80 protein-coding genes (1 of these 80 running past the window's edge) are annotated in these 115,343 nt (G+C 51.5%); 10 read left to right on the top strand and 70 right to left on the bottom strand.

What is annotated here, in order from left to right:
* The 13 genes from C173_RS11485 to C173_RS11545 form a co-directional block, all read right to left on the bottom strand.
* Positions 1–835: response regulator (locus C173_RS11485; protein ID WP_036724906.1), on the bottom strand; the 835-nt coding region annotated here is incomplete at its 3' end.
* Positions 813–2,570, bottom strand: coding sequence for a sensor histidine kinase (locus C173_RS11490; protein ID WP_036724908.1), 1,758 nt, complete (start codon positions 2,568–2,570; stop codon positions 813–815). The genes C173_RS11485 and C173_RS11490, both read right to left, overlap by 23 nt.
* Before the next feature lie 33 nt (positions 2,571–2,603).
* Complete coding sequence (locus tag C173_RS11495) at positions 2,604–4,277, bottom strand: extracellular solute-binding protein (RefSeq protein WP_036725098.1); 1,674 nt, start codon at positions 4,275–4,277, stop codon at positions 2,604–2,606.
* 237 nt (positions 4,278–4,514) lie between these two features.
* Entirely contained in the window at positions 4,515–5,765 is a 1,251-nt protein-coding gene (locus C173_RS11500) for an endo-1,4-beta-xylanase (RefSeq protein ID WP_036724910.1), read from the bottom strand.
* Positions 5,766–5,784: 19 nt separating this feature from the next.
* Positions 5,785–6,735, bottom strand: coding sequence for a carbohydrate ABC transporter permease (locus tag C173_RS11505; protein ID WP_036724912.1), 951 nt, complete (start codon positions 6,733–6,735; stop codon positions 5,785–5,787).
* 16 nt (positions 6,736–6,751) lie between these two features.
* Positions 6,752–7,657: a carbohydrate ABC transporter permease gene (locus tag C173_RS11510; RefSeq protein WP_036724913.1), complete on the bottom strand. Its 906-nt coding sequence runs from the start codon at positions 7,655–7,657 to the stop codon at positions 6,752–6,754.
* Positions 7,654–10,218 (bottom strand): DUF5696 domain-containing protein, encoded by a 2,565-nt coding sequence (locus C173_RS11515; protein WP_036724914.1) that lies wholly within the window; start codon positions 10,216–10,218, stop codon positions 7,654–7,656. The genes C173_RS11510 and C173_RS11515 overlap by 4 nt, the downstream gene beginning before the upstream one ends.
* A gap of 14 nt (positions 10,219–10,232) precedes the next feature.
* A complete protein-coding gene (locus tag C173_RS11520; RefSeq protein WP_036724916.1) occupies positions 10,233–10,859 on the bottom strand; it encodes a YIP1 family protein in 627 nt (208 codons plus the stop codon).
* Positions 10,856–12,316: an NHL repeat-containing protein gene (locus C173_RS11525; RefSeq protein WP_036724917.1), complete on the bottom strand. Its 1,461-nt coding sequence runs from the start codon at positions 12,314–12,316 to the stop codon at positions 10,856–10,858. The genes C173_RS11520 and C173_RS11525 overlap by 4 nt, the downstream gene beginning before the upstream one ends.
* 18 nt (positions 12,317–12,334) lie before the next feature.
* Positions 12,335–13,216, bottom strand: coding sequence for a carbohydrate ABC transporter permease (locus C173_RS11530; protein ID WP_036724919.1), 882 nt, complete (start codon positions 13,214–13,216; stop codon positions 12,335–12,337).
* Positions 13,213–14,178, bottom strand: coding sequence for a carbohydrate ABC transporter permease (locus tag C173_RS11535; RefSeq protein WP_051477978.1), 966 nt, complete (start codon positions 14,176–14,178; stop codon positions 13,213–13,215). The genes C173_RS11530 and C173_RS11535 overlap by 4 nt, the downstream gene beginning before the upstream one ends.
* Before the next feature lie 18 nt (positions 14,179–14,196).
* Positions 14,197–17,091: an extracellular solute-binding protein gene (locus tag C173_RS11540; protein ID WP_036724920.1), complete on the bottom strand. Its 2,895-nt coding sequence runs from the start codon at positions 17,089–17,091 to the stop codon at positions 14,197–14,199.
* Between the two features lie 308 nt (positions 17,092–17,399).
* On the bottom strand, positions 17,400–18,791 hold the full coding sequence (locus tag C173_RS11545; RefSeq protein WP_036724922.1) for an ABC transporter substrate-binding protein: 1,392 nt from the start codon (positions 18,789–18,791) through the stop codon (positions 17,400–17,402).
* Positions 18,792–19,044: 253 nt separating this feature from the next.
* Between C173_RS11545 and C173_RS11550 the strand changes: the two genes are divergently transcribed.
* The 4 genes from C173_RS11550 (at position 19,045) to C173_RS11565 (ending at position 24,062) form a co-directional block, all read left to right on the top strand.
* Positions 19,045–19,815, top strand: a complete 771-nt coding sequence (locus tag C173_RS11550; protein ID WP_143803490.1) for a helix-turn-helix transcriptional regulator — start codon at positions 19,045–19,047, stop codon at positions 19,813–19,815.
* 543 nt (positions 19,816–20,358) lie between these two features.
* Positions 20,359–21,258, top strand: a complete 900-nt coding sequence (locus C173_RS11555) for an ABC transporter permease subunit (RefSeq protein WP_235191861.1) — start codon at positions 20,359–20,361, stop codon at positions 21,256–21,258.
* The gene (locus C173_RS11560) at positions 21,255–22,220 is read left to right on the top strand and encodes a carbohydrate ABC transporter permease (protein WP_081751123.1); all 966 of its coding nucleotides are present in this window, start codon (positions 21,255–21,257) and stop codon (positions 22,218–22,220) included. Before C173_RS11555 ends, C173_RS11560 begins: the two co-directional genes overlap by 4 nt.
* Before the next feature lie 45 nt (positions 22,221–22,265).
* Positions 22,266–24,062 (top strand): hypothetical protein, encoded by a 1,797-nt coding sequence (locus tag C173_RS11565; protein WP_051477980.1) that lies wholly within the window; start codon positions 22,266–22,268, stop codon positions 24,060–24,062.
* A gap of 625 nt (positions 24,063–24,687) precedes the next feature.
* Here C173_RS11565 and C173_RS11570 read toward each other — a convergent pair.
* The 9 genes from C173_RS11570 to C173_RS11615 all read right to left on the bottom strand — a co-directional run bounded on the left by C173_RS11570 (position 24,688) and on the right by C173_RS11615 (position 38,317).
* Positions 24,688–25,464 (bottom strand): alpha/beta hydrolase, encoded by a 777-nt coding sequence (locus C173_RS11570; protein ID WP_036725116.1) that lies wholly within the window; start codon positions 25,462–25,464, stop codon positions 24,688–24,690.
* A gap of 163 nt (positions 25,465–25,627) precedes the next feature.
* A complete protein-coding gene (locus C173_RS11575) occupies positions 25,628–26,527 on the bottom strand; it encodes a GNAT family N-acetyltransferase (RefSeq protein ID WP_036724925.1) in 900 nt (299 codons plus the stop codon).
* Between the two features lie 486 nt (positions 26,528–27,013).
* Positions 27,014–29,038: a right-handed parallel beta-helix repeat-containing protein gene (locus C173_RS11585; RefSeq protein WP_036724928.1), complete on the bottom strand. Its 2,025-nt coding sequence runs from the start codon at positions 29,036–29,038 to the stop codon at positions 27,014–27,016.
* A 176-nt stretch (positions 29,039–29,214) separates the two neighbouring features.
* On the bottom strand, positions 29,215–30,156 hold the full coding sequence (locus tag C173_RS11590; RefSeq protein WP_051477981.1) for a carbohydrate ABC transporter permease: 942 nt from the start codon (positions 30,154–30,156) through the stop codon (positions 29,215–29,217).
* Between the two features lie 16 nt (positions 30,157–30,172).
* A complete protein-coding gene (locus C173_RS11595; protein ID WP_235191873.1) occupies positions 30,173–31,087 on the bottom strand; it encodes an ABC transporter permease in 915 nt (304 codons plus the stop codon).
* A gap of 158 nt (positions 31,088–31,245) precedes the next feature.
* Entirely contained in the window at positions 31,246–32,958 is a 1,713-nt protein-coding gene (locus tag C173_RS11600; RefSeq protein WP_036724932.1) for an ABC transporter substrate-binding protein, read from the bottom strand.
* Positions 32,959–33,060: 102 nt separating this feature from the next.
* Positions 33,061–34,803: a sensor histidine kinase gene (locus C173_RS11605; protein WP_036724933.1), complete on the bottom strand. Its 1,743-nt coding sequence runs from the start codon at positions 34,801–34,803 to the stop codon at positions 33,061–33,063.
* Between the two features lie 19 nt (positions 34,804–34,822).
* Entirely contained in the window at positions 34,823–36,424 is a 1,602-nt protein-coding gene (locus tag C173_RS11610) for a response regulator (RefSeq protein ID WP_155991399.1), read from the bottom strand.
* A 78-nt stretch (positions 36,425–36,502) separates the two neighbouring features.
* Complete coding sequence (locus C173_RS11615; protein ID WP_036724934.1) at positions 36,503–38,317, bottom strand: family 43 glycosylhydrolase; 1,815 nt, start codon at positions 38,315–38,317, stop codon at positions 36,503–36,505.
* A 171-nt stretch (positions 38,318–38,488) separates the two neighbouring features.
* Between C173_RS11615 and C173_RS11620 the strand changes: the two genes are divergently transcribed.
* Positions 38,489–39,262 carry a helix-turn-helix transcriptional regulator gene (locus C173_RS11620; protein WP_036724936.1) on the top strand — a complete coding sequence of 258 codons (774 nt, stop codon included), beginning with the start codon at positions 38,489–38,491 and terminating at the stop codon, positions 39,260–39,262.
* Positions 39,263–39,859: 597 nt separating this feature from the next.
* Here C173_RS11620 and C173_RS11625 read toward each other — a convergent pair.
* Entirely contained in the window at positions 39,860–41,842 is a 1,983-nt protein-coding gene (locus C173_RS11625; RefSeq protein ID WP_036724937.1) for a glycoside hydrolase family 31 protein, read from the bottom strand.
* Positions 41,843–41,967: 125 nt separating this feature from the next.
* Between C173_RS11625 and C173_RS11630 the strand changes: the two genes are divergently transcribed.
* A complete protein-coding gene (locus C173_RS11630; protein ID WP_036724938.1) occupies positions 41,968–42,858 on the top strand; it encodes a helix-turn-helix transcriptional regulator in 891 nt (296 codons plus the stop codon).
* Here C173_RS11630 and C173_RS11635 read toward each other — a convergent pair.
* The 14 genes from C173_RS11635 to C173_RS11695 form a co-directional block, all read right to left on the bottom strand.
* Positions 42,855–44,369 carry a glycoside hydrolase family 43 protein gene (locus tag C173_RS11635; RefSeq protein WP_036724939.1) on the bottom strand — a complete coding sequence of 505 codons (1,515 nt, stop codon included), beginning with the start codon at positions 44,367–44,369 and terminating at the stop codon, positions 42,855–42,857. The two genes, C173_RS11630 and C173_RS11635, sit on opposite strands and share 4 nt — an antisense overlap.
* 18 nt (positions 44,370–44,387) lie before the next feature.
* Positions 44,388–45,821 carry a glycoside hydrolase family 43 protein gene (locus C173_RS11640; RefSeq protein WP_036724940.1) on the bottom strand — a complete coding sequence of 478 codons (1,434 nt, stop codon included), beginning with the start codon at positions 45,819–45,821 and terminating at the stop codon, positions 44,388–44,390.
* Between the two features lie 45 nt (positions 45,822–45,866).
* Positions 45,867–46,886 carry an endo-1,4-beta-xylanase gene (locus C173_RS11645; RefSeq protein ID WP_036724941.1) on the bottom strand — a complete coding sequence of 340 codons (1,020 nt, stop codon included), beginning with the start codon at positions 46,884–46,886 and terminating at the stop codon, positions 45,867–45,869.
* A gap of 116 nt (positions 46,887–47,002) precedes the next feature.
* A complete protein-coding gene (locus tag C173_RS32840; protein ID WP_051477983.1) occupies positions 47,003–48,523 on the bottom strand; it encodes a response regulator in 1,521 nt (506 codons plus the stop codon).
* Positions 48,516–50,324, bottom strand: coding sequence for a sensor histidine kinase (locus C173_RS11655; protein WP_036724942.1), 1,809 nt, complete (start codon positions 50,322–50,324; stop codon positions 48,516–48,518). Before C173_RS11655 ends, C173_RS32840 begins: the two co-directional genes overlap by 8 nt.
* A 24-nt stretch (positions 50,325–50,348) precedes the next feature.
* The gene (locus C173_RS11660) at positions 50,349–51,881 is read right to left on the bottom strand and encodes a response regulator transcription factor (protein WP_036724943.1); all 1,533 of its coding nucleotides are present in this window, start codon (positions 51,879–51,881) and stop codon (positions 50,349–50,351) included.
* A gap of 131 nt (positions 51,882–52,012) precedes the next feature.
* Positions 52,013–52,924, bottom strand: a complete 912-nt coding sequence (locus C173_RS11665) for a carbohydrate ABC transporter permease (protein ID WP_036724944.1) — start codon at positions 52,922–52,924, stop codon at positions 52,013–52,015.
* 14 nt (positions 52,925–52,938) lie between these two features.
* Entirely contained in the window at positions 52,939–53,925 is a 987-nt protein-coding gene (locus tag C173_RS11670; protein WP_036693453.1) for an ABC transporter permease, read from the bottom strand.
* Positions 53,926–54,036: 111 nt separating this feature from the next.
* Positions 54,037–55,719: an extracellular solute-binding protein gene (locus C173_RS11675; protein ID WP_036724956.1), complete on the bottom strand. Its 1,683-nt coding sequence runs from the start codon at positions 55,717–55,719 to the stop codon at positions 54,037–54,039.
* Positions 55,720–55,926: 207 nt separating this feature from the next.
* A complete protein-coding gene (locus C173_RS34965) occupies positions 55,927–56,079 on the bottom strand; it encodes a hypothetical protein (RefSeq protein ID WP_235191862.1) in 153 nt (50 codons plus the stop codon).
* An 87-nt stretch (positions 56,080–56,166) separates the two neighbouring features.
* A complete protein-coding gene (locus tag C173_RS11680; RefSeq protein WP_036724957.1) occupies positions 56,167–58,413 on the bottom strand; it encodes a glycoside hydrolase family 95 protein in 2,247 nt (748 codons plus the stop codon).
* A 21-nt stretch (positions 58,414–58,434) separates the two neighbouring features.
* Positions 58,435–59,454, bottom strand: a complete 1,020-nt coding sequence (locus C173_RS11685) for a zinc-binding alcohol dehydrogenase family protein (RefSeq protein ID WP_036724958.1) — start codon at positions 59,452–59,454, stop codon at positions 58,435–58,437.
* A complete protein-coding gene (locus C173_RS11690) occupies positions 59,454–60,413 on the bottom strand; it encodes an aldo/keto reductase (RefSeq protein WP_036724959.1) in 960 nt (319 codons plus the stop codon). The genes C173_RS11685 and C173_RS11690 overlap by 1 nt, the downstream gene beginning before the upstream one ends.
* Positions 60,414–60,641: 228 nt before the next feature.
* Positions 60,642–61,484 carry an amidohydrolase family protein gene (locus C173_RS11695; protein ID WP_036724960.1) on the bottom strand — a complete coding sequence of 281 codons (843 nt, stop codon included), beginning with the start codon at positions 61,482–61,484 and terminating at the stop codon, positions 60,642–60,644.
* A gap of 131 nt (positions 61,485–61,615) precedes the next feature.
* Between C173_RS11695 and C173_RS11700 the strand changes: the two genes are divergently transcribed.
* A complete protein-coding gene (locus C173_RS11700; protein WP_036724962.1) occupies positions 61,616–62,482 on the top strand; it encodes an AraC family transcriptional regulator in 867 nt (288 codons plus the stop codon).
* A 48-nt stretch (positions 62,483–62,530) separates the two neighbouring features.
* On the opposite strand, the gene C173_RS11705 is transcribed toward C173_RS11700, so the two are convergent.
* The gene (locus C173_RS11705; RefSeq protein WP_036724963.1) at positions 62,531–64,957 is read right to left on the bottom strand and encodes a glycoside hydrolase family 31 protein; all 2,427 of its coding nucleotides are present in this window, start codon (positions 64,955–64,957) and stop codon (positions 62,531–62,533) included.
* Positions 64,958–65,076: 119 nt separating this feature from the next.
* Between C173_RS11705 and C173_RS11710 the strand changes: the two genes are divergently transcribed.
* Positions 65,077–65,970, top strand: a complete 894-nt coding sequence (locus C173_RS11710) for a helix-turn-helix transcriptional regulator (protein WP_036724965.1) — start codon at positions 65,077–65,079, stop codon at positions 65,968–65,970.
* A gap of 108 nt (positions 65,971–66,078) precedes the next feature.
* Here C173_RS11710 and C173_RS11715 read toward each other — a convergent pair whose 3' ends face one another.
* Positions 66,079–67,506: a family 43 glycosylhydrolase gene (locus C173_RS11715; RefSeq protein ID WP_036724966.1), complete on the bottom strand. Its 1,428-nt coding sequence runs from the start codon at positions 67,504–67,506 to the stop codon at positions 66,079–66,081.
* Between the two features lie 70 nt (positions 67,507–67,576).
* Entirely contained in the window at positions 67,577–69,394 is a 1,818-nt protein-coding gene (locus tag C173_RS11720) for a family 43 glycosylhydrolase (RefSeq protein ID WP_051477984.1), read from the bottom strand.
* 225 nt (positions 69,395–69,619) lie between these two features.
* Here C173_RS11720 and C173_RS11725 point away from each other — a divergent pair, with 225 nt between their 5' ends.
* Positions 69,620–70,762 (top strand): glycosyl hydrolase family 8, encoded by a 1,143-nt coding sequence (locus C173_RS11725; RefSeq protein WP_036724968.1) that lies wholly within the window; start codon positions 69,620–69,622, stop codon positions 70,760–70,762.
* 194 nt (positions 70,763–70,956) lie between these two features.
* On the opposite strand, the gene C173_RS11730 is transcribed toward C173_RS11725, so the two are convergent.
* The 6 genes from C173_RS11730 to C173_RS11755 form a co-directional block, all read right to left on the bottom strand.
* Entirely contained in the window at positions 70,957–71,232 is a 276-nt protein-coding gene (locus tag C173_RS11730) for a hypothetical protein (RefSeq protein ID WP_036724969.1), read from the bottom strand.
* Positions 71,233–71,515: 283 nt separating this feature from the next.
* Entirely contained in the window at positions 71,516–73,144 is a 1,629-nt protein-coding gene (locus tag C173_RS11735) for a response regulator transcription factor (RefSeq protein ID WP_036725124.1), read from the bottom strand.
* Positions 73,122–74,918 carry a sensor histidine kinase gene (locus C173_RS11740; RefSeq protein WP_235191863.1) on the bottom strand — a complete coding sequence of 599 codons (1,797 nt, stop codon included), beginning with the start codon at positions 74,916–74,918 and terminating at the stop codon, positions 73,122–73,124. Before C173_RS11740 ends, C173_RS11735 begins: the two co-directional genes overlap by 23 nt.
* A gap of 51 nt (positions 74,919–74,969) precedes the next feature.
* Positions 74,970–75,857: a carbohydrate ABC transporter permease gene (locus tag C173_RS11745; RefSeq protein WP_051478002.1), complete on the bottom strand. Its 888-nt coding sequence runs from the start codon at positions 75,855–75,857 to the stop codon at positions 74,970–74,972.
* A gap of 47 nt (positions 75,858–75,904) precedes the next feature.
* Complete coding sequence (locus tag C173_RS11750; RefSeq protein WP_036724972.1) at positions 75,905–76,804, bottom strand: ABC transporter permease; 900 nt, start codon at positions 76,802–76,804, stop codon at positions 75,905–75,907.
* Between the two features lie 72 nt (positions 76,805–76,876).
* A complete protein-coding gene (locus tag C173_RS11755) occupies positions 76,877–78,604 on the bottom strand; it encodes an extracellular solute-binding protein (RefSeq protein WP_036724974.1) in 1,728 nt (575 codons plus the stop codon).
* 169 nt (positions 78,605–78,773) lie between these two features.
* Here C173_RS11755 and C173_RS11760 point away from each other — a divergent pair, with 169 nt between their 5' ends.
* Positions 78,774–79,553, top strand: a complete 780-nt coding sequence (locus C173_RS11760) for a helix-turn-helix transcriptional regulator (RefSeq protein ID WP_036724976.1) — start codon at positions 78,774–78,776, stop codon at positions 79,551–79,553.
* 70 nt (positions 79,554–79,623) lie between these two features.
* Here C173_RS11760 and C173_RS11765 read toward each other — a convergent pair whose 3' ends face one another.
* From C173_RS11765 to C173_RS11880, 24 genes are all read right to left on the bottom strand, one after another.
* Complete coding sequence (locus tag C173_RS11765) at positions 79,624–81,207, bottom strand: response regulator transcription factor (protein ID WP_036724978.1); 1,584 nt, start codon at positions 81,205–81,207, stop codon at positions 79,624–79,626.
* A complete protein-coding gene (locus C173_RS11770) occupies positions 81,208–82,959 on the bottom strand; it encodes a sensor histidine kinase (protein WP_036724980.1) in 1,752 nt (583 codons plus the stop codon).
* Between the two features lie 27 nt (positions 82,960–82,986).
* Entirely contained in the window at positions 82,987–84,774 is a 1,788-nt protein-coding gene (locus tag C173_RS11775) for a hypothetical protein (RefSeq protein WP_036724981.1), read from the bottom strand.
* A 15-nt stretch (positions 84,775–84,789) separates the two neighbouring features.
* Positions 84,790–85,677, bottom strand: coding sequence for a carbohydrate ABC transporter permease (locus tag C173_RS11780; RefSeq protein WP_036724982.1), 888 nt, complete (start codon positions 85,675–85,677; stop codon positions 84,790–84,792).
* A 27-nt stretch (positions 85,678–85,704) separates the two neighbouring features.
* Positions 85,705–86,634: an ABC transporter permease gene (locus tag C173_RS11785; protein ID WP_036724983.1), complete on the bottom strand. Its 930-nt coding sequence runs from the start codon at positions 86,632–86,634 to the stop codon at positions 85,705–85,707.
* 94 nt (positions 86,635–86,728) lie between these two features.
* Complete coding sequence (locus tag C173_RS11790; RefSeq protein ID WP_036724985.1) at positions 86,729–88,240, bottom strand: ABC transporter substrate-binding protein; 1,512 nt, start codon at positions 88,238–88,240, stop codon at positions 86,729–86,731.
* A 187-nt stretch (positions 88,241–88,427) separates the two neighbouring features.
* Complete coding sequence (locus C173_RS11795; RefSeq protein WP_036724986.1) at positions 88,428–88,916, bottom strand: LURP-one-related/scramblase family protein; 489 nt, start codon at positions 88,914–88,916, stop codon at positions 88,428–88,430.
* A gap of 13 nt (positions 88,917–88,929) precedes the next feature.
* Positions 88,930–89,640 (bottom strand): succinate dehydrogenase/fumarate reductase iron-sulfur subunit, encoded by a 711-nt coding sequence (locus C173_RS11800; protein ID WP_036724987.1) that lies wholly within the window; start codon positions 89,638–89,640, stop codon positions 88,930–88,932.
* A 16-nt stretch (positions 89,641–89,656) separates the two neighbouring features.
* Entirely contained in the window at positions 89,657–91,312 is a 1,656-nt protein-coding gene (locus tag C173_RS11805) for an FAD-dependent oxidoreductase (RefSeq protein WP_036724989.1), read from the bottom strand.
* A gap of 51 nt (positions 91,313–91,363) precedes the next feature.
* Positions 91,364–91,900: a hypothetical protein gene (locus C173_RS11810; protein ID WP_036724990.1), complete on the bottom strand. Its 537-nt coding sequence runs from the start codon at positions 91,898–91,900 to the stop codon at positions 91,364–91,366.
* A gap of 29 nt (positions 91,901–91,929) precedes the next feature.
* Positions 91,930–92,601: a 4'-phosphopantetheinyl transferase family protein gene (locus tag C173_RS11815; RefSeq protein WP_235191864.1), complete on the bottom strand. Its 672-nt coding sequence runs from the start codon at positions 92,599–92,601 to the stop codon at positions 91,930–91,932.
* Between the two features lie 58 nt (positions 92,602–92,659).
* Positions 92,660–93,760, bottom strand: a complete 1,101-nt coding sequence (locus tag C173_RS11820; RefSeq protein WP_162174685.1) for an ABC transporter permease — start codon at positions 93,758–93,760, stop codon at positions 92,660–92,662.
* Positions 93,761–93,804: 44 nt separating this feature from the next.
* Positions 93,805–94,938 carry an ABC transporter permease gene (locus C173_RS11825; RefSeq protein ID WP_036724992.1) on the bottom strand — a complete coding sequence of 378 codons (1,134 nt, stop codon included), beginning with the start codon at positions 94,936–94,938 and terminating at the stop codon, positions 93,805–93,807.
* 29 nt (positions 94,939–94,967) lie between these two features.
* The gene (locus tag C173_RS11830) at positions 94,968–95,891 is read right to left on the bottom strand and encodes an ABC transporter ATP-binding protein (RefSeq protein ID WP_036724993.1); all 924 of its coding nucleotides are present in this window, start codon (positions 95,889–95,891) and stop codon (positions 94,968–94,970) included.
* On the bottom strand, positions 95,869–96,717 hold the full coding sequence (locus C173_RS11835) for a thioesterase II family protein (RefSeq protein ID WP_036724994.1): 849 nt from the start codon (positions 96,715–96,717) through the stop codon (positions 95,869–95,871). The genes C173_RS11830 and C173_RS11835 overlap by 23 nt, the downstream gene beginning before the upstream one ends.
* Before the next feature lie 20 nt (positions 96,718–96,737).
* The gene (locus C173_RS11840; protein WP_036724995.1) at positions 96,738–97,238 is read right to left on the bottom strand and encodes a hypothetical protein; all 501 of its coding nucleotides are present in this window, start codon (positions 97,236–97,238) and stop codon (positions 96,738–96,740) included.
* A complete protein-coding gene (locus C173_RS11845; protein ID WP_036724996.1) occupies positions 97,228–97,998 on the bottom strand; it encodes a hypothetical protein in 771 nt (256 codons plus the stop codon). Before C173_RS11845 ends, C173_RS11840 begins: the two co-directional genes overlap by 11 nt.
* 56 nt (positions 97,999–98,054) lie before the next feature.
* Entirely contained in the window at positions 98,055–101,387 is a 3,333-nt protein-coding gene (locus tag C173_RS11850; protein ID WP_235191875.1) for a thioester reductase domain-containing protein, read from the bottom strand.
* Positions 101,388–101,436: 49 nt separating this feature from the next.
* Positions 101,437–102,495: a 2-oxo acid dehydrogenase subunit E2 gene (locus C173_RS11855; protein WP_162174687.1), complete on the bottom strand. Its 1,059-nt coding sequence runs from the start codon at positions 102,493–102,495 to the stop codon at positions 101,437–101,439.
* A gap of 59 nt (positions 102,496–102,554) precedes the next feature.
* Positions 102,555–103,616 (bottom strand): alpha-ketoacid dehydrogenase subunit beta, encoded by a 1,062-nt coding sequence (locus C173_RS11860; protein WP_235191865.1) that lies wholly within the window; start codon positions 103,614–103,616, stop codon positions 102,555–102,557.
* Positions 103,558–104,511: a thiamine pyrophosphate-dependent dehydrogenase E1 component subunit alpha gene (locus C173_RS11865; protein ID WP_036725002.1), complete on the bottom strand. Its 954-nt coding sequence runs from the start codon at positions 104,509–104,511 to the stop codon at positions 103,558–103,560. Before C173_RS11865 ends, C173_RS11860 begins: the two co-directional genes overlap by 59 nt.
* Positions 104,495–104,737, bottom strand: coding sequence for an acyl carrier protein (locus C173_RS11870; RefSeq protein WP_036725003.1), 243 nt, complete (start codon positions 104,735–104,737; stop codon positions 104,495–104,497). Before C173_RS11870 ends, C173_RS11865 begins: the two co-directional genes overlap by 17 nt.
* A 22-nt stretch (positions 104,738–104,759) precedes the next feature.
* Positions 104,760–106,790: a condensation domain-containing protein gene (locus C173_RS11875; protein WP_036725004.1), complete on the bottom strand. Its 2,031-nt coding sequence runs from the start codon at positions 106,788–106,790 to the stop codon at positions 104,760–104,762.
* Between the two features lie 15 nt (positions 106,791–106,805).
* A protein-coding gene (locus tag C173_RS11880; RefSeq protein ID WP_036725006.1) for a non-ribosomal peptide synthetase crosses the window boundary here: on the bottom strand, positions 106,806–115,343 show its 3' portion. The gene runs 1,707 nt beyond the window's last position; only the last 8,538 of its 10,245 coding nucleotides appear in the window; the start codon falls outside the window, past its right edge — the gene reads right to left on this strand; it ends in the stop codon at positions 106,806–106,808.

Consider the following 115,343-nt stretch of genomic DNA (forward strand, 5'->3'; position numbering starts at 1 on the left):
TAAAAGCAACCGGCAGGCCCAGCGTCTGCCGGCAGGATTCCTGGATCATCTCCAGCGTCCCCTCCAGATACCGCGCGAAATTCACGCCGAAGGCAGCCCCGGCATTGTGCAGAGGCTGCAGCAGCCACAGGAGATCCCCGTGCCTGTCAAGCACCCAGGCATGCCGGGTCATCTCCGCCAGATGGGAATTCCAGATCAGCCGGGAAGAGGTCAGAAGCTCACGCCGGTCCATGTAAGAGATGCCCTCCGGGTAGGTAAGCCGTCCAAGAACGAGCATGACCGGGGTATCCGCATTAAGGCTGATACCCAGCTTGCTGAAGTCTGCACGTAACGCATCCGTATCCTTACACAAGGCCTGGCTGTCTTGAAGCAGATGGCGGAGATAATCGCCCTGCGCCGCCGTCTCCATGGAATCGCGCTGCTCCCTGGACTGCTCCAGCAGCTCGCTCAGCATATTGCCCTGCTCAATCTCCTGCAGCACCTCCTGCACCGTCTCAATAATCTTGTCGAAGCCCTCCGTCTTCAGCAGATAACGGGCCCCGGGAAGCTGCAGCGCACTATAGGCATAATCGAATTCACTGTAGCCGGTCAGAAAAACAATCCGTGACCGCGGCCAAAACTCCCGGATTTGCTCAGACATCTCCAGCCCGCTCATGCCGGGCATGCGGATATCGGTCAGCACAATATCGATCCGGGTGCGCGAGAGCCACTCCAGGGCCGCTTTGGCCGAATAGACCTTGTAGACATCAAGCTTGTCCGGAAGCAGCTGGTTGAACGCCTCGTATAAGCCGTCTGTTATTATCTCTTCATCATCAACGATCAATAGTCTGTACAAGACCTTCACCTCCCGTCAGCCTAATCCGGATCTCGACCCGGAGGCCGTTTAACATGCTTCTGTCCAGGAACAGGCCGCTGCCTTCCCCGTAGATTAATTGGATACGCCGGTGGATATTGCTCATGCCGGTGACTTCATGCGTTCCGCCGTTCTGATTCAGCCGCCTTCTCAGGGTCTCGATCCGTTCATCGGTCAGCCCACTTCCGTTATCCTCAACAATAATGCGAATCTCCCGTTCCTCCTGTTCAAAAGAAACCCGCAGCTCCCCATCCTCCGCCTGCTTCTCCAGACAATGCTCATAGGCATTCTCGATAATCGGCTGGAGAATCAGACGCGGCACCCGCAGCTCCTCCATGTCTTCCGGCAGCTCATCGAACTGAACCTGAATGCGCCTGGAGAAGCGCATCTTCTGGATCTCCGTATACATCCGGGAATGGCGCGTCTCCTCCGCAAGCCGGACATTATCCTCTCCGTTACGGGTGATGAACCGGAAATATTCGCCCAGCATGCCGGAGAATTCCTCAATCCGGGAGCTGTCCCCCTGCTTCGCCAGAGCGCTGAGAATGAAGAAGCTGTTATAGAGGAAATGCGGATTGATCTGTGACTGGAGCTGCTTCAGCTCCGCCCGCTGCATCATCAGCTTCTGGGTGTAATCCTGGTCAATCAGCATCCGCAGCCGGCTGAGCATCTGGTTGAACCGGAGATACAGATAGCCGAATTCATCCTTGCGGCCATGGTCAATCTGAATATCCAGCGAGCCGCTCTCCATCCGTTTGAAGCTGCGGATCAGCACAAGCAGCGGCTTCTGGACGAACTTATAGGTCGCGTAGGAATAGATCAGCACCGCCAGGAAGGACGCCGCCGCGAACAGCCAGGCCCAGACCACGAACTTGGTCAGCGGCCGCTTGACCGCCTTCTCAGGCAAATAGGTGGCCACAGCCATCCCCAGCTTGTCCGAGGTGAAGCTGTCAATATGATACCGGATTCCTTCCAGCTCCCAGTTGTACAGATTCCCCTCATCGATTGCCTGGTGATAGCTCTCAATCAGCTCCGGGGAGCTGTTCTCTGTACCGAGTGCATAATCCGTCAGCCGCGAGACCAGCAGCGAGCCGCTCTCCTCGTAGGCGCTAATCGCCCGGAGCGAATCCTTCAGCTTCTCGTTGTCCAGCTCAATCTGCACGATGAAGAGCGGAGGCTCATTCCTCCTGCCGCTGGATTGGGTAACGCTTAGCTCCAGGAAGTTGTTCCAGTTGATCAGCCGGCCTTCTTTTCTGAGATCGACGGACCGGAAGAAATTGAACTTGCTGCTGTCAAAATCATCGATGCCGTTCATCGCGGACAGCGTTTTATTAATGGTACGGATATGAACGAACACATCGCCGATGTAGGCGCTGCTGTTCTTCAGGGAGGTGAGCCGCTGCGTGATGTAGTTCAGGCTCTCCCGCTTTTGAACATCGTCCATGTAATTCCAGGTCACGGCAATCTTGTTCAGCTCGGTATCCTGGGCAAGATCATACTGCTGGATCTCCATCCACTCCACCTCGCGGTTCAGGTCCTCCAGATAATAGGTTAACTGCGACAGGGTCGCTCTGGACAGGTCCTGACTTGCATTCCTGTAGCTCCAGTTGTAGAGGTAGAGTCCCAGCAGCAGAATCGGCAGAATAATAGCAAGATAAGTGACAACCATCCGGATAAAAATCGTGTGGCGCATCGACACCGCAGGAAACTTAAGCATGTGTACCGCCTCCACTCGTCTGCTCAGGTCCGGTCATTTGCTGCTCCCGCCCTTCTCTGCGTACCAGTCGTTGACCTCAGCCGTAATCTGCTCGCCGCCCAGCTTGTTCCACTGTGCCACGAAATTATCGAACTCGCTGAGCGGTCTGCCCTGAATGATATCAAGAAAGGCATCAATCTGAAGATTATTTAGAATATTCTGCTTCTCGATCATCGTCTCTGTAGGTGCGCCGACGAAGCTCTCATAGAGCAGCTGAGATTTACGTTCATACCCGTCCAAGATGGAAAAAGCACCCGAAGGCCCGTACGTCCGCTCCCAGCCCCAGCCTGTCTCGCTGTCCGCACCTCCTGCCTCGTAAGCGGCAATCCGCTTCTGGATCGTCTTCGCTTCATCCTGAAGCACGGAGGCATCGCCGGTGCGCCGGAAGGTCTCCAGCTCCCGGAAGGCCTCCAGGTTCTTCTGCACCGGAAACGGCGTCACCGGCGACAGCTTCCACACTGCCTGCGGAGCGTTATAGTACCGCTCCACCTCACTCGTAGCCCCCCAATTCTTCTCCAGATGCAGGTTAATCAGCTTAATCAGCGCCTCCGGATGCTGGACGCCTTGCTTGACCGCCAGGAACTGGTTGGTGCTGAACGGAAGCGGCACCTTCGGCGCGGCACCCGACTCCGAGACCAGCGGGAAGGCTTGCCACTCAGCCTGCGGATTATGCTCACGGCTGGACTGCACGAGGAAGGAGCCCCACTGCTCCCCATACATCATTCCAACCTGCTCATGCTCAATCCAGTCGCTGGCCTTGACCCCGTCCTTGAAGGCGAATTCCCTGTCAATCTGTCCTGTCCGGTACAATTCCTGAAGCACCTGCAGGGCATGCTTGACCTCCGGCTGGATCCCTCCATAGACCAGCTTGCCGGTCTTGTCCTTAATCCAGATTCCGGGATACGCACCATAACCGGCCATGAACCCGGTAAGTCCCATGACCGGGTCCCACAGATATTTGGTGACCGCAAGGCCATAGGTATCATGCTTGCCGTTACCGTCAGGATCTTGCTGCGTAAACGCTTTCGAAATAGCCAGCACCTCTGCCATCGTCTGCGGGGGCTGCAGGCCGAGACGCTCCAGCCAGTCCGTGCGAATCCACAGGAACATCGCGCCCTCAATGGACGAATTGGTCTCCGGGATCGCCATAAGCTTGCCGTCAAGGGTAACCGTCTCGAACGGACCCGTTCCTTCCTCGCTCAGCACCTTGCGGGTTAACGGGGTTGCATACTGGTCATAGACTTCGCTCAGGTCCTGGATCAGCCCTGCATTGCTCAGCACCCTGAGCTGCGAAGCATTCACCCGCACAATATCGGGGATATCCCCGGAGGCCAGAGATACCCCCAGCTTGCGGGAGTAGATGGAGCTCCACTCCGTCCAATCATAGGTGACCCTAATGCCGAGCACCTCTTCATACAGCTCGGTCCAGCGGTTATGCTCCAGCGACTCTCCCGGCAATTCCTTCAGTATTTCTTCCAGCGCATCGTTGTTCTCACGTACGAACGACAGCTGGATGGGCGGATCATATTTGCTTAGACCCGGCTCTTCATATAACGAAGCGCTCCCCGGCTGTCCCTCAGGAACCGGAGAACGCTCCGCAAGGTTATTGCTTCTCTCACAAGCGGTTAACAGTTGTACGGCCATGCATGCAGCGACAGTCCAGGCCATTGTATTCTTGATTGTTTTGGGCACCAGTTGCAACCTCACTTTGCAAGATTATTTATTACCGGAATATTATATTATCCCGGCAAAAATAATGAAATTGTAAGGTGCATTTCTTGTTTGGCTTACCCGTTCTTTACCAATCAAGTGGAAACGGCTTTGCCGTCCTTTTTAAGGACGGTACCGTTTCAGCGGAAAATAGAAGGATAAGTTATCGTGTGCAACATATAAATTCTTATATTTTTAAAAATCTGTGACCGCCTGGAAGGCCGGTTTGGGCTGATGCTGCCTGTCGAACAGCATCGGCGCCTCGGTCCGCTCAGTCGGGAACGTGCTCAGCCAGGTATGATCATCCGCAATGCCCCAGAACATGACCCCGCTTAACAGCTCCTTCCTGTCTCTTAGAGCAGCGAATAGCTCGCCGTACCGCGCAGCCTGCCGCTGCAGGATATCATCAGGAACTACAGGGCCGACATCGCTGAGATCGTTATAGACATACAGGCTCATATCCAGCTCGGTGATCTGATTATCAAGGCCGAGGGCATGGAACTTCTCCATGGACTCGATAATACTCTCCACCGAAGGATAATCCAGATTAATATGGGTCTGGTGGCCAACCCCGTCAATCGGCACCCCCTTCGCCAGCATGTCCTTCACCAGCTCGTAGAGCCGGTCCCGCTTCTCGGGATTATCTGTGCCGTAATCATTAATATACAGCTTAAGCTCCGGCCCTCCAGCCTTGCGGGCCGCCCGGAAGGCTGTCTCGATGAATTCGGTGCCGGTAATCTTATACCAGTCGCTGGCCCGCATGCCATCCGGGTCTCCAGGCTCAATCACCTCATTCACTACATCCCAGGAGGAGATGTCGTCCTTGTAACGGCTGACAACAGCGGTAATGTAGCTGTCTAGCCGCTTCAGCAGCAGCTTCTTGTTCGCTTCGCGCCCTGCTGCATCGGTCTCATCCGCCATTGCTTGACCGGCTTCGTCCCGGAAGAACCATTCCGGTGTCTGGCTGTGCCACACCAGGGTGTGGAAGCGCAGCCCCATGCCGTTCGCCTTCGCGAAGGCGACGATCCGGTCGGCCCGTTCCCAGGTGAAGGTGCCCTCAGCCGGTGCAATTGCATCCGGCTTCATGGCATTCTCGGCCACGAGCCAGTTCACATGCCGCTTCAGCAGCTCGGCTGCGGGACCCTCCAATTGGTCCGGTTCCACTGCAGCTCCTATAGGAAAGTAATCCGCATAGGCTGCCGCCAGCGGCGGAGCCTCCTGCTGCACCGGAGCTTCTGCCGCAGCTTCAGGCGAAGCTGCAAGGGCAGCGGCCGGAGTCCCGGCGGGCGAGGCCGCCGGGGATGACGCTACATTCCCTGGCGGGGATGCAGCAGGAGCCGCATCCCCGCCAGGAGCGGAGCAGCCGGATAACCCTAGAAGCGCGGCTGCGAAGACTATACTCCGGGCCAATCTGGCCGGAGTGCTTGTTCTGTTATTTTGGCGCACAGTCATCCTCCTTCTACGGTTAACCCACAATCCCGGTACGCTCAATACTCTCCACAAAATACCGCTGCACGAACAGGTAGATAATGATCAGCGGCAGAATCGCCAGCAGAATCCCTGTATCCTGGACCATGCTGAGGTAGAACGGATCAGCCTTGGAATTGGCGCCGTCCTCCAGCAGAATCGCCAGATTATACGGCAACGAGCCGAGCTGGGTCGCCATCACCTTGCTGGATGTCAGATAAGTCGTGGTGAAGAAGCTGTCGTTCCATTGCCACACAAACGAGAAGAGCAGTACCGTAACAATGGACGGTATCGCGTTAGGCAGCATAATCCGGTAGAAGGTCTTGCCTACCCCGGCCCCGTCGATATAAGCCGCTTCCTCCACCTCTTTGGGAATCCCCCGGAAGAACTGCCGGAAGATGAAAATGTACAGCCCCGCCTTCAGCGAATTCGCCGTAGCAGAGGTTAGAATAAACGGCCAGTAGGTGTTGAGCAGATTCACCGATTTGCCGCCGGTTAAGAGCGGAATCAGCCCCATCAGGCTGAAATCCTTCAAATTCAGGTAGACCGGAATCAGAATCGTGATCGGCGGAACCAGGATCGTCAATATGACCCCGGCGAACAGCAGCTGGCTCCCTTTGAACTTCAGCCGGGCGAAGCCATACCCTGCAAGCGCGCAGGAGATGGCGGTCAAGATTGTAGTCAGCGCCGACAGGGTGAAGGTATTCAGCAAGGCCTGCCAGTAATCCATAATTCCAATCGCTTTGACGAAATTGTCGAGCGTGTAATTCTCGGGAAGCCAGACGACAATCGGTGAATACAGATCGCTCTTGGCCTTGAAGGCCGTGGATATCTTCTGGAGTACCGGATAGAGGATCACGAACGACAGGCCTGCAATGAGCGTCAGCCGCACGAAGGACCATATCCATTTCTTCCAGCGTTCGAGCGACAGTAAGCGGGTCGCATGCATTAGTCCCATCCTCCCTTTAATCATAGTAGAAGACCTTCTTCGAGATCAGATAGCTGCTGACGGCCAGAATTAAGGCCACTGCGGCGAAATACAGCCAGGCCATCGCAGAGCTTAGACCGAAGTTGAACTGGGTGAAGCCGGTCTCCCGGATCAGGTCCGTCATGGCGTTATTCGAGAAGGAATCGATAATCGTATAGATGGAATTCACCAGAATGAGCGGGCTGACCATGGGAAAAGTGATTTTCCAGAAGGCCTCATAGCCGGTTGCCCCTTCCATCTTGGACGCCTCATACAGCTGCGGCGAGATGGTCTGGATACCTGCCAGGAAAATCAGAATCTGTACGCCGGACTGGCTTACAATACTATAGATGCGGCTCACGGCGCTGGTCAGATAGTTCACTACCCATTCGCTTAAGCCCGCATCCAGCATCAGCCCCTCCAGCTCGAAGGTGCCCAGTCCCTGAATCGCTCCCGCTCCGGCATTCTGATCGTTGACCGCCTGAATCAGGCTGGTGCTCTCCAGGCTCAGAATGACCCCGGAGGCCAGAATAACGGGCAGGAAGAAAATCGAACGGGCCAGCGATCTGCCGATGAACTTCTGATTCAGCAGCACCGCCAGGAACAGGCTGAAGATGACGATCAGCGGCACATTGATGACCATATTCATAATGGCATCGGCCAGCGAGCGGTTGAATTCGGTATTCACCGTCAGCGCTTCGACATAATTCTGGAAGCCGCTGAAATGAACAATCAGTCCGTCGGAATTAGCCTGCACCGAGCTTAAGCTGTAGCGCAGCGAAGACAACAACGGAATCAGGAAGAAGAAGATGAACCCCAGCAGCCAGGGCAGCACATAGAAGAAGCCCATTAATGCCTTTTGCTCTTTGTAGGATCTGCGGTCCAGTCTAAGTATGGATTTCAAGATTGCTCACCACCCGTAATATAGCTTTCGGCTTCAACCGTCCGGCCTTCGGCAAGGACTGCTGTCTTATTGTAGTTGACGATGACAGACATCCCGTTACCGTAAGTGCTTTTATAGACACCGTCTGCCAGCTTCTCATGACCCGTCAGCCGCTGATTCTGAACGTTCTTCATCACTCCGTTCACTTCAGTGTACATATCGGCTGCCTGGTTGATCCACTGCTCGTAATTGACCGCATACAGGTTATCGAAGTCGGTATCCTTCACCTTGTAATTAGGCGCATACATCCATTCATAATAGATACCGGAGCCGTACTCCAGACTCTTCAGGATATACTGCCTTGGATTCGTGAACGTGGACAGGTTAAAAGGCTTGCCGGTGTAATTCACATATCCCCGCACCACCATCGGATAGAACGGAATCTCCTCATCCTCCAGCTTGAACCGGCTGCTGGACACCGGAGCATCCGTAATGTCAGAGAGATACGGGAGGGCGTAGGCATTCCCGCCGTCCGCGAGAATGCGCAGGGACTGTCCGGTGATCTTCTCCAGTGATTGGACCGATATCTGCTCGGACGCAGACCGGTCAATTTCTTGATTTTTACGGAAATCGCTGTTCAATTGATCGGCCATATCCCTGAGTGAGATGCCCCCGGTCTGAAACGGCGCAATCTCCTTCAGCGTGGCATCGACATATCCGCCGACCCTGCTTGGCGAAATAATGTAGGCAGGCGTGAAGGAACGGTCCCGCCGGTTCAAGGCCATATTGTACGGATAGACAGCTGCCGGAATCTCACTGAGCATCCGGGAAGCCTTCTGATTAATACGGAAGCCGGAGGTCTGGTTCGCCCGAAGCAGAGCCACGTCAGGGAAGAGCTGAATATCTTGCTCCTTAGCGTATGCTGCCAGCCGGTTCAATCCCTTGCTGCCGCCGACCGCCTGATCCACAGACAGCCGGTCCGGCACCTTGTGATCCAGGCCCCGGTTGAACCAGCCGGCATATTTCAGCTTGATATGATCAATGCCGCGCTGCTTCATCTGCTCCAAAATGCTCTGGGCCTCTTCGAAGGTGGTCAATGCCTCCAGCGATTGATACGGAATGCCGAGGACATGCTTGGTCTTCGTGATTCCGCCCACCAGCTCCAGATAGAACGGCGTATTCACAGGAGCTTCTGCGGAAGCGGCCGGCTGTGCCTCAGGCAGTCCGCCATGCTCCGCCAGATAGCTCTGGTAATAACGCGCCATGCCCGGATAGGAAGCTTCCTCTCCGCTCAGGAACGCATAACGGACAACGTAATCTGTCTTGGGCGGCTCCTGCTGGAATTTCGGCAGGGTGCGGTTCTGATCGCTTGACGTCAGGGTAAGATCTCCCTTGGCAATCAGGGTGAAGCTCGGATACACATAGTTGTATCCATTCAATCTGCCGCTGGTATCCGCGTTGATGGTAGCCAAGGACGCGCCTTGTTCAATAATGCCCAGCATGGCGCCTTCCTCCCGGATCAAGCCGAACACCGGCAGCTTGACCTCCTGCTGCTGTGCATAGGCATCTGTGGTCTCCATCGTCCCATCCACACCATATACCGCCTGCTTATATGCGGGATAACGGATCTTGCCGTTATTGAAATGAATCAGCGCTCCTGAGCCGTCCGGCACCAGGATGGAACCCGAATCCTTGCTCCCTCCGGCACCCAGGAAGCTCAGCAGGGAGATGTCATTCACCGGATAATCCGCAGGATAGCGGATATCCGCTGCCGGAACCTTGACGACCAGCTGATCCCCGTCCAGGGCGTATTCAATGGCGAGCTGGAAAATACGCGGCGCAGGCTTGGTCTGGCTGAGTTTGTTCTCGGCGATGTCCTGCTGCAGATCTTCCTCTGTGTACCCCGCCTTCTCGAAGCCCTTCAGGGTCCGCTCCAGCTGAAGCCCCTTCAGCGCTTCATCGTTTCGCGTATATACCCCGTTCTCCTCATCGAAGGTGTAGGCAATTTTCATCGTCCGCTGCCCGGTCTTATCCATCTTGCTCATGATCTTCTCCTCGAACCGCTCCTTGCCCATCTTCATCGGCAGATCCTCCGCCGTTGCGGCGGTCGTTCCGAACTGGTAGAAGACCTTGACGCCCTCCGGCGTTAGTTCCATCTTCATTTGCTTATGGGCTACGCTGTCTGTATATGAATTGACAGAGCTGACTTGACCCAGGTTGTTATAGAAATCCAGCTTGAGCTGCGCGGACAGCAGGTCTTTATTATCCCCGCTGGCCTTGGCATCCGCTTCACGGTCCAGCGGGTTGCTGTACCAGACCGTACCGTCCGACAGATTCTTGACGGCAATCCCTCCGGTAGCTTCATCCATGAACAGCCGGAGCTGCGCGTTCTCGAGCACCCCTGTCATGCCGCTCACCCCACTATCGGTGAAGGCAGATTTCAGCGCGCTCCCTTCCGTAAAGGACACTTCAAGATTCGGTTCATGCCCGCTGGCCTGGCTGCCTGAGCTTGACGCCGAACAGCCGGCCAGCACACTCATACTGAAGAGAATCGAGAGCAGCATGATTAACGGCTTCCTCATTCCCGGTCCTCCTCCTATCTCCTCAAGACAATTTCTTGGTATATGGTCGAGACGAATGCAATCATCTGCTGAACCAGACTGAAGAACAGCAGGGTCAGGAAAGCCATGAAGGCCATAGCGAGCAGCGTCAGCAGAATCGTCCCGATCGTTTTGGACGGGGAGAACTGATGAACGGTCATAATGCCCACATACAGCAGCAGTCCCGACCAGAGAATGGCAAAGTTTTTGAAAAAGTAATAAAAAGAGCTCTCCTGGGCCGAGATGAAATTGCTGATCCAGATCCATGGGAAATTAATCAGGACAATCGGAACTAGGGCGAAGCAGGTGGTAATAAAAATCTCCGTGAACTTCCCCTCCCCGTCCATCAGCGTAGTCAGCGACCAGTTTGCCACACACCAGAACAGAACAGGAACCAGCACATAGACCGCTTCCAGCAGGCTGTTCAGATACCGGGGATTATTCATATTGACCAGGAACCCGCTGTATTGATTGCCCAGAACATTCGTCAGAATCAGCATAAACAGAATACCGAAGGAGATGATCAGACTGGTTTTTTGACTGCGTTCATATTTGAGGTCCCAGTATCCGTTGAACGGATGAACCATCACATACAGCGGATGTTGCAGCGCTTCTCTGTTCAATGGAGCTCCACCTTCTTTCTGGCCTTCATTTTCCGGTACATTCTCAGGCCCAGCCATAGGGCCACCAGCGCGATCAGAGCCGTCATAATGGTGGAGAAATGTCCGCGAAGCACTTCCTTACGGTAGAGCAGGAACGCTTTGGAATAGTTGGTCCGGTCCATGCTGCGCTCGAAATACTCCGCCGACTCCTTGTACTCGCCCTGCCGCAGATAAGCCTTGCCTATGCCCGCATAGGCATACTCCATATTCGCATTCAGGTTGACGACCTTGCGGAACTCCTGGGAAGCCATCTCCTCATCACCGTTATAGTAGCTGCGCACAGCACTGTTCAGCGTTCTTCCATACTCTGTGGTCTGGAATACCGTGATTTCACCCAGCGCCTGATCCAGCACCAGAATATCGTCACCGCTGTGCTCAATGGCAACCGGGGTGTTGAATTCGCCCAGACGGTTACCAATTCCGCCGAAAATGTACAGCAGATAGCCGTCCCCGTTGTACGTGAACACCCGGCCCCGGCTGGCATCCAGCACCGCATATATTTCACTGTCGCTCACATCAATATCCACGAGCCGCGGGGCACCCCCTGAGCGCGTGGAGTAGAGCAGATCACCGCTGGGCTTGTAATAGCCCTCTCTCCGCAGAATATCCGCCCCCTGCGCGTTCAGCTTCTTGATCGGGTCCCCGTAATCGTCACCGTTGGTAGCGTACAGAAAGCCTTCATCATTAATATCCAGATTGGTGAATTCGGTAGGCGTATACATCACCATCTGCTCACGCTGCGCCTTGGTGGAGATCGATTTCCAGAAATACTCCACCGCATCGACATGCACCCGGTTCGCGCCAATGAACGATTTGAACACACCATCCGCCCCGAATTCCATGAATCCGTCGAAGACGCCGGCCGACATCACATAGATGCGGTCCGCTTTGTCTACAGCAACACGGACAGGCTGAAATTCAAAGTTCGCCTGCAATAGCTCGGACTTCGGGGCTTCAATGATCCCCACGGCCTTGAAGTCGCTGTCGAGATGGACGATACGCTTATTGCCCGTATCCGCAACATAAATCTCCTTCTGCTGCGTCACATAGATGCCCTGCGGATTGTTGAACTTCTCCGCCTTCCCCTTGAACTGGAACGCGTCTACCGTCTTGACGGATTTGTAATCCTGATCCAGAATCACAAACCGGTTATTGCCGCTATCCAGAACATAGATCTGCTTATCCGCCGTAACCTGGATATCCTGCGGATTGTTGAATGGGCCCGCACCGGAGCTGGCACCCGTGATGAGCGTAGTAGCCTCGTAGGCGGACGGAGCCGCCACCGCATTCCCCCAGTATGAATAATTGTAGGAAGGGGCTGCGCTCTCTGCCAGGGCCAGCTCTCCGCCAAGCCCCAGACTGACCAGGCAGCACAAGGCCAGCAGACCGGTTCTCAGTTTCTTTATCCTTGCGACCATTGTCACCGTTCCTCCTCTCTACTCTTTCATACCGGATGTGGCCATCGTCTGGATGACACTGCTCTGTGAAATAATGAACAACAGAATCGGCACGGTCATCAGCAGCAGAGCGACGGCCGCTCCGACCCCGGCACGCGCAATCCCGCCCTGGATGACCTGGCTGAGCGCGTAGTGAAGTGTCTTCAGGTTCTCACTGTAGATGAAGCTTCCTCCATCTGTGCCCCACAGCGCCGGAAATTGCAGGATCATCAGCGTCAGCCAGGCCGGCTTCACATTCGGCATTACGATTTGCCAGAACACGCGGTACTCGTTCGCACCGTCGATTTTGGCTGCCTCAATCAGTGCATCCGGGATCTGCTCCATGAACTGCTTCATCAGGAACAAACCTAGTGAAAAGGCCAGTGACGGTACGATAATCGCCGCCTGGGTATTGATCCACCCCAGCTGCGACATGACCAGATAGTTCGGTATTGCCGTAACATGCGGCGAGAACATCAGGGACAGCACTACAATCTTGAACAGAATGCTGGAGCCCGGGAATTTGAACTTGGCCAGCGGATACGCCGCTGCCGACGCCAGCAGGATATGTCCTGCGGTCCCTACCAGGGTGATCAGCAGAGTATTCGCAATGTATCTGGTGAACGGCACCCAGGAATTGCCCATGATCACCATCAGATCGGTAAAGTTCTCCAGCGTCGGGTTCCGCACCAGGAATCTCGGCGGGAAGATGAACAGCTCATCCAGCGGCTTGAAGGCATTGTTCACCGTGTAGATCAGCGGAAGAACCATGAACGCGCCGAAGCCCAGCAGCAGGCCGAAGAGCATAAAGCTGACAGCAAAGGAACGGTTCAGTCTTTTTTGAGGGCGAAGGGCCCCTATCACTCTTGAATACAGGGTCATTCACCCACCTTTCGAAGCAGCTTCTGGGTCATCATGTTGGTTCCGAGCATAATTGCAAAGAGAATAGTGGCAATCGCAGAGGCATAGCCCATCTCAAAGCGCAGTGTCCCGTAATCCATCAGATGCGTGACCACCGTATGTCCCGCATAGTTAACACTCGGGAAGCCCGCCAGCGCAATAGAGACTTCGGCCACCGCGAAGGAGGCGGTAATCTGCATGACCGCGCCGAACATCAGCTGCGGGCGCATGGACGGCAGGGTAATGAACCACAGCTCCTGCCAGCGGTTCCTGATCCCATCCATCGCCCCCGCCTCGAACAGCGTCTGGTCCACGGTCTGAAGTCCGGCGATGAACGCCAGGAAGCTTGTGCCGAGACTCAGCCAGAGCTGCACAATGATGATAATGGGGAGAATGTACTTCTCATTCTGCAGCCATATAATCGGCTCCAGCAGCACCCCGATCTTCATCAGGAAGCCGTTAAGATAACCATAGCTGTCCCCCGAGAAGACAATCAGCCAGATGAAGAACACATTGCCCGAGATCGAAGGCGCATAGAAGACCAGCGTCATCAGCGACCGGACAAAGGGCGACAGCTCATTAATCAGCCAGGCGAACAGGAAGCATGCGATATAGCTTAACGGGCCTGTGATCACAGCGAACAGAAAGGTGTTCTTCAGCGCGATCATGAACACATCATCGCCCAGCAGCAGCCTGGAATAGTTCTCCCAGCCGATGAATCTCGGCGTCTCCAGCATATTGAAGTAGAAGAAGCTCAGCCCGAAGGAGACGACCACCGGGATCACCGTGAACAGGAAGAAGATGATCATATAGGGACTCATCATGAAATAATAATGCTTGCTCTTCTTGATATCTCTCCATAATTGCGCCAGGCGGGATTCCTTGACCGGACCGCCAGCCAGCCCTGGCAAGGCTGGTTCAGTGGTATTGTGTATTTGTACCATCAGCTTACAGCCTCCAACCTAATACGGAAGTTTGAATTCCTTCCGTTTGATCTGAATTTCATCGTTAATGTAGATCAGATAATCCGACAGGGCTTCACGCGGATTCACATTCCCGTTGACCACCTTGCGGAACGCATTGTCCAGATGCCGGCCTGTGAAGTAGCCGCCCGGAACCTGAGGGTTACCCTTCACCCATTGCCACTGGCTCTCCAGTTCCTTGTAATCCTTCACCGGCCACGGCAGCTCCTCCAGCGCTTCAATGTTCGCGGTCGGATAACGTGCCGCCGCTCCCATCAGTCCTTCCATTTCCCGGCCGTACTGGACCTGGGTGTCCTTGTCTGTCCACCACTTCATGAATTCCCAGGACGACTCCTTGTCCTTGGCATTCTCCAGCAGCATGACACCGGTTGTATGGCTGGCCACGCTATGGTCCACCGTGCCGTCCGCCTGCTTCGTTCCCGGCACCACCGTGAATTCCCACAAATTGCGGATTTCCGGCGCCATTACTGTCAGGCTGTTATAGATCGTATAATCGGCAATCCCGATCGGGATCTCGCCTGTACGGAAACGGTTCGGAAAGTCCACCTTCACCGGGAACTTGTAATTGGTATAGAACTGGGTCCACTTGTTAAATTCACTCATGGAGGTCTCCGAGTTCAGCGCGCTTCGCTTCTGGTCGTCCGTGTAGAGCTGCCCGCCGTTCTGGTAGAGCAGCATGGTGAAGGCCGCATTGGGCACCAGCGTCGCGTTGTTCAGTGTATCCTCCAGGGGAAGATAGAACTCCAGATTATGTCTCTGCAGCACAGAGACGACATTGTAGACTTCCTCCCACGTAGTAGGGGGCTCCAGGCCAAGCTCCTGCAGAATATCCTTCCGGTAAAAGAGCATCGGGAAGATCTGCTGCTCAGGCAGCCCGTAGACGCTTCCATTGTACTTATAAGGCGTAAGGGCGCTGTCGCGGAAGCGGTCAGCCACTTCTTTGAAATCGGCGAACTGGGACAGATCGGCCGATGCTTTGCGCATCGCATAGTTCACTGGAAGATCCTCGCCGATCTGCATGGCTACGTCCGGCCCTTCGCCCGCCAGGGTTGCCGGCAGCAGAATGTTCGGAGGCACCAGCCTCAGTGCCACGGAGATGCCCGAATCCGGCGTGAAGGTATCGTCAATCATGCTCTTCATCACTTGAGCCTGATCCCGGCCGGTCGAAATCCAGACCGTAATCGCCTTCTGGTTCTTCGTCACGTTACCGATACTGTCATAGTCTTCGGTATACGAGGCGCCATACGCTCTCAGCTCATGTTTCAGCTTCTGGAAGAAGGTCGCCTGCGCAGACGGAAGCGGCTTATCCGGCGCCGAGACCACCAGTGAATCCAGTGTCAGCGGCTGTTCCCGCACGCTAAGAATCCAGGTCCCCAGTCCGCCGACATTCGTCTTGAAGGAGACCAGCCGTTTGGCTACCGTGTCCGGATGCTTAGCCATATCCTCCAGCTGGGTAACCATCGAGTACAGCACGGATACCTTGTCGCTGCGTTCCCCGGTGGCCTGCTCCAGGTATTCGCCGACACCGCGGATAATCTCCGCCTGCTCCCGGAATACCTTGGTCATCTCCGGTATCCGCTTCTCCAGCTGATAGTCGCGGAACTTATCCGGGTTGTTGGAGGTAATCGCCAGAATATTGCGGTACATTTCATTCAAGGTCAGGACACTGGACTGGACGGTACGGACCAGCGGCGCGATATCGCCCAGGGTCACGGTCAGTCTCAGCTTGTGCGTCCCTTGTGTAAGATGGAACAGATAAGGCTCTTCCCCGCCGAGTACATTCATCTGCCAGCCGGGAGAGTAATTGAAGCGGATCTGCTTCATCTCGGTGAACGGATATTCACCATCAATAGTCAGGCTGCGGTTGGCATAGACGCCCCGGAGCTGATTCTGCTTCTCCTTGAGCGCTATCCGGTACAGACCTTCTTCAGGGACATCAATCTCCCATTCGATCCATTGCCCCGGAAGCTTCCAGTTGACCCCGCCGATGGTGTTAATCCTTAAATTTGAGACGGCATAAGGAACCACTGCCGGGCTGGAGCGGTCGGATAACGGGTATAAGGTAGGCGAGGATTTGGCGGATGCCGCTTCGGCCTGGACCTCGATATAAGGCTCTTGTACCGGCTGAAGGCCCTTAGTCTCATACTCCTGCTTAGCCTCTGCATAGGAGCGCACTGTCCGGTCCTGGAACAGCTCAATATAATCAATGGCCATCGGCTCACGGAGTGCGGTCAGCGACAGGGTCTGGTTTCCCTGCTCCAGATAGAAGGCATACGGCTCCTCATAGAAGCCTTCACTGTCCGCAATGACCGTGGACTGCCACACCGGCTGCTCCACCTGTCTGGGGCGCAGATCGTTGCCTCGGTCATCCTGCTTAATGACCTCCTCACGGTTCCCCCAGACCCGGTCGAAGAGCAAGGTATCCGCTCCCTTGAACGGCACCTCCCGGTTGATGGATAAGGAACGTTCAATGGACGAGCTTTTGCCTTCCACCGGATAATAATGAACCCGGATGTTGTACAGCCCGGATTCCGGAACCGGCACCTCCCAGGAGATGGTTCCCGATTCCTGGGTAATGACTGCTGCTCCGTCAAGCCCCTCGAATTGCTGCTTCACCTCAAAGACATCTCCGCTGCCGGGGGAATAGCTCTCCCCTTCGATGCGGATCTCCCGGTCAGGGCGCGGGGCATCCCCGTGTTGCTTCAGATAGGCTTCATAGCTGCCTTCTTCAGCATCCTGCGCGGCTGCCGTGAACTTGCCTACTGCGGGAGAGTCGGAATGCACAGGCTGCCCCGAGGAATTAAATATCCAGATCGTCCCGGCCAGCAGGACAACAACCAATATAATCGCTATGTTCCTGATTCGAATATTCAACGTACTCCTCCCCTTAAGCGATGGATCATAAGTTTATATAGATCGAACCAAGAAAAATCCCACTTAAAGGGTTAGTCGTGACTGCAGAGCAGGTTTGACTTTCGGCCGCTGTTAGGTTTGTATTTCCTGATTTAAACTGCTGTTCGCAGTAGAAATACAAACCTAAAGGCGAACGCTATCGCTCCTACAGTTCAAACCTCTCTTCCGCCACTTCACCCGAAGTGTATATTTCAAGTTCCAGCTCTATAATTGCCGCAAGAATGGGAACAACAGTCCGCGGGGGACTGTTGTTCCATGCGGATATCCGTTTATTTTTTGTAGACCGCGTCTACAGAAGCCTGAACCTTCGCCTTGTACTTCTGAATGACAGTAGATGCCGAGGTTCCCTTCTTGAGTTCGTCAATCATCTCGTAGTAAGGCATGGTTGAGAAGGTATTATGGTTCGTGAGCAGCATGCCACCTTCGACCAGCTTGGCATTGTTGATATCATCCTCGTTGTCATACGTGCTCTCCAGGGAAGCCTGCTTCGGATAATCGTAGATGGACTCGATATCGTTGATCTTCTCCCAGATATACAGCAGCTGATCCGGATTCTCGGCCTTCTTCGGGATGGTCAGGAACTGGACATTGGATTCCACACTGTGGTATTCGGTAGCATTAGGTCCTTTTGGAAAAGGAACAAAGCCGATATCATAATCCTTCATATCCGTCTTGAAGCCGTTCGCCTCATAATCTGCTCCTGCATACATCAGCGTGTTCCCCTGACGGAAGAACTGCGCCGGTTCCTGCCAGTCCCCGCCTTCTGTCGGCCGCGCTACCTTCTCGGCACCCAGCTTGGCGATGAACTTGAAGACCTCCAGCAGCTTGGGATCATCGAGATTCTGTTTATCGTCAACGGTCAGATCGGTCTCGTTGGAGGCCAGCGCCATTTCCAGGAACCCGCCTGAGGCCAAGCCCCAAACATCAAGTTTCCCGTTGTTATCTGTATCCTTGTTCGCTTCTTTGGCGACTTGGGTGAAGGTCTCCCAGTTCCAGTTATCCTCGTTCACATATTCCTGGAGCGGCTTCATGCCCAGCTTCTTCATCAGGGTGCGGTTATAGAATACTCCGCTGATCAGGTTGCCCGCATTCTCCGAGAAGCCATAGCCCCGGCCCTCATATTGCGAGAATTCTGTAGTCATACGCTGATTGAAGGCATTCTCATTCTTGGTGTACTCGTCAACCGGCCAGAACATATCCTGCTTCGTCAGCACCGGAATCATATAGCCCTTGCCCATTCTGACAATATCGCCAAGCGGTTCACCGGCGACCAGTGAAGCCACAACCTTCTTCTGGTATTCACCGAAGTCCAGCGCGACATATTCAACCTTGAAATTATGCTTGGCCATCAATTCCTTCAGATTCTTCGAGCGCTGGATATTATCAGGATTGTCCTCGGGAATCGTCATATCCCACCAGGACACGATCTTGATCGTTCTGCCGCCCATATCGAAATCTTTTTCCGGTGTAGCATTGCTCGGCTCTGCAGTCGGTGTAGCTTCTGCAGTGGCTTCAGCTGCCGGAGCCTCCGTAGCCGCCGCCGGCTGGGCTGACGCTCCCCCGCCGGCGTTTCCGCCGTTCCCTGCTCCGCCACCGCAAGCCGTCGTTGCAGCTAATAACAACATACTAATGAATACTGACATTACTTTTTTTGCCCGCATGATCTGTCCCCCCAAGTATGAATGACTTACCTCGAAAGTTTAGCGCTTACATTTTCATGCAGCAACCCGTCTAATTTCAGGTGTTCACCTGTCAAATTATAGGTCCGGCCCGCAAGTCCTTATCCACCGGGCAACCGGATTTCGATCAGGTAAACAAATGGAGCCTGGTGCAAGAATTGCACATTGTAGCGCCCGGCTCTGTTGCACATAATGAATGAAGGAAGCTTAACTTCTCTCTGAAAGCGGGGTCTTCATGTTGTACAGAATCTTATGTGTAGAGCGAAACGCCCAAGTGCGGGAGATCGCTTCTTATATGGCAGGGAGCAGACTTAAGAATTTCATCATTCATGCGCATGCTGATTATTCATCCGATATTCTGCGGCTGATCCGCAGCGAGGGGATATCACTGGTTCTTCTGAATATCAGGGATGCTCATACGCCGGGCATGAGAGTCTGTGAGCAGATCAGGCAGGGAAGCTCCGTTCCGATTATTCTGCTCGGGGGCAGCGGAGATTTCGGGCTGGCGCGCCAAGCCTTACTCTATAATGTAAGCGATTACTTAACAGACCCGGTGGACCCGGCTGAGCTGGGCGGAAGTCTGGAGGCGGTTAGTCGGGTGCTGGCTCAGGCTGGCAGACCCGCTGCTGTAGAGCGGGATTATGCTCAGTTCACCATTCAAAAAGAGCCGTCCTCCCCGTGTCCGATCGTCAGTACGATCAAGCAATGCGTGGATGAGCAGCTCCATCATAATATTACACTCAAGCAGATCTCCGACACCCTGAACTTCAATTGCGCCTATCTCGGACAGAAATTCAAGCAGCAGGAGAAGATGTCCTTCAACGAATACCTTCTGCGCCAGCGGATGGAGAAGGCCAAGCTGCTGCTGGAAACGACCGACATGAAGATCTATGAGATTGCAGACGCTGTCGGATATTCGGAAATCGACTGGTTCTACAAGAAATTCAGAGAATACACGGGAACCAGCGCCAATGAATACCGCAAGCAATGCTTCGTCATTGCCTGAGGCAGAGGGGGGGAGGGAGCGGCCTGGACGAAATCTGGAGCAAGGCTCTGGATAAGTACGCCTGCTGCCTGCCAGACCATCGAAGCGCTGCTCCCCGTCCATTTAATGAAATCAGGGGCACTAATGCCCCTCATTCGGCTCATCCGCCCACTTTTGATGAAATCAAGTGCACTAATGCCCCTCATCACTCTCACGTTTTCCACTTAGCCTCCCGCATTCCTTTCTTCCCACTCCTAAAAACTCCCGTTTCGGCTCCGACTCCTGCTTCTCTCACTCGCCCCTCCCATACACTTTCCCTTCTCATCCGCATCTCCTTCACCTGACAATAGATCAATAATTGGTGAGGATCGGTCATTGTAGGAAGATAAACGATAACTTATTATAGTTTCATACATGAAAGCGTTATCAAAAGCGGAAGTTGCTTACTGAAGAAGGGGGATGACAGACAGACAAGATGCCCGGGATTGCTTGCCCCGGCTTAGCTTCAGGAAGCAATCATACAAAGAGAATATGATGAGGAGTGAAACAATGCGCAGCCAGAGCATGAGAAGCAATTCGTTCCGGAAATTCCTTTACATCTCTCCGTTTATGCTTTTACTCGCTGTCTTTGCCTACTATCCGCTCTATGGATGGGTATATGCATTTTTTGACTACACCCCGCCTATCCCGTTGTCCCAATCTGAGTTCGTCGGCTTCAAATGGTTCCATTCCCTGGTTGAGAATCAGGTCAAGATCGACCAGCTGATGCAGGTCATCTGGAATACCTTCGGCATCAGCGGACTGGGCATCCTCTTTTCCTGGCTCCCGATGATCTTCGCCATCTTCCTGACCGAGATCAAGGCGGTACGTTTCCGCAAATTCATCCAGACGGTCACCACGCTGCCGAACTTTATCAGTTGGGTGCTTGTGTACTCCCTCGCCTTCTCCATGTTCTCCAGTGAGGGGATGGTCAACGGCTTCCTGCATATGACCGGGCTGACCGATTCACCTACAATGTTCCTGCAGAGCTCGGAGCATGTCTGGTGGACCATGTGGGCTTGGGCTACCTGGAAGACACTCGGCTGGTCCGCCATTCTGTACATCGCAGCCATCATGGGCATCGACGAATCGCTGTATGAAGCGGCTTATGTAGACGGGGCTACCCGGATGCAGGTTATCCGCCATGTCGTATTGCCAAGCATGATGCCAACCTACTTCGTCCTGCTGATGCTCCAGATTGCAAGCTTCCTGAATAACGGATTGGAGCAATATTTCGTCTTCCAAAATGCGTTTAACAAGGACACTATTCAGGTTCTTGATCTATATGTGTATAACCTCGCCATGGGCGGCGGCAGCTACTCCGTCTCCGTTGCGATCAGTATGCTGAAGAGTGTAATCAGCGTGGTGCTTCTCTTTTCGGTGAATGGGCTGTCCAAAATGCTGAGAGGAGAGGGCATTGTATGAGTGACAACCAGACCAGTCTTACGCCAAACACCCGGGAGATCGACATCACCAAAAAAACGGTAAAAATGCAGGTCAGCGCTACCGATAAAATCATCTCTACTATTATTTATATCCTGTTCTCACTGTTCGCCTTCATCTGCGTTTATCCGTTCTACTCGATCATTATCAACACGATCAGCGCGAACGACCTGAGCGCCAAGGGCGAAATTATTTTCTGGCCTAAGGGCATTCATTTCCAGAATTATATCGATGTGTTCAAAATCCCGGGTCTGGGCAATGCGTTCATGATCTCCCTCGGCAGAACTGTGATCGGTACACTGCTAACAGTCGGCGCTTCGGCCTTCCTCGGATTCATGTTTGCCCAGGAGGACATGTGGGGCAAGAAATTCTGGTACCGCTTCACCATCATCACAATGTTCTTCAACGCCGGGATCATCCCTTGGTATCTGACTATGAGATCGCTGCATCTGACGGACAACTTCCTGGCTTATATTCTTCCGTCCGTTGTTGCTCCTTTCTTCATTATCCTGGTCAAAACCTTCGTGGAGGCAACACCGAAGGAGCTTCAGCAGGCGGCCAGCATTGACGGTGCAGGAATCTTCACGATTTTCTACAAAGTCATTCTGCCGATCAGCAAGCCGATCCTTGCAACCGTTGCCATCTTCTCGGCCGTCAACCAATGGAACTCCTTCCAGGATACGCTCCTGCTGGTAACGGACAGTAAGCTCTACAGCTTACAGTTCATACTGTATAACTACATCAATCAGGCGAGCTCCTTGTCCACCATGGTCAACCTGCAGAATGCCGGCTCAACGGCGATGGCTACTCTGGCGACCAAGCAGACCTCAACCTCCATCCGCATGACAGTTACCATTATCGTAGTCGCACCAATCCTGCTGGTATATCCGATCTTCCAGAGATTTTTTGTCAAAGGAATTATAATTGGCGCTGTGAAAGGCTAACGGACCTGCGCCATTATGATACATTAATCATTCGGGGGGCTACACATGAAAACACACATTAAGCTGGGCAGAAAGTCCGCGCTGTTACTAGGGACGACCATCCTGCTGGTAACAACGGCGTTAAGTGGTTGCAGCGGTAATTCCAACAATGGAGGAACTGCTGCGGGGACGGCCGAACCCGGAACACCTACTGAGTCATCCGATCCGGGCACAAGCACAGGCATCGATCACAGCAAACCTCTAACCATTACAGTATTCGACAACGCAGCTAACTATCAAGGCGAGCAGACGGGATGGTACGGCAAGCTGCTGAAAGACAAGTTCAATATCACACTGAACATTCTGGCTCCGCAGGTAGCGGGCGACCAGCTGTACAAGACCCGCTCGGCATCCGGCGACCTCGGCGACCTCCTGATTATTGAGAACAGCCAGCTCGAGGAACTGATTCCTGCAGGCATGATTATGGATCTAACCGACATGATTAAGAACACGGAGCATCTGTCCCAATATGTAGACAATCACTTCAAGCCGTTCAATGTGGCCTTCGAGAAGCAGAATCCGGACGGTAAAATCTATGCCCTCCCGGCCTTCACCGCCGATACTTCGCCAACGACCTTTTCGGAAGAGCTGCCTTACTCCAGCCCGATTATGCCTTGGGATTATTACAAGGGCATCGGCGCGCCGAAGCTGAATAATCTGAACGACCTGATGACCGCCCTGAAGGACATGCAGACTAAATATCCGAAGACTCCGGACGGCAAGCCGATTGTTCCGATCACCCTCTGGAAGGACTGGGATGGCGGAAGCATGGAGAATGTCCGCTGGCTCAGCAACTGGTATGGCTATGAGCAGCCGAACGGCACGACAACGATTCAATTGAATGCCAAAGGTGACATCGTGCCAATCGTGGACGACAACAGCATGTACAAGAAGATTCTGCAGTTCTATTATGACGCGAACAAAATGGGTCTCGTTGACCCCGACTCTCCTTCCCAGGACTGGAACAAGGTATCTGAGAAGCTGACCAACAAGCAAGTTCTGCTTCTGTGGTACTCCTGGCAGAGAGGGTTCTACAATACGATTGAACGCGGCAACCAGGGCGACGGCAACGTAGCCGTTCCGATCGGCGATACCCACCTGATCCAGAACAGTGATGCTTACTTCGGGAACGGCAGAGTGTTCGCCATCGGCTCCAAGGCGAAAGAGCCGGAAAGAATTATGGAACTGATGGACTGGATGTCTTCACCGGAAGGTCTGCGTTACTACACCAACGGCTTCGAAGGCTTCAACTATGAGAAGACACCGGACGGTAAATTCAAGCTGACCGAAGTCGGCCAGACCGCATTCCAGGAAAACACCCCAGTCCCTGCCGAATACGGCGGCGGCGGTTACCAGGATGGCCAGAGTAAAGTCAACTCAATGATTATGAGTGATTTCGTGACCGACCCGGAAACCAAAGAATTCTACAACAGCACCTACTGGGCTTCCACCATTGAAGCGAACAAGACTGCGCTGACTACAGATTGGCAGAAGACCTATGACGCCACTACTCCGACCGAGTACTATACGAAGAACAACATGATCGATATCGTGCCGAATATCAATACCAGTCTTGGCTCCGATTCTTCTGACGTCAAGAACAAACGCAGCCAGATCTCGGATTATGTCAAGAACACCTCCTGGAAAATGATCTTCGCCAAGGACCAGGCCGAATTCGACCAGCTCTGGACCAAGCTGAAGAGCGATGTCGAAGGGCTCGGCTGGAACGATGTGTTCGCCGTAGACAAGGAAAGAGCAGAGAAAATCGTTAAAATGCGCGCTGATGCGGTTGCCAATAAGTAAGCAAATGAGCGTTACTGCGTAAGCTGTAAAAGTAAAAGAAGAGGCAGCCCCGGAGCCATGGAAATGGCTTGGGGCTGCCTTTTTTGCGCTTAAGTATGTAGAGCAACTTCTCCGGCTAATGAAGCCCCTCGTCGGCAATCTGCCTACCCATATCCAACCAATCGCTCCCTCATCACCAACCCGCCTACTCCTATCCAGCCAATCAAGCCCCCTCATCGGCAAGCAGATGGAAAAAGGTATCTTAATTTAGCGGATTCCGGCGTTTACAGATAAGCAAGTGGAAAAACAGCATCTAATATTGTTTTTTTACCCACTTTGGTTGAATTGTGATGGATTAAGTGTTGTTTGTCCAACTACTGTTCCCGGAAGGCAGATTTGTTCACCAGCAAGTGGAGAAAATCCAACTATTTCCTCATAACGTGCTCATGGTCGCGTGCAGTGCAGTCTTGTGCAATCGGCGGACGATAGGTGATTAATTAGTAAGTGATTAGTGAGTGATTAGTAAGTGATTAGTAAGTGATTAGTGAGTGATTAGTTGGCGATCGGCGGACGTTGGGTGGGTGACTAATAGGCGATTGACGGTAAGCGGCATACGAGACGCCCATTTCGAACGCCCCCTAACCATTTAGAAAATAAGCTGCGAGAACTGATACAAGCCGTTCTTCCAGACCGGCCAGTCATGGTCGCCCTGCTCTTCTACCCAGATGTGCGGTACGTTATGCTCTGAGAAATAAGCATGGGTGCGGTCGCTGACATACTTGAGGCTGTCGAGGTCTCCGCAGGATAACCAGAGCAGGTTAAGCGCGTCCGCTACCTTCTGCGGGTCGGGTACCAGCAGCTCAGGCTCCTTCGTGTTAGGTGCCGCAGAGAAGGCTCCCACCCAGGCGAAGCGGTCCAGGTTATTCAGACCCATGTTGAGCGATTGCCCTCCGCCCATGGACAACCCGGCCAGCGCACGGTGCTCCCGGTCCGTCAGTACGGAATAATTCGCTTCAATATAAGGGATCAGATCGTTCAGCAGATCAGACTCAAAGGTTGCAAAGGCTTCCAACTTGTCAGGAGCGAAGACGTCACCCTCCGCCCGGTCATTCAACATCGCCCGCCCGTTCGGCAATACAACAATCATGGGCTTCAGCTTGTGATCAGCATAAAGGTTGTCCAGAATAATCTGCGGCGTGCCGTGAGTGTACCATTCGTCTTCATCTCCGCCAATGCCGTGCAGCAGATACAAGACACTATATTTCTCTGTGCTAGAGTATCCAGGTGGCGTATAGACTCTGGCCTTCCGGGTGTTGCCTACTGTGGCAGAGGGATATTCGATCATTGTGATCTTACCACGCTCGATCCCTTCTCTCTCCTGATCATATCCCGCTGCTTGTGTTGTATACTTCTGATGGTTCATGTCCAATACTGCTCATTCCTCTCTTGGATTATATGTATTTCTCTACACTTAGTTTATTCAATAAACTAAGTGTAGAATCCTGCTGAGGAACCTGCTGCAGAAAAAATATATGTAGGATAGAAGGTCTTCTGCATTCTCCTACATTGGACAGTCCCGATTGTATTTAACCTTCGTATACATATGAATGCATCGGAGTAATCTCTACCGGCTGTAGGGATTGATATAGAGCATTAGCCTCAGCAGAAAAACCCGTTATAAAAGCAGTTGTCACACCTTGCTCCTTCAGCCGCAAGAAGCAGGCAGTAACAACCGCCTTGCCGAATCCGCGTTGCCGGTAGTCGGGGTGGGTCCCGATCGTCTCTATGACCGCAATCCCCTTATCGTGATCCACGAACCCGAAACAGAAGGCAACATGCCGCCCCTTCTCATCAACCACAGACAGATCAAGCTCTTCATTATAGGAGGGCAGAGTTTTTCTCCAATACTCTACCTTGACTGGGCTGGAATCAGATGGAGAGAAGATCTGTTCAATCAACTCTCCCTTCGATTCTTCGTCTGCCCCTTCCGCCATGCACCAGATGTAAAAGCCTTCTTCCAGGTTCAAAGTGTACTCAGTATGCACAAGATCGTATCTTCTTGTATTCCCGATATGGGAATCCTGCACAAAACCATGGTCTAATAATGCCTGAACCTCCAGACCGTAGGGATAGCAATCGGTGTTGAGCTTCTTTTTCCCCTCGCCCCATACATTCCGGGTCCATGTGACCATCTCGTCCGCCAGATACGGGTAATCCGGATGAACAATTAAGCTGAAGAAACCGCCTCCAGATTCGGAAATGAACAGGCCTGTGATCTCACCTGCTTCATTGTTCCATAGGTGTGCATTATTCTCCATGAAATTAGGGTCTGCACTTTTGGGCGCTTCGTACCGGTTCCAGAACTCGAATCTGACAAATTCCCAGGTTTGAAGCTGCCCTGTCAAGGTTACCATTTTTCTCAAAAAGGTATGGACGTTGTTGAAGTTCTCCGGGGTGTCTATGCACTTTTCATTGAACGCCTTCATCTCCTCATCTCCATTCTTTCGACTCTAATCATTCACGCTTCTTCTATTATACGTAGGGCCACTTTTCCTTTATAGGCACAGATCTGTTAGGATCATTTATTGCATTGCTCTGTATAGAACAAATTCACCCTGCGGGTGAAGGATGCTGATACCTCGTAATTAGCCTTCCTTGTGGCCCGCGCATCCTCGACGCGTCTATTGTGTTCGGTTTTCCGACCACATTTGGCCCACGCACCCCCGCAGTGCCCAATGTGGTCAGTTTTTCGACCATATTCCGCCCACGCAACCACGCCGTGCCCAATGTGGTCGGTTTTTCGACCATATTCCTCCCACGCATCCCCGCCGAGCACAATGTGGTCGGTTTTTCGCCTACATTCGGCACGCGCCTCATTGGGAGGGCATTTACGCACAGATAGCCGCAACTCATAAATGTCTTTAAAAAACACAAGAGCCTGTCCCCAGGGACAGGCTCTCAACCATAACCTTCTACAGCACTATTTTCACTGCAGCATTATCGGATAATTCAAACGGTCCAGGCGTCACATTCGAGTCCGGGCGCTGCTTACCGAAGAAGTCGCGGTCGAACCGGTACGCCGAGCCGTCCGGCTCCTCGTAACGCATCTCGGCGTGATAGCTTCGGCCCAGCAGATTCGTGGTGACCACGGTCGGCGCGGCAGCACGCAGCAGCTCAGGGTTCACAATATGCACCTGCACCTTGCCGGAAGCCGGATCAACCTCAATCTCAATGCCTTTGTCAGCATAGACCTTCGCGTTCGGCTCATGCGCACCCGGCACCGCATCTTTCAGATAAAGATTACCTTGAATGGCTACAGGAAGGGCCATCTGTTCAGGATGGAACGGCTTGCCGGAATCGATCATCGCCTTGATCTCTTCCTTGGTCAATTCCCACCACTGCTTATGCAGCGCATTCGGATGCTCGTCATAGCCGCCCAGTCCAACTGGATGCAGATAACAGCGGGAATTATCCGGGATACCGTCCATCACCCGTTCACCGTTATCATTAAGCTGCTCTCTCGGGGTAAGCGGCAGATGCTCGAAGAAGGTCATCGGCACTACCTCATTGCCCGTATCCTCATCACGCAGGAAGATATTGTTATAATAGCGGTCATCCCCGCCCGCGATATTGCTGTAGCCCGCAACCGCTGTCTCATGCGGCATATGGTACGGTGTATATCGGGTAAGCTCGGGGCGCACCACGAATCTTCCGGCGAACAGGTTATGGACGAACGCGCCGCCCTGGGCCATATTGCGGAAGTTCATCGGCGACAGGAATAGGTTGTGATCCACCATATAAGGACCGTGGCACACCTCCATGAAGAAATCCTCGGACAGGTTGTCGTAGAACACATTCCGGCTGATCCGGGTGCCCTGTGCCTGCCAGTCCAGCCATAACGCCCGGTAGGAGCTGTAGATGACATTTTCGCAAATCTGGGTATCCAGTGAAGCATGGAGCTTGATTCCGCCTACCTCTGCCCCGTGGAAAATCCGTTTATGATGAATATTATAAATGCGGTTCTGGACAATCTGGCTGAAGGCCCCGCCCAAATGGCCGACGACCCCCGCCTGCTCACAATCATGAATCACATTATTGCGGACGATATGGCTTCCGATGTTATCCTTATGCCAATCCTGGCGGAGTGCGCGGAAAATAACCTCCTGCTCCCGCTGCGTCCCGCCCTTCATCCGGCCATTTGACCACTCGTTATGCCCGGTTGAGATTTCTTTGCCCAGGCTCACCCCTGTGCATTTGGACTCGCAGATGTGGTTGTCCTCAATGATCCAGCCCTTGCTCCAGTGAGGTCCGATCAGCCCTTCCTGCAACGCCGTTGGCGGAGCCCACTGCGGAGAGGCCTGCCGGAGAGTGAAGCCTCTGACCGTAATGTAGCCCCGTCCCGTCTGCTCCGGCCAGAAGCAATAAGGACGAACACTGATCTCTACATTCTCGCTGCGGGGGTCCTTGCCCCCAAAGGTCGCCCAGATCCTGGTGGAAGCCGAGCCTACTTCTGCATACCACTGGAGCAGAGAGTCCGCCGGGTACTTGGCCTGCGGCCATACCTGAGGATCGCGCAGCTTGGTAACGCTGTCACATTCATACAACGATTTGCCGTCCAGGTAGACCTCCCCCAGATGCGGTTCAAACGCCCCTTCGAACAGCCAGTCGCCGTATAATTTCTCCGCAAAAGGATTGCGCACAGCAAACAGGCTGTTCGGCACCTCTGTACTCCAGACACCATCCCCTTCATCCTGCCAGTCCGCCACGGGCTCAGCACCTGTGATGATGACCTCCCCATCCCCGGCAGCCTGATAGACAATCCGCTGTTCCTCTGTTCCTCCGTTAGCCGGGCTCACCCATTCCCTGTATGTACCCGCCTGAACGGTAACCGTATCTCCAGGCTCCGCCAGCGCCGCAGCGCGGGAGATGGAGCGAAAGGGCCACTGCGCTGTACCGGGAGCCTGATCGCTCCCTCGCAATGCAACATGATATTCCATATGAGCATCCTCCTCTTTCTTGTATGTCATATGGACATTTTAAATGAAAATACTTTATTTTGCTATAACCATGTATACAATCCTCATAGAAAAGACCGCAGGCCTTGTACATCCGGCATACGATCCTTCTAAGATAATTCCCCGTAAGGAAGAACTCTTGTATACAATTAGACAACCTAACCTTTGACCCCGCCGACCATCATGCCTTTGACAAAATACTTCTGCAGGAACGGATACACCATAATAATCGGCACGGACGCTACTATCGTCATCGTTGCCCGCACGGACATCGGAGTGACCGCATTCTGCTGGCCTCCCGTTGCCCCCTGGATCATCCCGTCCAGCGACGAGGTGCCGGTGGTGGTATTGGAGTTCTGCAGAATCTTCTGCAGCTCATATTGCAGGGTACTGAGACTTGCATCAGACGAGTTATAGAGGAAGACATCGAACCACGAGTTCCACTGGAACACCCCCGAGAACAGCGCCACCGTAGCCAGCACGGGTACCGTAAGCGGCAGGATGATGCTGAAGAAGGTCCGGTAATCGCCCGCGCCGTCAATCTTAGCCGATTCGATGATGCTCTCCGGCAGATTTTCAATGAAGGAACGGATAATAATCAGGTTGAACACCCCGATGATTCCCGGAAGAATGTAGACCCAGAAGCTGCCAACCAGTCCCATATCCCGTATCAGCAGGTAATTGGGAATCAGGCCGCCGTTGAAGTACATCGTCATGATAAAAGCTACAGTGATGAATTTGCGCAGCACATAATCCTGTCTGCTAAGCGTGTAGGCCAGCATGGCCGAGCAGAAGACAGTGACTACCGTTCCGATTACGGTGCGCAGCACCGAGATGAAGGTCGCATGAAAAATTGTGGCCTCTCTCAGAATATAATTGTAATTCGCCAGCGTCCATTCTCTGGGAAGAAGGTAGATCCCGCCTTTAATGGAATCTTGCGCATTGTTAAGCGATACGGCAAGAACATTCACGAACGGATACAGGGTAACAATCATTAGTGCGATCATGAAGCAGTAGTTGCAAATGACAAACAAGCGGTCGCCGGTGGAAGAGCTTATGGGGGGCTTGCGTTTTTTCTTATGGACAGCTGCGGTCTCCATGCCTGCGCCTCCTTTATTAATACAGCCTGGCTTCGCCCATGCGCTTCGCGGCATTATTCGCCATGAACAACAGGATGAAGCTGACGACCGTCTTGAACATTCCCGCTGCGATGGACAGGGAGAAATTACTCTGGGCAATTCCGTATTTCAGTACGAATATATCAATGTTCTCGGAATAATCCACATTCATGCCGTTGCCCAGCAGGTACTGCGGCTCGAATCCCGATTCCAGCAGATAGCCGATATTCATAATGAGCAGGACAATCACAACAGACTTGATGCCCGGAAGCGTGACATAGATCATTTTCTTGAACCGGTTCGCGCCGTCAATCTCCGCTGCTTCATACTGCGTGGGATCAATTGTGGTCATAGCGGCCAGGTAGACGATGGTGTTCCAGCCGATATCCTTCCAGACGGAGCTGGCTCCGAAGATGGTCCAGAAGTATTCCGGGATTCCCAGGAACAGAATTTCATTGCCGCGGTCAAGGAAGCCCAGACCCACCAGCAGCTGGTTAATCGTACCATCCGGGGACAGCGTCGTCTGAATGATGCTCGCCGCCACGACCCAAGAGATAAAATGCGGCAAATAACTGACAGTCTGCACTACACGCTTGAAGGCAATATTGCGTATTTCATTAAGCAGCAAGGCCAGGGTGATCGCGGTGACGAAGCCGAAGAACAGGTTGATCGAGCTCATCGCCAGCGTATTGCGGAGCACCCGGAGGAAGCGGTCATCCCCGAACAGAAATTTGAAATGCTCGAAGCCAATCCAGGTCTGCTCCATGAACTTCCTGGCCGGCTTATAATCCTGGAAGGCAATGCTCCAGCCCCACAGCGGCAAGTATTTGAATACAAACAGCCAGATTAGAAAAGGGACTGACATCACTGCCAATGCCCGCTGCTGGCCCAGCTTTTTGAAAAACTGCCTCATCCGGCCCGGCTCTTTATCCGCCGCTGGCCGGAATAACGCGGGTACCGTATTTTTATCCATCCGTATCTCTCTCCTTCAGCGCACCGGGGTGTCTAAGCGGCAAGCAGGAAAGACCAGCATCTCGGTACAGCCCTGGTCTTTCCCGCCGATTCCGGCGGCTATTGGTTCGCCAGTTCGACCTTCGCTTTGACTTGCTCAGTGGTCCATTTCTCATAACCCGCAGTATCGAGCTTGCCGAATTCCTTCATGTATTCCTCCCAGACTGCTTCGAACTTATCGGGAGTCGTCAGCACCAGCTTAGGGAAATATTTCTTCGTCATTTCATCCTTGCTGGCTTCCCAGAGCTGTTCCGGGGAATTCTGCTCCTTCGCGAAGCCCCACGCCGGGAAGTATGGACGCGGAACCGGTTCAGCGAACAGCTGGCTGTAGGTCTGTACGCCGTATTTCTCTAAGATCGCCTTATCCTTGTCGGTCAGCGTCATCTGGAAGACCTCCGGCTGGCTGGCAACATTCTTGGCATTCCCGTCAGCCAGGGTAGAGGTGGTGTTGTACATCGGCCAGTTCCAGCTGAAGTACTTGAAGCCGAAGCTCTCTCTGAACGGCTCGTCAATCTTGTCGATCTGCTCCTGCGTACGGTAGTAGCGGCCCTTCTCATTCACTTCATACGTCTCGCCTTTGATGCCCCAGGACATCAGGGTCTGGTTCTCTTCGGTCAGCATGTTGTCGAAGAACTGGATGATGCGGACCGGGTCTTTGGCACTGACGGTAATCCCGATTCCGCGGTTTGTTACCAGGCCCCCAGGCGGATCAAGATAAGCATCCGGCGTGCCTTCCTCGAAGGTTACCGGCAGCGGGAAGTACTTGAAGCCATCCAGGGAAGGATCTTTACGGGCGGCGTCCTTCAGCACATTCAGCGCATTATCCACCTGCCAGCGGTAGTCGAAGAAGCCGAGCACCTTGTGGGAGGTTAATTTGGCGATATACTGGTCATAGTTATCGACGAAGGAGGCTTTATCGAACAGACCGGCAGCATTGAGGTCATTCAGCGCCTTCAGCCACTTTTTGGTGGACTCGGCACCGGCATAGGTCTTGGCTTCCCAGGTGTTCGTATCCACTGTAACGTTACCGTCATTCGGATAGCCCATCAGATGCATCGGCGGGTTGGAGGTGGCGAAGAATCTCCAGTCATGTGTAAGGGAGACCATGCCCGTCAGATTCTCATCCTTGTGCTTGTCGCGGTAATTCTTAATCAGCTCTATATATTGATCCAGCGTCTTGATCTTCGGATAACCCGCTTCCTCCAGCACGCGGCGCTGAACCCAGAACCCCGCACCGGCTTCCGGCTCAGGAATGAAATCGTTCACCTGGGCGGCAATCGGCAGGAAATAGATTTTACCGTCCTTGGAGCGCATCTGATTCAGAGACTTGCCATACACACGCTGGATGTTCGGACCGTACTTCTCAATCAGCTCATCGAGCGGGATGAATGCACCGGCATTCAGCACTTCCTCTATAGCGGCATCGGGAATCAGCACATCCGGGTAATCGTTGGCCGCAATCATGGTTCCGATCTTGGTATTGAGGTCACCCACCACGAATTCCAGCTTGAAATTGACACCGGTCTGATCCTCCAGCAGCTTGCCGATGGTCGTCTCATTGGTATTTCCGTCCTTCGAGCCGGCCACCCCGTTGAAGATTTTGAACGTTACCTTATCCTGCTTGGGTTCGGTCTCTGTGGTGGCGGCAGCGCTTGTCGGCTCCGTCGTCCCCGTATTCTTCTTGGCATTATTAGGCCCCGAGCAAGCCGTCACCACGGATAATGAGACGACTGCCGTCAGAGCGAGAAGCCATATTCTCTTGCTTTTACCCATTGCCTGTACTCCCCCTTGTATATTCATGGTTTAGTGCTTCTTTAGTATAAAAGCGTTTTCATTCCTCCGTTACCCGTGAAATTATGGCTTCTCCTTTGAAAACTATGGATTAACTGGAATTCTAAGCTCAATCCGTGTCCCTTCACCCGGTCTGCTGTCCACCTGGAAGATTGCGCGCCTGCCATACAGCATCGTTACTCTGTAGATAACATTCTGTATTCCAATACGCTCGCCGATAATCCCTTCCATGTCGAGGTATCCGTACAGAGTGTCAACCTGCTCACTGCTCATGCCAATCCCGTTGTCCGCCACTTGGAAGACCATCTCATCCCCCTCCACGCTGATGCGGATCTTAATGCTTCCGCCTTTTTTGAGCGGCTCGATGCCATGAATACTGGCGTTCTCCACGAAGGGCAGGAACACCATTTTGGGGACAACGCAGGCGTAGGCCTCAGGCTGCACATCGATATGATAGCTCAGCTTATCCTCGAACCGGTATTTCTGGATATCCAGAAAACAAAGAATGAAGCCCAGCTCCTCCTCCACGCTCACCCACTCCTTATTCCAGGTCAGCGAGCTGCGCAGGATCATCGCCATGCTCTGGATGATTTTGGCCGTCTCGTTCTCCTGCTTCAGCAGGCTCCGCATCCGAATCGTCTCCAACGCATTGAACAGGAAGTGCGGGTTAATCTGGCTCTGCAGAGCATTCAGCTGCGCCTTCCGCCGCTCCAGCTCCAGCGACTTCTTCTGAATCTCTGTAAGATACACATCGTTAATCAGAGCCTTAATCTGCATAATCATACTGTTGAACTCCAGGGTCAGCTGGCCGATCTCATCGCGCGATTCCCCGTGCATGATCATCTGGAACTGCTGCGTCTTCACCTTTTTCATATGCTTCAGGATCTCAATAATCCGGAGGTTGATCGAACGGGTAATGATCAGAATAATAACGGTGGGGACAATCATCATCAGGCAGGCCGACCAGAGGATGAAATAACGGGATTTCAGCACCTCCTTGATGATCTCCTTCTCATTCACTGTGCCGACAATCCGCCAGCCGGACAGATAGCTGATACTGCCGTATTCCTTCTCGAAATCAATGAGTTGCTCCTGCTTCAGGGAGGCATACAGCTGCCGGTCCTTCCCCTGCCAGTCTATGGCCCGGTTCGTCGTATATTCAATCCGGCCCTCCGGCCCCAGCAGATACACATCCCCCTGCACGTTCAGATTGGCGAAGACCTCCATCAGATCAATCGTCTTAAAATCAATCTTCACCAGCTTCTCCTTGACCATCCGGTCCGCGAAATAATCCATCCGCCGCAGCAGCGAGAACGACTGGAACCGGCCGCCTGCATCCTGGGTGCGGACGAACATCGGCTGGGAAGAGGCCTCCTGCATCCACTCTTTATACCAGACACTCTCCCGGACCTCCGCGGACAGAATCCCGATATTCCCAGAATTCAGCAGCGTGGGGTTATCCACATAGATGGTCTTGTTTTGCAGCGAGGAAGAGAACGGGGAATAGTTGTTCAGGGTGGACCTGAGATAGAGGTCGTAAGCCTCGACATAGTCTTCGGTCTGTGTGAAGTTACGGTCCAGCACCTCATTGGTCTTGTAATCCGCATAGAAAAAAGAGGACAAGCCCACGGCCTGATCCACCATCAGCCGGAACTCATTCTTAATCTGTTCCACCGCCAGATCGATGTCCTTGATCCGCTGCGCCTTCACATTTCCGGTAATCGTGTTGTAGAAGATCACATTCGTGAGAATAATCGGAGCGATGACCCCGAGGAAATAGACGAGGAACATTTTATTCCTGAGCCGGATATTATTCAGCAGCTTCATGCAGCGCCTCCTCCTGGCATTAACGGTTGCCCGTCCGGTTTCTATATTCTGTAGGCGTTCTCTGCTCCAGCTTCTCGAACTGGGTTACGAAATAATCGGCATTCTTGAATCCGACCTGCTCGGCGATTTCATAGATCCGCAGATCGGTCTGCCGCAGCAGCTTCTTGGCCTCGGTGATACGCAGCTGGAGCAGATAGTCATTGAAGTACATGCCGTAATTCTTCTTGAACACCTGGCCAAGATAGGCTGAGTTCATAAAGAACTGGCCTGCGATCTGCTTGAGGTTCAGGTTCTCATGGAAGTTCCGGTCCACATAGCACTTGATCCGGTACAGCCCGCTGCTGCCGTAGCTCTGGTACAGCTCTTGAATCCGCTCCGCCGCTTCCAGCGCAAAGGCTTCGAACAAGGACCTCAGCTCCGCAAGAGTGATGTTATGATCCGGCCAGTTCATCATCGGGACAAGGCTCGCCAGCTGCTTCTCATCCCCCTCCATGCTTCGTATAGTATGCAGCACACTATGGACGCATTGAATGGCTACGGCCTTCATCGCTTCCCGGGAGACCAGCTTCTCCTGAAATTCTGCGAACAGCTTACCGATCCCGCCCATGATCTCCGTGTGCTTACCCTCCTCAATCGCTTCAATCAGCGCCTGAAACACCCTACTACTGGCATGGATGTAGTTCAGGGACAGACCGGCAATATCAGAGGACAGCAGAATCGGCTGGGCAGGCCGGACATATTTGTACTCCACAGTCTGCTTGGCCGAGGTATACGAATGCTTCAGCTCCTGAAGCGTGCTCACCGGCCTGCCCGCATACGCTTGAACCTGCAAGGGATAACGCTGATAGAGCTTGCTCAGACAATCCTCCAGGAAGCTGCGCAGCTCCCCTTCATGGTTCGCCAGATAATGTTCCGGCACAATGAAGCCGAAGAACCTCCGGTGCTCATAGATAATAGGCGTCTCTGCTGTGAACTGCTGCACCGCCTGCCGGATCGCCTCCTTCAGCTCCGCCTTCCCGGGCATGGACTGCCCGCTCCAGGGGAACACATTGTTCACCTCCAGCAGCACATAGGTGAACTGGCGGGACCCCGCCTCTATCCACTGCTGCTCCCAGGCGTCAAGCACTTCATCCGCCGCTTCCCCCCGGATCAGCGCCTCCACCCGCTTCACTCCCTCATGAATGCTCAGCCGGTCCTGGAGCTGCTTGCGCGCAGTGAATAAATCGCGGAACTTATGAAGCGCTTTCACAATTTCGTGCTCATTAATCGGCTTCAGCACATAGTCCAGCACGCCATACCGGACCGCCTGCTGGGCATACCGGAAATCGTTATATCCGCTGATAATGATAAATTCCGTTCCAAGCTGCTCTGCGGTCACCGCCTCAATCAGCCCGATGCCATCCAGGACCGGCATGCGGATATCGGTGATTACGAGCTGCGGCCGCTTGACCCGGATCAGCTCCAGCGCATCTTCCCCGTTGTCCGCCTCATCCACTATCCGGAATCCACTGCCCTCCCAGTCAATCATTCCGATCAGGCCCTTGCGGACAAACAGCTCATCATCGACAATAATGATCCCGTACACTTCAGCATCCACTCCTCCGGTAAGATCGTGAAACAAAGGGAATCCCCGGCCTAAGTAAACGGTCAAGGATTCCCCGATGATAAGGAATATTATAGAGTTAGGCGGGCCCGTAGTCTAGCCTACGATGACTTCCATGGATACCTGCTTCAGGCCCGGATTCAGGTCCTTCTCCTCGGTAAGATCCAGAACTGGAGCACCATCAATGTCAAAATGCACACGGCGCAGGCCGGAGCTGCGCGGTCCCTCGATTCCCGGTCTGGCGTGGTAGGCGTTCCAGATGACCCCGTCCTCGTCCGTCACATAGGAATTATGACCCGGCCCGTATTCTCCCGGCACGCTTCTGGAGGTCAGCAGCGGATAATTGCCCTTGGTCCAGCTCTTGATATCCAGCAAATCTGCCCCCTTGTCTGCGGTCAGCAGACCGACCACATAAGTAGCATCCACCGCTGCACTGGCAAAAGTCACGTACAGCTTATCATCGGTATACAGAGCAAACGGACCTTCATCCACGAACGTATGGTTATTGGCCCAGCCGTAATCTGGCCGGGTCAACAGCACCGGATCACTCGTCAGCCTCCACGGCTCCTGCGGGTCAATCGTGGCGATATAGACCCAGGCTCCAAGATCCACAGGGAGGAATTGGCGCTCCGACCATGCCGCATAGAGCTTACCATTCCAGCGGATGACGGTCATATCCAGCGAGATTGTTTTGCCTGCTTCGCACAGATAGCTGCCGTCCTTCTTCACTACCCGGCGGGGCCTGGACCAGTCCGCAGCATTCATGGGATTCCCGCCGGGGCTCAGCTTCATCACATGCGACTCTTCGTGGAAGAATTCCCCTGGCGTTGCGGCATGGAAAATATACAGCTCGTCTTCAATGATATGGAGTTCCGGTGCCCACAGCAGGCCGCCAATCTCTTCGTACGTGGAGGAATCGAGGATCAGGGCTTCCTCGGCTGTCACCAGCCCAGGAATCGTATCGGCTTCCCTCATATACAACGTATGTTCCTTATCCGCATCATTAGTCGCAATGAAATAATATTTCCCCCTCCACTCTGCAATGCAAGGGTCCGCACGGTTAAGTGCAATCGGGAATGGAAAATGATCCTGATGGATCTCACCGGAGATGCTGTAGGTTCCGGCCTTGTCCCAGTTGATGGCATCCGTGTTCCAATGGACTTTTTTGGCAGCCTGCGTTCCATCACTATATAGGGCCGTTGCCCGAACCGCCTTCACATCCTCCACCGATGCCGCATTTACACGGTCCGGTACTACGACAGCAATGTTCTCTGGTACCGTAAGCTTACAGAAGAGTCTGCGGGCTATCTCGGGGGAGACAGCGATCCTATTACGCGGCTGGATTCCCTCGATATCAGTCTGTACCGCTTCCAGCGTGAACGGCTCCGTCTCCACCGGTGCTGAGACATTCGTAAGGCTCATGATGTCGGCAGTGAAATTCTCATAGCCCTGACCCTGCCCGTCTATCCATTGGATCAGGTAACCGTTCCGCTTCTGGTCGTAGGTGCAGGAGACATCGCTTACATGAGTATCCGCCTTAAGCTCCAGCAGTCCAATCTCACTGTATTGCAGCAGATCGGGAGAGGAGAACAGCAATACCTTGCCCTTGCTTTGTTCATCTGCTTCCCCGTCAGCCTCGGTGCGCACGGCAAGGACGCCGAAATTCCCGTCTGCCAAGTAAAAGAGATACGGCTGCTTCAGGCTTTTGGCCCGGAGCGTCCCATCCTCATTCTCCGTCGCCTTGGCGAACAGGACACCTGAGTTATGATTCAATGCCTGATACTGGCCCCTCTCCGTCTTGTAAGCCAGGTGCATACTGTAAGCCAGCTTCGATGCATACACGATATCCTCCTGCGGCAGTCTTGTATAGCAAAGGATATCTTTCCGATCCTCGTTTTGTTGTGGTATCATGGATTCATAACCTTCCTTCATATTGATAATTACTAATAACAATAATCACGCACTGTTCGGTTAACCTTAGAATTCACTCTTATATCCACTACAAATTATAGAGATTCACCGAAATTCTAACAATGATATTTACTGACCATTAATTGATCTATCCGCAGAAAGGAGAAGCCCATGCCCACAATTCATTACGTGGAATACGATGCCGCACATCCGGCCAATTTCGTCTACAGTATCCCCGAAGGACTGGACGCCTGGCTTCTTGTCCTGACCCAGACTCCAGCGGTGTTCGAAGTGGACGGTGAATTGAAGGAATTTCCCGCTCACTCTGTCGCTCTGTATCCTCCAGGGCACAACATCTATTACCGCGCCTGCTCCCGGAGGTATGTCAACGACTGGGTCCGTTTCGATGCGGATGAATCGTATATCACCGAAAGCGTCCTGCCGCTGGGCAGCCCGTTCTCCCTGCCCGACCCCGGGTATTGCCATCAGCTGTTCCAGCTGCTGTCGCTGGAGAACTCGTTCCAGAACGATTACCGGGAGTTGTCCATTGACTACCTGTTCCGCCTCTTGTTCAACAAGCTGTCCGAAGCGTCCCAGGACAAGCTGACGCCGCAGTATTATAATCTGCTGGAGCTGCGCAAGACGCTGTACAGCAATCCGGGCCACCCTTGGACTGTATCCTCGATGGCCGGGTATCTGCACATCAGCACCGGCTACCTCCAGACCATCTACAAATCCGCCTTCGGCATCTCCTGCATGGAGGATGTCATCCAATGCCGGATTCGGCTGGCCAAGGAGAAGCTGGGCTTCGGCCAGCATAAAATCGCCGAGATCGCCGCCCTCTGCGGCTACGCCAATGTCGAGCATTTCTGCCGCCAGTTCCGCCAACTGACCGGCTTCTCCCCCCGCGCCTACCGGGAGCGGTTGGCTTCCAAGCAACATTAATAATTATATAAATTGAACTAATGGTTTTTATGTTTTGGGATTGCCGTGACTCCAGAGAAGTTTTGGACTTCCGGCCGCTGTTGTATTTGAATTTCCTGATTAGAACCGCTCTTAGCGGTAGAAATCCAAATACAAAGGCGGTCGCTACCGCTCCTCCAGTTCCAAAATTCCCCTCCGCCACTTTTCCCTTAACTTAAGTTTTTAGTTCAATCTATATAGTTGGAAAAAAGTATCTTAATTGTGATCATTCGCAGCATCTGAAGGAAATAGTTGGATAAACGTCATTTAAATTCAAGGATTCCCTCCACTTTGAATGTTCCGCTTCAGATTAAGTGCTGTTTTTCCATCTGCTCTCTGGCTAGCGCTCATACGTTCCTTTATAAGTGGAGGATTTCCAACTAATTCTAGTTAAAGGCATGGCAAAACCCTTGCCAAGGCTGTATAGGACTTCTTTAGCCGTTATGGCACTCTACTTCGCGCTATGCACCTTCAGACCAGCTCAATGTGTTCGGTTTTTCGCTTACATTCGGCCCACATAACAGAGCAGCGACCCTCCACTATCAGGAGAATCGCTGCTCTATTTAACTATTTTCTGCCTTACTCCTCCGCCCCGCCAAGCAGCGGCAGCACGGCACCGTCCCGCACAAATAGCGGAATCTGCGTAAGCGGCGCATCGACCATAATAGCCTGTCCGCCAGCATAGGCAGTGCCGGTATAGACATGAGTCCACTCTGAGCCGGACGGCAGGTACACCTTACGCGCCCGTTCACCCTCGCCCAGCACCGGGGCGACCAGCAGATCGGGACCGAACATATACTGGTCCTCGATATCCCAGGCCGCCGGGTCCTGAGGGAAATCATAGAACAATGGACGCATAGGCGGTGTGCCCTTCTCATGTGCCGCCTGCATCAGCCCGCGGATATACGGCTTCAGCCGCTCCCGCATCTGCATGAACTCCTTGAAAATGACATACGCCTCATCCCCGTAGCTCCACACTTCATTATCCGAGCCGCTTCCGCATACGCCCCCGCCCCGTGTTCCGGTGGGCTGAACAAAAGGTGAACGGTCCCCGTGCAGCCTGAATACCGGAGAGAATGCGCCGTACTGGAACCAGCGGACCATCAGCTCCCGGAAGGAGGCATCTGCCGGATTGCCCCCGTGGAAGCCGCCGATGTCGGTGGTCCACCATGGAATCCCGGCCACGGCCATATTCAGTCCGGCCCGCACCTGAATGCTGAGCACCTTGAAGCTGGAGTGAATATCTCCGGACCATACGAGCGCCCCGTAGCGCTGACTGCCCGCCCAGGCAGTACGGACCAGATTGATGATATTCTCCTGGCCTTCAGCCGCCATGCCGTCATAGAAGGTCTGGCTGTATTTCATCGGATAGATATTGCCGATCTGCTTACTGGAGCCGATATGATAACGGTAGATATCATGGTCGTAGACCGTCAGCTCCGGCTCCGCCTCATCGAGCCAGAAGACCTTGATCCCTTTATCATAATAATTCTGCTTAATCAGTCCCCACAGGAACTTGCGGGCCTCCGGATTCGTTGCATCGAAGATCGCATTCTGGCCGAGAAACTGGAATTGCGTCCGCACCCCGCGGTCCGAGCGCAACAGGTACCCTTTTTCCAGCATCTCCTTATAATTCTCGCTCTCCGTCTGGACCGTCGGCCAGACCGAGACCATTAGCTCAATGCCCAGCTCCTGCAGCTCCTGCACCATCGCCTCAGGATCGGGCCAATATTCCGGGTCAAACCGCCAGTCCCCCTGATTCGTCCAGTGGAAGAAATCAATGACGATGACGTCGATCGGCAGACCCCGCCGTTTATGCTCCCTCGCTACCTCCAGCAGTTCCTCCTGCGTACGGTAGCGGAGCTTGCATTGCCAGAACCCCATGCCATACTCCGGCATCATCGGCACGGTTCCCGTAGCCTTGGCATATGCCTCCTCGATCTCGGCAGGCGAGTCACCGGCGGTGATCCAATAATCCAGCTGCTTGGTAGACGGGGCTGTCCATTCGGTCACATTCAGGCTGAAATGCGCCTGTCCGATCGCCGGATTATGCCACAGGAACCCGTAACCGGCGCTGGACAGCACGAACGGAATGCTAATCTGGCTGTTGCGGTGGGTCAGCTCCAGCGAGCAGCCCTTCAGGTTCAGGAAGGAGTGCTGATACTGCCCCATGCCATACAGCTTCTCTAGCGGGTCCGCCTCCAGCCGGAGCTTCACGGAGAAGTCACTGCTGCCGGGGATGGCGCTTAGCTCTCTGCCCCCGTATTTCAACTGATAGGTATCCTCCGTCTCGTTAAGAAGCAGCTTGCCATGCTGGTTATAGAAGAAGATCTGTCCCTTATCTGTTATTTCCGCCCGGATATTCCCGTTCACAATGCTCGCGCGCTCTTGGGTAATCGATATATGACTCAGCGTCTGCACAGCAGGCAGGAGTGCCCACTGCTCATCGGTAATCTCCGCATACGAAGCCCGGATACGCAGCGAATGCTCTCCCCAAGGCTCTATCCAGACTCTCTCATGGTCATATTCTCTGATTAGTCTGCCATTCTCTTCACGAAACATAGCGCGATCCCTCCAACAGTTCTATAATAAGGTTGCAACCACATTATAAAGAGTGCAAAGCCGCTATACTATACATAAAAGTACGCATCTATCATACGATATTACGATTGTGTGGAGGGAATAAGATGAGTGGAGCGTTCGAGGACAAGCCGTATCCATGGAAAAAAGAGCACACGGAAATTCCCGAGGGCCTGTTTCCCATCAATGTATTTCATATCTGCTTTCCGGACCGCAGTATTATTCCGCCTCACTGGCATGACCATCTCGAATGGATTCTCGTGACCAAGGGCCGCTTCCGCGTCCAGGTCGGCCCCCACTCCAGAGAGCTGGTGCAGGGTGAACTCGCCTTCGTCAGCCGTCCGCAGATTCATGCGGCCTACCCGACAGAGGATGGCAGTGAGCTGTATGCGGTTGTCTACAACGAAGCGCTGCTGAACGGTATACGGGACCTGACTGAGCTTCAGCATATCCGGCCGCTCCTCTCCGGTGAGATCCGGCTGCCCGCCTTCTATGGGGCGGACCAGCCGGTTACCCGCCAGATCAGAGGATGCATTGAACAGATTATTTACAGCTACCAGAGCAAGAGCCCCGGGTATGAATTATGTATCAAAGGCGGCCTGTTCTCTTCCCTGGGTCTAGCTTATCCCCTGGCAGAGTTCACAGCACCGCCTTCCAAAAGAGACCGGCAGGAGACGGGCATCCAGCCCCTGCTGATTCACCTTAGCAACCATTTCCATGAACCGCTGACTGTGGAGGAGGCCGCACGGATCTGCTGTGTGACCCCCAACTACTTTTGTCATCTGTTCAAAAAGAATACCGGCAAGACCTTAATCGAATATGTGAACATGCTGCGGGTGCATGAGGCCAGCCGCCTGCTCCAGCTTCGCCGGCATTCGATTCAGGAGGTGGCCTTCCGGGTCGGATTCACGGGCCTGACGTATTTCGGAAGAATATTCAAACAGCATACATCGATGACACCCAGCGAATATGCTTCCCATTTCCAGACCCGGGCTTAATCCTCTCTGTGATAACGGAAATAATCGAAATCGGCATAGCCGCCGGATGAGACGGTTGCATAATTGAACAAGCCAATCCGGTAGCCCATGAAATGATCCAGCGTATATTTCATATGCAGAGTCCCGCCAATAGGCTTCCAGGCCGCCCCATCTGCCGAATAGAAGAAATGGGCCTGGTCCACGCTGTCCTCGAAATTGAAGTCGATTCTGAGATATAGCCTGCTGCCGGTGAAGGGAATACTTTCCACCTCCTGCGGGCAGCCGTCACCGCTGTTGACACACATACTCAGGTTGAACCCGCCCTGTTCCAAAGCGGCAGCCTCAACCGTCCCATACCCGTTCTGCAGGGCAACCATCCCTGCCCTGTCGCCGGTCTGCATCCCTGAGAGATCCAGCAGGGTCTCCGCGCTGCACGCCGGACCCTCCGTCCGCTGGGTCAGCGTATTGCGCGCCCGCAGGATGCTGTCTGCTGTACGTCCGGCGCGCAGCCGCAGATAACCCGGCCGCTCGGTGAGCGACCATAGACCGTTGTCAGGATTATGGTTCCACTGCCAGTTCAGCGCCAGCCGGTCGCTGGTATAATCGAACTCATCGCTGATCACCAGCGGCTTCGGCTCACCCGCAGGAAGCTTCGTCTGGAACATTTTAGGTGCTGCACCATTCTCCCCGATTACCGGCCAATCCTGCTCCCAGCTTACGGGAAGAACGCAGGGAATCCGTCCGACAGCCCCATGATCCTGGAACAGCACCGCGTACCAGTCGCCATCCGGCGTATCGACAATGCCGCCTTGCGCGATCCCGTTGTTGAAATACCCCAGATCGTCATCCAGCACAACCTTCCACTCGTAAGGACCGAGCAGTTCACGGGAACGGTAGCATAGCTGGCGTCTGCGCTGATTGCCGGTTCTCGGCCATTCGATGAAGAACAGATAATAATAACCGTTCCGCTTATGCGCATGACAGCCTTCAATCCGCAGACCGATGTCTTCCCGCTCGCCCTCCAGCAGCAGCTGATCGGCTCCGCCGGGCTTCAGCGCACTCAGATCCTCCGTCAACTCCTTGATGCGGATGTCCCCGTTGCCATAGATTACATAATTGCGGTTATCTTCATCCAGCAGCAGAGCCGGGTCATGATGGAGTCCGGGAATAACCGAACGCTCCCAGGGTCCATGCTCAATATCTGTAGTCTGGTAGATATAGAACCGGTCCGTGTCATTGGAGGAGAAGCATACGTAGTAGATTCCGTTCTTGCACCGCAGCGAGGCAGCCCAGGAACCGCCGCCGTAAATGCCTTCGCCGTCCTCCAGCCTGAAGGCCGGAGTGTCCTCGAAGGTATCAAAGACGTAACTGACAATCTCCCAGTCCTTCAGATTCACCGATTTCATAATCGGGCAGCCCGGCATGGAGTGCATGCTGGTGCTGACCATATAGAACACAGGGCCGACCCGGATGACATCCACATCCGGGACATCTGCCCATATCACTGGATTGGTAATTCTGGCTGTATTCAATGTTCTGCCCCCTTTAAGTTAGTGTTCTTGTGCAGTGAACTGCCAAGCGGCCAGCTTGAACAGGCTCTTATCGCTCTCTCCTGTGAACACCAGATAGAGGTTGTGAACTCCCTCTGCTCCCTGGACCTCTGTCTTCAATTCTACCCATTCCTGCGAGCCGTCCGCCGCCGGAACCGTCAGTCTGCCGATAACCGGACCCGCTGGCTCATCCAAATGCAGCTCCAGCACGCCGCCCGCTTCCAGGCTCAGGACCGAGACTTGGAACGACTCAGCTCCGCTGCCGAAGTCTACCCCGGAAAGTCCGATCCAGCCGCCCTGCTCCACATCCGTGACCGCCTGAACTCCGCCCTTGGCCAGGTATTCTGTCTTCACCCCTGCGCTCCAGCCCATCGTTGCCGCCGAAATCCGTTCATACGGATTCAACGTTGCAAGCTGCTGCACACCTTCGTAATCCGCATGAATCTCGGGAATGGACCCGTCCTCATGATGAGTCAGGCGGTTAAGATGGGTGGAGCGGTAGCCGTTCGCAATCCCTTGGGCCTTGGACAAGGTCTGGGCGTGATAAGCTATATACCAGCTGTCATGGAACTGGAAGACCGCATGATGGTTATTCCCGGATACGCCGAAGAAATGTCCCGGATTCTTCAGGATCGTCCCCTGATAAGTCCATGGACCCATTGGGCTGCTGCTCGTCATATACGCGATCTCTCCCGCAGGAGGGCTGCCTTCCGGCCGTTCCCCGTCATAAAAGTTCGAGCAGTAGGTATAATAGTAGACTCCATTCCACTTATGGATTCCGGCATCCTCGAACATGAACGGGGCCGGAATCACTGCCGCTGTACCCGCCACACTGGTCATGTCCTCACCCAGCGGCATTACCCGTGCTGTGCCCGGCTCGGCGAACTGTCCTTCCGGAACGCCGCCTCCGAAGTAGATATACCCCTTGCCGTCGTCGTCCAACAGCACTGCCGGGTCGAACAGCCAGGTCACATCCTCTACCCCAGGAGTGGAGCGCAGAATCAGTGCCTCCCCGATCGGGTCCACCCATGGACCCACCGGACTGTCACTCGACAGAACGCCGATGCCGCTGGCATTATTGGCGAAGTAGAGGAAGAACTTGTCCTTACCGTCAATTACGGTATGAAGTGCTGCCGGTGCCCAGGACTGGGTTGCCCATTTCGCTGCACCCTCCGGTCCGGCTACAGCTATCGGACCATGATCGGTCCAGTTCACCAGGTCAGCGGACGAGATTACGGTAATCGTATTAATGCTGCTGTAGGAGTTCTCCTTCACCACACCGTTCTCATCATACTCCAGCGCATCATTGGTCATGTACAGATAGACTCTGTCCCCGAATACCAGGGCATAAGGATCGGCTCCGTATCTGTGTGCCACCAGCGGATTGCCATTTGGCTGTACCTTGCCGGCAGCCTGCTTCAATTGAGTTGTCATTGGATTCCCTCCAGAAATGATATGGTGTCCAGCTTGGGACGAATATTAAGATTGCGAAGCCGCCAGCTCGGCCAGCCGGGCGAATGAAGCCTTCGGCTGCTTCTGCTCATCGAACAGGAACGGCCAGTTCTTGCGTCCCCGGACGGGGAAGCCGTCCAGCCAGGTGTAGTCATCGGCCACGCCCCAGAAGGTCACCGAGTCAATGGAGTCTCTGAATTCCAGCAAAAGGGCGAAGATCTCGGCATAACGCTCCTCCTGAAGCTTCAGCATTTCAGCTGTTGGCGCTTTCAAATCCGTGCGCTTGTCGTCATGACGGAACACGGAGAGGTCCAGCTCCGTAATATGGATCTTAAGCCCCAGCGACGCGTAGAGCTTAAGAGCACTACGGATTTCCTCAATGGAAGGGCCGTAGATATTCCAATGTCCCTGCATTCCGATCCCGTGAATCGGCGTATTCTGATCCAGCAGGCTGCGCACGAGCTTGTAGATTTTGCCGCTTTTGACAGGATCGGTCTCATTATAGTCGTTGTAGAACAACAGCGCATCAGGATCTGCCTGATGTGCCATTTCAAAGGCCTGACGGAGATAATCCTCGCCGATGATCTCAAGCCACCGCGTATCCCGCAGATACTGGTCTGTTTTATCCTCAATCGCTTCATTCACTACATCCCAGGCATAGGCCCGTCCCCGGTAACGGCCCACTACCGTGTTAATGTGGGTCTGCAGGCGGGCAAGCAGCTGCTCTCTGCTGCAGGCTCCGCCTTCCGCTTCCTTGAACATCCAGTCTCCGGTCTGGTTATGCCACAGAAGCGTATGCCCCCGGACGCCGATTCCATGTGCCTCTGCGAATTCAAAGATACGGTCCGCAGCATCGAAGGTATAGCTCCCTTCCTCCGGCTGAACCTCTACCGGCTTCATTTCATTCTCGGCTGTAATGCTGTTGTAATGCTTGGCAATGAATGAACCCTGAGCAGATATAATGCCGGTACTGACGGCAGCCCCTATCTTGAAGGCCTCCCGGAACATCTCATGTAATGCAGGAATTTCGCTGCTGGCTTGCTTCATCTTTTCTAACCTCCATTGAATAGCAATTTTTGGACAGCTATCTCTATCATAACGTATTTGAATGCGTTTACCATCACCATAGTAAAGACTTGGACCCTAATAAATAAATGGATACCCTAGCCTTGTTCAGATTGGGCCTGTGCCCGGAACTGAACGGGCTTCAGCGCCGTCCGTTTCTCGAACTCTCTTAAGAAATGGTGATAGTGTACGTAACCGATGCTCTCCACAATGCTTCTGACCGTGTCCTGAGTGTCGATCAGCCGCTTCTTGGCTGCTTCGATCCGCAAATTATGAATGTACTCCAGAATGCTGATGCCGTGCTTTTTGATGAAGGCCTGGCCCAGATACACCGGATTGATATAGAAATGCTCTGCAATCTCTTTCACCGTCAGATGCTCCGGATAATGATCCCGCAGGAAGCATTCCACGCGGGTCAGCGGGTGCTCGGAGTTACGCTCCTTGTGCTGGCGGATATAGTTCATACTGGTGGAGAGCGCTGTCTCCAGGGTGACCTGCAGAGCTTCCAGGGACCTCGGCTCGGTTCTGAAAAAATCAAGCGTGCCGATCCACTGATCGTCCGCGCCTCCAAATTCCTTTAGCAGCTCCATGCTCCGCAGCATGATATCCATACCCGTCATCTGGACGACTCCCGGATCTGTCCGATTCTCCTTGAACCCGCGGAACAATTCGCCCAGCTTCTCCGCTGCCTTATGCTCATGCAGCCGCTCCACTGCGCTGATGATCTCCTCAATCAGCTCTGCGGAAGGCAGCGTGTAATTAACCTGGCCCTCGGCTTCACTGGCCGAATCCACCGGACCGCACCCGTCCGAATAGAAGTAGTGGCGGGCCGCAGCGTCTGCCGCTTCGCGGTAGGAGACCGGCAGCTCGCGGAGGGACCGCACACTTGGCCCGATGCTGACCGAGCCCTTTACTCCGCTGCGGGTCAGCCCGGCGTATAGCTGCTCCGCCAGCCCTGCCGCCGCCCCCGAGCTCTCCACGACCAGCCCGGCCTGATCCCCGGGCAGATCAATGAGCATCGCACCGGCCGGTCCGGCAAGCTCCCGGCACAGCTCCGTAATCCGGCTGCTATTGCCCTCCACATGCACATACGTCCACCCAGTGGCCGCCTCATCCAGGCGGTCCATCTGCTCAGCAGCTTCCTCATCCGGCTCTGCCCAGTGTCCCTCAAGCATGCGCGCAATGGCAAGCGGCAGCAGACGGCTGGACAGCATACTCTGCTGCATGGTCTGCTTAAGGCGCAGCTCCAGCTCATCCGTAATGTCCGTAAGCACCTTATCCCATTCCGCATCCATAACCGGCTTCAGCAGGTAATGCCTCACCCCGTAACGGATGGCTGTTCTGGCATATTCAAATTCGCCGTAGCCGCTGAGCACAATGAAGACCGGCTGCTCCATATCAAGGCTGCGTACGCGCCGGATCAGCTCAAGCCCGTCAATCTCGGGCATGCGGATATCCGTAATCACAAGATCCGGCGAGCTGCGGATAACGGCAGCCAGTGCTTCCTCCCCGTTCTCACAGGCGCCGCATACCTCGAAGCCCAGTTCCTCCCAGTCGGTCAGCGTCCGCAGCCCCTCTAAGGCAATGGTCTCATCATCTGCGAGCACTACTTTATACATGAGCTCCCTCCCCCATCGGAACCAGACTCAAATCCTCGGGAATCTGGATAGTAATGACCGTACGTTCGTATTCGGTGCTCTCAATACTGAATTCGGCTCTGCCGTTATAGTACAGCATGAGGCGTTTATACACATTGCGGAGGCCAACATTCTGTCCCGTATCCTCTTCTGTCTCCAGATGGGACTTGATCCATTCCAGCTTCTCCTTCTCGATTCCTTTGCCATTATCAGTCACCACAATCAGCAGACCTGTCTCATTCCGTGAAGCGGACACGTGAATTTCCCTTGCCCATTTGACCGATTGCAGGCCATGCTTGCAGGAATTCTCCACCAGAGCCTGTATACTCATCTTGGGAATGCGGCAGTTCAGCACCTCAGGCGCAATATCCAGCACATAAGAGAAGCGGTTCTGGAAGCGGAACTTCTCAATCTGCAGATACATCTCGATGAAGGATACCTCCTCCTCCACCGTAATCAGATCATCCTTCCAGCTCAGCAGCCTGCGCATAATCAGGGCCAGATTCCTAATGACATCGGTAACCTGCTCATATTTATACTTCTTACAGATGACCAGGATCGCATTCAGCGTATTAAAAAGGAAATGAGGGTCTACCTGACTCTCCAGATATTTCAGCTCCGCCCGCACCCGTTCCAGCTCCAGATCCTTCTTCTGGATCTCCAGCTTGTAGACATCATTGATCAGATTGCGGATTTTGCCGGTCATCAGATTGAAGCTGCGGATCAGACCGCCGATCTCATCCTTCCCCTCATACATATCAATGCTCTCGAATTGTTCATATTTGACCAGCTTCATATGCTTGTAGAGCAGCCGTACCCGCAGATTGTAGGAGCGTATAATCACGATCATGAGCAGAGTGGGAAGGATGATCGTCAGCAGAACCAGAATCAGCGAGTTCCTGAGCGCACGGTCCATCTCATGGCTGATCTTACGCCCTTCCGGCGTTCCGACCAGCCGCCAGCCCTTGGTATAGGCCGCACTGCTAAGCGCCCGGACAATCTGCTTGGAAGGCTGGTCAAGACTGGTGTCCACATTCAGCAAGGCACTCGCATCCAGCGAGGAGAAGGAACGGTTCGAGTCCAGCACAACCCGGTTCTTCTCGTCCAGCAGCTTGAAATCCAGATAGTCACGTTCCTTCTGGAACAGCTCCTGTACATTGTTCAGCCGCAGATCAATCCTCAGATATTTCGTGTAGGGCTGGCCCGTGAAGTTATCCAGCTTGCGGATCAGGCTGACCAGCACCTCCTGCTGCGGCGGATTCAGCGGGTCGGTTCCCTGATAAGAAGTGAGCAGCACCTTACCTGTGCTGCTTGAGATTTTGCGGTACCATTCACTCTGCTTATCCGCGTACGACAGAATGAAGTAGCTGTTGCCGTTCTGGATGGTCGGATTAGAGGTGTATATGCCCATCCACGAAATATAGGAGTGGAGCGTGCTGTACTGCCGCAGCTTATCCTTCAGAGAATCATTATAGGCATCATAATAAGCCTCATTATCCGGGTAGGCGTAATCCATCATCTCCATGTAAGGCCGGTCCGCAGCCACCGTATTGCTGATCGCCAAGCATTCGTTCACGATCTGCATCAGGTCATAGGCCACCCGGTCTACCGAAATCTCCAGATTCTCCCTCTCCCGTGCCTCCACATTACGGCTGATCTGCACATAAAAGAGGGCATTGATGCTAAGTATGGGGACGAGCACACACAGTAAGTAGATAAACAAAAACTTGTATTTAAGCGGAATATCATTGATGAAGGCAGATGGCTTCCGGTTATTCTTCATGCACGCCCCCTCCTTCCTCATGAATTAACTCCTCTTGTACACGGAAGGTGTAACTCCGTTAAGCGCCTTGAACTTGGCGGCGAACACATCGGCGTCTGAATAGCCCACTCTGCTTGAAATATCGGAAATACCCATATCGGTCCGGCGCAGCAGCTTCTTCGCCTCTTCAATGCGGAATTCATGGAGATAATCGTTAAAGGAGCTGCCGTAATATTTCTTGAACCGTTGTCCCAGGTAGGCCGAGTTCACATGCAGGTGCCCCGCAATATCCTGCAGCTTCAGCTTCTCCTGATAATGCCCGCGGACATACTCGATCGCTGCGGCCACAATCTGATCCTCCGCCCTGCCGTCCGCAGCCGCTGCGAACCACTCTGCAGCATCACACAGCTCCTCCTCTATCTGACGCTCAAGCAGCGGCAGACAATTGGCCGTATGCCGTGACGGGAACCATTTCTGCACCCACTGCGCATAGTCTCCCCCTCTAGCGGTAATTTCACGTAGCAGCTCAGCTTTGACATTGGCCAGAAAAGCGTCGATCCAGGAGCTGGACGCCACCTCCGCCGAGAAAATCTTGAACACCTCGCCAAGCTGATCCGTGAGATGCTGGGCCTTCCCTTCGGTGACGGATTGCAACAGCGATCGTCTCAGCTCTGCCGGAAGCATGGCCATCTGCGACTTATCCTGCTTCTCGAAGAAGCCGGCGGCCTCGCCCCCCGTGGTATCGTGCCTGCACAGCTCAGCAGCCAGCGCCTCACGGTATGCCGTATTCAAGGCCTCCTTGCCCTGATGCTGGAGACTTGCCGCGAAAAAGACCGGCGTGGTGTACAGCGGCCGCATCTCCTCCATCCACCGGGTAAGCAGTGTCCGGTCGAGCGCCGGCCCTTCCTGCGGTGACACCAGCAGATACCCGTGCTTCCCGCTGCCTGCGGTGAACGGATAGACTGAAATGCTGCGCAGCGGCTCCTTGCCGCTCATGGCGGCGACCTGCTTGCGCATTTGCAGGCTGTCCGGCGCGGCTCCATGGATCAGGACACAGCATAGCCGCGAGGCAGAGCCGATCCCCAGCATATTCAGCCCCTTCTCCCGCTCCTCCTCCGAATTCTCCCGCATCAGGAGCCGGGATACCGTATCCTCCTGCATCAGAGCCGAGAGCGCGTCACGCCGTGAGGATGCCTTGTGTTCTTTAAGAATCTGTTCGGTTACTGTATGCAGCGCCTCCGTCAGCTCCTTTTCATCCAGAGGCTTGGTCAAATAGTTTGAGACTCCGTATTTCAGAGCCCGCTTGGCATACTCAAAGTCAGCATAGCCGCTAAAAATAATAAACTTCGGGCGGCAATCGCCTTCTGAGGCTCTTCGAATGAGCTCAAGGCCATCGATGACCGGCATGCGCACATCGGTGATGACCAGATCAGGACGGGTGCTGTGAATTAGCTGCAGCGCATCCTCCCCGTCCAGCGCCTCGCCGCATACTTCATAGTTGAGTGCCTTCCAGTCCACCAGAAAGCGCAGCCCCTCCAGCATAATCGGCTCATCGTCGGCAAACAGTACCTTAAGCATGGAATCACCATCTTTGTTCTAGTTTTTTTATGATCTGCTGGCTCACCACTGTTGAACAGGAGAAACCGCTTCGGCTGCACCCGAAACGGTTATAGTATACATATTTTTCTTACTATAATACGTATTGACAATTACTCTTTTACGCTACCCAGGTTCAATCCTACCACGAAATACTTCTGCAAGAAAGGGTAGACGAACAGAATCGGAACTGCTGTAACGATCGTAATGGCTGAACGCATGGAGGCTGGCGTAACCAGCGACTGGACCTGATTGTTCTGGCCTCCCGCAAGCATCGACGGATCATTGTTCGCACTCATAATCGAGCCGAGCATCTTCATCATTTCGTATTGCAGCGTGCTGAGCTTGATATCCGAGGAGGCATAGAGGAATGTGTCAAACCAGGAATTCCATGAGCCTACCGCGATGAACAATGCGACGGTTGCCAGGACAGGCGTACAGAGCGGGAAGATGATTTTCCAGAAAATCCTGAATTCACCTGCTCCGTCAATCTTCGCTGATTCGGTAAGGCTGAACGGAAGCCCGCGGATATACGTCCGCATGATAATCAGGTTGAACGCGCTGACCAGACTCGGCAGGATATAGACCATGAAGTTATGCAGCAGGCCCATATTCTTGATCAGGAAGTAGTTCGGAATCAGCCCGGCATTGAAATACATGGTCAGGATGAACAGCAGGCCGATCTTTTTGCGGAAAATATATTGCGGCTGCGCCAGTGCATACGCCAGCATCGTAGTAAGGAAAACACCAAGCACCGTTGAAATAATCGTACGGGATACCGAGATAAATGCTGCATGATAGATCGTTCCTGATATAAAGACCGCCCGGTAATTCTCCAGCGTCCATACACGGGGCCAGAGGTAGATTCCCCCGGTAAGCGTGTCACTGCCGTCATTGAAGGATACCGCCAGCGTCTGGAGGAACGGATAGAGCGTGACAGTAACCACAAAGAGCATAAATATCGTGTTGAATGTATGAAATACAACCGGCTCAATCCGGCTTGAACCTTTGGTCCCGGCTTTCATATGGGCTTCCTCCTCTATAGTAATCGCTCTTCGCCGAGGCGTTTTGCGACATTGTTTGCGATGAATACGAGAATGACACTGACAATCGTTTTGAAGATCCCTGCCGCCGTAGCCAGCGAGTAGTTACCCATAGCCAGACCATACTTCACTACAAAGATATCAATGGTTTGCGAATAGTCCACAGTAAGTCCGTTGCCCAGCAGATATTGAAGCTCGAAGCCGGCATCCAGAATATGTCCAATGTTCATAATCAGCAAAATAACGAATGTAGCCTTGATTCCCGGAAGCGTGATATAACGCATCTTTTGAAACCGTTTCGCGCCGTCAATGGACGCTGCCTCGTACAGGGAAGGATCGATGGAGGTAATAGCAGCCAGATAGATAATTGTCCCCCAGCCCACCTCTTTCCACACGTTCGATGCCCCGATAATGCCCCAGAAGTATTTCCCTTCACTAAGCCACATAATCGGATCTTTAATCAGGTGAAGCTTCATTAGAACGACATTGACAATCCCGCCATCGATGGAGAGTGAAGTGGACACAATCCCCGCAGCGATAACCATGGACAGAAAGTGCGGCAAATAAGAAATCGACTGAACCGCACGCTTGAAGAACTTAAGCTTGATCTCATTCAGCAGCAGAGCCAGACCGATAGCCGTAACCGTACCCAGTACAAGGTTAATGAAACTCATCGCAATGGTATTGCGAAGCACCAGCATAAAGGTATCATCAGAGAATAAAAACTTGAATTGCTGCAAGCCTACCCATTCCTGCTGGCCGAAGGACACCGCCGGGCGGTAATTCTGAAAGGCCATGAGCCAGCCCCAAATGGGAACATAGTTGAAGATAATCAGATAGAGTGCAATGGGCACGGACATAAAAATAAGCTGTTTCTGTGTTTTCAGTGTTTTCCAGCTGAGTTCCACACCGATTTCCGGATCGATTTTGCTTTTTCGGGTCTTCTGTTTTTTGACCTGTTTGTCCAGTACGGCATCAGACATGTTGTATTCCCTCCTGTAAAAATCATTCTCTCCACGTTGTCCTATTCACGCATTCCTATTTAGGAAGAGCGGGAAACAGCATTTCCCGCTCCTAGTTCTGTATTGAATGGTTTATTTAACGCTCCATTTTTCGATACGCTGCTGAATGCCTTCATTCATCCGGTCCTCATAGGCCTTGATGTCCAGCTTGTGGATTCTGTCCACATAATCCTGCCACACGCCGTCGAACTCAGCAGGGCTGGCCATAATGGCTTTCGGCAAATACTTAATCATGAGGTCATTCAGTTTGGACTGTGCGAGCTGTGCAGGTGAACCATCCTTAAGCACGATGGAATACGCAGGGAAATAGATATTGTTCTCTTTTGGTTCCTTGAAGAATTCGGACCATGATTTCTTGTTGTACGCCTTCAGAATCTTCTGGTCGTAAGGCTTCAGGCTGTCGAAGAATTCCTGAGGCTGTGTACCGGCATCTGCTGCGTTGCCGTCGCTGTACGTACCTTGAATCTTAGGCATGTAACCGAACATCCCTGAGATTTTGTTAGCAACCTGCCAGCTGGTCTGATCCGCATTGGCCCGTTGCTCAGGTGTACGGTAGAAGGAGCCGTCTGCATTCACTTCATAATCTTCGCCTTTCACGCCCCATTGAAGCGTCTTCTGCCAATCCTCGGTAATCATCTTATCCCAGAATTTGATAATGCGGACAGGGTCCTTGGCATTGATCGAAATTCCGAATCCGCGGTTAGTACCGACTGCTCCGCGGTCACGATACCATTCTTCTGCGCCCGGATAGAGCAGAGGGAAGCCGATATACGTATTTTCCAGCTTGCCTTGGGAGATCAGGGATTTCTCGCCGTCCTGGAAGTTCCAGTGCTGGTCGAACATCCCGATGACCTTGCCGCTTGCAACCTTGGCCAGATACTGGTCATAGTTCTGTACGAACGCTTCTTTATCCATCAAGCCTTGAGCGTTGATATCATTAAGCTTCTTGTAGTAGGTCTTGGAGATATCCTTGTCGGCAAAAATCTGTGCTACATTGTTATCTACAATAACGGCCCCGTCATTCGGATGCCCCGACAGATGCTCTGGGGGATTCTGCAGCGGGAACACGCGCCAGTCGAAGTTGAGTGATTCGAACCCGATCATATCCGGGTGTTTTTCTTTATATTTGGCAATGATGTCGAAATACTCATCCAGGGTCTTGGGAGTAGGGTAGCCCATTTCCTCAAGCACGCCTTTTTGCAGCCAGAAGCCTGGTCCCTGATAAGTAGGCTCGGTAATTTTACCTTGATAGACGCCATAGCTTGGCAGTACATAGATGTGGCCGTCACTCTCATCCTTGATCTGGTTCCAGACCGCACCGTAATGCTTCTTCAGGTTGGGAGCGTACTTCTCAATCAGATCCTCCAGCGGAATGTAAGCCTTGGCATTGATTAATTTGTCGTCACCCGACAGGATGTCCGGATAATCTCCCCCGGCTATCATGACCCCGAGCTTCTGCTGCAGGTCGCCGACCAGGAATTCCTGGTTGAAGGTGATTCCGGTCTCGTCTTTGATCAGCTTCAGAATCTTATTGTCAGGCGTTGGCTGTTGTCCGGGACCGTTCATGAATACCGAGAACGTTACCGGAGCCGTGTCGTCTCCGGCTGCTGCCGGGCTGGCGTTTCCTCCAGTGGCGGTATCCTTGGTGCCGGTGTTGCTGGTGTTATTGCTTGATCCACAGCCTGTCAATGCCAGTGTGAGTGCTAATACACCGGCCGCAGCGGCTGCTGCTGAACGTTTTGCCGTTTTGTGCATGTTGTTATGCCTCCCCTTTTTGGCTAATCGCTTATGCTTCTAATTTCTCCTGGTGACAACTTTAATTATACGTTTTCAGAATGCGCTTACAATTCATAGAATATAGGTCTTCCCCCCTGAAAATTCATAAAAAGAAAACGCTTGCTTGCAGCGTGGCAGCGGAATTGCCGTTCTTTCAGAGCTGGCTGCGCTTGGGGATGAGCCTGCTTACGGCCTGCTAGGGTTGCCGGATTTTGGCGGAATCCGGCGGATTCCGGCGAAATCAAAGGCATTAATGCTCTTCATTGGTCCACGCGCCGCTCCCGGTTCCATTGTGATCGGTTTTTCGATTACATCCGGCCCGCTCGACGTTCTAGCCAACCACGCACGCAAAAAGGACTGGCGCAAATACGCCAATCCCACATTACTATACTATCCTATTCGTCAACTAGCCAGCCTAATATTAATCTACCCGGTGAAGGTATACGAACTACCCGCTTCTCCAGCGAACGATACCGGAGCCAGTCCCGGGCCTTCCAGGCGGCATGTGCCGGATACCGTACAGGTAACAATCACTTCAGTAACATGTCCGTCCGCCCACGAGAAGTCCAGCGTATAGCCGCCTCTTGCCCGCAGTCCCTTGACACTGCCCTCGTTCCAGTCCGCAGGCAATGCAGGCAGCAGTCTGATTCTATCTGTATGACTCTGCAGCAGCATCTCCGCGATGCCCGCTGTTCCTCCGAAGTTCCCGTCAATCTGGAACGGTGGATGGTTATCGAATAGATTCGGCAAGGTGGAATGCTCCAGCAGCGCCCGTACATTCGTATAAGCCTTGCCTTCATCCTGGAGCCGCGCCCAGAAATTAATGATCCACGCCCGGCTCCAGCCGGTATGTCCTCCGCCGCTGGCAAGTCTGCGTTCCAGCGTCGTACGGGCAGCTGCCGCCAGCTCCGGTGTATGCTCCACTGTGAAGGCATCCCCCGGATATAGCGCAAACAGATGCGAGATATGACGGTGCCCAGGCTCTACCTCTTCATAATCCTCCATCCATTCCTGAATCTGGCCGTATTTACCGATCTGCGGCCCCGGCAAGCGGTTCAGCGCTGAGCGGAGCTCTTCGCGGAATGCCTCATCCCGTCCGATGATTTCCGCGCTCTGAATGCAGGCCTTGAACAGCGCCTCAATAATCTGGAAGTCCATGGAGGCTCCGGCACACAGCACGCCTGATTCCCCGCCGGGAAGCTGGTACGTGTTCTCCGGCGAGACGGACGGGCAGGTAATCAGCCGGCCCGATTCATCCTCTATCAGGTAATCCAACAGGAACTGTGCAGATTCCTTCATCGTATCGTAGGCATTCGCCAGATACTGGCGGTCCTGGCTGAACCGGTAATGTTCCCACATATGCAGACACAGCCAAGCTGCTCCCAGCGGCCAGAACGAGGCTGACATATACGTATCCTGAGGAGCAGTATCTGCCCAGATGTCTGTATTGTGGTGTGCCGTGAAGCCGCCGCAGCCGTACATCACCTTCGCGGTCACCCGTCCCGGCTCACGCATCCGTTCGATCAGATCGAACAGCGGCTCATGGCATTCCGCCAGATTGCAGAGTTCGGCCGGCCAGTAATTCATTTGCGCGTTGATGTTAATCGTGAATTTGCTGTCCCAAGCCGGGGTGAAGCTGTCATTCCAGATGCCCTGCAGATTCGCAGGCAGAGAGCCGGGACGGCTGGAGGCGATCAGCAGATAACGGCCATACTGGAAGTAGGTTGTAATTAGCCCGTGATCCTCTCCCCCCTGCCGGAACCGATTCAGCCGTTCACTGGTCGGCAGTCCGCTCAGCTCCGGGTTCTCCGGGAGCGTCAGTGAGGTCCGGCCATACAAACTGCGGTAATCCGCGACATGGCGGGCAAGCAGCTTGTCATAAGGAACGCTGCTTAGCTCTTCAAGCTGCAGCTTGGCATGCAGCGCCGGATCAGGATGGCGGAACGTGGTTCCTGCGGCAAGCAGCAGCGTAACCGAGCTCGCCCCCTCCACCAGCACATATTCGCCGATGTTGCGGCAGGTTCCGTCTTCTGTGACGGCCTTGAGTACGGCAGCGAAGGAGCTGCCTCCGCGCCCGCCGCTTTCTCCGCCCATCACCAGCCCGCTGTCATTCCATTTCTCGGTTTTCTCCAGCATTCTCCAGTTCTGGCGGTTGAATCTGGCCTTCAGGGAGATTGCGTTCTTCCGGTCAGCGGTAATCCGCACCACGATGGCTTGATCCGGGAAGCTGGCGAACAGCTCACGGGTATACCGCACTCCGCCGGTGGAATAACTCACCTGGGATACACCGGATTCGAGATTAAGCTCCCGCTGATAGTCCTGAGCAGGCTGCTCATGTCCGCCGAACGACAGTAACAGGTCGCCAAGCGGCAGATAATGGCGCTGCGCTTCCGGCAGCCCCATCATCGTCATGGCCGCCAGCTCCTCCGCCTCCCTCAGCTTGCCTTCCAGAATCAGCTGGCGGAGCTTCGGCAAGTGGGGCAGCGCATCTTCATTGTTGCGGTCACGCGGACCTCCGTACCATACGGAATCCTCATTAAGCTGCAGCTTCTCCTCAGCCACCCCGCCAAAGATCATCGCCCCGAGCCGGCCGTTGCCGATCGGCAGCGCCTCATTCCAATTCTGTGCCGGTTCACTATACCATAACCGCTGGTTCTGTTCTGTGCTTGTCATCTCTATTACGCTCCTTCGCAGTTAATTCAGTTCCACCAGCGCCTTGATCACCTTGGTTTCAGGATTCAGCCAGCTCTCGAACTGCAAGGTCATCTCCCCGAAGGAGCAGCGGTGGGAAATATAGCGGTCCACATCAATATAACCGTCCCTAATAGCGTTAATCACCCGTTCGAAGTCCTCGCGGGTCGCATTTCTGCTGCCCTGCACCGTCATCTCACGGGCATGGAAATCAGGGTCACTGAAGGTAATGTTCCCTTTGACCAAGCCAACATAAGTCAACGTACCGCCATGCCCGACCAGTCCGAAAGCCCCTTCCATAGAAGAGATGTTGCCGGTGGAATCAATGACATGCGGCAGGAAATTGCCGTCTGTAAGCGCCGATAGCTGTTCCTTCGGCTCCTTCAAGGCGCTTACCGTATGCTCTGCCTGCGCCCAGCCCTTGCAGAAGGCCAGACGTTCATCGTTGACATCCATCGCAATGACCTTCGCCCCAGCGTACCGGGCCATGGCCATCACGCCCAGTCCGATCGGTCCGGCCCCGATCACCAGCACCTGCTCCCCCTCACCGACACCCGAGCGCCGCACCGCATGGGCACCGATCGCCAGCGGCTCCAGCATGGCCGCCTGATCCAGCGTCAGCCCGTCTGTCTTCAGCAGATTGCCGACAGGCAGACTCACCCGTTCCCGCATTCCGCCATCCAGGTGAACACCGAACACTCTCATTTTCTGGCAGCAATTCGTTTTACCGCTCAGACAGGCCCGGCACTCTCCGCAATGCAGATACGGAATGACACTGACCTGGTCACCGGCCTGTAGCCCTTGCGCGTTGTCGCCAATGCGCTCAATAATCCCGGACAGCTCATGCCCCAGCACACGCGGATAAGTGAAATAAGGCTGGTTGCCCCGGTAAGCGTGGAGATCTGTCCCGCAGATGCCGATCCGGCGTATGCTTACAACCGCTTCCCCGTCCACCAGCTCCGGCTCCGGCAGATCTTCCCTGAATACGAATTTTCCGATCTCCTCACAAATAATTCCCTTCATTATAAGCGCTCCCCGTTCCGGCCTGGTGCTTCGTTCCATTCTGCCCGGCCGCTCGGCCAAGTAGCCCCATCAATCGGCTTCAGAATATCGCGTACTTCTGCCAGTAATTGTTCGTCCATCGGCTCTTCGGTCCACTTGATATTGTTGCGGATATTGGCTGGTGTCGCCGTGCTGACCAAGGTCGTAGGAATCTGCTCGTTCGCGGTGGAGAACTGGACCGCCAGCTTGGCGATGTCTTCTCCCTTGTCCCTGCAATACTCAGCGGCGCGCTGACATGCGGCCTGAATCTCCGCTCCTGCCGGATGCCAATCCGGCACCTTACGGTTGCTGAGCAGCCCCATCGAGATGGGCGACGCATTCATCAGCCCTGTGCCGCTCTCCTCCAGCAGCGGAAGGAGCCGGAGCAGTGTGGTATCGTTGAGCGAATAATGGCAATAGGACAGAATGACATCCAGCCTGGTCTGCGGCAGCACCTTCTCGAATACACTCAGCGGCAGGCCGCTGACGCCGAAGTAACGGATTTTGCCCGCCTGCTTCAGCTCTTCCAGCGCCGGAATCCCCTCCTCCATCACCTGTGTAAGCGAGCCGAATTCAACATCATGCAGCAGCAGAATATCCAGGTAATCTGTGCCCAGTCTGCCCATACTCTCTTCCGCGCTGCGGATGATCCGCTCTCTGGAGAAATCGAATTCCCCCTCGCCGTAACGTCCGGCCTTCGTGCTCAGGATATACTTGTCGCGCGGTACCGTCTGGAGTGCCTCACCCAGCACTGTCTCTGCCTTCATCAGGCCGTAGTAAGGGGAGACGTCAATGAGGTTAATCCCCAGATCAATCGCCGTATGAACCGTGAGGATAGCCTCATCCTTCGGAACCTCCCTGAATACACTGCCCAGCGAAGAGGCCCCGAAGCTTAATGCGGAGACATCCAGTCCCGTATTGCCCAGCTTTCTGTATTTCATATCGCTCAACCTCCTATAATTAGTGAATCTATATAACAGACACTTAAGTTTTGAACTTGAAGCTTAGTCGTCACTGCGGTGAACATTTGGCCCTCCGGCCGCTGTTGTCAACAGATTTCTTTGATTTTTTCCCGCTATTCGCGGATGAAATCCGTTGACAAAGGCGGACGCTACCGCTCCTACAGTTCCAAATTTCCCCTCCGCTTCTTTTTGCTTTTCGTTAACACCTTAGTTCTGCTTATCCAGCTTATAAAATCTAGCAGCATTCGCTCCAAATACCGGCTCCATCTCTTCCGCAGACAATCGTCCTTGCAGTGCTGTGCGCAGAATCCCCACAACCTCCTCATAGGTTGCCGCCATCAGGCACACAGGCCAGTCGCTGCCGAACATCACCCGCCCGGGTCCGAACAGCTCCAGCACAGCATGTACGTAAGCCGTGAAATCCTCCTGCGTCCAGCCCTGGGGATCTGCTTCAGTGACCATCCCGGACAGCTTGCAGTAAATTCCCGGATGCTTGGCAACCTCCGCCATCAGGCTTCGCCACGGCTCCAGGCTTCCCGATGCAATCGGAGGCTTGGCCAGGTGATCAATGACTCCCCGCAGTCCCGGAACCTGTTCCAGCATCTCAATGAGCTGCGGAAGCTGATCGGCCAGCACCAGCAGGTCCACCGGCACATCCCGCTCCGCAAGGTATGAGAGCGCTTCTATATAAGGCCGGGTCAAAAGCACACCGGGGTCCGCCATCTCCTGAATCATCACCCGCAGCCCGGTGAACTTCGGATGTCTGCTGAGACGCTCGAATTCGGCCTGGAAGGAAGGGCTTGCCAGATCCAGCCAGCCAATCACGCCCGCAACAGACTCCGCCTGCCCGCTGAGTTCCAGAATATATTCCGTCTCCTCCACCGTAGGCGCAGCCTGTACGACAATCGTACGGCTGATCCCGTGCTTCGTTAGCTCCGGCTCCAGATCAGCGGGCAGATAATCCCGGAACAGCACCGGAATCTCCGGCGTAATCCATCCATAATCATCCCTGTCTATCTTCCAATAATGCTGGTGAGCATCAATATACATGATAACGCCTCCATTCCACCTTATTGTAAACATCCGATAAAGGAATAAAAATAGCTTAAACAAACAAATCTATACCTTATTTTGATATGATGTGGGTAAGAATGTAGAGATGTAACTCAGGGGGCGACTTCATGGAACCGATCCGCAGGCATTTTGACCATCAATTGCCGGTTACGCTGCTGCTGGACTATAAGGAAACGAAAAGTCCGCAGCGCGAGCTGCCCGACCACCAGCATGACTGGTACGAATTCATTTACGTATACGGCGGCAAAGGAAGCTTTTTCATCGATCAGACCTTTTATGAGATGCATCCGGGTGACATTATTGTCGTTCCCGGAAACACGGTACACCGGGGATTTCCCGACAATGAGGAGCCGGTGACCTCCTCCGCCCTTTTTTTCAGTCCGGCTCTGATCCATAACCATACCTACAGTGAGTCTTATTCCTATCTGAAGCTATTCGACGCTGCCAAGACAAACAAGCAGTACAAGTATACGCTGTCTCCAGAGCATGCTGAAATTCTGCAAAATGATATCGATGCGATCCACCGGGAACGCGAGCAGAATCAGCCGGACGGCGGGCAGGCGCTTACGCTGCTGCTTCATCTTACACTGCTGCATCTGAACCGCTACTGTCTGCCGCAAGCCGCTGAGCCTGTCGCTTCAAGTCCCTTGCTGCCGGAGTGGTTCCGTGAGGCGCTCAGCTATATCAACGATCATCTGGATCAGCCGCTGGAGCTAAGCTCTCTGGCTGCGCGGGCGTCGATCTCACCGGCCCACTTCAGCCGGGTCTTCAAGCAGCGTCTGGGCATGAATGTGACGGATTATATTGCGACGAAGCGGATTTTCGCCGCCAAGGACAGCCTGCTGCAATCAAGCTATACCATCGAGCAGATTGCCATGGCCTGCGGCTTCGAGAGCCTGCCCCATTTCTACCGTACATTCAAAAGAATCACCAGCATGACACCCGCCGCCTACCGCAAGAGTAACAGAGCCTAGTAGAGCTTCTCTATCAAGCGTACAATAAGTTATACATCGAATGAAGTCTCAGCTCTGCAGGTCCGCTTCACGGACAATTACAGCTTCCCCCTCATAAGTGACAATACGACTTCCCGCATAACCGGCCAGCTCTACGGCAAATTGCCTTACCGCCTGCATTCCGGCATAGTCTCCGGCCCGCTTCCCGATAGTCAGGCTGCGGTCCGCTTCACACCAGCTCAGCTCAATCATGGCATAGGCGCCGGTCTCATAATTATAATTATCGCCTTCATCTTCATACAGGGTGAAGGCTGCATCCTTGCCGCTGTATACCTTGAGCCTCGTCACTGCCTCCGGCTGTTCATCCGTATATTGAACATCGGGGCCGAGCGGAACAATGGACCCGGCACGGACATACAGGGGAAGCGTCTCCAGATCCGCCTTGGCTTCAATCGTCACGCCGCCTTCCAGCCGTTCATCGCTCCAATAATCATACCATTCGCCTTCAGGGAGGTAGACCCGGCGCTGCTTAAGAACCCCCTCAAGCTCGCGGGAGCCGGGACCGTAATACATGGCCTCTGTCACAGGAGCCACCATGAAGGCCGGACCGAACATGAACTGGTCGCCGATGGCGTGGACCTGCACATCCTCCCGGTAATCGAAGGCCAGCGCACGGAACATAGTATAGCTGCGGTGTGCCACAGCTCCGGCCAGGGAGTAGATGTATGGCATCAGCCTGTAACGGAGCTTCAGATAGTTCACCAGCGTATCATACATCAGCTCCCCCTCCTGGCCGAACTGCCATATCTCTCTCGGCGTATCCGTGCCATGGGAACGGAACATCGGCAGGAAGGCTCCGAGCTGGAACCAGCGGACATACAGCTCCCGGTAGCCCAGATCCGCAACACCTTCGTCATAATCCCCGCTCCAGAACCATTGCTCCTTGGGATTCTTTACGAAGAACGCTCCGATATCCAGCGTCCAGTATGGCGAACCGGTCAGGCAAAAGTTAAGGCCGTCTGCAATCTGCTTCCTCAGCGTCTCCCAGTTGGCGGCTATATCGCCTGACCATGTAATCGTGCCATAGCGGTGCTGCCCTGCGAACGCGGAGCGCGTCAGATTGATCACCCGTTTCGCTGAGGTCGCTGCGCGCTGGCCTTCATAGATCCCTTTGGAGTGCTGCATGGAATAAGCATTGATCAAGCCCGGATCGAGATACCGCTTCGATTCTGCCGTATTTATCAGCAGCCGCTGCTCCGGCTCCGGCTTCACCGCGCCCTTCCAGTCCGCTTCGAACGGCTCGGTGCAATCGCACCACCAGGCATCAATGCCGTGGGCGAACAGCCCTTCGTTGGCCTGCTTCCAGTACAGCGCACGAGCCTCCTCCGAGAAGGCATCATAAGTCGCCTGATTGCCGAGCAGGAAACCGCGTGCCTTCATCTCTTCATGATTCTCCCCGCCCGCGCCCATAATCGGCCAGATGGATACCATCAGCTTGGCGTTCATAGCGTGCAGGCTGTTCATCATCTGCGAGGGATCGGGGAAGCGCTCAGGATCGAAAGTCTTTTGCCCCCACAGATTGCCCGTCCAGGATTGCCAGTCGAGTACGATACAGTCGAGGGGAAGCGAACGTTCACGATACTCTTGCACGGTGGCAAGGAGTTCCGCCTGGGAGACGTATCTTTCCTTGGACTGCACATACCCGAAGGACCACTTCGGCAGCATTGGTGCTTCTCCGGTCAGGTAGCGGATTGCCGCCGTAATCTGATCGAATTCCGGACCATAAATGAAATAGTAATCCATCTCTTCATCCGCATCGCTCCAGAGGTACGAGCCAAAGGCATCGTCATGAAAAGTCATATAAGATCCCGAATCTACCAGAATCCCGTAGCCGCGTGTAGACACCAGTACCGGAACAACCGCCTTCATATTCTGCTGGTACAAGTATTGCTGCCGTCCCCGGAGGTTCATCATCCCCTCTTCATGGGAGCCCAGTCCGTACAGGGCCTCCCCTTCCTGCCATTCGAATTCCAGCTTTGTATGAAAAGCCTCCCGGTCCAGCCTCCGGTTAACGCCCTCCGCTCTGGCACGCAGCCCATCCGCACCCTGTCCGGTCTCTACCGTGTCTGCCGAAGCATCGAATACCGTATGATAGACCTCTGTGCGATCCAGGGTTTTGCCGCCTCTGGCCGGCTCCCGTGTCAGCAGTGTGCCGTCCGCAGCTCTGTAGCTGAAGGCACAGCTCTCTTTATCCACTTCAATCATTAGCTGCGCCGTTGAGATCTGCAGATGGCCGGGCAGGTCTGTGATAGTGTAAGGTACGGTCTCGGCTTCTGGCCGGCTTACCACCATCAGACTCTCTTTACCGATCAGCTCAGCATTCAGCGTATAGCGGATTCTGGCAATCACCGGCGTACACCAGGCAATATGCATAATCCCCTCACTAGTCTCCAGCCTTACGCCAGCCTCGCCGGATTGAACAGTTATCAGTTTCATTATGGTTTCACCCTTCCTTATGACTTCCTCTGGTTATAATGATATTATTATTGATAGCGGTTCATCTACCATATATTTGCGCGATATCATCACAATATAGCGATTCAGAGGAGGGCATCATGTACGAACACCGTTACCGGGAGAACAAGCTGCACGGCCAGCCGGAATTCCCGCTGCATATCTACCGGGTGGAGCATCAGGCCCGCGTGCATTCCATTCTTCCCGTGCACTGGCATAACGAAATGGAGATGATCTATCTGGCAGAGGGCAACGCTACCTTCCATATTGAGAGCCGCGAGTTCTCCATCCAGGCTGGAGATGCCCTGATCGTTCATCCCGGTGAGCTTCATTCGGGCATGGACACCGCAATGGGCGGCACCTGTTATTATTCCATCGTGTTCAAAGGCTCCTGGCTGTCTTCGCCGCAGCCCGACCGGGTCCAGGAGCTGTTCCTGGACCCCGTGCTGCAAGGGAAGGTCCGGCTTCCCGCTCTGTTATCTACTGCAGATGCCGCCCACTCCCCCTTGCTTCAGCTGATCAGGGAGCTGTTAAGCCGCTATGAGCGTAAGCCCGGGGCATACGAAATGAGCCTGAAGGCGCTCTTACTGCTGTTCATCGCAGACAGCTATCAATACGGGCTGACCACGCTGAACCCGGCCGCGGAGACCCGGCACGGCCGGGAATATAACCGGCAGATCCGGGAGGTGCTGAGCTATATGGAGGCGCATTCCCGCGACAGGCTGGAGCTGGATCAGCTTGCCGCCGTGGTAGCGCTGAGCCGCTCGCATTTCTGCAAGTTTTTCAAAGCTCAGACAGGGATGCGCCCGATGGAGTATCTGAATTATATCCGCATCAGCCAGGCGGCCAGTCTGCTCCGCAGCGGATCATACAATGTGCTGGAGGCTGCACTGGAGTCAGGCTACCAGCATGTCAGCTATTTCTCCAAATGGTTCAAGCATTATATGAACATGACCCCCTCAGATTACAAGGCCCGGTATTCTTCCGGCGTGTAGCAGCAGGCTTAGAGCGTACGCTCTACGATGTGAACGACAAAACAGCAGCACCGGGAACACGCTCCCTGGTCCTGCTGTCTATGTCATGCCTGGTCTGATGCCTCCGGTCTATTCCAGTGTAAATGAAGCAAACTGAGCGCCGCCGCCTCCGGTGTATGTGAAATACAAGGCCTGCACGCCGTCCGGAATCGCCACTTCCGCAGCATATTCTTTCCAGACATTCGTGAAGCCTACCGGAATAGAAGCAAGCACCGGTCCGTCCCAAGCCGTCTTCACCTGGAACTCCCCATGGCAATATCCCCGCACCTTGATGGAGACCCGGCTAACCCCCTTGCAGTCAAAATACTTGAACCCGGCAGTGGCCGACTCCGTCATATTGGCAATATAGCCAACCTCTTCATCGCCGTCTCTGCCGTCCTGGGTAATCTTCGGGAACCGGCTGTCCATCCAGGCACCCACCTTGCCAAACCCTCCGGTGTACATCTCCTGATCCTTCGTGAACAAATGACAGGCCAGATAAGCCGGATATTCTCCGCGTCCCTCCAGCGGGCCGCCATTCGGGCCGGAGGTTGTAATCTCCACCTGCGGGATGGTGCCGTCTTCACGGAACGTAATCGGCTCGATGCAGCCCTGACGCGAGAACGCGGTCCCGTTGGTATGCCGGTGATAGAAGATATACCACGCTCCATTAACCTCCACGATGCTGCCGTGGTTATTGCCGCCGTAATACATCGTCTGGTCCGCAGGCTTATACGTATCGATATGCAGATCACAGTTGCTCACAATGACTCCCTGATACACGAAATCCCGGGTAGGATGACTGCTGGTGGCGTAACACAACTCATGCATGGAGATTGAAGAATAGATCAGGTAGTAGATATCCCCTCTTTTGCGGATGGAAGGGGCCTCGAAGAACTCATAGCCCTCGAAGCCGGTTCCCTGGCTGTAAGGCTGGCTCGGTGCAACGAACACAGGCTCTTCAATAATCGTAAGCATATCGGGACCGAGTACGGTAGCCATCGCGCCGTGTCTGGACTTGTCGCCGTATCCGCAGAAGCCAGTGTACAGGTAAGTGGTGTCTCCTTCGGTCAATACCCCCGGGTCGAACTGCGGCTCATCACCTTCCCGTTCGCCCAGACGCGTGCCGTCCCCGTAGGTTACATAGCCGTAGAATTCGTATTTGCCGCCCGGCTTATCGCAGACCGCCACCGATACGACAGGAACCTTGTCCAGTACATAGTAGAGATAGTAGCGCCCGTCCGGTCCCTGCGTCACATCCGGTGCATAGAGACACATGCTGCCTTCCGGGTTCAGCGGGTCATCTGTCGTCCGGTAGATCACACCTTCATACTGCCAATCGGCCAGATTGTCCTCCGGGGCTGACCAGCAGACATAGTCGTTCAGACAGAATGCGTGTCCGTTGAACCGGTCATGTGAGCCATAGACATATACTCTTCCTTCAAAAACATAAGGTTCCGCATCCGGCACGTACTCCCAGGAAGGCAGATAGGGGTTGAATCCTTGTTGTTGTGTCATTCTATAATCCTCCATTTGTTATATAGATTGTCGTTGTAAGGTTTCCAGTGGGGATTGCCGTGACTCCAGTCTAATCAAGCACTGTCACCTGTATCGTGCAGTCGGCGTAATCCGGGTGCACATCTCTCTCCCCAGCCACATCGAGCAGAGGGACCCCGTTACTGTTGTAATGGACTCTGTGGATCGCCGAGCATCTCGTTCCATGCTTCACCAGCTGCTCTTCCCCGTGGTAGAGGACTAGCGTAGTACCATCTGTATCCTGGAAAAAGGAATTATGCCCCGGACCGTACACCCCGTCCAGCGAATAATAAGAAAGTGCCGGCGTGCCCGCCTTGCTCCAGGCACCGGCATCCAGAACATCGCCGCCCCTTGGAATGCTCAACCAGCCTACCGCATAGGTGTATCCTGTTGCCGCCCCGCCGGAATAGGCAATATATACGGTATCTTCCGTCAGGAGCGGATACGGGCCTTCATTATTAATCGTGCCCTGAACATTCTCCCAGCCCAGCAGAGGACGCGACAGCAGCACCGGTTCACTGGTTAATACCGCCGGGTTCGCTTCATCTACAGTGGCGATGTATAGCATGGAGCCGGTATCCAGCGGCGTTCCGATCCCTTTGCGGTAAGACCAGACTACACAGGAGGTGCCGTCTGCCTTGAAATAAGTCATATCCAGCGTAATGCCGTCTGCGGCCAATGGAGTACCGTCCATCCGCTTCACCCGGACCGGCGTACTCCAATCCCCGGCCTTCATAATATCGCCGCCGGGGTTCAGCTTCATCAGATGGCATTGCGGTCCCCATACCTTGCCGCCAACAGCGAACAGGATGTACAGCTCCCCGCCGATGACATGGAATTCCGGTGCCCAGAAGGTCTGGATGAAGTTCAGCTCCTCATTCAGATCCAGTATAACGGCTTCCTGGAAGCCCGGAGCGAATAAGTCCTGCAAGGTATCTGCCACGCGGACATAGATGCCGATATTATTGACATTGTCATTGGTAGCCAGGAAGTAATACCTGCCGTTCCAAGGGAGAATCACCGGGTCAGCATAGCCGCTTGCTAACGGGAACGGCAAGTCATAAGTGACCACTTTGCCATGTATGGTATGTGTTCCCGGCAAGGTGAAATCAATCCCTGCGGTATCCCAGGCCACCCGCTTATCGGCAGTGGAGCCGTCAGAATATAGCGCTGTGGCTCTGACCTTTGTCAATTCGCCGGCGGAGTGGACACTGACCTGCTCCTCCACGCGAATACCGGTGTTATGCACCGGGGTCCAGGCCGCCTGAACCTTGCGGCCGGCGGGACCGTAAACTGTCAGCACATTCCCCGGACGGGTTCCGGGCAGCGGCTGAGCGGGCCGCTCTACTGTGTAAGCTTCCGCAGGCTCCGGCGGCGAGATCCCTTCCGGCTTCAGCAGGTCGGCCAGCCGGTTCACATAATAGCTGCCGTCATTGTCCTGCCAGCGGATCTCATATCCGCCAGTACTGTCCAGTGCGCAGACTGCTTCTTTTACATAGCGTTCATTATCGAGCCGGACAAGCCGCTGGGCATCGAAGGTCACCAGATCCGGCGAGGTCCACAGCAGAATCTGCCCCCTGCTCTCCCCGTCATCCTCCCCCGAGGCGTCAATCCTTACCGCAATCATCCCGAAAGCACCATCCTGTGTACGGAACAGATAGGGGTTTTTGAGTCCTTTTTCATGAATCACATTCTTCTCATCCACGGTGGCCACGGCAAATAATAGGCCATAGTTCCGGTTAAGGGGCTGAAATTCACTAGTGTCATCTGCACAGGCCATATGAACACTGTTGGCGAGAGACCCGGTGTAATCCTGGTTCGGTATGCGCGTGTAGACTGTAAGCTTCATTAGCTCTGCAACCTCATTCATAGCTCTATCACCCTTACCTTGTTATTCATCTTGCAGCATGTCCCTATCAGTATAGAGAAGCTTTTGGCGTGAAGTCCATGACATATAGACACCTAAGCTTGATCTATCCTTAGATTATGGGCTGGAGCCGGAATCCTCTATAAAATATCTGGAAAACGCTTTAATCTCTATACTGCCGCTTATGATATACTTGGGCAAAATAAAATTCACCTGGAGGATGTTATGATGAATACTACAGAGGGCTCTTTTTACACAGGGGAGTACAGAAATCTGTTCCTTGAGAACGGACTGCGTCCGGAGGCGATTCAGCAGCGGCTGGAAGATACCTGGAACGAAATGTTCTACGGCGCCCCTGATGTCCGGCTCTATCATACTATGGATGAGGATAAGGGTTATATCGTAGATACAGGCAATACCGATGTGCGCACAGAGGGCATGTCCTACGGGATGATGATGGCGGTTCAGATGGATAAAAAGGAGGAGTTCGACCGGCTCTGGAATTTCGCCAAGGTATTCATGCAGCATACGGAGGGCCGATATAAGGATTATTTCGCCTGGCAATGCAAGCTGGATGGTACACGGTTGTCTCCCGGCCCCGCGCCGGATGGAGAAGAGTTCTTCGCGATGGCACTATTCTTCGCTTCCCGCCGCTGGGGTGACGGGGCCGCGCCATTCAATTATTCCGAGCAGGCCAGAATCATTCTCCGCGCTTGTGTGCACAAGGGAGAAGACGGGGAAGGCCATCCGATGTGGGACCCGGAGACCCGGCTGATCAAGTTCATCCCGGAGACTCCGTTCAGCGATCCCTCCTATCATTTGCCGCATTTCTATGATTTGTTTGCGCTGCAAGCGGATGAAGCAGACCGGGCGTTCTGGAAGGATGCCGCTGCTCGGAGTCGGGATTACCTGCATCTGGCCTGCCACCCGGTTACTGGGCTGTCGCCGGAATACGCCAACTATGACGGAACTCCGGCGGAACCTCAACCGCATGGCGACTTCCGCCACTTCTTCAGTGATGCTTACCGGGTCGCCGCCAACATTGGGCTGGATTATGAATGGTTCCGCTGCGATCCTTGGCAGGTAGAGCAGTCTAACCGCATTCAGGCTTTCTTCCGCGATATCGATCCGGCTGATTACCGGCGGTATACCATTGACGGTCAGCCGTTCGACGAGCCTTCGCTGCATCCGGTCGGCCTGCTATCCACTCTGGCCATGGCCTCGCTTGCCGCCGATGGCCCGGATGCCGGGCATTTCGTCAAGCTATTCTGGGACACCCCGCTGCGCACCGGAGAACGGCGGTATTACGACAACTGTCTATACTTCTTCACCATGCTGGCGCTAAGCGGGAATTATCGGATTTACTTATAAAAGAAACTAACTAAAGCTGGCCACACTGTCCTCCATTGGCCTACTTCTGGCGGGGCAGATGGACTATGTAGAGTGAAATCAGGGGCACTTGTGCTCCTGATTTGTTCGTTTAGCCAACTTCTGCTCCTCGTTCACTCATTTAGCCAACTTCAACCAATATCAGGGGCACTTCTGCTCCTCATTCACTCATTTAGCTAACTTCTGCCGATATCAGGGGCACTTGCGGTGCTCCTCGTTACTCTAATACCATCACTGTCGCCTGCATCAATGGGATTTATCCCTTTCATTTCTCCATCTAGCCCACTTTCGGCTGCATTAATGGGATTTTTCCCTTTCATTCGCCCATCCAGCCAACTTTTGGCTGCATTAATGGGATTTTTCCCTTTCATTCGCCCATCCAGCCAACTTTTGGCTGCATTAATGGGATTTATCCCTTTCTTTTTGCCCATCCAGCCAACTTTTGGCTGCATTAATGGGATTAATCCCTTTCATTCGCCCGTCCAGCCGACTTTCGGCTGCATTAATGGGATTTATCCCTCTCATTTACTCTCCTCAACGAACAATCGCTCCCCCGGACGATGGAGGCAACGCCATCCATACCGAAGGAGCGACTATATCTTCCTCTAATATTTCTCATCCAATGTATCTCATTCTTACGTCTCTCATCCTGTCGCTCTCACCCAATGGGCCTTCCCCGTTATCTCTCCCCTGCTCCACCCTCGCTCGTGGCCGCCAGCCACGAGCGCAGGACATTTAGCCGCCAACCACATCCATACGGTATTCCTGAGGCGTCGTTCCGGTCCATTTTTTGAATACCCGGGTGAAGGATTGCGGGGTGACGTAGCCGATTAGCGAGCCGACCTCCGCCACTTTCAGCTCCCCTCTGCGCAGCAGCTCTTTGGCCTGGCGGACGCGCAACTCCTCGATATACTCGGACAGATTGATTCCCCGTTCCTGCTTGAACAGGCGGGACAGATAGGAAGGATTGAAGTGGATCACATCGGCCAGACGGACCAGCGACAGGTCCTGGTCGAGATTCTCTTCTATATATATGCAGATCCGGTCGATAACACCCGCCGCCCGCTTCTGCTCGCCGCTCCTGCGGACAGAGAACAGATTCCCGGCGATGTCCTCCAGATAACGGAAGGCTTCTCCCCATGTCCGGTGGACCTCCAGCTGCATCAGCCCGCTTGCCCCGATCTCCTGATCCGCTTCCCATCTGTTCGTATACGACATGAGCATCAGAGCAATAGTGTAATACAGCTCAGTCAAATAAGGGTTGCCCCGCGTGCATTCCTGCCCAGCAGGTTCAGCCATCTCCCCGAACAGCCGGAGGAATTCCTCCTTACGGCCCGCCTCCAGATGTGCAGCCAGAGTCTCCACCTTGCCCTGCATGAACCGGTCACGCATGGTATCCGGCGCCGCCGCTTCATTCAGCTGCACCTTCTGCACCATCCGCTCTCCGTCTCCTGCCCGGTAATGCTGAACCTGCCTCGCTTTATCGTACACTACCTGAAGCCTGGACCAGGCAGACTCCTCCGCACTGAGAGTGATGGCCATCCCGACCTCCAGCGATTCCCTGCACGACTGCTGAATCAGCTCGAAGGTGCCTTCCAGAAATTTAATCATCTGCTCCAAATCCTCCGGCTGCGAAGCCTCTCCCGTCCCGCCCGGCTGAATCAGCCAGATCAGGTCACCGTACCGGTCGATAACCCCAAGGCTGACCGTCCGCTCCTTCAGCAGCTTCTCCGACAGGAACTTGACCGCAAGCGCTGTCTCCCGGCGGTCCATATACGTGCGCGAGGATTCAGGATCACTGATACTGCCCAGAGCGATCAGCACCGGCCGCGAAGCATCAAGCGGAATGTTCAGACGGACGAAGTCCCCGGCCATATCCTGATCCGCCTTGACGCTGTGAATGAGATGGCGGAAATAATCGCCCTGTGCCAAGGTCTCTAGCGTGTTCAGCTGCTCCTTGGATTCACGGATCAGATCATTCACCTGCATGGTGTCGTTCAATTCCTGTAGCGCACGCATCACCGCTTCAATCAGCTTCGGATAACCTTCATTCTTGAGCACATACTGGACGCCCGGAGCCTGAATCGCCTGGTAGACATAATTGAAGTCGCTGTGTCCGGTCAGGAAGACGATTTTGCATTGCGGCCAGCTCCGGCGGATATGCTCCATCAGCTCCAGCCCGTCCATCTCGGGCATGCAGATATCAGACAGGACAATATCCACCCGGGTCCGGTGCAGCAGATTTAGCGCTTCACAGCCCGAGTAGGCCTTGTAGATGTCCAGCTCAAGCTCCATTTTGCCGAAAATTACCGCCAGTCCATCTGTGATAATCTCTTCATCATCAACGATAAGCATCCTGTACATCAGCATTCTCACCTCCAGCTCTAAGCAGGATGGTTACCCTTAGTCCGCCCAGCTCACTCCGGTCTGCCAGCAAGCCGCTCTCTTCCCCGAAGGTTATGCGGATGCGCCGGTGAATGTTCACAAGGCCGGTGGTTTCCGCCTGCTCCTGATAGACATTAAGGGACTCTTTCAGTTGCTCCAGCATGTCATCGCTCAGCCGGTCCCCGTTATCCTCAACGATAATGCGGATATCCGGGCCTTCCTGCGCGAAGCGGACAATGATCAGGCCCTCCATGGCTTTCTTTTCCAGGCTGTGCTTGAACGCGTTCTCAATAATCGGCTGCACAATCAGCCGCGGAACGGACACTTTCTTCAGCTCCTCCGACAAGGCATCGAACCGGACCCCAATTCTGCGGGAGAAGCGCATGGCCTGAATCTCTGTATACATCCTTGCATGGTGAATCTCCTGCTCCAATGACACCAGATCGGAAGCGTTACGGGTGACAAACTGGAAGTATTCCCCCAGCATCGTAGTAAGCTGTTCGATCCGCTCGGTATCGCCGGTCTTCGCCATTGTGTTCAGAATGAAGAAGCTGTTGTACAGAAAATGCGGGTTAATCTGTGATTGCAGCTGCTTCAGCTCTGCCCGCTGGGCCATAATCTTCTGCTTGTACACCTGGTCGATCAGGGAGTGCAGATTGCTCACCATCTGGTTGAAGCGGCTGTACAGATAACGGAATTCATCCTTCGACTCATGCTGGATATGAATGTCCAGATCACCCTGCTCCATTCTCCGGAAGCTCTTCACCAGCGTCAGCATCGGCTTATGAATGAACTTGTAGGTCGATAGTGCAAAAGCAATGATGATGGCAAGCGCAGCCACGGCGAACACCCAGGCCCAGGTATAGAATTTGCTCAGCGGATTCTTGATAATAGCCTCCGGGATGATCCGGTAGATGGACAAGCCAAGCTCCTGTGAGCCGGTCTGGACGATATAATAAGGCGCACCTGCGATCCTCAGCCTCTCCCCGGAGGCCACCGCGCGGATATCCCGGGCATACTGGGACGGTTCCGCCTGCGCCAGCTCGCCGGTCATGCTGTAGAGCGCGAATCTCGCACTATGGGAGAGCAACAGCGTTCCACTGCCGGGATACGTATTGAATTGGCCCAGCGCCGCCCGCAGCTCCTGGGTGTCCAGCTCAATCTCAACCGTCAGCAGCGGCTCCGCCCCCTTGATGCCCCGCTGCTTCATCGCACTAAGGTACAGGCCGCCATCCCACTCAATCACCTGGGAACGGCGGTCCCCGAAGACCGAGCGGATCTCGCGGAAGCGCTTCAGTTCAATCTCACGCACGCCGCCAACTGATGATATGGTCCGACCTATAGTCATGATATGAACCCTGACGTCCTTGATATACGTGCTGCTGTTCTGCACGATGAACAGCCGCTTCATCAGCGAATTCAGATTCTCCGTGCGGTCAATGGTCGGCAGCGTCTCCCAGGTCAGAGCCAGCTTGTTCAGATCCTCATCCTCCAGCAGACTGTATTGCAGCAGCTTCATCCGCTCGATCTCATTCTCCATATCATTTAAGTAGAAGACGGTTTGCGCGCTGGCCGAGCTTCGGATATCGCTGCTGGCCGTTTGCACAATCCACTGATACAGATAAGCGGCGAAGACAAGAATAGGCAGCATAATGAGCAGAAAGGTCACAATCAGCCGCAGAAATATCGTATTGCGCAGTGAGTAATCCTTTTTGAACAACAATCCCAGGCCCCCAGCAATCATTTTCACCATTATAGCCTGAATCCGGGGAGAGCCGCAGGCTTATGCATAACTTCCGGGAGGTTAACCTTTGACACTGCCGAGTACAATCCCCTTCACGAAATATTTCTGCAGGAACGGATAGGCCAGAATAATCGGTAGGGAGCCGAGGAAGATCTGGGAAGACTTCAGCGTCCGGTCCGAGATCAGCGCCAGATCAAGCATGGCATCACGCGACATATTCGACAGGTTCTGCTGGATCACTATCGTCTGAATATAGCTCTGCAGCGGATAGTTGGCCGGATTCCCCATGAGTAGCAGGCCGTCGAACCAGCTGTTCCAGTGCTCCACCATTGAGAACAAGGCCAGTGTAGCCAGCGCAGGCTTGGAGATCGGCACGAAGATAGACCAGACCGTCCGGAAGTGGCCGGCCCCGTCAATCAGCGCCGCCTCTTCCAGCTCCTTCGGAATCTCCCGGAAGAAGTTAAGCAGCAGCACCACACTGAACACAGGAACTGCACCGGGCAGCACCAGCGCCCAGATGGAATCCAGCAGGCCATACTCCTTGAGCGTGGTATACCAGGGGATCAGCCCGCCGTTAAACAGCATCGTGACGAAGAAGGCCCAGGCATAGACGCTGCGGAACCGCAGAGCGTGTGATTCCTTGGATAGCGGGTAGGCCACGAGGATCGTCAGCAACAAGTTCAGCGGCGTCCCAATCCCGATCCGGGTCAGCGATACAAGCATTGACTGCCAGAATTCTGTGCGGCTCATCGTATACATATACGAGGCGAAGGTGAAATCTACCGGCCAGAGCCTGACATACCCTGCGGAGGCGGCCGCGCTGGAGCTGAAGGACACCGCTATAATATGAATAAGCGGGAGGATACAGAGCAGTGAGACCAGAATGAGAAAGGTGGCGTTCAGCACCGATATCCCGTCAAACTTTTTTGAACGGTGAACAGTAGTGATGTCTGTCTGTTTAGGCGTTAGCTGTTGCTGCAAGGGATCTCCCTCCTCTAAAAAATCCGGTATTTGGCGAAACGGTAGGCCAGGAAATACGAGCTGGAAATTAAGGTAAGCGATATGATCGATTTAAAGAAGCCGACGGCAGTCGCTACGCCGTATTGTGCGTCGAGCAGACCGATCCGGTAGACGAAGGTATCCAGGATATCCCCGCTCTCATAGACCTGTGGACTGTACAGATTGAAGACCTGATCAAAGCCCGCGTTCAGCAGTTGACCCAGACTGAGTACCGACAGCAGGACGATGACCATGCGTATGCCCGGAATGGTAATATGCCAGGTCTTGTGCCAGCGGTTCGCACCGTCAATGGTAGCTGCTTCATATAACCCGGGATCAATGCCCGTAATAGCCGCCAGATATACAATCGTGCCGTAACCGAAGTTCTTCCACACATCCGAAGCAATCAGCGTGAAGGGGAACCAGTCATTGTCGCCGAGGAAGAATATCTTGGAGACACCGAACCATCCGAGGAATTCATTCACAATCCCGCCCGATGGAGACAGAATATCAATCAAGATGCCGCCAAGCACGACCCAGGACAAGAAATACGGCAGATAGATCGCTGTCTGTACGGAACGCTTGATTACATTACTGGCCAGCTCGTTCAGCAGAATCGAGAATACCAGCGGAATAATCAGGCCCAGAATCAGCTTGAGACTCGAAATAAACAGCGTATTCCACAGCACCTGTGTGAAGCTTGGCAGGTTCATCACATATTCGAAGTTATCGAGGCCCACCCATTTTTGATCCCCGAACAAGCCCTTGGCAGGGATGAATTTCTGGAATGCAATCATGACACCGGCCATGGGGACGTAGGAGAACAGAATGATCATCACCAGTCCCGGCAAAAGCATCAAATGAAGCGGCAGTTCTTTTCGCAGTTTTGTTCTCATCGTTATCCTCCACATCTGCAGGCAAGAATGGAATGGAGGAAGAAAAGGTCGTTTTCTTCCTCCAGGGGCGCTTTATTTCTTAGTCGCTGCGTACCATTCGTTGACCTCTTGCGTAATTTGATCCCCGCCCAGCTTCTTCCAGTCCTTCACGAACTGGTCGAACTTCTCGATAGGGTCACCCAGAATGATTTTGACAAACATTTCATTCTGCTGCTTCTCAAGCGTTGTCTTACGCTCGACCATAGTCGGAGTCGGAGCGCCGACGAATTTCTCCTGCAGGAACTGGTCATTCTTGATATACTGGTCAGCTATGCCCATGGAGCCCTGCTCTCCATAGATCCGCTCCCAGCCCCACAGGGAGAAGCCCTCCGTTGAACCTGAAGCATAGGACTCCAGCTTCTCCTGGATCGTCTTGGCTTCACCCTTCAGTGTAGAGAAGTCACCAGCCTTGCGGGCAGCATCAATCTCACGGAACGCATCTACATTCTTCGTGACCGGATACGGCGTAACCGGAGACAGCTGCCAGACACTTTCCGCTTCCGGCGGTGCATAGTACTTATCGAATTCGGCTGTCTCGCCCCAGTTCTTCTCCACATGCAGGTTGAACAATTTGATCACCGCTTCCGGATGGGCAGCGCCCTTCTTGACTGCGAAGAAGCGGGTTGTGCTGAACTTCAGCGGCACCTTCGGCGTGTCGCCCGATTCCGAGACAATCGGGAAGGCCTGCCACTGCGCCTTGGGATCATTGTCACGGTTAAGCTGCAGCGGCCAGATGGAATTCCACTGCTCGCCGTATTCCATCCCGATCTTCCCGGCCGAGATCAGCTCGGAGACCTTGCCTCCATCCTTAACACCGAACTCCTGGTCAAGCTGGCCCTTCTTGGCCATATCCTGCAGCACCTGGAGCGCCTTCTTCACTTCCGGTTGAATACTGCCGTAGACCAGCTTGCCGGTTCCGTCATCCAGCCAGATGTTCGGATAGGCATTATACCCGGCCATGAAGCCTTCCAGTCCCATGGCCCCGCCCCACAGATCCTTGGTGATGCCAAGGCCATAGGTATCCTTCTTGCCGTTACCGTCGGGGTCCTTATCAGCGAACGCTTCAGAGATCGCCAGGACATCCGCCATCGTCTTCGGCGGCTGCATACCGAGCTTCTCCAGCCAGTCTGTCCGAATCCAGATATACATCGAGCGTTCAATGGAGGATTCCAGGCTCGGAATTGCCATCAGCTTGCCATCGAAGGTCGCGGCATCGAATACACTTGTGCCTTCTCCCGACAGCACCTTCTTGGTGAACGGGGAAGCATACTTTTCATATAACGCCGTCATATCCTCAAGCTGGTCCGAATCGGCCAACTGCTTGAGCTGGGTGGCGTTGACCGGCGTTACATCCGGCAGATCCCCGGAGGCCAGGGTGACATTGATTTTCTGCAAATATTGATCCGAGGTCTGGCTGCCCTTCACAATCCAGTTATATTTGATCTTGATGCCGAGCTGATCCTCATACAACTTGGTCCAGCGGTTGTTATCAATCGTCTCATCCTTCAATACGCCAAGCACGTTATTCTCTACCACATCGCTCAGATCTCTGACGAACGATAGCTCAATCGGAGGATCGTATTTGCCGAGCGGACTCTCATCTACAGCTGCACTTGGCTTCGGATCATTACCGGCTGCCGCTTCCTTGCCGCCGTTACCGGATTCCAGCTTGCCCGAGCAAGCGGACAACAGCAGTGCAGACAACAACAGGATGGAAGTACTCTTCAGTAAACTCTGACCTTTTCTTGTACCTGTGTTCATAGTCAACCCCCAGTTCAATTATTGTGGTCTTTATTTGGTTACGCTTTCATTATGGGGGAGGCACCTATTTATTGACAACGCTCACATTTTTACTTCACTTATCCGGCATTGACAAAAACACAAAAAAACCATGCTATAATTAAGCATGTTTGCCGGGAGGAGGATGGAAATGGCCCTTATTCACTATGTCGAGTGCAATACAACACACGCTTCGAATTTCGTTGTAGATGTTCCAGCTGGTGCGCATTGGCTCCTGGTCATTACCAAGACTCCGGCGCTATTCTGGGTGCATGGCGGTCTCAAGCAATACCCTGCGCACAGCGTAGTTCTCTACCAGCCGCAGCAGAAGGTCTATTATCAGGCCTGCACCGGCCAGTTCATCAATGACTGGATTCGTTTTGAATCAAGTGAGCCTTATATTACGGAATCACCGCTTCCCTTGAGCATTCCCTTTGCACTTAGCGACCCTGACTATTGCCAAAAGCTGCTTGAGCTGCTGGCCAGCGAGCATCATATGGGCGGGGACTGTAAAGCCTCTTCCATCGATCTGCTCCTGCGCGCACTGTTCAACAAGCTGTGGGAATCCTATTTCCAGGACAATATTACCCCGCAATATTACAAGCTGCTGAAGCTGCGCACGTCCATTCAGACCAATCCCGGGGAGTACTGGACCGTAGCCAGAATGGCCGGTGTGCTGGAGATCAGTTCAGGCTATCTTCAGAATATCTACAAAAAAACCTTCGGACTCTCCTGTATGGAGGATGTCATTAACAGCCGCATCCGCATGGCCAAGGAATACCTCATCCACAGTACAGAGAGCATCGCTGATATCGCAGCACGGTGCGGGTATCCGAACGTAGAGCACTTCTGCCGTCAATTCAAGCAGATGACCGGGTATACACCGCGAAATTACCAGCGACTGGCCAAGGCCGGGGCTTCGCCGCCGTAACTCCAGAGCCTATCGGGGCTTCCGGCCGTTGCCTCCGGTTTGATAACCAGTAAGGGCAACGTTCGGAATTTCAGTTCTGCCGGTCCTCCATGGGAGTTACGCCGAAGAATGATTTATAGGCTTGCGTGAAATGCGAAAAATTGGCATAGCCTACTTTGGCCGCAACCATGCTGATGGGCAGGGCTGTATTCCTTAGCAGCGTTCGCGCCGTGTTCATTTTCTCGGTGATGATGAAGCTCTTCAGGGAGACATTCATTACACTCTTAAACAGCCGCGAGACGTAATTGGGTGTCAGATGGACCGCATCGGCAATATCCGTCCTCCGGATATCAATCTCTATGTTGCTGCGGATATACTGGATGATCGTATCTACCAGCCGCTGCGCATCCTGCTTGGATACGGCCACACTCTGGAAATATTCCATCACATATTGAATCAGCTTCTCCATGTCCGCTACACTGGAATAGGAATGAAGCGACTTGTCCAGCCATTCGCTGCCTTCAAAGATATCATTGACGGAGATGTCCATATACCCTGTCATATGAGAGAGCAACTGCATGAAGTTCTGGTAGAACCGCTTCAGGCGTTCCGCATTCAGTCCTCCTTCCTCTGACCTTTGTCTTAAGAAGGACAACACCTGCTTCAGAATCTGGTCAGGCGATCCCTTGCCGAGGAATTGATTCCACAGATGTATATCCTCAGCATGGCTTGCATTCTGCGGTAGCATCTGATCCTGATTCCATATGAATACGTCATCCAGGAACGTAACATTGTCTTCCTTCATTTTGTGGAGCTCTGTGAACCGCTTGCCCAGCATATCGATAGACAGGGAGGAGCCGGAATAACAGGCAATCCTGCATTTGAAATACTTTTGCATGAATTCCCGCAGGCTGTCCAGCTGCTGCTTAAGAATCCAGGTACTGACCAGTTCGTTCTCGCGGGAGAAAATGATACATAAGAAGCATTGCTCCTCCACTGGGATCAGCAGAATCTGCTGCCTGTAAGCGTCAAAGTGCTCCGTAATAATATTCGACAAGGCATAGGATAAGGTAGGGGGATCCCATACACTATAGGAATCACGGTCACTGATCATATCGATTAACGTCAAGTACACCTTACTGCTCTCGTTAATCGGAATATTGAAGCTTCTCATATCTGCCAGGAAATGCTCCACATGGGTAGAATTCTCTGTGAACCATTCTTTCAGCAGAACCTGCAGAATACGCTCACTGTTATTGAACAGCAGCTTCCCGTAGGAGGAGTATTTCTCGGTCTCGCGTTTGCCCTTAATTTTGCGGACCGCCTGGATGATGGACTGCTCAATATCCTCATATCTGGCCGGCTGAAGAATATAGTCATGCCCGCCCAGCTGAACCGCTTCCTTCGCATACTCGAAATCCGCATGAGAGGTCAGGAACAGGCAGATGAGCTCATATTGCTTCTCCTGCACCCATCTTAGGAGGTCAAGACCGCTTTCCCCGGGCATCTCAATATCGCTGAGCAGAATATCGACAATCTGGCTTTTAAGAATCTCCTTCGCTTCCAGGGCATTGAATGCCTTCAGCACCTGTTCCACCCCGATGGATTTCCAGTTAATCCCTGAATAGATACCCTCTACAATATTGATCTGATCATCCACAATCAGCACAATCATCTAGACCACCCCATTGTTCGTCTCAGGCTCCGCCTGGGATTCGGGCTCGGAATACGGAATGAATATATCCACACATGCGCCGTTGGAGTTGGAGAAAGACAGAATCGCCTTGCCCTTATATTGAATATAAAAGCGGCGCTTCACATTGCTGATTCCCACATGCTGCGAATCTTCCCCGGTCTGCTCCGAATTCAGGCGGCTCAGCTCCTCCTCCGGGAAGCCCTTCCCGTTGTCCAGAATGGTGATGTTGACATAGTTCATTGCGTCATTCTTCAGCAGCCTGACCTTCACATGGATAATCAAGGACTTGTTCTGGTACATCCCGAATTTCATGGAATTCTCAACAAACGTCAGGATCGTGATCGGGGGGATGGGGAAATCCCGGAGCTCGTCCACCACATCCGCCGAGAAATAAATCGGTATGGACTGCGTCATCCGTTGCAGCTCCACATACGTCTCTGTATTACGCATTTCATCCGCCAGGGAGACAAAATAGGGAGATTCCTGAAACATATGCCGCAGATACCCTGACAGCAGAAGGATCATCTCCTGGATCTGCTTATAGTCTCCGTTCTGGGCCAGGGCATACAGGTTGTTCAGGCAATTCAGATAAAAATGCGGGCGGATCTGGATTCTCAGATACTGCATGGTGGCAAGCTGGGCTTCCAGCATCTGTTCATAGGTCTTGATGTTCAGCGACTTGATCTCCTGGAGCATCTCATTAAAGGTCTCGCTCATCTGCTCAAATTCCAGAATCGGGGACTGATTGCTCATGGTTACGTCAAAATTACCGTCTTTGATACTGTTCATCGTATGGACCATGCCCTTAAACGGAGAGAAAAAGGAACGGTTGAGCAGATAATAACCTAGAGGTACAAGGAGCAGACACAGGATCGAGGAGAACAGCAGCGATAACTGCTTGGAGTCCATATTCGCCCAGATGCTCCGCAGCGCCACCAGATACACCATCTTCACCCCGCTCACCCCGAAGTCGCTCTGAATGAACAGGTACTTCTTCTCTCCTACCTTCGTTGTATCATAAGGCTTGCCGCTGCTATTCGTTGTCAATACGTGCGCTGAAGGATCTAAATCGGGATCGGCCGTCAACAAACGCATGTCCCCGGAAGCAAACAGCAACGCATTGGCATTCGCCGAACCGTCCATATTCAATAATTGGGCTGCCCTGTTCAGGTGGATGATGCATACGAAGTAAGCCTGCTTGTATTCAAATACCCGGACCAGATAGGATTCAGCATTCAGCTCGCGCACAAACCACCCGGCAGGCGTGAAATCCCCTTGCTGCATCATCCCCTGCACTTCTTCTGTCAGCTTTGGGCGGTTCATCGTTTCGGTTTTAAGTTGAAATTCATTCCACATCAGTCCGTTAGGGGCGGAATATAGAAAAAAACCGGTAACGATATCATACATGGACATGACATTTTTGCTTTTCTCCAGGATCTCATTGGCGGACAGGAAGGCGTCTAATTTGCCCACTTTATAGCCCAGGACCTTGAAATTCGTATCGTTCGCTACCGTTGTTGACATGAAGGCATGGATATTGGACAAATTCTTCTCGAAGGACGAGGAGTAGACACGGAGCTTGCTCTTGTTCTCCTGCAATATATTGGCGTTCACCACCGTATTTGCCGTATATAGATTGTACAGTAGCAGGCAAATCAGAAAGGGAACGATCAGTAGCAGCAGGATCAGCAGGGTCTGTTTTTTGTATGAAATTCGTGCTCTCGCTCTCATAAGCATCCGGCTCTCCTCGGGGGATATCTATACCAACTTGAACACTCTGTACAGGAGCGGCTGCACCTCAACCTCAAATACGGATTCATTCGGTCTCCCGTAAAAGACCGGCAGTACGTCTCCGGTTCTTACATCCACCAAATTGCGTCCATTCCCGGATACGTGCACCTTAACCTTCGCCTCGCCGTCCGCGAAAGACTCCAAAATAAACGTATCATTATCATACAGGAAGACGGAAATCTTCCCTCCGCACTCTAGATAAATCTTCAAATCGCCCATTAAATGCTGGCGCATGATCGTCAGTACTTCTGCCGGATACTGATACAGCTCGACATAGTCATCAGGTACGGTCAGAACATAGACGGTTCCGTTGCCGTATTTATTTCTTAACAGCACAGGAGCCCAGTGGTTTTCTTTCTTAAGCGCGACCAGACAATCCCCGGCGTTGCTCATATACTCAATGACCGGCAACAGCAAGCTGCTTCCGCTCCAGTAAGAGCCGCTGAAGGCTGAGCCTTCGGAGACAAATTCATTGGAGCAGGCTTTTCTGCCGGTATATCTTGCCGAGGTAAGCTCTTCGATACCCTTGCCCTGCATCTCCCGCAGGAACCCCGAGGTGATACAGACATCCGATCCGTTCAGCAGGTGATTACTCAGCTTATTCATGATGTCAGGATCTTGGGCGCCGCTTGCCGAGATGAAGACAAGGCCGGAGCTGTCCGGGAATTGGGGTGCAGGCTCCAGAGCGAATCCGGCCATGCCCAGATGATCGTACAGGTGATCTTCGCCCCGGGCATGAAACGGCTCATACGCCGATAAGCCCACAGGATTGCCGGCTGCACCCAGCACCTGATCCAGGCGGCCCAGCTCATGACCGAGTGCAGGAATCTGAACGGTGTCGATCAGCCAGCTGTAGCAGAACAAGGTCAGCTCTCTCCCCTTGGCGAACAGCGTGAGATAGGCTTGTTCGAGGAAATAGGAGATATGCGGCGTGCTTCCCAGCGAATCGATCCACCCTCCTGCATTATGCCCGGGCTTCAGCTTCTCCAGCCAGCGCATGAGCGAATAACTGCCATATCGCGGAAGGCTCTGCGCGGAATGGTTGGAATCCCTCGTCTCCGTGCCGGTATAGATCTCATCGAATATCCCGGCCTGCGTCTCGGGATTATACCCCGTCTCCTGATAAGCTTCATACCAGTCCGGGAATTTGATGATCATGTTCACCTTGGGATTGACCGCTTTGGCGGCGCGCATAACTACATTCTCCGATACATCCGTCATCAATTGCAAGCGAAAATCCGCCCAGCTCCGCTCCCCCTTGGCCTTGATACAGGACGGGCAGGTGCAGTTCGTGAAGAAGAAATCATCAATAATCACCTCATCGAACACGCTCGCCGAGAATCTGACCATGTCCTCCAGCTTAAGCAGCTCTTCCTCATTGGTGTAGCACAGCGTTGTGCAAGACCGCTTATAGCCTTCTTCAACCGGCTCGGCCTGGCTTCCAAAAATCGTGCCCCCGCTGCCGTAAACCCCGGTTTCATTCCGTAGCGGCTTGCTCAGTGTCGTCTTCATCAGCGTGGTTGTAATCGCGCCGGAGACCGCAATTCCTTTGCCAAGGAAGAACTGCTTCATGGCTTCAAGCTGCTCTCTGGACATGTCCATATCGTCCCTGTGGGTCTCCAGATAGACCTTGGAGCAGTTCAAATGCTTATCAAAAAAATCAAAACCGCGTCTAAGGCTCTCTACAGAATCAAAATTGGAAATACATCTCGTCGTAAAATATAAGGCTACCTTAAAATTTGAATAGTCCGGCATTGAAATTCTTCCCCCTTATCCTTTAACTGCACCGACAACGATCCCTTTGACAAAATACCTCTGGAAAAACGGATAGACCACCAGTACAGGAAGCAGGCCTATTACCGCAATGGCCATTTTGATTGCAGTTGTCGGAAAGTTCATCGCCATGTTAACCTGCAGCTTATTGCCGAGTCCGCTCATCATGAAGAGTGTGTCGAGCAGCATTTTATTGAGCAGCACCTGCAAGCTGTACAAGCTTGTGTCGCTGATATAATAAAGTCCGTTCAGCCAGTCATTCCAGTACCCGAGTCCGATAAACAGGACCAGTGTTGTAATAATCGGCAGGGACATGGGCAGTACAATTCTCCACAGAATCCGGATCTCCCCGGCTCCGTCAATCTTGGCCGCTTCCGTCACGGCATCCGGAATGTTCGTCGTGAAATAGCTGCGCATCATAATGACGTTGAACGCGTTCATCAGCAAATTGGGAAAGATCAGCGCATACATCGTATTTTTCACATGGAAGACCTGTGTCCACATAATGTAGCTCGGAATTAATCCGCCGGAGAACAGCAGGGTGAAGAAAATGAAAAAGGAAAATAGATTCTTCCCCGGAAGATCCCTGCGCGACAGCGGATAAGCGAACATGGTGGTAATGAGCAGGCTGAGCGCTGTCCCGGCTACCGTGACGATAATGGAGATCAGATAGGCCCGAGCCACATCGCTGGAATTGGTGAATATATACTGATAAGCGGTGAAATCAAGATGGCTGGTGAAGAATGAATACCCGTCCTGAATCAGGCTGGTCTCATTGGTAATGGACGATACGATCAGCAGCAGGAAGGGAATGATACATAATATGGATATTGCAGCCAGGCATAAGTGTACAAACACCCGGAAGCCCTTGTTGGTTTGAACCATCTGCATTCCCTGCTTTCTATGAATGTTCTAGAATAATGCACTGTCGGGATCTCTTTTTTTGACAATATAATTAGCCAGCAGAATCAGGACAAATCCGACCATAGACTGGTACGCACCGGCAGCCGAGGACATTCCGATATTCTGGGTCTGCATAAGTCCGCGGTAGACATAGGTATCAATGGTATTGGTTACATTCATCAGCGCCCCGCTGTTCATGGGCACCTGATAGAAGAGCCCGAAGTCCGAGTAAAAGATTCGTCCAATCGCCATCAGCGTGAGAATGATAATTGTCGGTTTCAGCGTGGGCAGGGTGATATGGCGGATGCTCTTCCACTTGCCTGCACCATCGATTGCCGCTGACTCATAGAAGCCGCTGTCGATCCCGACCAAGGTGGCATAATAGATAATCGTATTGAAGCCGAAATACTTCCAGACATTCACTATTACCAGAATAGTTGGCCAATACTCGGGTCTGGTATACCATGAGACAGCATCTATCCCAAGCGGCTTCAGGAGTGAATTGTTGATAAATCCGGTTTCGGCACTTAAGAAGCCATAGACCAGATAACCCACAATAACGATCGAGATCAGATAAGGCAGCAGAATGGTGGTCTGGTATATATTTTTGGCGACCTTTGACGTCACCTCATTCAACAGAATCGCTACCCCAACGGACATCAGAGTTCCAATGACAATGAATAACAGATTATAACCGAGCGTATTGCGTGTAATCAGCCAGGCATCCTGGGTCTTAAATAAGAACTCGAAATTCTTAAGCCCGATGAAATCGCTGCCCCAGATCCCCTTCTGGTAATTAAACTGCTTGAAGGCAACAATGATTCCGCTCATGGGAATATAGTTGTTGATGATGATATAAATCGTGCCGGGAAGCAACAGCAGATACAGGGGCAGATACTGTTTAAATTTCCAGCGGCTCATTTTTTTCACGCGACTCATTGGCTTCCTCCCCTCTCCCTGCCCCGGCGGCCGGAACCCGCTCTTGCTGTCCTGACCGCCGGACCGGGGGAGCGTTCTTATGGCTAACTAGCTGTTATTTCTTCTGGGCGAGCCAGGCATCAAGCTGGGCCTGCTTCTCCGCGATAATCGTGTCGATGCCGGCGCTCTTCAGCTCCTTCTCGAAACGGGGGAGCACTTCGTCAGGGTTCAAATCTCCGCAATCCAGTGCATTAACAAACTTCGAGAGCACATTATTCACTGCAGCAATCTCCGGCAGTACCTTCGTGTTGTTCCACACAAACCCTTTGGCCACGGACTTGATGGCTTCTTCGTTGAACTTTAGTGTATCCTCCCACACGGTAGGGGAATCGGATGCCCACACATGAGAGATCAGCTCATTCGGCCAAGCCCACGGATCAACGTTGTAGGTCTTGTTACCGGCATCCATGCCCTCTGGGTAATCGATAAGCCCTTTGGATTCGTCTTTTACTACATAATTCTTGCCTTCCACGCCATAGATCAGGATATTTGCCAGTTCAGGGTTAGTGTACATTTCATTCAACACCTGCACCGCTCTTTCCGGCTTCTCGCTGTTATGGGGAACATACCACAGGTTGTTAATATTATTGGTTGTAGAGTACGGGGAGACCAGTTCAATGACCGTCATTGGCTTACCCGTGCTTCTCTCAATCTCGGACTCTACACCAGGCTTGGTGTTGGTGATGGATGAGAAGGCCTTCCCGGCCTTAATCAGACTAACCGCGCTCTCCGAGTTGGTTGAACCATTGGGAAGCAGCAGCCCTTCCTGCTGCCATTGATAACGCCGCGCTACAATCTCCTTGTAGGTATCAGAGGTATACCAGTTCACCACTGTCGTGCTGTCTTTAGTGGAATCCTCCAGTACCCCGGGGTCTCCTCCCAAATCATCCTTGTAGGAAATATAATATCCCATCGTTCCGGCATCCGAGACGAGCGGGTACATGTTTGGGTATTTCTGCTTGGCCGCCTTGAGGAGCTCCTCATAATCCTCTTCAGTCTTAATCGAAGCAGGATCGGTGCCCAGCGCCTCCAGATACTCTGTCGGGATGGCATAGCCATAACCGGAGGCCAGCTCCTTATTATTGCGGACCGCATAGATCTGCCCGTCCACGGAAGTCGAATCCCAATCGGACTGCGGTATTTGCTCCAGCATATCCTTGCCGTATTCCTTGAGCAGATCATTCAGCGCTACCACCTGGCCGCTGTTGGAGGCGTTCGGAACGGTCAGCCCCAGGCTTGGCATCAGGTCAAATTTCTCCCCGGAGGACAGCATCAGATTTCTTTGTTGATTAAAGGAACTGAAGCCGTACCGGACCAGCTCAATAGTGGTGTTAAACTTCGCTTCTGTAATTTTGCTTGCTTCTGCGGCAACCGCCTTCACCGCTTCATCATCCGCATCGTCCACCATAATTATTTTGACTACATAAGGCTCCTGGGAGGATTCCGATGCCGCAGGGGCAGCAGGTGATGCTTCCGGGCTTGCCGCTTCTTTACTGCAGCCGCTCATTAGGGCAGACAGTACAACTACCGAGCTTGCCAGTAACATTGTCTTTTTTTTGATCTTCATTGTTTCTTGCCCCCTCTTGATTATTACTACAAATTTATTGTATCCGCTTTCATTTCGGTAAGATATCAGTTTTGATGCTTCTCATTATCAATTTTGTTTCATGATTTTATACCAAATACAAAGCAGCGATCCTCCAATAACGGGAGAACCGCTGCTCTTTTTGTCTTTTATGTTGTTGGAAGAATAGCTACTGATTAGAAGCCGAGGCTTCATCACTCTTCACACAATCGATCGCCACCACAATCGCGATGATGATCGCCTCCAGCTCCTCATTCCATACTTGCACACTGTAGCTGTCGCCCCAGGTGAACCACTTCTTGCTCACTTCCCCGACGACCGCCCCGCGCTGCAAGACCTGGAAATCCATATCCCACCAGTTCCCGTGCACCTCAATATCCGCCGAATCTATCGAATAACGCGCCTTGAAGAACGACAGCTCCTTCTTAATGGTGAGCACCTCACGGCCATCCGCTTCCACGAAGAACTTGGGCAGGAAGCTGAACACCTTCTTCGTAATCTGTGCAACTTCCCTTCCGCCTGCATTCATAATCGAGAAGGTCTTTGGAATCCGCATGAAGCTGCCCTCCACGTAATACACATCCTGTTCCCGCTCATCCTTCACCGTGAACTTCTCGCCTATGCTGAATACCTTTTGCTTGATGTAGAGTTGTTTCATGGTGTGTCCTCCGCTATCGTAGTTTGGTAAACATGTTCCACATTCCCCAGACCGATACTCTATTCATTTTGGAGATCGCCTCCACAATCGGAATGTCCATGGGGCAAACTTCCTGGCAGGCAAGAGATTTGGAACAGCCATCATATACTCTTTGGGTATATTGTTTTTTATAGGCTTTGTCCTCACTTAATAAGGTCAGATTAGTCATCGACATCGCGGAGGACATTCCAGTAAATAACTCACCCAGGCTGTAATTGGGGCAGACCTCCAGACAACTGCCGCACATCAGGCATTGGGACACTTCATATTGCAGCGTTAAATTGGCGGTTCTAACCTTTGCCGGTTCTTCCAGCCATAGCTTCATGTCCTTCATCACTTCGAACATTTGACTCCGGTCCACTGCCAAATCGCTTATGACCGGGAATTTACTTAGGGGATGAATCGTAATTTCATTGTTCTCTTGTACCAGATCATCGCAAAATAATTGGCAGGACAGTACCGGCTTCTCGTTCACCACCATTGCACACGCTCCGCACAGCCCCTGTTCACAGCTGCAGTCAAAGCGGATCGGCCGTTCTCCCTCGTCCTTTTCCAGCATTTCACTATTCAAATTATTAATTAGAGTCCCTATGGATACATGTAATTCACCCGAGTATTCAAAGCTCTGCCAGTAGGCTTCCTTCGCCCCATTTTCCTGCCGCTTGATATTAATCCTGATACTCATAGTACTGCCTCTTTTCTTAATTAAACTCAATGCAGATACTATTATTCAGAAATACTGCATTCGTAGATTTCTTGAATTGTGTATCATTCTTTTCACTATAATCGATTCTCTGATGTGCTCCCCGGCTCTCTTTTCTGGCCAATGCCGACTCGACCATTCCCCTTGCCAATAAAATATTGGCTGATAATGTTTTGTATTCATAAAAATGATGATGATACCAGGACTCTGCGGTGTCGTTGTTCATTGCCTCCAGCCTTTTTTTGGCTTCCAGCAGCTGTCTCTCTTTTCTATATATACCCATGGCGCCATACATAAGCTCTGATAATTCTTGTTTGATCTGAACATAGCCTTTTATAGAAGTATTCGCCCTCTTCTCCCAACGCTGCAGTTCCTGATTTGCTGTCTCCAGCTGCTGTTCACCTATTTTTTCTGCGGCGGCTTTATCCATTGGGCCGACCAATAGAGAGCTTTCAGCTGCAACCCATCCTCCACAAATCGCGCCTAATAACGAATTTCCGCCCAATCTGTTGGCCCCATGATATTGAGCGGAGCATTCTCCTGCGGCAAAAAGTCTCGCTAGATTCGTGGTGTGATCCTTATCCGTCTTGATTCCCCCCATAAAGTAATGAATCCCTGGAGCCACTGGAATGGGTTCCTTATACGGGTTAACCTTTAAGAATTTCGAACAAATGCTGACAACTTCATCTAACTGTACATCAATTATTTCCGGGGGCAGATGAGATACATCCAAATAGACTTCCTGGTTCCCGTTAATGCCCAGCTTCATCTCATTGCACACTTTATAGATACTCTGGCTCACCACATCACGCGGCATTAAAGCCCCATATCCCGGAAACCATTCCTCCATGAAGTACCAGGGCTGCCCCTCTTTGATGACGTACAATCGTCCTCCGACGCCACGTGCAGCCTCCGTAATCAGCATACGTTTGGAAGGGGTATGTACCGTCGTAGGGTGATATTGAATCATCTCCAGATTCGAAAATTCGACTCCTTGTTTAAGCAGCATTCCCGCAGCATAGCCATCATTTAATCTGGAGCCGGTAGTTTTTCCGAAAACACCATTCGGCCCTCCGACGGCCATAATCACAGCATCGGCAACCAGGCTTTGCAGTTCGTTCGTGTTTTCGTGTAATAGAACAGCACCTGCACATTCCTGACCCTCTATTAATAGGGAGTGGAATCTCCAACCCGTCAGCCGCTTGATTTGGCCTGCTGCTTCATATTTCCGGCATTTTGCAATGATAGCTGTGGCAATTTGTTTACCGGTACGTGCACCAGCATAGGCAGTACGTTTCTTTTTTTGTCCGCCAAAATTCCGTAAATCCACTCTGCCCTTCTCATCCCGGGTGAAATTCACACCGATTTCTTCAAGCCAGCGGATGATTTCAGGAGCCCTCTGTACCAGATTAGCCACGGCTTCAGGGTCATTAAGATCACTGCCTCCCCGCATGGTATCCGCAAAATGCTCATCTATCGAATCATCTTCTTGTTTGGTATTCAAGGCTGCATTAATTCCGCCCATGGCCATTACAGACTGTGCTCTCTCTGAATACGCCGGTGACACCAAGGTAACAGCTGCCCCTTCTTCCGCAAGCTTCAGCGCTGCCGTCATTCCGGCCAGGCCACTGCCCATTACAAGTATATTCTTCATCCGAATGCTGACACTCCTCTCTCTCCCCAGACTACAGCTTCACCCGGCTGTCTATGCTGCCCAGAACATAATTTGGGAACCCATATACATCACCAGTACCAAGGCTAAGAAGACATAGGTCCCTCTGATGAAGAGCGGGTAATTCTCCCGTTTTTTAATGACTCCCATGGATATAAAGAGTTTGGGCACGCTGATGGCCATATGCAGACCTACAGTTAAGAGAAACAAAAACTCTGCTGAAACATAAATAATATTAAACATAGTCCCGTCTATCCTTTTACTTAATTCAATCACCAGGATATGCACCAATAAAAATATCCCTGTGAAAATACCTGTTACGGACTGGATTACAGTGCCCATATTGAGCTGCGGATATTGCTTGGCTTGTTTATCCCTTTGGCGATTTTTCACCATCAGGAAGATAGCGGAAAGCATATGGACGGACATGACAATGGACAGAATGCCGCCGATGGTCATATGAATATATCCATACGGCATGATTCCTGCGTAATAGATACAGGCCACTATAAGATGTATCAAAAAAAACAACGTGCTTAATGCTCCGGAAATCGCAACTATTTTCTTCATGCCAGGGACTCCTTACCAGATTTTATCCATTAACTTTCACTCTTAATGTAGGCTACAAGGTCATGAAGTGATATTTTTTCCATATGGATAAGATCAGGTGTGCTTACGCAAACGGCAAGCCTGTAATTATCCTGTAGCAAGTAACGGTGAAAATAAACTGTATGGTCTTCTTGGGAGCAGAGCTGTACGGATTCTCCATTAATCATGAAATAAAATGAGTTCAGCGGCTTACTCAGCCCGACTCCCAAAAACTTAATATAACTTTCTTTTAACGTCCAAAAATCATACAGCGAATGAGCCTGCTCTCTTATTTCCCGAGAAATGATATCCTCATATTCTTTGACATGGAAGAAGCGTTTAGCAATATCCAAGTCAATGTCCCGAATTTCTTCAATATCTATTCCAATATCCTCAGTATCCAATCCGCAGACTACATACTTTCCAGAATGAGATATATTGTAAAATATCTCATTCTGATCCTTTACATAAGGTTTTCCGTATGAATTTTTGTCAAATTCAATGTCTGGCATCGCCGCTCCAGTTTTCTTTGTGATCATGAATCTGGCCAGCACTTCCCCGTACAAGGTTCTTTTCCGATCTGCCTCAAATCTGAATTTGTGTATGGCTTCCCTTTTGTCTGAAGCACATGTGCCCAGTAACGTCTGATAATCTTCAGCACTTATGGGGTCTTCGATATTCATATAATAGAGTTCTGCCATAGTTATATTCCTATCCTTGTCTAGTTGAATTAGTTGCCACTTAGGAAAGACTTCTGAATTTCTTTTCCCGCTTGCTGGTTATGATTACCGACACGGCTAGAATCACCGCTGCCATTCCGCCAAGTAAAAACGCGTTTCCAGCTATATCTCCCAAGGTTAATCCTTGCTGTAAATCCAGAATACTTCCCATTGCCCATCTTGCCGGTGAAATATAGGAAATGGCATTGATTAATTTAGGAAACAGCTCCACCTGAATAAAGCAGCCGCCCAGGATAACAATCAGCAGGTTCGCAAAATTGGAAATCATTGAAGCCGCATCCGCCTCTTCCGTAATGGAAACATAGAATGTCCCCAAGGAGACCGCCACCAACGCCGTCAGGAAGAGAATCAGAAACAGCACACCAGGCTCCACGCCAATGGAGGTATTCGTGAAATATTCCATGCTCAGGACTGCGGCCAGGATTTGAAAGGCGACGATGACCAGATTGCAGAGTACATTGGACAGATAATACATCCATACTTTGGCCGGAGAGAGGAAGATCCTGGCGTAAATATTGCGCTCCCTATCCGTATTGATTACATTCGCTATAGCTGATGAATTGAAGAAAATGAACAGGATCAAAAAACCGACAAAGATATTGGAATTGTTGTATTCCGTATACAAATCGTTAAGAGAGGTTTTCTCCACAAACTCAGAGCTGGCGATATAATTGCCTACCGCATTCTCGAATACAGCAGCATCCCCCCCAGAAATCTTGCCCAAGTTACGTAAATTCAACAAATGATTCTTGAGGATGGCCTGTAGCAGGGTATAGACGTTCTGCTCTTCATTTCCTTTCACTACTAGCTTCTCGATCGAATTATTTAACAATCCATTCTGGAATCCGCTGCGGATGACCAAAGCCGCATTGATTTTATTACTTTGAAAATTAGCCTCCACTTCATTCTCATCCATATAGAAGACCTTAATGCCCTCAAGACCGCCGACAATTTGGGTTACGGCTTCCGAGGCCCGGCTATGATCTCCATCCGCAATGCCTACGTTAACAAAGGTTGTGGAATAGCTGACCAGCTTACTGGCAATAATCAGGACGATGATCGGAGTAATGGTCATTAACAGAAAAGAAATCGGTTTATGCATTATCGAAATTCTTAAGTTATTTTTTATTAATGCATAAAATGTTCTCATGCTCTTAATTCCTCCTTCTTTTCTTTAGCAACCACAATAAAGAGACAGATGAATATTAAAAGGATAAATATGGCAGAGCTTACCCAGATAACTTGACTATCCTGCGCGTAGACACTTTTGAAAATGCCGACATTCACCCATCTTAACGGGGAGACCAGCAGGATCTTGCCGAAAACACCGCCCATATCGTAAGGGAAGGGTGTATACGATCCCCCGAGAAAGGAGAAAATCGGCAGGATAATCACAGACAGAATCACATCCACTTTGCCGCGGGCTTTTAATAACTGGGCCAATAACATGCCTAGCGCCACATTGAATATGGCAAATAAAACGATATACAAGTACATGAGCACAGAATAATTGCCCCAGTTTACTCCCAAGTATGTGATAGAGAAGATAAAGGCTGGAATGAACACCGCTAAGGCAAAAATGGAATACGCAGCCAACGAAGCGAAATAATACTTTACCCTGCTAAGTCCTGTAAGTAAAATTCTCTCTTTGATTTTGGTTCTTTTATCCGTAAACAGATCCCCAATGGGAATCAGCATCATATACATCACCATAAGCGTTAATTCCACCACTCCATAATAATCATAGGAGCTCATGGCACTTTTGGAGGGAATCAGCTCTACAGGCACTTCATACGTGGCATTATCCGCGCCAATCAATTCAATCGCTTTTTCCCCGTCAATTTTATAGGCTTCCTTAACCGTCTGAATGCTGCTGGCCACGCTGCGGAATAAGGCTACCACTCTGGCTGTATTTAACGGCTCCGATTCATTTCCGTAGACCAGGATCTTCTCCTTATCCAGGTGCACGAATACTTTTTTGTTCACCCGCGCCTCTTTTTTTCCTTCTTTCTCTGAGTCGGTGTAGCCCATTTTGATCCCGTAATCTTTTTCGATGGATACGGAAGCTGTGGTTAAGGCATCAATAACCTCGGCTGCCATTCCTTCCGATTGATTGAGCAACGCAACGTCAACCTTGGTCAGGTTTGATTTATCGGAGAAAGCACTCGTTAGAATCGAACCGATCAGAATCATTAAAAAGATAGGGAATATCATCAAGAATAATAACCACTTTGGATTTCTGATTTGATTTTTAATGATTTTCTTTATGATCTGAAACATATGATCTTCCTTTCCTCTAGACTCTATGGTCAGTCGCGTAATTTGCGCCCTGTCAATGTCAGGAATACGGTTTCCAACGTAACATCTGTGGTGCCGATACTTCTGATTTTCACATTTTTGCTGTTTACGTATGCAATAATTGCATTCAAATTATCATTTTCTTTTAACGACTCCACCTGGATCAGGTTGTCATTGATTTCCACATTAACCACGCCATCAATATGGGAGATTGCTTCCTTATCCAGTTCAAGAGCATCATCAACGGTTAACTGCAGAGATTTCTTATCACTGATCAGATCTGTTAATTCTTTCTTTGTACCCGAAGCAATGACCTGGCCTTTGTCAATAATGGCTATGCGATTACAGATCGCTTCAACTTCCTCCATATAATGTGTTGTGTAGACAATCGTCACGCCTTTCTCATTTAACCGCTGGACAGACTTCAGGATGTGGTTTCTGGACTGCGGATCAATCCCGACCGTTGGCTCATCCATAATAAGAATCTGCGGTTGATGGACCAAAGCAGTAGCAATATTCAATCGTCTTAACATCCCGCCCGAGAATGTCTTCGCTTTTTTACGTTTGACATCGGACAGGCCGGTGAATTCCAAGGCTTCATCAATTCCATTCTCCAATTCTTTCCCCTTCAGTCCATACAGCTCACCGAAGAACTTAACGTTCTCATACGCAGTGAAATTATCATACAGGGCAATGTTTTGCGGGACAAAGCCAAGCTTTCTTTTCTCATCCTCCACCTTATTTCCGAATAGCCTGATGTTCCCCGATGTCGCATGCAGCAGGCCGCATACCAGATTAATCGTGGTACTCTTGCCGGCTCCATTCGGGCCTAACAGACCAAATACCTCACCTTTTTCAATGGACAGATTGAGTCCGTTTACTGCTGTATAGTCACCAAACTTTTTGACCAAATTATCGATTTGAATCACATTCATCTTTCATCCTCCACTCTCTATGAGTTTGATCCGTAAGCTTATTGCCTATATCCATTAATTTATTGCGCAGATGGAACAGAAGCATATTGGGATTATCCATAAAATAAAAATGGTTCCCCTGAAAGAGGGTGAGTGCATATTTTTGGGTGGTGTATTTCTTCCATCCCTCTAGTTCTTTCTTAGTAGCAATGCTATCGCGGTTCCCGCCATAGATATCAAATGACACCGGGACGGCTTGCGCATTCTCAGGATTATACGTTTCACACATTTTCATATCTTTTCTAAAGGTAGGCAGGATTAATTCCAGAAACTCTCTGTTTTCACTGAAAGCGTCCGGGATTCCGCCAAGACCGATGATTGTATCCATAAATTCAGCATTGCTCTTCAGATATAATTTGTCATTTCCGTCTTCGGTCAGACTCTCCGTGAACTTGTTCATATAGTTGGGTGCTTTCATGCTTGATATAATTACATATTCCGGTAAGTTAAGCCCCTGCTTATATATTTTTTGCGTCAGCTCATAGGAGACCAGCCCTCCCATGCTATGACCGAACAACACGTAAGGCACATCCGTGTACTCTTTCATTTCCTGGAGCAATAGATCTGTAAGTATATCCACATTATCAATGGCCGGCTCCGTTATTCTGGCCCCTCTGCCCGGCAGCCTGACCAAGCAGGTCTCCACATCTCCCGGCATCTGCTCTTCCCAATGCAGGAAGGTTGACACATCCCCGCCCGCAGGAGGGAACAAAAACAAGCGTAATCTGATTTCGGACTTTTCCGCGTTTCTTTTGAAAAAAAACCATGGTTTAACCTCTTGTTTCATGTTACCCTCCACTATTCTCATTAAGCTGCAAAATTCAGATAGGTGTTAAGGGTATGGAATACCCCAAAGGTAATGGCGATCCCCACTCCCAAATGATCCCCCAGCCATTTCTCTGCTAAAGCGAAATACACGGACGGGAAGATGGACATCCCCATGAATACGAAAAAAGTCCCGCTGATCAAGGTATAGTCCATCCCGCCCGCAAAATAACGAATCCATAAAGCGTAATAGAGCAGTAAAAATACGGCCATTCCAAACACATACCTGCTTTGCAATGACGGGGAGCTTTTATTTACGTGGAAAATTAATACAAGCATAAGTAACACTTGGCTAACACGTTCAATATAACTAATCATTTCAACCTTGTTGTTAAAGGCCGCCCCGGTTCCGGCAGTTCCGTTTATCGCAAATGCGTAAAATAGCAGATTAGGAAGCAATACCAACAAAAGAATAATAAGGCCCTTGAGAGAAAAGCCGAGCCTGTTTTTAGTTAGGATGGGTTGCATGCGTTTATGCCGCACTCTTTTTTTGCTCCAGCAAGGTAGTCATGCTTTTTTCGAACTGCGCTTGATTCTTTCGCATATCAAAGAACATCCAGATGTGATACACAGCCCCCATAATACCGCCGAGGAGAGCCGTAATCTGCATAACAGTCATCTGACCGCCATCGAAATAAATGATTGTGTCTGTCATGGCAAAAACCATGGTGATGATCAAATCCAGTCCGACGATAATTCCCAAGATGTTGAGCTTGGAGGAGAAAACCTGATTTCTTTTGGCCAACAGCGAAGTTACCAGATACCATAATCCAAAGCCGCCAAACATCCAGATAAAGTCAGGGTCGAGCGGGAAAGCTGCTACTTCCAAGGCTACCCGGTACATTTCATTGCCTGTGGAATACAAAGTCATAACCTTCATAATAAAAATTTCTCTCATCCACTCCAAAGACAGCAAGCCGGCGCCGCCATAACCAACAATGGTTACCCATTTGTAAAAGCCTTCCCATTCATAGCTTTTGGATCTCAATGTTGAAACTGCTGCCGATATCCAGTAGATGGACAAGAAGCCGATCGCTACGAAGATATATCTCCATAAATGCGGAATAAACGGATGGGCGGCAATTTGCTCATAGAATTCCGTTCCTCTGTATTTCTCCGCCGGATCAATAGGCATCAGAATACCTATTCCCACGTAGAGCAAGCCTATGAGGAGAGAGACCCACATCCCGCTAGTGTACAGGCTCATTTTTTTTGCTGTCATTACATCCAATCTTTCCTTCATCATTGTTCCTCCTATAAAATCATATAATGTAAACTTTTCAGATCATCCACTTGCCCTCAGGGTGTTAACTCAAAATACTTTGTCTTCACAAAGTAATCCAAATAACGGTTGAACACCTCCTCTCCTACCTCTGGGCAAGTGATGGTGGTTTCACTCAAGCCTTTGGTAACATTGGTAGTGTCATACGTAATTTCCACATCCCATTCACCCATATCTTCCGGAATGAACGGCAGCATAGCCTTGGTGGTATTCAGGTTAGGATTCTCGGCAACTCTGTCCACCAATTCATCCTTCCACTGCTCATAGGGCATTTTTTCAACTTTGAACCCGTACGAATTCATCCAGGTATACACTTGGTTTAGTGTGTTCATTTTACTGGCGACAATATGGAAGTTTTTGTTGCTTGATCCCGCTTGGATGGACAATGCTACAATAGATTTGCTGACATAATCCACTGGAATAAATTCTATATTCACATTCTCCTCGAACAATACTCCTGCTTCTACACAGCTTTTGATCATAAGCCACATGATATCTCTGGTTTGACATGCCCCTGTGGTACTGGAGCCGGATATTCTGCCGACGCGGTAGATACTTAACGGAATGCCTCTCTCTTTGGCCAGAGCCATTATTCTCTCGCCAACCCACTTGCTTTGCTGATATCCCAGTACAAGCACCTCATGATCGGACGGAATGGTATCCTCGTATGCGATATATCCGTTTTCGTGTGAGAGCGTAGAGAATACATAGTGAGTTGACACGTAATGTACCTGCTTTAACTTATGGGTGGATGCCAGACGTAAAATCTCCTGAACTCCCTGTACGTTTACATCTTTAATCTTGTTATACGGCTCCAGGAAATTAGTGATAGCGCCCGCATGATAGATGGAATCGATTCGGACTGCCAATTCGTTGAAATCCTGCAGCTGTTGGCCGAGCAACGGTCTGGCAAGATCGCCCGTGCAGACTTCTATTCTGCTTCTGTAAGCTTCGTCCCATAAATTGTACATTTCCATATTAGCCACTACTCTGTCGTAGCCGCTCTGCACACTGTCCGCACGGACCAGCAGCACCATATGATAATCTGTCATAGTAATAAGCTCCTGCAGCAGAAATGCCCCCAGGAATCCCGTCACACCGGTCAAAAGGATGTTATGGATCCGGGTATGATCCCACGCTTGAAGTTCCTTTGCTCCGGTAATTTCCTCGTCCAGCCACACCTCATTTTTCAAAAATTCCCGGGTCTTATAGCGGAAATTACTTACGGCGGATTCATTGATATCCTGTTTATTTTGCTCGCTTTTGACCGCTTCAATATACATCGCCATTTGCTCAATGGACGAACTGTCGAAGAAAATCCGCACCGGCAGCATCATATCAAAGGCATTCTTGAACTTTACAATGAGCTGGGCAGCCATGATGGAGGTTCCGCCAAGTTCGAAAAAGTTATCCAAAACTCCTACTTTGTCAACGTTAAGAATATCTGCCCACAGGGCGGCAATTTTTTGCTCCGTTTCCGTTCTCGGCTGCAGATATTCAGCCTTAACGCCTGTTCTTGTTTTCATTTTCGAATCCGCAATCGCCCTCATTATTTCTTCAATAGACTTTGTATGACTAACCAGATCGTTAATTTGATCTTTTTCGGCTTCATCCAGCTTATTCCATCTGTTGAAAATGAACTGGTAGGGGTCGAAGCTGCGGTCTGCCTTGTGCGGTTTGTCTGGAATATCCGGTTCTTGGTCTGCTTTGTTAGGGTGGAGTGCTTCATTCGCATAATCCTCGAGCTTTTCACAAGAAATTGTCAGGGCTTCACCTGTGTGAACACGCTTCAAGTCGGTGCGGGTAACCCTGGCCAGAAATTGAGCCGCACTCTCATTCCTGCCGTTGGATTGATAGTGGAACACTATAGAGTCACACTGGTGTTCTCTAATTCTATTGGCTAATTCCTTCATTAAATGATATTCAACATTTTTACCAAGCACCCGGCAATTTAAGAGCAGAGCGTCAACCTTGAAGCTCTGCTTATCAACTGTCCCAATGATGGTACCGGCCATGCCGTAATCTCCAAATCTGTCTTGTACCTTTACGGAATAAATCAATTGATTATCCCCGTTAAGCGCTCCGATGATTTCCTCCTGTGTCCATAGTAATCCTGTCAGGTTGAAATCTTTGGTATTATGGAGGATATGCTCGATCTGTTCGGCCTGCAGCTCATTGATTTCCCGTAGAGTGACTTCCAGCTGGATGGATTGAAGGAATTCCTCCAGACTGTATTCCTCAGTGTTGTCTGCCAAGGCAGCTTCGTCATTGCTGTAACGGGAAGCTTCAGCGGATATATAATCCAGAATTCCCGAGGCCTCTACGCTCTGCATCCACAGTGTCGAATCCTCCGGCAGCAGCACCTGCCGTATTCCGCTTAAGTGCAGCTCTTTCGTATCCAGTACAATGAATTGATCCAGTGAAACATCGTGTTCTCTATGTATTTGCAGGATTGCTTCTGTTATCGTTTCACACTCACAGCTCATATACTTACATTCTTGCTTGGTGAGGATGAGATCTTCCCTGTCCAATATGGCATTCAATTGTCCTGGAGCGGATCTTGAGCACAGCATGATTTCATTTCCCCAGCTTACAAGTTCCTGCAGATAGCGCTGAAATAAAAGGTAGGAATCATCCGTAACCACTCTTTGCTCATCCAATTCATGAAGAACTGCGTCTCCTGCTTGTTCCTCTTGCTCACACAATAGGACATCCGCATCAAAGACAAGGATATTGCGCTTATTGCTCAGATCCAGCTTGATGATTCGGCTAATCTGTCTTGCAGCCTCCTTGTAGATGCTATTCACATAAGGAGCTTTGGCAAAAGCATACATGCCCATGTGATAGCTCTGATCTGCGCCGTATCTGCGGACCAGCTCTTCCCCGTCTGCCAGGTATATGCCTTCAACGAATCTAAGCTTATCCATCATAAACTTTCGCAGCATCATGGACGTTTCCATTGCACCGTACACAATTTGCAGGTCACCGACTCCCAGCGGTCTGTTCTCATAGACAGGAGGGAGCATAAAAATCAGCTTGCAGCAGAGTGCCGCCTTGGCCTGCAGAACGGCTTCGATCAACATCGACAGATCAGCCTTGCATGAATTAAAGCTCTCTTTCCGATAGAAATCTTTCCGGCCAATAATATCTTCCAACCGGGTCCAGATGACTAAATAATCCGGTTTCTTCTGAAATAATAAGCTGTCCGGGTCCATGCACTGGGATGTGATCTGATTATACGGTCCGGTTTCAATTTTGGACTGAAGCCCGAGTTCCTTGATATCTTCTTCAAGATAGTCTTCCAGTAAATCAGCAGTGAAGCTGGACAATACATAAATATTGTGCGGCATGTCACTCACTCCATCCTCCTCCTTCACTCTCCGCTTCCGGGCTCACACCTTACACATTGATCTCAAAATGTTCAATCTTGCTCTTCAGCCGCGCCAAAAATTCGACCGCATAGAATCCGTTCACTACACGATGATCGTACGCCAGGCCAAGATTGATATAGCTTCTTTCTGCCACCGTCCCTTCCTTCAGGACCAATTCCTTCATTACCGCACCCACGGAGATCATCCCGGTCTGGCCCGGCAGAATGATGGGAATGACGCTGACAACATCGGCGCTTGTATTCAGACTAATCGTTATCGTTCCGTCCATCAGATCCGTTTCAGCAAAACTGCTTCTTAAGGCTTTATATTTATATTCCATCATTATTTCTGCAGTATGCTCAATTCTTCCAGCGTGTTCAGCTTTAATTACCGGAATGTAGAGACCTGTCCCCACATCGATGGTCACACCGACATTGACTTCAGCAGCAGGAATAAATGTATCTCCATCCTTCAGCTTTCCGTACATTAACGGGAATTCATCCTTGATCGATACCAGCAGCACCGGTAATACTTCTCCAAACCCCACAATGGCCTCAAACTGCTCACCGATTTCCCGCATTCCGGTTAGAGCTTCATCACAATATACTTTCATTAATAAAAAGGCGTTTGGAATATTCGTATGCGATTCGGATACTGTTTTAGAGACCTGTTTTTGATTCTTACTCAAGAGAATCCGGGCCTCATCCCCATCGATTCTTTGCTTCAGCAGCTCTTCCAAGTCACTTAATTTAATCAATTTCTTATTTAAGGCTGACAGCTCCTGCTGCGAAAATTGGTGCAATGCGGCAAACGCTTCTGCCTGATTGGAAAGTTTGTAACTGGCCGTGCTTTCTGCTGTGGCACTGCCCACGGATAATTCCTTGTATGTATTCATCTCTTGGAGGGACTCAAAAACAAAGGCAATAACCTCGCCGGTTCTCACATCAGTTTGTTCTTTAGCCGTAGGATAAAAATAGCCGTCTGCTTCACATTCGATATCAATAGCTGCCTTGGAAGTCTCCAGGGTGGTAATTAGATCACCGGAATGAATGAATTCGCCCTCAGCGCAATAATAGTTCTGGATCAAGCAGTTGTTATCATTCGCATTTAACTGTGGAACAACAATTGGTCTCATACCCGCCTCCGTTATCCTTCTTTAGCGATTTTCATCAGCTTCAGTACACTTTCATAAATGTCCTGTTCCCCTACCAGTACCTGGCTTTCATAATACTTGGATGCGGGAATAATGCTGTCAGAAGAACTTAAGAGCTCAATGGCTCCATCCTTCTGCTTATTGAGATATGGATATAATTTGACCGCTATTCCTTCGCCCCAGGTATGCCCGCTGGTCCCCTCTTCCACAATGAGAATCTTGCCGGCTGCAACCGCATCTTCAATAATGGCCTCGATTCCGCAGGGATACAGCTTGGAAGGTACCGCTACCTTAACTTCAATTTCATCCGCCATAATCAGCTTTTCAGCCACTTTCATGCACATGGAAGCCAAGCCTCCGGGGCAAAGGATCAGAACATCCGGTACACTGTTTTCTTCTATACTGGCAACTGCCCAGTTCTCATGGTCACCTTTAAAGGAATAGTTGAAGAGTTCATCGATTACGCCATTTTCATACCTGTACTGGGAATATATTATTTTTTCTTCAAAAAAAATACAAGGATTTTTCTCACTAAACATCCGGTTAAACACATAATAATTATCATGAAAAGGAGACAGCTCATACACGCTTAGATTCGGAATGCCCATGAAGTATTTTTGCATGCTTTGGCTGTGTGTGGGTCCGTACCCCCTGTAACCGCCATTGGCACATCTGACAATCATGCTGAGATCCAGCTTGTCCCCGTACATGGTTACGGACTTGGACGCAAAATTGAGCAGAGGGTCAAATGACAATGTAGTGAAATCCGAAAACATCATATCCACGATCGGTTTGTGGCCCATGATTGCCATTCCGCTTGCCATGTTGACAAATCCCTCTTCACTTATCGGCGTGCCAATCACTCTGTCCGGAAAATCATCAGATAATCCCTTGTTGATTTTGAAGGCACCCCCATAAGGCTCACGTACATCTTCCCCGATTACAACGACTGCCTCGTCCTCACACATCAGTTGATGAATGGCATGTCTCAAATTCTCATTTATTTTTTCTTTTTTCATAGTCCACCCATTTGGCTCCCTCTCTGTGTATGACAAGTTCCTGCAGCGTTTGCATTTGATTCCGGACAGCTTCTTCAAGCTTTTCTACCCTTGCCTCATCGCTGGCTTTCATTTGGTTGTACCAGTAATTCTCCCGGACTCTTTCAAGCTCATCAGCACTTCTAGTATCATCACCTTTACTGTGGGACGCGACCCGATCTGTTATAAATTCAATGACCAGGGGTTTGGATTCTTTGCGGACACGGTGTATAGCGTCACCAGTCTGTTCTCTTATTTCATTAACAGCTTTGCTCCGGATGCACAGATAATCAAGATCGAACCCCCGTACCCGGCCTTCTATGCTTCCCGACATGCTGTAGCTTTGCTGGGTTGATATTGCTATTCCATTGTTCTCTACAACGATGACCATCGGGAGATTCCATATGCCGGCAAAGTTCAAGCTTTCGTACACGCAGCCCCTGCCAAATGTTCCGTCTCCAATATAGACAAATACCAGATTATCTTGTTGCTTGTATTTATAACTCCAGGCGATGCCTGTGCCTACCGCTATGCCTTCGGCCTGAACCCCTGTAGATATAAAACGGTCTCTGCGAATGTGCTGGCTTCCTCCGATTCCATTGCATACGGCGCCTTGTTTGCCCATGACCTCTGCCAGCAAGCCCTGGGCATCCCCATATCTGGCAATATAATGCCCATGCCCCCGGTGATTGCTGATCACAAAGTCTTCTTCTTCAATGAACGGATTCAACGCTACCGGGATATATTCTTGTCCCATGCAGGTATGAGTGGTCCCTGTGACATGTCCGCTTGAAAAAAGCCCGAGGACCGATAGCTCATATTGACGGATCAACAGCATTCTTTCCAGATCATGATCACTAGTGCTTCCCGCCAGAACCGCCTGCCCGGCAATGGCATTATTCAAAGATTTCATTGCTTACTCCTTTGCTCTTCAAGACCGTTATAAAGGCGGCAAGATTTTTCAGGCTTTTTACTTCCTTGAAGGAGAACTTCACCTTATAGGTATCTTCAATAGTTGTGATTAACTTGATATGCTTCAGGCTTGTCCATTCTGGAGCATTTTGCGGTGACAAGTCTTCGTGAATCGTTTCTTTGTCCGGTATGGCCAGAATATCCGCAACAATCTCTTTTAATGTCATAACTTCAGCATCCTCTCATCATTCAGCCCGTTGACTGCAGTGCTGTATTGTAAATACTCATGACCAGTTCTGTGCCCATCGCCGTGTAATACTCTCTTAAATAAGGAACATGCCCTTCTTCATCACCAAGACCGTCGTTATACTCACTAAGCTTATATTTCACAGCGATTTCGTCTCCATGAAGTACAGAAATATTCCCGTTTTTCGCACATTCCGCAGCTATTTTTTGCTCCGACTGTTGAATGAGCCGCTTTGTTTCATTCATCTGATTGACTTTATCCGATGCCGGACACAGATATAGGATGACCTTGGACTGATGCTTGTTCACAAAGCTACAGGCATATTGGATGAACCGGTTCGCATTGTCCGTCAGCACGGCTTCAAGCCTAGCATCCTTAGCATCCATGCCTTGAATCCAGTCTTCCAAACGGAGTAACAGGATTCCGATGCCTTGACTGCCTCTGCATAAAAGTCCCGTATCATCAATCAATTGCTGGAACACCTGGCTATATGGTGCGAATTGCAGCTTATAGTCGATCCGGAGCTTATCCAGCCAGAATTCCATCGGCTCTCCTACCGGCCCGGATTCGAAGGAGGAGACGACCGTCATCACTACTTTCTTACGCGATAGAGAGGAGACGAATTCACCGATGGTCCGGTCAGGATTCTCAGTAATCAACTGGATTAATAGCTTGAAATCCTCAATCATCTGCAGAATGGTATCCTGGGCGAACAGATCCGTATTGTACTCGAACCCTGCAGATATTCCATTCTTCAGAATGGTTGCGTACAACGACAAATCGAATTGTGCCGTCTCTACCGACACTGGGAGTACTTCAACCTCAATTCCCGGAATACTAACACTCAGCATCGACTCCTCGGTCTGAACATATAGCACCTGGAACACTGGTGAATGCTGCATCTGACGTTCAATATCTAGGCCCGTTACCACTTGTTCAAACGGAATCTCCGCATGATTAAAGGCTTCCATGCAATGGTCTCTAACCTGGGTGAATAACTCTGCAAAGGTCATGCTGCTGGCTATTTCACTTTGGATCACTACCGTATTAATGAATAGGCCGATTAATTTCTCCAATTCAAGCTGGTTTCTGTTGGCAACCGGTGTTCCAATACAGAGCTTATTATCCAGACTGTAGCCATGCATCAGAAGGGTTAGCGCGGACATCATCATATGGTACATCGAGCCATTCATTTGCACACATCTGTCGCTCATTGCCTTCACTGCTTCTGTTTCAATGAAAAAGTATTCCGTCCTTCCCCGATAAGTCTGAGTGCTGCCTCTCTTATAATCGTAGGGTAAATGAATGTCCTTTGGTGCATCTTTAAGCTTGCCAATCCAATACTCCAGCTGATCATCCAGCTGGCCGCCTTCAATTCTTTTACGCTGCCATTCCGAATAATCGACATATTGTACCTGCAGCAATGAACGGGTAACTTGTCCGTGAAGCCTGTCCCGATAGGCACTGGCAATTTCATTCATGATTACACCAAAGGACCAGCCATCACAGATAATATGATGAAGGGAAAGGGTCAATACGATTTCTTCTTCAGACAATATCAACACATAGAACCGCCATAAAGGGCCTACGGTCAAATCAAAGGGCCGTCTTGCGATTTCGCTGTTCATCTCCTTGATCTTGGCAGCTCTCAAAGAAGGGTCGGGTTCTTCCAAATGAATAATATCCAGCCGGAATCTTTCATACGGTTTGATAATCTGTGACGGGATATAATCTATGGTGTTGAACACTGTCCTAAGACTTTCATGCTTCTCAACGACTGCATTGAGCACATCTTCCAGAATATCAAGTCTTATATCGCCTTTGAGCAGATAGGACTGCGGGACATTAAATACGCCACCGTTCATGAACTGCTCCATAAACCATTGTCTTTGCTGTGCAAAGGACTGGCTGAACGCATTTGAGGTTCTGGCGACCCGCTCAATATCACTTTTCTTGCTGTCTCTGGACTTTGTAATTAGTCCTGCGAGCTGTTCCCTTGATAAGGATTTGATTTTATCCTTCTTAGTCTCCATATAAGTACTCCTTACTTATCTTTTCAAAAGCTCCTTAAGGCGCTTCCTCTTTACCTTCATGGCTTCCTTCTCTGTCTCCATCACTTCACTTGCAGAAGCGACTTCGGCATAGCTGCTCGTTGTCTCCTCCAGATATTCACATAGGCTGCGGATGGTTGGGTATTTGAACATATCCACCACTGTAATATTCGTATCAAAGCTCTCCTTGATCTTGTAATAGACCTGAACCACAAGCAGCGAATGGCCGCCAATATCAAAAAAATTATCATTGACGCCAATGTTCCGGGCATTCAGGACGGCTTCCCATATTCGCTTGACCTTAGCTTCGTTGTCATTCGCTGCTTCTACAAATTCATTCATTACGCTTCTTCTTAACCTTCCAGGCTCCGGAAGCATCTTCTTATTCAGCTTGCCATTTGGCAATAACGGCATCTCAGGCAAGACAATAAAGAACGATGGAATCATATAATCCTGCAACTGACTTCTGATATGTTCTCTGATGACAGGAATGTACTTGTGGTTATCTTTCCACTCCAGAGGATTGGTGAAGTATACACTTTGGTCCTCATTGTAGCGGATGAAATTCGGCACTTCATAATCATAGGCACAGGTGTCCGCTCCATATTTATTCTTATGGAACAAGATCAGTTGATAATCTCCGCTCTCGCCATGACCATTCCACAAAGCGCGAAGCCGGTAATTTCCGCCATCCTGCACGAGCAAATCGTATAAGCTTGGAGCATACAGCTGAAGCTCCCTAACGTCTTCTCTCAGCTCACGGACAGTTGCAGCTTGCACACTATGATCGTTCAGCAGCGACTCAACCTTGTTCTCATGAACCAGCTTATCGAACTGGACATCATGGATTACAATAACGTCATCCTGCCGCCCGGTGAGTATATCCTGGAGCCCCTGCTCCGCTTGTATATTCCGCCAGCTGAACTGAACGATATTGTCCAGCTGCTCCGCTTCTTTCGTCCGGATCACTACCTGATAGCGGAATTTACTCATCTCATTCTCGAACTTTGTTACTTTAGGCAGAATGGAGACATGCTCTACCTGCTCCAGGGAATCCTTAAGACTCAAGAAATATTTGGAGTCTACCAGCAGCTCATTCTCCGCTGTAATAGAATTCTTAATTCGGTCGTTTAATTCTTGCACGGTGGTATCCGCAGGAGCCTTATACCATTCCACCGAAGTATGATAGCTCTTCAGCAGCGGCAGGGAACGTACATCACCGATAAAAAGGGTTCCCTCTTTGTTCAGCATGCCTAAAAGAGTAGTAATCACCTCATTCAGATACGCTCCGCTCGGGAAGTACTGAATGACAGAGTTGATAATAATGGTGTCGAACGTCTCATTCTGCAGCTCGCCAAGCTCATCAGCCGATTTCTGATATAGTCTGACATTCATGGAGCGGTCCAAATTCCGTTCGATATAATCGAGGCCTATCCTCGATAGATCAATACCCACGTACTCTTCGCATAACGGGGCGATTTTGAACAGAATCATCCCTGTACCGCAACCGACCTCCAGTACTCTCCGCGGCTTAAAGCTCTTAATCAGATCTACGGAATCGGTAAGCCACTCTTCCATTTCCGGGATACCAAGCTTCTCCCCGGTGTAGCTGCTGTTCCAGCTGATTGTATTTAGGCTGAAATCTTGAATCGTTTCCTCTTTGTTGTAGGCATTATCGAATATCGACTCCCACTGGGTGACCTGTTCCTTGCTCTCCTCCGTGACATCCTGTTCCCTATAATTCACATCACGGACAATGTAGGACACGATTCTTACATCATTTCCATCCTCTAGGTTAATGACTACGTTATCCTTAACGGAAGGGTGTGACTGAATCACCTTTTCGATTTCCCCTAATTCAATGCGCAGTCCTCTTACTTTGACCTGATTGTCAGCGCGTCCTATGAAGTTGATGTTGCCGTCCGGCAGCAATTTGACAATGTCACCCGTCCGGTACATCCGTGCACCCACATATTTACTGAACGGATTCGAAATGAATTTCTCGGCTGTCAGGTCGTCCCGTTTGTAGTATCCTCTGGCCAGATTCACACCAGCAATGAATAGCTCTCCGCTCACATTGTAAGGAACGGGATTCATGTACTCGTCCAGTACATACAGCTGTACATTGGAAATGGGCTTGCCGATCGGCACAATCTCTTTATCCAGTTGCTCGCTGCAATCGTAGTAAGATACTTCAACGGAGGCTTCGGTAGGGCCATATAAGTTGTATAGACCTGCATCGAAGGTCTGGAAGAACTGTTCCTTTAACCTGTACGGCAATGCCTCCCCGCTGCAGAATACTTTTCTCAGGCTGCTTCCTGCCTGCTTGGCTCCGGGATGCTCCAGGAACAGCTTCAGGATCGAAGGAACAAAATGAGCGATGGTAATCTGTTCATCCCTGATCAACTGAGCGAGATACTCCACGTCTTTATGCCCTTCCGGCTTGGCTATAACCAGACATGCGCCTATCGTTAGCGCCCAAAAAATCTCGCTGCAGGATACATCAAAGCTGAAGGGCGTCTTCTGCACCTGCCGATCTCCCGGCTGCATCCCAAATTCTTTTTGGCCCCATACAATACGGTTTCTGATGCCGCTATGAATATTAATCGTTCCCTTAGGCTTTCCTGTTGAACCTGAGGTGTAAATCATGTACGCCGCTTGGGTACCTTCAACCTTCACTCCCGGATTATCCGTACTCATCGGCAGGAACAGTTCCTTGTCCCGCAAATCCACCTTCCGTATTCCCGCAAGCGCATCGATCTCGTCCATGCAGTACAGCACCAGCTTAACCTCAGAATCCTGAAGCATATAATCTACCCGGTCCCGGGGATATGTTGGATCAATAGGGATATAGGCCGCGCCTGCTTTTAGAATCCCATAGACAGCTACCATCATTTCAATGGACCGGTCTGCGTACACACCAACGAAATCCTCGGTCCCTATTCCCTGCGCAATCAGATAATGGGCGACTTGATTCACCCGCATGTTAAATTCCAGATACGTAAGCGTGTCTCCCTGGAATTTCAGCGCCGGTGCATCCGGTCTTAAGAGCGCCTGTTCTTCAAATAATTCATGGATAAATAATTCTTTCTCAAATGTATAATCCGTCTTATTGTGCTCATAGAGGATTTCATTGATTTCTTCTTTATCCATGAAATTGAACTGCTTGATTTTTTGATAAGGATCTGCGCATAGGCTGTTGATGATGTTCTCCAGATGCCGCATCATCTTCCGTATGGTGCCTGTTTTATAAATATCCGTATTGTATTCACATAAGGTGTGAACTCCGTCTTCCAGCTCTCTCATGGAAATCCAGAAATCGAACATTGCTGATTTATTGTCTGTTTCCACTCTGGTAATCGCAAGATTCGGCAGCTTGAAATCTGGCAGTGCTTCATTTTGAAGGGAGAACATCACTTGGAACAACGGGTTTCTGCTTAAATCGCGTTCCAGCTCCAATTCGTCCACCAGCATCTCGAACGGCATATCCTGCGCATCATAGGACTCCAGTGCACTTGTCTTTACCCGTTCAATCAATTCCAAGAAGGAAATATCTCCTGACAAATCATTGCGTAGCACCAAGGTGTTCACAAAAAATCCGATCGTATTCTCTGTTTCCATCCGCGTACGGTTGGCAATCGGGGTTCCAATGGCGATATCATCCTGTCCGGTATATCTTGCGAACAGGACATCGACCGCCGCCAGATAAATCATAAAGGGTGTAGCGCCCGTAGTTTCTGCCAGTTCATTCACCCGGTCCATCATGCTCTTGTTATATACGAAGAAGTCCTTTTTCCCATTAAATGTTTGTACTTTCGGTCTGTCGTAATCCGACGGTATATCCAGGGTAGCAACATCCTTGAGCTTGTTCTTCCAATATACAAACTGGTCTTCTTTAACCTTTCCGGTGAACCAGTCCCTCTGCCACTGGGTATAATCCGCATATTGCCATTCAATTTTGGGTAATTCGGCCGGCTTTTGATTCACTAAAGCATCATATAGCTCGACGAATTCATGTACAAAAACTCCCATTGACCAGCCGTCGGAAATAATATGATGCATGGTGAGGAAAATAACATGCTCATCTGCGGCAAATTTAAGCAGCTTACATCTGATTAATGGTCCGTTTCTGAAATCAAATTCCTGATGTACTTCTTCATCTGCCAGTTCGGTAATTACCTGCTCTCTTGCCTCTTCTTCCACATGCATTAGATTCTGCAGAGGGATCTCGATGGTATCCACATCATGCAGCACCTGCATAATTTGCCCTTCAATGTTGTCGAAGGTCGTTCTGAGTCCTTCATGGCGCTTGACGATTTCTGTAACAGCCTGCTGCAGGCAGGAGACATTTAACTCGCCTTTAAGCCTGATGGTCTCCAGAATATTGTAAAACGCGCTTTCTTCATCATATTGTTTTAAGAACCAAAGTCTTTGCTGGGCATAAGAAGCCGGTATGCCCTGTTTCTTCTCTTCATCAGATAATTTTGAAAGGGGACCTTCCCCCTTGGAATCCGTAACCGGGCGAACTCTCTCTTCCACAAGCTTAGCCAGCGCTCCAACGGTCGGATGATAGAATAAGTCATTGATGGCAAATTCGATCCCGTATTCTTTTTTAATTCTGGAGACGACCTGGGTTGCCTTTAAGGAATGTCCTCCAAGCTCAAAGAAGTTATCATTCATCCCTATTTTCCCGGCGGCTAATACTTCGGACCAAATGTTGCTTATGATTCTCTCAGCATCTGTAGACGCTTCTACATATGGCTCTGCTTGTTCCTCTTCGATCACTTCGCCATCCCTATTGACCGTGAGCATCTTCAGCGTGCTTACCGCGCCATAATCATCTAGGACCTTGGCGTTCTCAAGCTGGAGAAGAGCCTCTGTATCTTCCTGCCTGTAGACAGCAAGATATTCTTTGGCATACACTTTCTCATCGATTCTGTGGCTGATATGCACATTATTCTCGTCAATTCCTACATAGACCATGTCGTCACCTAGGTTCAGCAGGGCTTCAAAGAATAACAGGCCATCCTGCTCACTGATCACATGCTGCCCGATGGATTCACTGAGACTGTTAATGGATTGCAGGCTGCCCGCAGTCATTCCGATCTTATCCCACATCGTCCAAGAGATACATTTCACTGCATACCCTAATTGGCCGGCTGCATACTTACAGAACATTTCCAGGAAGCTGTTTCCTGCCGCATAAGCACTGAAGGTCGCACTTCCGAGCAGCGAGGTCACCGAAGAGAAAGTAATCAACATCGCCTCTTTTCTGCTTTTCAAGAGTTCAAACAGATTTAGCACGCCATAGACCTTGGCATTGAATTCTTCGGCAAAAGTCTGCTGTTCGATTGCCGTAATCAGGTATGAATCCCGGTTATCAAAATGCCGTTGGTAGCTTGAATTCCCGGCAAGATGTATAATTCCGTCTATCTGAATTCCCTTCGATTGCTCATAATCTTCAACCGCCTGAACGATGGAATCCAGATCACACACATCCGCCTGCCGGTAACTGATGGAAGTTCCTAGTGCAACTAATTGGTTGTAATGTTGAACTCTGCTATCATTATCCTCAAGAGTCCCCAGATCGCTTCTTCCCAGGATCAGAAGATTCGCTTGATAGTTTTCAATGAGCTGACTGCAGATTTTTGTGCCGATGCCCCCAAGGCCCCCGGTTACCACATAATTTCCGCCTTGTTTGATCCTTGTCTTGGGTTCTGCTTTCCGTAAAGGCACATTCCGGAGCTTCCAGGTTAATCTCCTGCCGTCACGGTAACTGATTTCCTTCACGGCAGTCTCTCCGTGCATAATCTCAGCGCGTAATAAGCGGGCATCCTGCTTGATATCCCTTCCTTCCAAATCGATCAGCAGCGATCGTAAACCCGTATTCTCCGTATCCAGAGTAGCCATGAAGCCGATTAATGCGGCATTATCATAACGGGTTCCCAGGCCGCCTGCATCCTGGAACACATTGCTGCTACCCACATACAGGCTTGTAGAAGCGCATAGGTCATTGTCCGCCAATACCTGCAGTAAGTGGATTAGACTAAAGACACCGAGTTGGCTACTGCTTGAGATATCTGTATCTCCGCTAGCGTTGATTTGATAAGTGGGAAGATAGATCATATGATCAGCCTTCCACCCGATTTGCTTAAAATAGTCAAACAGCTCTTTGCAGCCCTCATAACGGGTATAATCACAGCCATAATGATTCCGGTCATATACCTGGAAGCAGTCCTCTTGCTTGACCGATATGACCCTGGTCTCATCCAGGCCCATACATTCTATGAATTCACCCGCCAATCCGTGGCGGTCCTCAAACACCAGGATATTGACGCAGGGTACGGTGCCCTCTTCAAGCTTAAAGCTCAGCGGCTTCCATACTTTCTTGAATATCCATGGCTTTACGGTGTTCTTATTTCTGACGATTTCGAGTTTTTTCAGGACAGCATCGTATTTGCCGGCAAGCAGGGAATCTCTTAACAGAATCCGCTGAATTTTACCAATTCCTGTCTTTGGAATCTCTTTTTTAGCCAGAGGGATGATGTATTCAATAACAAGCCCGATTTTTGAAGTGATTACCTTTTGCATCTCTTTGATGATTCCTTTGAGCCTCACGGCATCCATAGATACCGGATGGAAGAATATCGCTAATTCTTCCTCTTGTGAACCGCTTGCTTTGACTGATACCGCAGCCGTATAAGATACTTCAACCCCGTCAATCTCCTCAAGGATGGCCTCAATTTCCGAATTATTATAGTTGACACCATTGATGATAATGATGTCTTTGGCCCTGCCTGTAATGGTAAGTCCCCGGTCGGTTATAATCCCCAGATCCCCCGTATCGAACCAGCCGTCTGACGTAAATGCTTCGGCGTTTGCTTTGGGGTTATTGTAATATCCCGGTGTAATACACACCCCGGCCATCTGAAAGCGTCCCTCTGTATAAAGAGGCACTAATTCATTCTGAGCATCGACAATACGGATGCTGTTCCCTGGAAGAGGTCTGCCTACACTTACACTGCTATCCTCCTGCTTCACTACATCTTGACCGAAATCCGTGGAATATATGGAACCCGAACAAGTCTCGGACATCCCGAAGCACGGCATCATTGCCGACTTATCCAGATGATATGGCTTAAGGATTTCATTAAACTTCAGTGCGGTCCGCGCCACCACCACTTCTCCGCCGTTGGTTATAAATCGCAGGGCAGACAGGTCAATATTCAGTTCTTTGATTCCACCCTCAAGGCTGTTAATCAAATTAAAGGCGAAGTTGGGTGCCCAGGTATTCGTAGCTCTAAAATCACTCATCAGCGTAAGCCAACGGAGCGGAGCTTCCAGAATATAATTAACAGGTGCCAGAATCTCCTGGCAATGCAGATAGATGTCTCTTACATTACACATTACAATTCCGCCCACATGGTCCATAGGCATCCAGTTAAAGGTCACTTCTTCTGGACCAAACCCGTTATTTTGGCAGGCGGCAATGGTGCGTCTCAAAATATTTCTGTGGGTCTGCATAACTCCTTTCGGCATTCCTGTGCTTCCCGAGGTAAGCAGCAGCAGCGCTACATCATCCGGCTTCACCTCGTAGGTGATTTCTAGTTCCCGGCTGTTCATCAATTGTTCAGCGGAATAGACGGTGAACTCTTCTTCGCCGCCAAGAACTCCGGGAACACTGCGAATACTTTCAGCCAGAACTTCATCCGTCACAATCACAGGCTGTTCAAGCATTTTCCAAGCATTCAACAGTTTGCGGATCACTGCATTATCTTCTTTATAAGAAGCAGCTACCGTAGCCGGAATTCCGATAAAGCCGCCTAACATACAAGCCCAGAAGGTATTTACATAATTCCGGTTGTTATCCATCTGATAGATGACCTTGTCCCCAGGCTGCAATCCTCTTTCGATAAGACCGCAGCAGATAGCCTTGGCTTCACTGTAGACCTGCTTATAGTTAGCAAACTCAATGCTGCCATCATAATTAACGAACCGGATGCCATAATCCTCAGGAGCTTGATCGGCAGCCCGTTTGATGTAATAACCCAGATCAAAGACGGTATTCTCAGGAATGATCACTTCTTCTCCAACAATGAGTGATAGCTGTGTGTCAGCGCCGATCTCTTCCTTGCGGACTTCAACCACTTCAACGTTATCCGTTTTGCCGGAGCTCTTCTTCTTAATAAAAGAAAAATGCTCGGCCAAATCGGAGATATGCACATTATCCCGGCTGATTCTTACGGCCTTACGCACGAACTTCACAGGAAATTCACTCATAGCGCTCTGCTCATCCGGGATCACTAAGTTACTCCAGCGCTGAATGAGGTTGTCATTAATAATTTCCAGTTCGAGCAGATCATTGATTTTGACAACGCCATCTCTGTAATAAGGAATGTTTGACACAGGAACGAACTCTGCTGCTGCCAGACAATCCTTCTTATTTAAGTCAAGCAAGATGCACAATCTGTCGGCGATTGCACTTCTTATGGCTCCGGTTCGCTCTTCATCGAATGCCGCTTGTTCCACTACAGC

This window comes from Paenibacillus sp. FSL R7-277 (genome assembly GCF_000517965.1).
Lineage (GTDB): Bacteria > Bacillota > Bacilli > Paenibacillales > Paenibacillaceae > Paenibacillus_AQ > Paenibacillus_AQ silagei.

Excerpts from the sequence above, each read along its gene's own strand:
- C173_RS11490 (WP_036724908.1), bottom strand. The coding sequence starts at position 2,570 with ATGCTTAAGTTTCCTGCGGTGTCGATGCGCCACACGATTTTTATCCGG.
- C173_RS11495 (WP_036725098.1), bottom strand. The coding sequence starts at position 4,277 with ATGGCCTGGACTGTCGCTGCATGCATGGCCGTACAACTGTTAACCGCT.
- C173_RS11505 (WP_036724912.1), bottom strand. The coding sequence starts at position 6,735 with ATGCATGCGACCCGCTTACTGTCGCTCGAACGCTGGAAGAAATGGATA.
- C173_RS11515 (WP_036724914.1), bottom strand. The coding sequence starts at position 10,218 with ATGAGGAAGCCGTTAATCATGCTGCTCTCGATTCTCTTCAGTATGAGT.
- C173_RS11525 (WP_036724917.1), bottom strand. The coding sequence starts at position 12,316 with ATGGTCGCAAGGATAAAGAAACTGAGAACCGGTCTGCTGGCCTTGTGC.
- C173_RS11530 (WP_036724919.1), bottom strand. The coding sequence starts at position 13,216 with ATGACCCTGTATTCAAGAGTGATAGGGGCCCTTCGCCCTCAAAAAAGA.
- C173_RS11535 (WP_051477978.1), bottom strand. The coding sequence starts at position 14,178 with ATGGTACAAATACACAATACCACTGAACCAGCCTTGCCAGGGCTGGCT.
- C173_RS11545 (WP_036724922.1), bottom strand. The coding sequence starts at position 18,791 with ATGCGGGCAAAAAAAGTAATGTCAGTATTCATTAGTATGTTGTTATTA.
- C173_RS11550 (WP_143803490.1), top strand. The coding sequence starts at position 19,045 with ATGTTGTACAGAATCTTATGTGTAGAGCGAAACGCCCAAGTGCGGGAG.
- C173_RS11555 (WP_235191861.1), top strand. The coding sequence starts at position 20,359 with ATGAGAAGCAATTCGTTCCGGAAATTCCTTTACATCTCTCCGTTTATG.
- C173_RS11560 (WP_081751123.1), top strand. The coding sequence starts at position 21,255 with ATGAGTGACAACCAGACCAGTCTTACGCCAAACACCCGGGAGATCGAC.
- C173_RS11565 (WP_051477980.1), top strand. The coding sequence starts at position 22,266 with ATGAAAACACACATTAAGCTGGGCAGAAAGTCCGCGCTGTTACTAGGG.
- C173_RS11570 (WP_036725116.1), bottom strand. The coding sequence starts at position 25,464 with ATGAACCATCAGAAGTATACAACACAAGCAGCGGGATATGATCAGGAG.
- C173_RS11575 (WP_036724925.1), bottom strand. The coding sequence starts at position 26,527 with ATGAAGGCGTTCAATGAAAAGTGCATAGACACCCCGGAGAACTTCAAC.
- C173_RS11585 (WP_036724928.1), bottom strand. The coding sequence starts at position 29,038 with ATGGAATATCATGTTGCATTGCGAGGGAGCGATCAGGCTCCCGGTACA.
- C173_RS11590 (WP_051477981.1), bottom strand. The coding sequence starts at position 30,156 with ATGGAGACCGCAGCTGTCCATAAGAAAAAACGCAAGCCCCCCATAAGC.
- C173_RS11595 (WP_235191873.1), bottom strand. The coding sequence starts at position 31,087 with ATGAGGCAGTTTTTCAAAAAGCTGGGCCAGCAGCGGGCATTGGCAGTG.
- C173_RS11600 (WP_036724932.1), bottom strand. The coding sequence starts at position 32,958 with ATGGGTAAAAGCAAGAGAATATGGCTTCTCGCTCTGACGGCAGTCGTC.
- C173_RS11605 (WP_036724933.1), bottom strand. The coding sequence starts at position 34,803 with ATGAAGCTGCTGAATAATATCCGGCTCAGGAATAAAATGTTCCTCGTC.
- C173_RS11615 (WP_036724934.1), bottom strand. The coding sequence starts at position 38,317 with ATGATACCACAACAAAACGAGGATCGGAAAGATATCCTTTGCTATACA.
- C173_RS11620 (WP_036724936.1), top strand. The coding sequence starts at position 38,489 with ATGCCCACAATTCATTACGTGGAATACGATGCCGCACATCCGGCCAAT.
- C173_RS11625 (WP_036724937.1), bottom strand. The coding sequence starts at position 41,842 with ATGTTTCGTGAAGAGAATGGCAGACTAATCAGAGAATATGACCATGAG.
- C173_RS11630 (WP_036724938.1), top strand. The coding sequence starts at position 41,968 with ATGAGTGGAGCGTTCGAGGACAAGCCGTATCCATGGAAAAAAGAGCAC.
- C173_RS11640 (WP_036724940.1), bottom strand. The coding sequence starts at position 45,821 with ATGACAACTCAATTGAAGCAGGCTGCCGGCAAGGTACAGCCAAATGGC.
- C173_RS11645 (WP_036724941.1), bottom strand. The coding sequence starts at position 46,886 with ATGAAGCAAGCCAGCAGCGAAATTCCTGCATTACATGAGATGTTCCGG.
- C173_RS32840 (WP_051477983.1), bottom strand. The coding sequence starts at position 48,523 with ATGTATAAAGTAGTGCTCGCAGATGATGAGACCATTGCCTTAGAGGGG.
- C173_RS11655 (WP_036724942.1), bottom strand. The coding sequence starts at position 50,324 with ATGAAGAATAACCGGAAGCCATCTGCCTTCATCAATGATATTCCGCTT.
- C173_RS11660 (WP_036724943.1), bottom strand. The coding sequence starts at position 51,881 with ATGCTTAAGGTACTGTTTGCCGACGATGAGCCGATTATGCTGGAGGGG.
- C173_RS11665 (WP_036724944.1), bottom strand. The coding sequence starts at position 52,924 with ATGAAAGCCGGGACCAAAGGTTCAAGCCGGATTGAGCCGGTTGTATTT.
- C173_RS11670 (WP_036693453.1), bottom strand. The coding sequence starts at position 53,925 with ATGTCTGATGCCGTACTGGACAAACAGGTCAAAAAACAGAAGACCCGA.
- C173_RS11675 (WP_036724956.1), bottom strand. The coding sequence starts at position 55,719 with ATGCACAAAACGGCAAAACGTTCAGCAGCAGCCGCTGCGGCCGGTGTA.
- C173_RS11680 (WP_036724957.1), bottom strand. The coding sequence starts at position 58,413 with ATGACAAGCACAGAACAGAACCAGCGGTTATGGTATAGTGAACCGGCA.
- C173_RS11685 (WP_036724958.1), bottom strand. The coding sequence starts at position 59,454 with ATGAAGGGAATTATTTGTGAGGAGATCGGAAAATTCGTATTCAGGGAA.
- C173_RS11690 (WP_036724959.1), bottom strand. The coding sequence starts at position 60,413 with ATGAAATACAGAAAGCTGGGCAATACGGGACTGGATGTCTCCGCATTA.
- C173_RS11695 (WP_036724960.1), bottom strand. The coding sequence starts at position 61,484 with ATGTATATTGATGCTCACCAGCATTATTGGAAGATAGACAGGGATGAT.
- C173_RS11700 (WP_036724962.1), top strand. The coding sequence starts at position 61,616 with ATGGAACCGATCCGCAGGCATTTTGACCATCAATTGCCGGTTACGCTG.
- C173_RS11705 (WP_036724963.1), bottom strand. The coding sequence starts at position 64,957 with ATGAAACTGATAACTGTTCAATCCGGCGAGGCTGGCGTAAGGCTGGAG.
- C173_RS11710 (WP_036724965.1), top strand. The coding sequence starts at position 65,077 with ATGTACGAACACCGTTACCGGGAGAACAAGCTGCACGGCCAGCCGGAA.
- C173_RS11715 (WP_036724966.1), bottom strand. The coding sequence starts at position 67,506 with ATGACACAACAACAAGGATTCAACCCCTATCTGCCTTCCTGGGAGTAC.
- C173_RS11720 (WP_051477984.1), bottom strand. The coding sequence starts at position 69,394 with ATGAATGAGGTTGCAGAGCTAATGAAGCTTACAGTCTACACGCGCATA.
- C173_RS11725 (WP_036724968.1), top strand. The coding sequence starts at position 69,620 with ATGAATACTACAGAGGGCTCTTTTTACACAGGGGAGTACAGAAATCTG.
- C173_RS11730 (WP_036724969.1), bottom strand. The coding sequence starts at position 71,232 with ATGCAGCCAAAAGTTGGCTGGATGGGCAAAAAGAAAGGGATAAATCCC.
- C173_RS11735 (WP_036725124.1), bottom strand. The coding sequence starts at position 73,144 with ATGTACAGGATGCTTATCGTTGATGATGAAGAGATTATCACAGATGGA.
- C173_RS11740 (WP_235191863.1), bottom strand. The coding sequence starts at position 74,918 with ATGGTGAAAATGATTGCTGGGGGCCTGGGATTGTTGTTCAAAAAGGAT.
- C173_RS11750 (WP_036724972.1), bottom strand. The coding sequence starts at position 76,804 with ATGAGAACAAAACTGCGAAAAGAACTGCCGCTTCATTTGATGCTTTTG.
- C173_RS11755 (WP_036724974.1), bottom strand. The coding sequence starts at position 78,604 with ATGAACACAGGTACAAGAAAAGGTCAGAGTTTACTGAAGAGTACTTCC.
- C173_RS11760 (WP_036724976.1), top strand. The coding sequence starts at position 78,774 with ATGGCCCTTATTCACTATGTCGAGTGCAATACAACACACGCTTCGAAT.
- C173_RS11765 (WP_036724978.1), bottom strand. The coding sequence starts at position 81,207 with ATGATTGTGCTGATTGTGGATGATCAGATCAATATTGTAGAGGGTATC.
- C173_RS11770 (WP_036724980.1), bottom strand. The coding sequence starts at position 82,959 with ATGAGAGCGAGAGCACGAATTTCATACAAAAAACAGACCCTGCTGATC.
- C173_RS11775 (WP_036724981.1), bottom strand. The coding sequence starts at position 84,774 with ATGCCGGACTATTCAAATTTTAAGGTAGCCTTATATTTTACGACGAGA.
- C173_RS11780 (WP_036724982.1), bottom strand. The coding sequence starts at position 85,677 with ATGGTTCAAACCAACAAGGGCTTCCGGGTGTTTGTACACTTATGCCTG.
- C173_RS11785 (WP_036724983.1), bottom strand. The coding sequence starts at position 86,634 with ATGAGTCGCGTGAAAAAAATGAGCCGCTGGAAATTTAAACAGTATCTG.
- C173_RS11790 (WP_036724985.1), bottom strand. The coding sequence starts at position 88,240 with ATGAAGATCAAAAAAAAGACAATGTTACTGGCAAGCTCGGTAGTTGTA.
- C173_RS11795 (WP_036724986.1), bottom strand. The coding sequence starts at position 88,916 with ATGAAACAACTCTACATCAAGCAAAAGGTATTCAGCATAGGCGAGAAG.
- C173_RS11800 (WP_036724987.1), bottom strand. The coding sequence starts at position 89,640 with ATGAGTATCAGGATTAATATCAAGCGGCAGGAAAATGGGGCGAAGGAA.
- C173_RS11805 (WP_036724989.1), bottom strand. The coding sequence starts at position 91,312 with ATGAAGAATATACTTGTAATGGGCAGTGGCCTGGCCGGAATGACGGCA.
- C173_RS11810 (WP_036724990.1), bottom strand. The coding sequence starts at position 91,900 with ATGAAGAAAATAGTTGCGATTTCCGGAGCATTAAGCACGTTGTTTTTT.
- C173_RS11815 (WP_235191864.1), bottom strand. The coding sequence starts at position 92,601 with ATGAATATCGAAGACCCCATAAGTGCTGAAGATTATCAGACGTTACTG.
- C173_RS11820 (WP_162174685.1), bottom strand. The coding sequence starts at position 93,760 with ATGCATAAACCGATTTCTTTTCTGTTAATGACCATTACTCCGATCATC.
- C173_RS11825 (WP_036724992.1), bottom strand. The coding sequence starts at position 94,938 with ATGTTTCAGATCATAAAGAAAATCATTAAAAATCAAATCAGAAATCCA.
- C173_RS11830 (WP_036724993.1), bottom strand. The coding sequence starts at position 95,891 with ATGAATGTGATTCAAATCGATAATTTGGTCAAAAAGTTTGGTGACTAT.
- C173_RS11835 (WP_036724994.1), bottom strand. The coding sequence starts at position 96,717 with ATGAAACAAGAGGTTAAACCATGGTTTTTTTTCAAAAGAAACGCGGAA.
- C173_RS11845 (WP_036724996.1), bottom strand. The coding sequence starts at position 97,998 with ATGAAGGAAAGATTGGATGTAATGACAGCAAAAAAAATGAGCCTGTAC.
- C173_RS11850 (WP_235191875.1), bottom strand. The coding sequence starts at position 101,387 with ATGCCGCACAATATTTATGTATTGTCCAGCTTCACTGCTGATTTACTG.
- C173_RS11865 (WP_036725002.1), bottom strand. The coding sequence starts at position 104,511 with ATGAAATCTTTGAATAATGCCATTGCCGGGCAGGCGGTTCTGGCGGGA.
- C173_RS11870 (WP_036725003.1), bottom strand. The coding sequence starts at position 104,737 with ATGACATTAAAAGAGATTGTTGCGGATATTCTGGCCATACCGGACAAA.
- C173_RS11875 (WP_036725004.1), bottom strand. The coding sequence starts at position 106,790 with ATGGAGACTAAGAAGGATAAAATCAAATCCTTATCAAGGGAACAGCTC.